General features: G+C 68.0%; 51 protein-coding genes (1 of these 51 cut by a window edge). 31 read left to right on the plus strand and 20 right to left on the minus strand.

What is annotated here, in order from left to right:
- The 3 genes from KAK07_RS02720 to KAK07_RS02730 form a co-directional block, all read left to right on the plus strand.
- Positions 1 to 213, plus strand: the 3' portion of a protein-coding gene (locus KAK07_RS02720) for an AAA family ATPase (RefSeq protein WP_210858908.1). The gene continues 1,170 nt to the left of window position 1, outside the view; only the last 213 of its 1,383 coding nucleotides appear in the window; its start codon lies off the left edge, out of view; its stop codon occupies positions 211 to 213.
- Positions 214 to 245: 32 nt separating this feature from the next.
- On the plus strand, positions 246 to 1,007 hold the full coding sequence (locus KAK07_RS02725; protein WP_210858910.1) for a hypothetical protein: 762 nt from the start codon (positions 246 to 248) through the stop codon (positions 1,005 to 1,007).
- Between the two features lie 131 nt (positions 1,008 to 1,138).
- Positions 1,139 to 2,986, plus strand: coding sequence for a hypothetical protein (locus tag KAK07_RS02730; protein WP_210858912.1), 1,848 nt, complete (start codon positions 1,139 to 1,141; stop codon positions 2,984 to 2,986).
- Positions 2,987 to 3,190: 204 nt separating this feature from the next.
- On the opposite strand, the gene KAK07_RS02735 is transcribed toward KAK07_RS02730, so the two are convergent.
- A complete protein-coding gene (locus KAK07_RS02735) occupies positions 3,191 to 4,003 on the minus strand; it encodes a hypothetical protein (RefSeq protein WP_210858915.1) in 813 nt (270 codons plus the stop codon).
- Positions 4,004 to 4,193: 190 nt separating this feature from the next.
- Complete coding sequence (locus KAK07_RS02740; protein ID WP_210858917.1) at positions 4,194 to 4,637, minus strand: hypothetical protein; 444 nt, start codon at positions 4,635 to 4,637, stop codon at positions 4,194 to 4,196.
- 189 nt (positions 4,638 to 4,826) lie between these two features.
- Here KAK07_RS02740 and KAK07_RS02745 point away from each other — a divergent pair, with 189 nt between their 5' ends.
- On the plus strand, positions 4,827 to 9,449 hold the full coding sequence (locus KAK07_RS02745; RefSeq protein WP_210858920.1) for a formylglycine-generating enzyme family protein: 4,623 nt from the start codon (positions 4,827 to 4,829) through the stop codon (positions 9,447 to 9,449).
- 154 nt (positions 9,450 to 9,603) lie between these two features.
- On the opposite strand, the gene KAK07_RS02750 is transcribed toward KAK07_RS02745, so the two are convergent.
- Entirely contained in the window at positions 9,604 to 10,731 is a 1,128-nt protein-coding gene (locus tag KAK07_RS02750) for a hypothetical protein (protein WP_210858922.1), read from the minus strand.
- Positions 10,732 to 10,814: 83 nt separating this feature from the next.
- A complete protein-coding gene (locus KAK07_RS02755) occupies positions 10,815 to 12,512 on the minus strand; it encodes a hypothetical protein (protein ID WP_210858924.1) in 1,698 nt (565 codons plus the stop codon).
- 261 nt (positions 12,513 to 12,773) lie between these two features.
- Between KAK07_RS02755 and KAK07_RS02760 the strand changes: the two genes are divergently transcribed.
- The 6 genes from KAK07_RS02760 (at position 12,774) to KAK07_RS02785 (ending at position 18,504) form a co-directional block, all read left to right on the plus strand.
- Positions 12,774 to 13,649 (plus strand): N-acetylmuramoyl-L-alanine amidase, encoded by an 876-nt coding sequence (locus KAK07_RS02760; RefSeq protein ID WP_210858927.1) that lies wholly within the window; start codon positions 12,774 to 12,776, stop codon positions 13,647 to 13,649.
- A gap of 103 nt (positions 13,650 to 13,752) precedes the next feature.
- Entirely contained in the window at positions 13,753 to 14,601 is an 849-nt protein-coding gene (locus KAK07_RS02765) for a hypothetical protein (RefSeq protein WP_210858928.1), read from the plus strand.
- Positions 14,602 to 14,671: 70 nt separating this feature from the next.
- Positions 14,672 to 15,418: a vWA domain-containing protein gene (locus KAK07_RS02770; protein ID WP_210858931.1), complete on the plus strand. Its 747-nt coding sequence runs from the start codon at positions 14,672 to 14,674 to the stop codon at positions 15,416 to 15,418.
- A 20-nt stretch (positions 15,419 to 15,438) separates the two neighbouring features.
- Complete coding sequence (locus KAK07_RS02775; protein WP_210858933.1) at positions 15,439 to 16,605, plus strand: PP2C family protein-serine/threonine phosphatase; 1,167 nt, start codon at positions 15,439 to 15,441, stop codon at positions 16,603 to 16,605.
- Positions 16,602 to 17,852, plus strand: coding sequence for a protein kinase domain-containing protein (locus tag KAK07_RS02780; RefSeq protein WP_210858935.1), 1,251 nt, complete (start codon positions 16,602 to 16,604; stop codon positions 17,850 to 17,852). Before KAK07_RS02775 ends, KAK07_RS02780 begins: the two co-directional genes overlap by 4 nt.
- Complete coding sequence (locus KAK07_RS02785; protein ID WP_210858936.1) at positions 17,845 to 18,504, plus strand: protein DA1; 660 nt, start codon at positions 17,845 to 17,847, stop codon at positions 18,502 to 18,504. The genes KAK07_RS02780 and KAK07_RS02785 overlap by 8 nt, the downstream gene beginning before the upstream one ends.
- Positions 18,505 to 18,522: 18 nt before the next feature.
- On the opposite strand, the gene KAK07_RS02790 is transcribed toward KAK07_RS02785, so the two are convergent.
- The 5 genes from KAK07_RS02790 to KAK07_RS02810 form a co-directional block, all read right to left on the minus strand.
- On the minus strand, positions 18,523 to 20,046 hold the full coding sequence (locus KAK07_RS02790) for a ThiF family adenylyltransferase (RefSeq protein WP_210858938.1): 1,524 nt from the start codon (positions 20,044 to 20,046) through the stop codon (positions 18,523 to 18,525).
- 190 nt (positions 20,047 to 20,236) lie between these two features.
- Positions 20,237 to 24,502: an SUMF1/EgtB/PvdO family nonheme iron enzyme gene (locus KAK07_RS02795; protein ID WP_210858945.1), complete on the minus strand. Its 4,266-nt coding sequence runs from the start codon at positions 24,500 to 24,502 to the stop codon at positions 20,237 to 20,239.
- 354 nt (positions 24,503 to 24,856) lie between these two features.
- Positions 24,857 to 25,393 carry a hypothetical protein gene (locus KAK07_RS02800; RefSeq protein ID WP_210858947.1) on the minus strand — a complete coding sequence of 179 codons (537 nt, stop codon included), beginning with the start codon at positions 25,391 to 25,393 and terminating at the stop codon, positions 24,857 to 24,859.
- Positions 25,394 to 25,468: 75 nt separating this feature from the next.
- Positions 25,469 to 26,593: a hypothetical protein gene (locus KAK07_RS02805; RefSeq protein WP_210858949.1), complete on the minus strand. Its 1,125-nt coding sequence runs from the start codon at positions 26,591 to 26,593 to the stop codon at positions 25,469 to 25,471.
- Positions 26,590 to 26,730 (minus strand): hypothetical protein, encoded by a 141-nt coding sequence (locus KAK07_RS02810; protein ID WP_210858952.1) that lies wholly within the window; start codon positions 26,728 to 26,730, stop codon positions 26,590 to 26,592. The genes KAK07_RS02805 and KAK07_RS02810 overlap by 4 nt, the downstream gene beginning before the upstream one ends.
- Positions 26,731 to 26,811: 81 nt before the next feature.
- Here KAK07_RS02810 and KAK07_RS02815 point away from each other — a divergent pair, with 81 nt between their 5' ends.
- Positions 26,812 to 27,372 (plus strand): hypothetical protein, encoded by a 561-nt coding sequence (locus tag KAK07_RS02815; protein ID WP_210858954.1) that lies wholly within the window; start codon positions 26,812 to 26,814, stop codon positions 27,370 to 27,372.
- Positions 27,362 to 27,871, plus strand: a complete 510-nt coding sequence (locus KAK07_RS02820) for a hypothetical protein (protein WP_210858956.1) — start codon at positions 27,362 to 27,364, stop codon at positions 27,869 to 27,871. The genes KAK07_RS02815 and KAK07_RS02820 overlap by 11 nt, the downstream gene beginning before the upstream one ends.
- A 116-nt stretch (positions 27,872 to 27,987) precedes the next feature.
- Here the strand turns inward: KAK07_RS02820 and KAK07_RS02825 are convergent, their stop codons facing one another.
- On the minus strand, positions 27,988 to 30,336 hold the full coding sequence (locus KAK07_RS02825; RefSeq protein WP_210858964.1) for a transglycosylase domain-containing protein: 2,349 nt from the start codon (positions 30,334 to 30,336) through the stop codon (positions 27,988 to 27,990).
- 152 nt (positions 30,337 to 30,488) lie between these two features.
- Between KAK07_RS02825 and KAK07_RS02830 the strand changes: the two genes are divergently transcribed.
- The 8 genes from KAK07_RS02830 to KAK07_RS02865 all read left to right on the plus strand — a co-directional run bounded on the left by KAK07_RS02830 (position 30,489) and on the right by KAK07_RS02865 (position 46,314).
- Positions 30,489 to 34,628 carry an SUMF1/EgtB/PvdO family nonheme iron enzyme gene (locus tag KAK07_RS02830; protein WP_210858973.1) on the plus strand — a complete coding sequence of 1,380 codons (4,140 nt, stop codon included), beginning with the start codon at positions 30,489 to 30,491 and terminating at the stop codon, positions 34,626 to 34,628.
- Between the two features lie 379 nt (positions 34,629 to 35,007).
- Positions 35,008 to 35,169 carry a hypothetical protein gene (locus KAK07_RS02835; protein WP_210858975.1) on the plus strand — a complete coding sequence of 54 codons (162 nt, stop codon included), beginning with the start codon at positions 35,008 to 35,010 and terminating at the stop codon, positions 35,167 to 35,169.
- Positions 35,156 to 36,718 (plus strand): ThiF family adenylyltransferase, encoded by a 1,563-nt coding sequence (locus tag KAK07_RS02840; protein WP_210858977.1) that lies wholly within the window; start codon positions 35,156 to 35,158, stop codon positions 36,716 to 36,718. Before KAK07_RS02835 ends, KAK07_RS02840 begins: the two co-directional genes overlap by 14 nt.
- Positions 36,715 to 38,136 (plus strand): hypothetical protein, encoded by a 1,422-nt coding sequence (locus KAK07_RS02845; protein WP_210858978.1) that lies wholly within the window; start codon positions 36,715 to 36,717, stop codon positions 38,134 to 38,136. The genes KAK07_RS02840 and KAK07_RS02845 overlap by 4 nt, the downstream gene beginning before the upstream one ends.
- Entirely contained in the window at positions 38,133 to 39,209 is a 1,077-nt protein-coding gene (locus KAK07_RS02850) for a hypothetical protein (RefSeq protein WP_210858980.1), read from the plus strand. The genes KAK07_RS02845 and KAK07_RS02850 overlap by 4 nt, the downstream gene beginning before the upstream one ends.
- A 146-nt stretch (positions 39,210 to 39,355) precedes the next feature.
- The gene (locus KAK07_RS02855) at positions 39,356 to 43,810 is read left to right on the plus strand and encodes an SUMF1/EgtB/PvdO family nonheme iron enzyme (RefSeq protein ID WP_210858984.1); all 4,455 of its coding nucleotides are present in this window, start codon (positions 39,356 to 39,358) and stop codon (positions 43,808 to 43,810) included.
- A 359-nt stretch (positions 43,811 to 44,169) separates the two neighbouring features.
- Positions 44,170 to 45,075, plus strand: coding sequence for a hypothetical protein (locus KAK07_RS02860; protein ID WP_210858985.1), 906 nt, complete (start codon positions 44,170 to 44,172; stop codon positions 45,073 to 45,075).
- Between the two features lie 111 nt (positions 45,076 to 45,186).
- Entirely contained in the window at positions 45,187 to 46,314 is a 1,128-nt protein-coding gene (locus KAK07_RS02865; RefSeq protein WP_210858988.1) for an alpha/beta fold hydrolase, read from the plus strand.
- A gap of 14 nt (positions 46,315 to 46,328) precedes the next feature.
- On the opposite strand, the gene KAK07_RS02870 is transcribed toward KAK07_RS02865, so the two are convergent.
- The 4 genes from KAK07_RS02870 to KAK07_RS02885 are packed head-to-tail and all read right to left on the minus strand — an operon-like array spanning position 46,329 to position 49,203.
- The gene (locus KAK07_RS02870) at positions 46,329 to 47,666 is read right to left on the minus strand and encodes a DUF4407 domain-containing protein (RefSeq protein WP_210858989.1); all 1,338 of its coding nucleotides are present in this window, start codon (positions 47,664 to 47,666) and stop codon (positions 46,329 to 46,331) included.
- A gap of 36 nt (positions 47,667 to 47,702) precedes the next feature.
- The gene (locus KAK07_RS02875) at positions 47,703 to 48,098 is read right to left on the minus strand and encodes a hypothetical protein (protein WP_210858992.1); all 396 of its coding nucleotides are present in this window, start codon (positions 48,096 to 48,098) and stop codon (positions 47,703 to 47,705) included.
- Positions 48,099 to 48,136: 38 nt separating this feature from the next.
- On the minus strand, positions 48,137 to 48,754 hold the full coding sequence (locus KAK07_RS02880; RefSeq protein WP_210858994.1) for a hypothetical protein: 618 nt from the start codon (positions 48,752 to 48,754) through the stop codon (positions 48,137 to 48,139).
- Between the two features lie 29 nt (positions 48,755 to 48,783).
- Complete coding sequence (locus KAK07_RS02885; RefSeq protein ID WP_210858996.1) at positions 48,784 to 49,203, minus strand: hypothetical protein; 420 nt, start codon at positions 49,201 to 49,203, stop codon at positions 48,784 to 48,786.
- A gap of 299 nt (positions 49,204 to 49,502) precedes the next feature.
- On the opposite strand from KAK07_RS02885, the gene KAK07_RS02890 reads away from it, so the two are divergent.
- Positions 49,503 to 50,807 carry a hypothetical protein gene (locus KAK07_RS02890; protein WP_210858998.1) on the plus strand — a complete coding sequence of 435 codons (1,305 nt, stop codon included), beginning with the start codon at positions 49,503 to 49,505 and terminating at the stop codon, positions 50,805 to 50,807.
- A gap of 15 nt (positions 50,808 to 50,822) precedes the next feature.
- On the opposite strand, the gene KAK07_RS02895 is transcribed toward KAK07_RS02890, so the two are convergent.
- The 3 genes from KAK07_RS02895 to KAK07_RS02905 are packed head-to-tail and all read right to left on the minus strand — an operon-like array spanning position 50,823 to position 54,111.
- A complete protein-coding gene (locus KAK07_RS02895; protein WP_210859000.1) occupies positions 50,823 to 52,028 on the minus strand; it encodes a metallophosphoesterase family protein in 1,206 nt (401 codons plus the stop codon).
- Between the two features lie 2 nt (positions 52,029 to 52,030).
- Complete coding sequence (locus KAK07_RS02900) at positions 52,031 to 52,555, minus strand: hypothetical protein (protein WP_210859002.1); 525 nt, start codon at positions 52,553 to 52,555, stop codon at positions 52,031 to 52,033.
- Between the two features lie 41 nt (positions 52,556 to 52,596).
- Positions 52,597 to 54,111, minus strand: coding sequence for an SUMF1/EgtB/PvdO family nonheme iron enzyme (locus tag KAK07_RS02905; protein ID WP_210859011.1), 1,515 nt, complete (start codon positions 54,109 to 54,111; stop codon positions 52,597 to 52,599).
- A 189-nt stretch (positions 54,112 to 54,300) separates the two neighbouring features.
- On the opposite strand from KAK07_RS02905, the gene KAK07_RS02910 reads away from it, so the two are divergent.
- The 3 genes from KAK07_RS02910 to KAK07_RS02920 all read left to right on the plus strand — a co-directional run bounded on the left by KAK07_RS02910 (position 54,301) and on the right by KAK07_RS02920 (position 57,345).
- Positions 54,301 to 55,101 carry a class I SAM-dependent methyltransferase gene (locus tag KAK07_RS02910; protein ID WP_210859013.1) on the plus strand — a complete coding sequence of 267 codons (801 nt, stop codon included), beginning with the start codon at positions 54,301 to 54,303 and terminating at the stop codon, positions 55,099 to 55,101.
- A 46-nt stretch (positions 55,102 to 55,147) separates the two neighbouring features.
- Entirely contained in the window at positions 55,148 to 56,287 is a 1,140-nt protein-coding gene (gene trpS / locus KAK07_RS02915; protein WP_210859015.1) for a tryptophan--tRNA ligase, read from the plus strand.
- A gap of 131 nt (positions 56,288 to 56,418) precedes the next feature.
- Complete coding sequence (locus tag KAK07_RS02920) at positions 56,419 to 57,345, plus strand: alkaline phosphatase D family protein (RefSeq protein ID WP_210859017.1); 927 nt, start codon at positions 56,419 to 56,421, stop codon at positions 57,343 to 57,345.
- A 7-nt stretch (positions 57,346 to 57,352) separates the two neighbouring features.
- On the opposite strand, the gene KAK07_RS02925 is transcribed toward KAK07_RS02920, so the two are convergent.
- Entirely contained in the window at positions 57,353 to 58,450 is a 1,098-nt protein-coding gene (locus KAK07_RS02925; protein WP_210859019.1) for a helix-turn-helix transcriptional regulator, read from the minus strand.
- Between the two features lie 197 nt (positions 58,451 to 58,647).
- On the opposite strand from KAK07_RS02925, the gene KAK07_RS02930 reads away from it, so the two are divergent.
- Positions 58,648 to 59,283: a helix-turn-helix transcriptional regulator gene (locus KAK07_RS02930; RefSeq protein ID WP_210859021.1), complete on the plus strand. Its 636-nt coding sequence runs from the start codon at positions 58,648 to 58,650 to the stop codon at positions 59,281 to 59,283.
- Between the two features lie 157 nt (positions 59,284 to 59,440).
- Here KAK07_RS02930 and KAK07_RS02935 read toward each other — a convergent pair whose 3' ends face one another.
- On the minus strand, positions 59,441 to 61,150 hold the full coding sequence (locus KAK07_RS02935) for a recombinase family protein (protein ID WP_210859023.1): 1,710 nt from the start codon (positions 61,148 to 61,150) through the stop codon (positions 59,441 to 59,443).
- Between the two features lie 1,869 nt (positions 61,151 to 63,019).
- Positions 63,020 to 63,250: a hypothetical protein gene (locus tag KAK07_RS02940; RefSeq protein ID WP_210859059.1), complete on the minus strand. Its 231-nt coding sequence runs from the start codon at positions 63,248 to 63,250 to the stop codon at positions 63,020 to 63,022.
- Between the two features lie 232 nt (positions 63,251 to 63,482).
- On the opposite strand from KAK07_RS02940, the gene KAK07_RS02945 reads away from it, so the two are divergent.
- The 6 genes from KAK07_RS02945 to KAK07_RS02970 all read left to right on the plus strand — a co-directional run.
- Positions 63,483 to 64,892, plus strand: a complete 1,410-nt coding sequence (locus KAK07_RS02945) for a restriction endonuclease-related protein (protein ID WP_210859025.1) — start codon at positions 63,483 to 63,485, stop codon at positions 64,890 to 64,892.
- Positions 64,885 to 68,385 (plus strand): ATP-binding protein, encoded by a 3,501-nt coding sequence (locus tag KAK07_RS02950; protein WP_210859027.1) that lies wholly within the window; start codon positions 64,885 to 64,887, stop codon positions 68,383 to 68,385. The genes KAK07_RS02945 and KAK07_RS02950 overlap by 8 nt, the downstream gene beginning before the upstream one ends.
- Before the next feature lie 25 nt (positions 68,386 to 68,410).
- The gene (locus KAK07_RS02955; protein WP_210859030.1) at positions 68,411 to 78,208 is read left to right on the plus strand and encodes an RNaseH domain-containing protein; all 9,798 of its coding nucleotides are present in this window, start codon (positions 68,411 to 68,413) and stop codon (positions 78,206 to 78,208) included.
- 375 nt (positions 78,209 to 78,583) lie between these two features.
- Positions 78,584 to 79,408, plus strand: a complete 825-nt coding sequence (locus tag KAK07_RS02960) for a hypothetical protein (RefSeq protein ID WP_210859032.1) — start codon at positions 78,584 to 78,586, stop codon at positions 79,406 to 79,408.
- Positions 79,409 to 79,534: 126 nt separating this feature from the next.
- The gene (locus KAK07_RS02965) at positions 79,535 to 83,230 is read left to right on the plus strand and encodes an ATP-dependent DNA helicase (protein ID WP_210859034.1); all 3,696 of its coding nucleotides are present in this window, start codon (positions 79,535 to 79,537) and stop codon (positions 83,228 to 83,230) included.
- A gap of 177 nt (positions 83,231 to 83,407) precedes the next feature.
- Positions 83,408 to 83,572 (plus strand): transposase (locus KAK07_RS02970; protein ID WP_210859057.1); only part of this gene is annotated, 165 nt, incomplete at its 3' end.

Genomic DNA, 83,572 nt, shown 5'->3' on the forward strand with positions numbered 1-83,572 from the left:
GGCCAGCGCCGGCCGATCCACCGCCTGCAGGACCAGCCGTTCGCGGCGGTCCATCTGCGCGGCGCAGCGCAGGGCGCCAGTGGCCGACGCCTGCTGTCCGATCTGCGCGGCGGCGCCTTCACCGACACCGAAGGCCGCCAGATCCCGGTGCACCTGGCCGTGATCTCGACCGAGGGCGGCGCTCGCGCGCCCATGGGCTTCACCGCCCGCTGAACCATCCACCACCCCCTGTTCAGGAGCACACCATGCATGCTGATCTTCGCCGTCTGCTGGCCCGTCTGGGTGAACCGCCCGCCGATACCGATGACGACACCCATGACGACACCGACAGCGCCTGCGGCGACGGCGCGGGCACGTCCGACGCCGACGCCCTGGTGCAGGCCTGGCGGGCCCTGGCCCAGCCGCAGGCCCTGCAGCCCGGGGATCTGGTGCGCTGGAAGCGCAGCGCCACGGGCTTGTGCCTGGCCAACCGCACCTGCCCGACCGCAGACGAACTGGCGGTGGTGGTTGAGGTGCTGCCGCAGCCCGTGCTGCTGCAAGGCGCGGGCGTCGATGCCGGCACGCCCAATTGGCTTGAACCGCTGGACCTGCGCCTGGGCGTGATCGATGAGGACGGCGACTTCCTGATCTACCACTACCACTCGGCCCGGTTCGCCAAGGTGCCGCTGCGCCAGGCGCGCAGCCAGGTGGCGCAGCAGTTGCAGTCACTGCAGGCCACGCTGTCCACCACGCACCACTTCGAGCCCGGCATGACCGTGCGCTGGAAGCCCCGCATGCGCAACCGCCTGTGCCCCGGCCAAGGCCAACTGGCGGTCGTGCTGGAGGTGCTGGACCCACCTGTGCACGACCCCAGCGCCAATGCCGGCACGCCGACGTTCCGCGAGCCGCTGGACCTGGTGCTGGGCGTCATGGTCAAGGGCCAGCTGATGCGCATGCATGCGGACAGCCACCGATTCGAGCCGGTGCCGACTACTGATCCGGCCGATCCGCGCCAGGACGCCGCATGAGCGCACGCGCGACAACCGCTGTGTCCCGAACGTGCCGGCCTTTGTCGGTGGACATCGGCCAGCCTCCACTTCAATGACCCACAGGCCGGGCGCAGGGTGCGCCCGGCCGAACCACTCACCAGGAGCCTTCCATGACTGCCCAGTTCACGCCGCTGCGCATCCTGCACCTCGTCTCTTTGCTGATCCTGATGGCCAGCGTGGCCTTCGCGCTGAATGCCTACATGATCGTGTTCGCCGCCGCCGGCATTGCGCTGGTGCTGGTGGGTCTGCTGCATGTGCTGCTCGAGGGCCTGGCCCACGCCATCATGCGCCGTGCCTACCTGGAGGCCGCGATGTTCGGTGCCGGCGCCCTGCTGGTGGTGTCCATCACCGCGGCCCTGACGGCCGCCAACCTGGACAGCACGATGTTCGCGACGCCGGCGTCCAAGCGCCAACTGACCGAGATCCGGGGACCGATGGAGCGCGAGCTGCAGCGCGTGATCGGCCAGGCCGAGACCGCTCACGCCGCGATGCTGGCCTGGGCCGAGGATGCGGGCCGGAAAGCCGAGATCGAGAAGACCAAGGGCGGCAGCTGCCCCAACCGCGTCAACACGCAAGGTATCGAAGGCCCGGTCACGCTCTGGCGCAAGGACGACAGCCAGATCGCCGCCACCCTGGCCAAGGACTTGTCGGCCCTGCTGGACACTGCGCGCGAGCGCACCAACGAGCTGGTGGCCCTGGGCAAGCCCAGCGATTTCTCCGGCGTCAAGGACGTCTACGAGAAAGCCAATGCGGCCGTGGACGCCGCCGCGCTGCTCACAGCCGGTGGCTCCTACGCACCCGGCGCGCTGCGCACGCTGGAGTCCCAACGCATCAGCAACATCACCTACGGAGGCGGTCAGACCGTCAACTGCGGCGACAGTGGCCGCCTGGTCCTGATCGAGCGCGCGCACTTTGCGCTGACCGCGTTGGCCGCTGTTCAGCCCCCGCCGCGCATGCAGCCGGCGGTGGACGTGAGCGACCGCAACGACGTGGTGACGCGTGCGCTGCTGCGCAGCATCAACACCGTCGCATCGGTACTGACCTTCGGCCAGGCCGGCTCGTTCGCCGGTGACCAGGCGATGACGCATGCGCTGAAGACCAATGGCGTCTGGAATATCGAGACCCTGCCGATGACGCTGGCCGCGATCGCAGAAACCACGCTGGCGATCAGCACGCTCTTGCTGGTCCGCCTGGGGCGCCCGCCGTTCTCGGACAACGTCATCGACTGGCTGCGCGCAGCCCGCGAAGGGGGCCGCCCGCATGGCGTGGTGCGCCGGCTGCTGCTGACCATCGCCACACGGCTGGGCAACCTGTTTTACGTGGTCCCTGAGACCTCGGCGCCGGTGGCCCCCTCCATGGCCTCGGGGGGTGGGCGCGGTGCACGCGGCCGCCCGGGCTTCGAGCCGCTGGCACTGCCGCCCGAACCCGACTGTCGCCAGCGCGAGGCCGGCTTCGCGATGGAACTGCTGCCCTACCACCTGGCCGTCACCGATCGCGACTTCCTGATCATCCCGATCGACGCACAGACCCAGCGCGTGCGCAACATGGCCCATGTGCTGCGTGCCCAGGGGGTGCTGCAAGCCCTCAACACCTCAGCGGCGCGCGACCTGGTGCGCATGCACCCGGAGGTGGGCGAGTGGCTGGACATGGTATACCCGCAGGACAGCCTGCAGCGACACCAGGATCAATCCGGAACCTGGTGGTCTCGCCTGTTCAAGGCCCGCCCTGCTCAGGGTGATCAACGTCGATTCCAGGTCTTTCAGATCGAACCGACCTATGCCCAGTTCATGCGCCTGCGTCACCTGGATCAACTGACGGCATTCCCAGCTCCGGCCAGGCTTGGGCACGTGCCCGCCGCTACCAGCAGCGCTGACGACGTTCCGGCGGTCCACCCCACCGCCGGCCGTCACGTCTCGCTGCGCCGGCTGCTGGCGCAGCGCCCAGGTTTCGGCCGCTGAGGTGGGGCCAGCGCTACGTAGCGCTGGCCTGCCGACGCGTAGAGGGTGCAGGCCGGACATCGTGCGCTACGACGGCCCAATGGGCATGCCGCGTCCTCACGCACGGCACCGGGCTCCTCTCGGGGCGCTGGTGGCCTGGCCAGCGGCGGTCCAGGGCCGTCATCGTGCGGGCCTGCACAGCAGGCGGTCCGGGTTCAGGAGAGGTCAGGTCGCTTGGCCCGGCGGCGAGTTGTCGCCTTTGCTACCACCGGCGTTGTCCGCCTGGCCACTGTTGGTTCCGTCCTTGCGCACATCCTCCGGCGTGGCCTGGCGGGTACTCTGGGCGTCTTGGCCACCGTTGGGTGACCCAGGCGTGTTGTTCGCGTTGTCGGTCGACGGCTCGGGCGGCTTGTCATCGCTCTTGCTGCGCGCCGCAAAGTAGAAGCTGGTCACTGAGGTCATCAACGTGCCCACCAGCACCAGCAACTGCTTGGCCAGATCGCCCGATTCCGGCGACGGGCTGGCGCGCAGGTTCACTTGGTAACGGCGATGCTCACGGGGGCAGGCGCGCTCTTGTGCCACGGCGCTGGCAGCGTCGCCTGCACTGCGCGCGCCGCCTGATGTGTTGCGCGTGATGGCCCCGCTGTCCTGGGCTGCGTCAGTGCAGTAGTCGAACAGCACGTCCTGCACCCGCACGCCAGACTGCAGCAGCAGCGCGTTGCGCGCGTCCTCGGTCAGGCTGCTCACGCTGTAGATGCCGCCGCCCTTGGCGGTGCTGCGGTACAGCGTGATCGAGATGATGGCGAACAGCACGATCAGCGACAAGGCGATCACCGCGCGCATCGAGCCCTGTGGCAACGCCAACGGCTGTGTGGGGTCGGTCAGCTCCAGCCGCTTGTAGAGCATGGCCACCAGGGCCAGCGTGCCCAGCAGGATCATGATGCCCAGGATGGCCAGCACGGGCAGGCCCACGGACTTGACGTCGTCCATGCCCGAGAGGCCGAACACCACCGCCAGCAGCGGCAGCAGCACCAGCACCGTGCCTACACCGGCGGCGCCGCCGCCGAGCAGGTCCTTCCACGATGTGGGTTCGGGCGTGGTTTGGGGCATGGGGCCTCCTGGTGGATGTGCCCGCCCCCGGTGTGGAAGCGGTGCGGCCCCATTGTTCGGATCTGCGCGCGCTTGTCGTCCTCAGGCTTGAGGACCGGGCGCGGTGCGCCGGCGGGTGTCAGCGCGCTGCGAAGAGCGGGGCGTGCCCACAGGGCAGGCTGCCCGGCTCGCGCTGCGCGCCGCGCAGCCGAAGCCATTGGCGGCCGGCACGCTGCACAAAGCGCTTGAGCGGCGCCAGGTCGCGCTGGGCGCTCACCACCACCACGCGGCCCACGCGCGGGTGCAGCGACAGGTCCTGCACCAGGCACTCGTGCAGGGCCTGCAGCGGCGGGCGAGGGGTCATCCCGCAGCTGGGCAGGGTCAGCAGCAGTTCCGTGCCGCGGCGCTCCAGGGCCTGGGCCAGGCGGCTGTTGTGCGTGGCCGGGCTGCCCAGCGCACGCTGCACCGTCAGCGGCCCCAGCAGGCCGGCCAGCGCCAGCGCGCTGTGGACCAGCGCGGCGTCGGTGGTGGGCAGGTGGTCCAGGTCCCAGTAGATCGCAATCTCGTCGTCAATGCTGTTCATGGTGTGGTCCTGTCAAGGCCGTCGGGGTGGCAACCCGCTGGCGACGGCCAGTTCGCCAGCAGGTGCTGCCATGCTCGGCATCACGGTGCGCCAGTGGCCGACAAATCCCGGCAAACCCGAACCTGTGCAGGCACCCAGGCCAGTCCGCGCCGCGGGCAGAATCAGTCCACCCACGTGCCCCGCCCACCCATGACGCCCCAGACCCAGAGCCTCTGGATTGCCGCCCTGCCCAACCTCTTGGCCGAGGGTTGGCACAGCGAGTTGCTCACTCGCCAGGGCAGCGTGCCGCCGCCACTGCTGTACCTGGCCGCCGGCCTGGCAGGGGTGGACGAGGCGGTGGCCACCTTGCGGAACAGCCTGCCCGTGCTGGCCCAGCTGGCCGCGCCAGTGGATGGCTTGGGCCAGACCGTGCCCTGGGCCGAACGGCCCGAGCGCCAGGTGCAGCGGGTGGTGCAGGCCCTGCTGGCCGGGCAGCGCCTGGTGGTAGCCGACAACCCGGCCACGCTGGGCCTGGATGCCAGCACCGCCGCGCACAGCCCGCTGGCGCAAGCCCACCTGTCGCAGGCCATGGACCTGGCAGCCCAGTGGCTGCAACAGGCCTCAGCCGTAGGCCCCCTGGGCGAACCCACCCATCGCCTGGCGCCCTACCGGTCATGGCACGCGCCGGATGCCCTGGGCCCGGAATGCCGCCTGCCGGTGGCGCTGGTGGTGGAGCGGCCGTTTCAGGGCCTGGGCCCTGAAGGCGTGCCGGCGGAGCTGTGCCTGCGCCTGGTGCGGGCCCGCGGTGCGCGGCTGTGCCTGGCCCCGGCGCCCAGCAGTGCCTTGCTGTTGCGTGTGGGCACCGAGTGGGACGACACCCTGGCGCGCCTGCAACAGCAACTGCAACGCACCCTGGTGCGCAGCCCGGCCTGGCCGCTGGAGGACCTGGCCATCGCCTGGGACCTGCACCGCTCGGACGGTGGCGCGCTGGGCGTGGTGGCCGGCGGCTCGGCCGGCGCCAGCTTCGCGCTGGGCGCGCTGTGGCTACTGCGCGGCGCTGCGCCACCTGACTGGGCACCGCTGCTGCGCCCGCTGCTGCCGCGCCACCTGCGCCGGCTGGCGCTGACCGCCACGCTGGAGCCGGGCTGGGGCCTGGGACCGGTGGGCGGCGTGCGGGAAAAGGGCCAGGCGCTGCGGCCGCTGGCCCGTGCGCTGGCCCAGGCGGATCCGGCGCACCCGCTGACGCTGGGCGTGTTCCGCGACCAGCCGCTGCCCCAGGCCCGCCCGGGCGATGTGCCCACCGAACCCTTTGGCACCCTGTGGCACGTGGCCGAGCACCTGGTGCGCCAGGCCGACGCCCTCAGCCCTGAGCAGCAGCAGCTGTGGCTGGCGCTGGTGGCGCCCGGGCACGAACCCCCTGCGGTTTCACACGCACTGATCAAGGCCGTCGCCGCGCAGCCAGCCCAGTCGCTGCGCCAATACCTGCTGCGCTGCTGGGCCCAGTGTGGCCTGGCCTTGCGCGGTAGGCTGCACCAGCGCTTTGTGGAGATCGACCTGGAGGTGCCGCTGGAGGTGGCGGAAGACGCGATGGGCGCCGACGCTCCCTTGCTCCAGCAGGGCGCCGGCCCCTACGACCGCCTGCTCAAGGTGTTGCAGGTGCACGATGCCAGCAGCCGCCCGCAGGCCTACCTGCTGACCGGCCCCGCCGGTGCCGGCAAGAGCACCTTGCTGCGCCACCACCTCCAGCAGGCTGCGCGCCGGCTGCTGCAGCACGAGTACGGCAGTTGGGAACCGCGCCCGGACGAGTCCGACGAACCGCCCTGCGAGGTGCCGGTCTACCTGCCGCTCAAGGCCCTGCCGGAAGCCCTGGAAACGGCCGAGCTGCCCGCCTGGCTGCAGGCGCACTGGGCCGACGCCGGCCCGCCTGAGCTGGCCCAGCTGCTGGCCGGCCGCGGCGCCTGGTTTGACGACGGCCTGCGCGCCCGGGTGATGCTGGATGGCCTGAACGAAGTGGCCGTGGCCCGCATGAGCCAGCGCGGCGACCGGGCCGGGGCGGTGGTGGATGCCGTGCGGGCCCAGCTGCGCCACGCCCTGCCGCTGCTGCTGAGCAAGCGACCGCGCCATCGGGCCACCTTGAGCTTCCCGGTGCTCGAGGTCATGCTGACGGATTGGCAGGAGCCCCACATCCGTCGCTACCTCGCAGGTGTCTTCGGGCCCGAGGCGCACGCCGCGCGCTGGGAGGCCCTGGCCGCCGTCAAAGGCGCCGTGGCCCTGTGCGGCCGGCCCATGCACCTGGCCGCCCAGTGCGAGCTGATGCGCAGCGGCTTTGCGGCCCCGCCGGGCGACCGCGCCGCGCTGTACCAGGCCTGGCTGTGGCTGCGCCTGCGCCGCTGCTTGGGCCACGCCGAGTGGGAAGACGACACCCGCCAGGTGGACCACACCGTGTGGCAGGAAACCGGCCCCGACATCGCCGACCAGCGCCTGCTCACCGCCGCCGACCGCGCCGCCATCGAAGACCACGACGCCTGGCGCCTGGGCCGGGCCCGCCCCTTGCCCATGCAGGGCCAGCTGCTGCGCAGCCTGGCGCGGCAGGCGCTGGACCAATGGAAGGCCGATGCTGAAGCCGGCCAGGCCGCGGGCGAGCGCACCGCCAACCCCCAGCCCTGGGCCAGCGTGGCGCCCTGGCTGGCTGCTGCCCAAGTTGCGGTGGATTTCGACACCGATCTGCGCCACCGCTTCGGCCGCGCCGCGCGTGACCTGGGCCTGGTGCAGCTGGACGATGGCTTCACCGAATGGTGCTTCGATCACCAGAGCTGGGGCGAGTACCTCGCCTCGCTGCACCTGCTGGCCGGCGAGCCCGCGCTGCCGCCCTGGCTGCTGCAGCGCCTGCAGGCGCCGGCCTTGCCATATGCCACCGACGAAGAGGAAATCGCCGCCTTTGACCAGGCCGAGGCCAGCGCCTGGCGCGCCGTGCCCCAGGCCGTGTGGGACGAACTGGCCCGCGACGGGCTGAGCGTGCCGGACGAGCACTTCATCAACGGCAACTTTGACAGGCCCGCCGCTGACGCGCAGGAGTTGGCCCTCATGGAGCGCGTCCTGAGAGAGGAGTCACGCGCAGCCGACTTTGCAGACGGGACCCTAGCCTTCATCGACGAAGGCGAGCAACGCGTTTGCCATGCCAACCTGGTGCAGTGGGGCGACACCACCGGCGTGGGCGACAGCCTGGGCCTGGGCCGCCAGGCCTGGCGCGATGCCCAGCAGGCCGGCGGCGCCGGCTGGCAGTTCCTGGTCACCCAGCGCCTCGATACCGTGTTCCAGGCCCGCTTCTGGGCCTGGCTGGGCGAGCGGCTGGACGACGAACTGCTGCGCCGCCTCAAGGCCCAGCATGGCCGCCTGAGCCCGCCCCCGGTGGCCGACGGCGCCGAGGTGCTGGGCCTGGCCCTGCTGGGCCTGCCCGAGGACCGGCTGGCCGCCTGGCTGCAGGCCCTGTGCACGGCCGATGCCACGCCCGGCGTGGCGCCGCTGTGGCCGGCGCTGGAGCACGTGCTGCCCCAGTTGCAGGCCCGGCTGGAGCCCCAGGGCGCCTGGGGCGAGCGGGCCGCGCCGGCCCTGGCGCCCAAGCAGCGCCCCCCGCCGAACGACGTGCTGCAGCACCTGCGCCGCGTGCTGCTGCTCACCGCGCTGGATGCAGGCGCCGCCAGCGCGCCCGGCGTGGCCGCCAGCGGCCAGCTGGCCCTGCTGGACGCGCCACCCCCCGTGCCCCTGCCGGCGCCGCTGCAGGCCCACTGGCAGCGCTTGCGCGCCCAGGCCTTTCAAGGCCCCGGCCAGCGCCTGCGCCGCCGCCTGCAGGCCGGCCTGATGCTGGGCGCCTTGGGCGACAACCTGCGCTACCAGTTCCGCTGCCCGCAGGTGGCGCCGGGCCAGTTCCAGCCCGGGTTGCGCCCGCATCCGGTGTTGTGGGCTGCCGTGGGCCGGCCGGGCCGGCTCAGCCGCTTTGCCATCGGCGGCGGGCCCTTTGCGGACGAGCAGCCCGCCTGGGTGGTCCGGCTGCCGGGCTTCCTGGCCTGCCGGTTGCCGCTCACGGTGGGCGAATGGCAGTGGTTCCTGCCCAGCGCGCAGTCCCAAGGATTCGGCTGGACGATGCAGCACGACCCGCTTTACAACAACCCCGCGCAACCCATCACCGGCATCAGCGCCCGGGCCGTGCAGGCCTACGCCGCGTGGGCGCAAGCCTTGTATGCCGACGACCCCCGGCCCTGCCGTGGCGAGCGGGCCACCCTGCAGGTGCCCACCGAGCTGCAGTGGGAGGCCCTGGCCCGCGGCCCGCTGCGCGGTGTACTGGGCCGCTTTGGCCAGGCCCTGCGCAGCGGCTGGCGCTGGCGGCGCGCACCAGGCGCCACTGCTGCACTCCACGCCGATGCCCCGACCCGCTACAACCACGCCCGCAGCCGCTGCGGGCGGCCCAGCCCGGTGGGCGTGTTCAGCCGCGGCATCACGGCGCTGGGCCTGGCCGATGTTCAAGGTCAGGTGTGGGAGTGGTGCGCCAGCGCCCTCACGCCCGAGCAACTGGGCCAGGGCTGGCAGCCCGGGCCGCCGCGCGACACGCCGGCCGTTCGGGTGGAGCCGGGCGACGACCGCTTCCGTGCCCTGCGGGGCGGGGCGTTCGACCTCACGGCAGCGCAGTGCTGCGCCTCGTTCCGCGACCGCGGCCACCCCGACAGCCACCTCAGCAAGCTCGGCGTGCGCTTGGTGCGTGTGTGGCCGCCCCATTCAGGACCCCGATCTCCGTGGCGGTGGCTGAGCGACTGGCTCCGCCGAAGGCAGGCCCGGTGACAGGACGGCGTTCAGCCTGCGGGCGGCCGGCGCGCTTGGGTTGCCCACATGCCGCCGCCAGCCGCCCAGCGGGCGGCCCGGGGCCTGGCCGAGGCGGCTGAAGTGCTGGTATTGGCCTTCGGTCCACCAGTGCCCGTCCAATTGAACAGCGGTCTCAGGGGCTCAGGACCAGGCTCACCGGGCCGTTGGGCAGTGCACCAGGGCCCTCGCTGTAGCGCGCCGGGTCAAGAATGTCCCAGATCGGGATCACGAAGGACACGCCCCGGTCCACATTGCCGGCGATGTGCATGCCCACCAGCGTGGGGTCGTCGTCGTCATTGCGCAGCAACACTGCGCAACCGCTGTCACCGGCCAGGGTGCGTTCGCCAAAGCGGACCTGCAACTCCATCACCTGGTGGTGGATCACATCCACCACGCCATTCGCAAAGTCGTAGCTCAAAGGCAGTAACAGCGTATGGCTGTGGATGGATCGCTCAGCGCTCAGCGGCAGAAGGCTGCTGTCACCCCGCAAGGGGTTGTCGCGCGGTGCCGCAATGATCAACTGCCCTCCCTGCGCCAGCAACGCGTCCAACTCAGGTTCGTTGCGCACATACGGGCGTGAGGCGGACAGCTGCCGGCCACCAAAGAGGGCCGACAGTGCGTTCGGCCTCAGCACCTCGGCCAGTTGCACGTCAAAGCTCCTTTGGTTTCCGGCGCGCAGGTAGCCACCCAGGTCAGCGGCACGCGCCACTGTCTGTGAGCTGTCCTTCCTGGGGCGCGTCGGTGCGCCCGGCGCTCGGCCCACACCGTCCAGCGCAGGCAGCGGGCTCAGCACGTGAATCGGTGCCAATGCGTAGCGTTGGCTGCCCACCTTCAATACCCAGGCGAGGGCGCCACGCGACCTGACGCCATCGCTGTTTTCGCTGAGCACCGACAGACTGCCCTGCGCCACGCCACCCAGCAGGCGGGACTCGTCCTGCACGTCGGTGGGCACGGCCACGGGTTGCTCCTGGCCGTCGATGGACACCGGCGTGAGCAGCTCCGTTGGCAGGCGTTGCGCGGGCTGACGCGCCAACTGGTCCGCGGTGAGCTTGCGCCGGACCACGAAGATCACACAGGGTTCATTGTGCAGGTGCTCGATGCCCTCTGAGTCGTTTCGCCGCCGCAGCCCCGACACGACGGCCACCACCTGCTTTACCCTTTGCACCCACTCGACGCGTCGGCACTCGGCCAGACAGCGAGCCAGCTGCATTTGCCTGGTCGCGGGCAGTGACAACCAGCGCTTGCGGGCCTCCAACAGCATGGCCTCATCAGGCTGGGCGTTCAATTGCTCCCAACCGCGCGATGCGGCCCGCCGCCTGGCGGCCGCGGCAGGTCGACGGGGATTCACTTCACGCATCCTGCGCCGCCGTCCAGCATACTGAGCCTGGCCCCCATGGCATTCAGAGCACTCGCGACAGACGCACTGAGCCTGTGCTGTGCCTGGAGATGACCAAGCAAAGCCGTACGTGTCTGCTGCTGGGTATAGCTGGCGCTCTTGGCGCCGGGTGTGCACGCCAATTTCACCGCGAACCCTGACGCATCCTGGCGACTGTCCTGGACCTTCATCGTCACAGCCGCCGCTCCAGTACCGACCTTGAACGTCGAATTGGCCTTTTTCGCGGCCTCCAGCGCACTGGTGAGCGGTTTGCTGAGGTCCATGGCCGACTCGTTGGTACCGGCCGGCGCAGCGGCTGCTGCGATCTTCAGGCTGATCTGCTTGCGTTGGCGCGGTGTCGATGAGTCCGCCAATTCGATACGCAGGTCATGCGGACCGACCACTGTCTTGGGTACTTTGACAATGAACCCTCTGTCATCAAGTTGGGGGGCAATGACCTCGATGCCATAACTGGGCTCTGAAGTGATGTGTCCGTACAGAGGCGTGCTGCCGCCACTGACGTAGAACTTCTGACTCTGGTCTGCCGAAGGGTTGGCCGTGAACAACAACTCTGTGGCGCTGGGGACCAGGGCGGTTTCCTGCCCGCTTGGCACACACTTCGTCCAGTCCTCTGGTGACGCATCCGCTGCCAGCCGAGAGGCCCGCTTGGACATCTGCTCTGCACGGACCTCAACGACCAATTGAGTCTCTGCCAGCGCAATGACGGCATCGCGGACTTGCTGCACTTTTTCAGTCGTGACCCCAGTGGTCTGGGTCCCCTTCTTCGTGTCTTCCGTGCCGGAGGGCAGTTCGTTTGTGCTTTGGCTGCTCCCTGAAGCTGCGGAAGCCGCTGTGGGTGCGGTCACCCCAACGGCGCTACCGAATCCCCCGACGACACTGGCCAAGTTCTTGAGTGCTGCCAAAACGGCCGCGGGCTCAGGCGTGCCCATGGCCGCCATCTGGTTGACTGCAGAACGAATGCTGTCGGTCGTGGCCCTCAACGACGACGCCACCTTCTTGTTCCGTTCGGACAGATCCTCAGCCTTCGTCTGGACCACCACTGACTTGTCGTGAACCGCCTGCGCGGCGGTGATTCGCTGGTCAGCGTATTGCCGGGTGACGTCGTTTGACGGGAGGCCCAACGCCAGCATTTTCAGGTCCACCAGGGCCTTGGACAACTTCTTCAGGTCAGCCAGCAGTGCGGTCGCGTCTGAGGCCTGCGCAGAAAGAGTTACGTCGTCTATGCGTTGTGCGCGCGCCATGGCGATAGCGCAGTTGGTCCGTCCGATACCCACCTGGTATGCCGTCAGATGGGCGGCTTGCTTGCTGGTGGTGGAGTAGAGGTAAAGGCTGCCTCCGAGTCCGGCAGTGGTTGTGAATGCATCACGATGGACACCTGCCGTGACCAGACCGAAGGTGGCCACGCCCAGGCCAAACAAGAGGTTGTTCACCGCCACCTGATCTGAGACATGGGCGTAGGCCTTGTCTTCATAGGCGGCCCGAAGACCCATCGCCTCGTCCATGGCACGGCCCAGTTCGGAAGTGTTGGCGGTCGTTTCGGCGGCGACGGTCGGCCGCTGAACCATCGGATTCACCGCGCAACCGCTGATCAGCAGCGACGCGGCAACGGCCAGCAGGGTGGGGTGGGAGCGGAGGTGGGCGGCCACAGGGGGACTCCTTGTCGAGAGGCAGGCTCCCCCAGTCTCGCCCGTGCAGCGATGCGTTGCATCCGCAGTTTCGATGAGGCGATCGCGGGGGCACCGCAGCCGCCGCCCGATCGTTGCCGACGGGCCTGGCTGCGGGCGGCAGCTTGCCGGAGTTTGTCGGCCCAAAGCGCGGCGCGCTTGTTCGAATGGGCACACCCGGGAAGCAGCCTTGAGGTCCCGGCCCCCGCGGCGCCGCCGCCCTTTCGACACCGGAGCTTGATCATGAAGCGACACCTCTCTCCTCTGATGATGGCCGCCACGCTGGCGCTGTTCTGCCATCCGCTACAAGCCGCCCCGGCGGCAGCGGCCCCGGCGGCATCGAGCCCCAAGCTGGCGCGTGCGCCGATGGCCACGCCGGCCGCCAGTGCCGTCACGCCCTCCAACGCGGCCCAGTCCGCCCAGCCGGCCCGCAGCGGCCGTCTGCTGCGCGTGGCCATCGACATCGGCCGTCAGCCGGCGGGCGAGCCGGGTCAGGCCGAGTTCCGGCTGAACCAGGCGCTGGGCTCGGCACTGGCGCGCGAGCTGATGCTGCAGCAGGTCACGGTGCTGGCCATCCCGCCGGGCCTGAGCCCGGCGCAGCGGGCCCGCGCCGCCGAGGGCAGTGACCTGCTGCTGTCGGTCAACCACGAGACGCTGACCGATGCCCAGCGGCAGCAGGCCCAGGGCGCCAGCGGCTTCAAGGTGGCGCTGGCTGGCCGCCAGGCCGCCGACCCGGTGGCCCTGGGCTGCGCCCGCGGCGTGGCTCAGGCGCTGGTCAAGGGCGGTCGTCCGCACGCGGCCGCGGTGGTGCCGATGCGGCCGCTGCTGGACGTGTCGCTGGGCGTGCAGCGCCAGGACGATCTGGCAGTGCTGAACGCCGCCAGCGTGCCGGCGATGCGCCTGCAGGTGGCCGTGCTGGCCAACCCGGCCGAGGCGCGCCAGGCCGGCAATGCCAAGTGGGTGACGCAGCAGGCGCAGCAGATCAGCCAGGCGCTGGACCGCTGCCTGCGTGCCACCAGTACGGTTGCCAAGGCTCCGACCGCCGCACCTGCGGCGCCCAGCGTGGCGCCCGCCCAGGCCGCGCGCCGCGGCAGCGAGCGCGTGATGGACGGCGCCTGAACGCCGCCGACCACACCGGCCGGCGCTTGTCGGCCGGCCGGCACGGTCGGTTTCCAGAATGGATTGCACCTGCCGGCGCTGCCGGCGAAAGAAAGGACCTCTGATGCTCAACACCCTTGAACAGCGCCTGCACACCCGCCTGCAGCAGGTGCAGGCCCGGCTGCAGGCCCGCAGGCAGGCGCTCACGCCTCCCATGCTGCAGGTGGCCTGTCACACCCAGCCCTTGGGCGCGCTGTTCGCCCCCGGCGGCCCGTCGGTGCAACTGCAGCGCGCCAACGGCGGCCGCAAGCCGGTCAAGATCGAGCTGGTGCAGGTGGACGACCTGACCGAGAGCGTGCTCAACCGCGCCCAGGTGATTGCCGACACCTCGCGCGCCGCGCTGGAAGCCCTGGAGAAGACCGCGCTGGAGGTGCGCTTTGGCTACATCGGCGCGCGTGACCGCGACTATGGCGAGGCCGACGAGGTGCGCGTCATCCACGGCAGCAGCGCCCAGCTGCTGCGCGAGCAGCAGACCGTGGTGCGTGCCGGTGGGGGTGACCCCGAAGAGCCCTTCGGCGACACCCTGATCGAGCTGCTGGAGGGCTACCCCTTCACCCAGTCGCCCGATGTGGTGCGTGCGGTGCTGCTGACCTGCAACGGCCACAGCAAGCCCACCCGCCAGGGCCTGAGCCCGCTGCAGGTGGGCGAGCGCCTGCGTGATGCGCGCACCTTCATCTGCGTGGTGGGCGAGGCCGGCAGCAACACCGAAGACTTCGTCACCGGCGCAGGCGCCTACGGCATCGGTTTTCTGGAGCTGCACAGCCAGCCTACGCCGCAGCAGGTGCAGGCCATCGCCCACAAGCTCACCGGCACGCTGATGGGCTCGCTCACGCAGACCGGCACCGGCACCCTGCCCGATGCCGGGCCCATCAGCCAGCTGCAGCCCACCGGCTACACGCTGCCCAACCCCTGAGGGCGCGCGGTAACCCATTGCGCCCAACGCCTATCCGACCCCTGACACCTTCACACCCAAGGACCTTGCCATGAACCCCAGCACTGTCTTCTCCAACGCCACGGCCGCCCAGCCGCCCGCCACGCCGCCCGGCGGGCCGATGCCCGGATGGCAAGGCATCTTCACGCCGGGCAATGGCCCGTCGGTCACGCTGACCCGCACCAAGGTGTGCGGCATCCAGCGCGTGTTCCTCCAGATGGACGACTCCGGCAGCATGGGCGGCAGCAAGGCCAGCGCCGCCAACCTGGCGGGCGCCGACCTGCTGGGCCATCTGGGATCGGCGGGCTTTCGTGACGGCTTCCTGATCAGCCTGATCAGCTTTGACGACCACGCCACCGTGCATGCCGACCACCAGCGCCCGTCGGCCCTGGGCAGCCCCACGCTGGTCAGCGGCCGCGGCGGCACCGACGTCAGCTGCGCGCTGCGCGAGGCCAACCGCCTGCGCCGCGCCTGGACGCCGCAGCCCAGCGAGCACGAAGTGGCGCCGCCGGTCTACCTGCTGATGAGCGACGGCTGCACCGGCTTCGTGGACGAGGCGGTGCAAGAGGCCGAGGCGGCCAAGCGCGACGGCGTGACCATCGTCACCGTGGGTTTCGGTGACGATGCGGACATGGACCTGCTGGGCCGCCTGGCCACCAGCCCGGCGCACTGCAAGCATGCCGCCGACGCGGCCTCGCTGCGCGAGTTCTTTGCCCAGGTGGGTGCCACGCTGCGTGATTCATTGCGCGACGGCACCGCGCCCGGCGCGGCCCTGGGCCTGGACCTGCGCAGCGCCTGACCCCCATTCGGAGAGCCACCATGCACCCGGATGCACACAGCACCCCGTCGGCCCACAGCGGGCTGGTGGGCGCCATCATGCGCGGCCTGCAGGCCAGCCTGCCGCGGCCGCCGGTTTACCAGGAGATCATGCTGAGTTTGGCGCCACCTGTTGCGCCAGAGGAGGACGGGGACGTGCCCGACCCCGGAGCTGATGCGGCGCCCACCGCCCAGCCCGATGCCCCCGCTGCGCCGGCCACACCGCTGATGCCTCGCCCGCAGCGCAGCGCCGCCGCGGGCGACACGGTGGGCCTGCACGACGGCGCGGGCCCGCTGCGCCACGTCTCCACCACCGACCTGCTGGACCTGGCGCGCCGCCTGGCCGAGAGTGGCGCCGGTCCCGAGCAGCTGCTGCGCGAGCTGACCGCGCTTGGGTTGCCGATCGGTCCGCTGGATCCGGCCACGGCGGGCGTGGTGTCGGTGACTGGCAACTCGCCGAAGGGCTGGAACGAAGACACCGCGTTGGGCTTTGTCAGCCATCACCCCCTGCTGGGCCCGTCAGGCCCGGTGCTGATGGTGTTTGACGGGCTGGGCGGCATGAAGGACGGCCGGCTGGCGTCCAAGTTCGCGGCGCTGGCCATGGCCCTGGAGCTGCACCGCACGCCCGACACCCTCACCACTGACCTGAGCGTGCACCTGGCGGCGGCCTTCGAGCGCGTCAACCGCCGTTTCCGCGCCGCGTCCAAGCTGCTGTATGGCCGCGTAGACCCGGGGGCGCTGCGCAGCACCGCCATCGTGCTGCTCACCGAGCCCGGGCACTTCGTGTTGGGCCACCAGGGCGACGGTCAGGCCCTGCTGCGCTGTGCCGACGGCAGCCTGCTGCCGCTGTTGCAACCGCACACGAGCGCGGCCAGCAACCGGGTCAGCCGCTCGCTGGGCCCGCAGCCCGATGGCGAGGCCGAGGTGCGGCGCCATCTCCGCCAGCCCGGCGATCTGGTGGCGCTGACCAGCGACGGCTTCGAGCCGGTGCCCGTCGACCAGATGATGACCGTGCTGCACCACTACGGCTGCAGCATGCCCATGCAGACCGTGGCCGCCGGCCTGACCGACGAATGCTGCCAGCAGCGCGACGGCCAGGGCACGATCACCTTCGACAACATGAGCCTGGCCGTGCTGCTCACGCCGGCAGTCTCGGGAGATGCGCCATGAGCCAACCCGCACCCGGCCACACCGTCACCGACGAGCAGGGCCGCCGCTACCGCCTGGGCCCCGAGCTGGGCTGCGGCGCCCAGGCCAGCGTCTTCGAGGCTGTGGGTCCGCAGGGGGAGCGCGTGGCCATCAAGCTGTTCAAGGCCTCGCCCTCGCGGGCCAGTGACCTGCAACGTGCCGAGGCGCTGATGCGCCATGCGCAGCAGCGCCAGCTGAGCCTGCCCGCCGCCTTGCCGCTGGCCATGGTGCGCGACGCCGCGGCCCAGGGCTATGTCACCACGCTGGTGCCCGATGCGCATCAGCTGGAAGCGCTGATCGAGTCCGGTCAGATCGCCTACTTTGCCGGCTTCCAGGTGGTGGCCGCGCTGTGGGAGGCGCTGGCCCAACTGCACGAGGCCGGCATCGCCCACGGCGACCTGCGCAGCCGCAACATCCTGGTCAATGCCAACGGGTTGACGCTGATCGACCTGGACAACTTCGTGCTGCCCGGCCAACCCGGCCTGCCGCCGCCGCCCTTCGTGGGCGACCTCGAGGTGATGGCTCCCGAGCTGCGTCAGCGCGTGCTGCAGCGCCAGCCCGCGGCGCAGCTGGTGGGCCTGGCCACCGATGTCTATGCGGCCAACGCACTGACCTACCTGATGCTGGTGGGCGACGACGACAACATGGGCGCCGTGGGTCTGGACGCGCTGCACCGCGCCAAGCTCAGCGGTCGCTGGAACGGCGACCCGCTGGCGGGCGGCCAGGCCGGCAACCTGAACCCGCGCATGCTGCCGGTGTCGCTGATGTCGCTGATCCGCCAGGCCTGGCAGGGCGACCCGGCGCTGCGCCCCAGCGCTCGCGAGTTTGCCCGCCTGCTGGGCCAGGTGCTGGCCGAGCGCACGCTGTTCAGCTGCCCGCACTGCGGCCAGGCCGTGTTTGCCGACGCGCTGCTGCGCGACTGCCCGCACTGCCAGCAGCCCATGCCGGTGCCGGTGCTGCAAGGCCCCGGTGTGCGCGTGCCCGTGGCCCAGGGCGCGCTGACCGTGGGCCGCGCCGAGCTGGGCGGCGACCCCAGCATCAGCAGCCGCCATGCGGTGCTGCAGCGCATGGGGCCGATGCTGCGCTTCACCGACCGCTCCAGTTTTGGCACCAGCCACCGCGACCGTGGCCAGGGCTGGGAGCACATCCCGCCCTCGTCGGCGGTGGTGCTGGTGCCGGGCGACCGGCTGCGCCTGGGCCGCACCGAGTTCCAGGTGGCCCATGGTTGAGCACGCCGCCCCGCCGCGCTGCCGCCTGTGTGGCGCCGCCGTGCAGCGCCCGCCCCGTGCACCGGCCAGCCCGCACCTGCAGTGGTGGTGCAGCACCTGCGCCGCCACGCCGGTGGACCACGCCCACCAGTTGCCCTGGCTGTACCGGCAGGTGCAGGGCTTCTTGCGCCTGCACCTGGGCCTGGCGCTGGAGCAGTGGCTGCAACCCGGCGAGCTGCGCCTGATGTCGCCCGCCGAGTGGCCGGCCCACAACGGCCGCCAGCAGCAGGGCGAGGCCCGCACCTGGGCGCATGCCTCGCCACCGGCCCATGGCCCCCGCCTGGTGCGGGCCGAGGTGTGCCTGCTGCAAGGCCTGCCCGCGCTGCAGGCCGCCGACGTGCTGGCGCACGAGGCCTTTCATGTGTACTGCCGCGCCCAGGGCCTGCGGCTGCCGCATGAACTGGAGGAAGGCACAGCCAACCTCTGGGGCTACCTGCTGCTGGCCGTGCACCCGGGCAGCGCGCTGGCCGACGAGCTGCGCCTGCGCGCCCTGCGCGACCCGAACGAGATCTACGGCCAGGGCTTTCGCGCGGCGCGGCTGGCCTATCGGCAGGCCAGTGGCTTTGGCGAGTACCTGCAGCTCGTCCGCGCGCAGCAGCCCTTGGCCGCTTGACATCAGCGGGCGCCCCGGTCAGGCGGCGCCCGCTTCCCGTTGCGCCAGCCATTGCTGGGTCAGCGCCCGCAAGCGCGGCGCGCTGACGCCTTCCGTGCCCGCGCCCAGCAGGCTGTGGCAGAACGGGCAGGGCGGGCGCGGGTGGCGGCCTGGGAAGGCCGCGCCGCCATGCCCCAGGTCCGGGGCGTGCCAGGCGTCGCGCACCTGCAGGCTGCCGTCTTCGGTTTCGGCCAGGTGGCGGAACAGGGCTTGGGGCGAGGGCTGGGCCAGGTGCTGCTCGATCAGGCGCAGGCCGGCGTGCGCTGCAAGTGCCGACCAGGACCTGAGCGAGCCCATGCGCTGCTGGCGCACATCGGCCGGTGTGGCCGGCGGCAGCGGCTGGGCCAGTTGCTGCAGCAGGTCATGGGCCTGGGCGTAGCCGCCCACGCAGGCCAGGCATCCGGTGCCGGCGGGCAGCAGACGCAACTCGGCCTGCGCACCGTCGGGCTGGATGCCGGTGGCGATCACCAGCCGGTCGCGCTGGGTGGCCAGGGCCCAGGCGTCGGCCCACAGGCGGGCGGCGTCGTTGTCGGTGCACACCACCAACAGGTTGGCCAGGGCCACCAGCGGGCCCACCGCCTTGCGGGCCACCGGCCAGGGGTGCAGGGCCAGCGTGGCGCCGGGGCGGGCCACGCCGCGCACGAAGCGGGCCAGGGCCTGCAGCTTGGGGCTGCCAGTGGGCAGCGGGGCCAGGTCGCCGTCTTCGTTGTGGGGCTCCATCACGTCGGGCTCGACCACGCCCAGGTGCTGCACGCCCATGCGCAGCAGGCCATGGGCCAGCACCGAGCCGATACGGCCGGCGCCCACCAGCAGCACGCGGGCCAGGTGCAGGTGCTGCTGGGCGGGACCCAGGGCGGCGCGCTGCGGCGCATAGCGGGGGCTGGGTTCGACCTCCGGCTCGGCGCTCACCGGTGCGGGGGGCCGTGCCGGCGCCGTGGCCGCCGGGCCCAGCAGAAGGCGCTGGGTGCGCGCGCCCGTCAGCTCCAGCGCCGGCAGCGGCCAACAGCCGGCCTCGCCCGCGCGGTGGGCCAGCAGCAGGCCCAGGCCGTCCAGCCGCAGCCACAGCAGCACCAGCAGCGGGTTCGGGCCGGCGCAGGCCTGGCGCCAGCCGGGGGCGTGGGCTTGCAGCCAGGCGGTGCAGGCTGCGGGGTTCGGGGCTTGCGTGGGTGCGGTGGGTGGTGGGGTTTCAGCGGGCGCCACGGCCAGCAGCAGCACGGCGCTGGCAGGTTGGGCGTTGGGGTCCGCATGGCGCTGCGGGGGCAGGGGGCGCGGCGGGCCGAGCTGCAGCGGGCCGGCGTGCAGCCAGGTGGGTGAGGCGTGGGCGGCCTGGGCCTCCGCGGCGGCGGGCAGCGCCAGGCCGGCATGGGCCAGCAACGTGGCGGGCGTGGCGGCTGGCGGTGCGGTGTCGGGCGCTGAGGTTTGCAAGGCGGCTTGCAGGGCAGCCTGCAGGCTGGCCCAGGGCAGGCGCAGGCCGGCGATGGGCGTGTGGGGGAAGGAGGGCATCAACGGTGGCCGCGGACGGGCCGGCTCGGGCGGCACGCTGCATGGAGGGAATGCTGAAGAGGTGGATTTCAGCGTGGGGCGCCGCGAGGCGGGTGACAAAGCGTGGCACGGCGCTCCGGCGCAGGGCGCCCAGAACGTCTTCTTTCGAGCGCGCTTCGCGCACAAAGCCTGCATGCGAGCATGAACTTGCTCAGGCAGCCGCGTCACGCAGTCCCGGTTCAGGGGTTCGGGGTTCTGCTGATTGGCGCGGCCTCCCACGCACCAAGCGCACACCAAGGACGTCGCTCATGTTGCCGGGGGGATGGAAGTGGCTGCGGTACGAAGGACGGCGGCGCGCTGCTGGGTTGTGGAACCCGCCGCCACGCACGGCAAGCCATTCCTCCGCTCGCTCGCCTTTGCCCGTCTGATCAATCGCTGCCTGGGCCTGTTCGGTGCGGTAGCCCTGATGGAGCAGTTCAAACGGCAAAGCATTGGCGCACCAATTCGATAGCTGACCCGCGACATCGGCGACACCATGGGGGGTGTGCGAGGCGCTGCAACAACCCACTGGGCTGGGCCTGTCTAACTTGACGCCGTGGCTAAGTTCCAGCGGCCCGGATTCACCGGCCGTCGGCTCATGCGCCCAGCGCGGCGGCGTCTGGCCCGGGCAGGCTGGGCCTCGCACGCCAGCCTCCCAGAGCACTTCGGTGGGCACCCGCGTCTGCCATCCTTCAGTCTGCTGCAGCCGCTGCGGGGTCCAGCCGCTCGGGTCCTTCGGCCTTGTCGCTGCGCGGCGCTCTAGCGCCCGGTGCAGCGGCTCGGCCCAGTCGGCGTAGGCCATGCACTGGTTCCACCTCCCTCCCACTGCAGGCTGCAAGGCATTGGTGTAGCGATCGTCTTTCAACTTGTAGTGTGGGCGCTTCGAAGCCGGGCCGGGCTGGTCCTGGGCAAAGCTCTCCCACTCGCCCACCGTCACCGGGTGGCGGGCCATCTGAAAAGGGCACAGTTCCTTGGTCCAGCTGGGCTGTTCATTCACATCGCCCTCGCCATCGCTGCCGATGCGGAACGACAGCTTGGGCCCGCCGTACTCGCCCAGCATCGCCCACTGGTGCAGCCGGGGCACCAGGCCGCTTCGCACTTTGCCATCGGGCAGCTCCGCTTCCACCCAGGTGTAGCGCAGCGTGTCCTGCAGGTGGCCGAGCAGAAAGCCCATCTGCAGCCGGATGCGGAGGTCCACACCTTCGCCCTGGCACTTGGCGGCCCACACGGCTTGCCAGTGGGCGTTGAGTTCGGCATCGGCGAAGCCGGGCACGTCCTCCGGATCCCCCGACATGTCCTGGGCTAGCGCGGCCTGGCCCACGTGATCGCCCAGCACCGCGGCGGCGCGCAGCTTGTGCGCCACCGCCTCGCCCGCGTCCACACTGGCCAGCAGCAGCAGGCGGCGAATGTGCTGCAGCACCGGGTGCGGCTGGCGCCAGGGGCCATCGGGCTCCAGCACGTCGCGGACGTCGATCGCGCACTGGGCGGCCAGGGCCAGGTTGGCCTTGGGCATCAGCACCAGGTGCCGCAGCCACTTCTGCTGCTCGGCCTTCGGCACCACGGCCACGGCCATGCGCACGCGCTCGTGGTGCGGCGTCACCTGGGGCAGCTGCAGGCGGTAGTTCTTGTCCTGAGCCAGGCGGTCCCGCAGCGGCTGGCCGGGCTTCGGGTCCAGGTCGGGCGGCGTCAAGTCCGGCAGGGCGTCGCGCCGCAGGCCCAGCGCGGCGAACAGTTCCTGGAACTGCGGGTGCACGAAGCGCAGGGTCCGGCGCTTGTCGGGGCCCAGGTGCAGGGTGGCCAGGCCGGTGGCTTTCAGGGCGGGCAGCCAGGTGCCTTCCAGCCAGGCCTCGGCCGTGCCGGGCGCGCGCTTGAGCATTTCGGCTTTCAGCAGCGACCAGGCCATCTCGGTGGTACGGCCGCTCTCGGCGTCTTGCAGGGCGTCGGCGGCGTGGCCCAGCAGGGCGAGCAGGGCGCCGGGCTCGGGCGGCAGCGTCCAATCGGTCAGCTGGTCCTCGCCGTCCCTCAGGCAGGCGAGCAGATCGTCGGAGAGCAGGCCTGCTTCGGCCAGGGCGCCGCGGCGCCAGGTGCGGCCCAGCACGTGCCACACCAGGGCCAGCAGCAGCTGCGGCCGGCGCTTGGGCAGGTCGGCCCGGGGCCAGGCCTGGGCCAGGGTGCATTGCGCGGCCAGGATGCCGGGCGTGCGGCAGAAGTCGGCCATGGGGTTCAGCGGCTGCTGGTTCAGCGTGGCGTCGTCTGCGGGCGCGCCGCCTTTGGGGGCCAGGCCCAGCGCCTCGAGCAGCCGTGCCTCGGGGCTGTCGGCCGGCGGGGGCGGGGGCGGGCCGTCGTGCCGGTGCAGGGCGGCGTCCTCGGGGCGGAAGCGCTGGAACAGGTAACGCCGCATCTCACTGGCCCGGAAATCCAGCAGGGCCACGGGGCGGGCCGCCCAATCGCCGCGCGCGTTGCTCAGGGCGGTGGCCTTCTCCTGCCGGCGCACGGTGAACACCGGGGGCAACAGGCGCTGCCGCTGCGCGGGCTGGGCCAGCCATGCCACCAGGTGTTTCTCGAAGTCCTGCCGCTGGGCTGGGCTGGCGGCTTGCAGTTCATCCAAAGCATCGAACAGCAGGCGGGGCTGGAGCGTGGGGGTGGCGGGGGCCTGCAGCCACTGGGCGAAGCCCAGGCCGGGGGTCTGGGCCTCGATGTGCTTGATTATGGCGGCGCCAAAGTCCTGATCGGGCGGAAGCAGCTGGCTCAGTTCCACCACCGGCAGCAGCACCGGCACTTCGCCCCAGACGGCAGCGCCTTGCGGCGCGCCGGGTGCGCTGCCTTGGTGGTGGCGGATCAGGGCCTCGCGCGCGGTGCGGGCAGCCCATTCGGTGAGCAGCGTCGTCTTGCCCGCATAGGGCTCGGCCTCGATGCACCACGCGGCGGGGCGGGGCTTGAGGCTGGGGTCGTCCAGCAGTTCGCGCAGGTCGTTGCGGGCGCGCTCGCGCTCGTTCCTGGGCGAGTCGTCGGTTTCATCTGTGCCGCCCTGGCGGGTGGGCTTGGCAGCCAGGTCGGTCAACTGCAGGCGCACATAGTGCTTCAGCAAGGGCTGGCTCTCGCCCAACTGCTGGTAGCGGCACAGCGCGTTGCGGGCGTAGCAGCCCAGCAGGTAGGTGGTGAGGTTGGGTGAGGGGGCGTGGGCCACGCTCTCCAGCAGGTCCGCATCGAGCTGGCCCTCGTTCAGGTGCGGGTCCAGCAGCAGGGCGTGCAGTTCACGCTGGTCGTCATTGAGGGGGCTGGCGGCTTGCGCCACCCGGTCCACCAAGGTGGCCAGGTCGGGCAGGCACATGGCCTGGGTGATGCCGGCGCCTGCTTGCCCCTTGGCAAACCAGCGGGCCTGGGGCTGGCGGTGGGGGTGCAGGTCCAGCGCGGCGGCCAGCTTGTCGGTGGCACCGCCCACCGGGCCCAACTCGGGCAGTTGCACCTCGGGCGCGCCGGAGCTGTTGGCATCGAGCAAGACCGTTTCGCCCAGTTCGGCCGAGATCAGCACCTTCAGCAGTCCACCGTTCAGGTCGCCCGGCCGCCACTGGCACAGCGCGCCCTTCAGTGTCCGCAGGGCGGCCGAGTCGGTGCGAAGGTGGTCGCGCAGCAGCCAAAGCGCGCCCACGGCCAGCGTGGCGCTGGCGGAGGTTCCGGTGACGGCGGGCAGCGGCCAGCCGCTGGCCTGGGTGAGCCCGGTGGAGGGGTGAACGCTCCAGGAGACAGCCGGCGCATCAGGCTGCAGCACGGCATCCAGCAGGGCCCGCACCCGGGCCAGGCCCAGGGCCCAGGTGTCGTCCACCGGCAGCAGCGCGGCGCCTGGGGCGCGCAGCAGGCGACCGCTGTCCTCGGGCCAGTCGAGCGGGGTGGTGGGGTGCACCCACAGCAGCAGCTCGGTCAGCGTGCCGTAGCCAGCCGCACCCAGCCAGTCGCTCACCATGGGCTGCATGAAGCGCAGGTGGGGTGGGTCGACGTGGCCATGGCGCAGGGCCTGGTGCAGCAGGTCTTCTTGCTGGTTGTGCGGGGTCCAGCCGCGACCGCGGGCGTCCATCGCGTCGCCAGGCCACAGTGCCGCAGCAGCCAGTTGCGCTGCACGACGAGCGCTCAGCGGCGCATGGGGTGAGAACTCGTGTTCGCTGCCCCAGGTCGGGTGCCAGCCGTGGTCCACGGTGGCATCGCTGACCAGGTGCCAGCGCAGTTCGTCGCCCTCGCCCCGTTGGGTGTGGGCCCCGGCCATGGTGACGCGGCACAGGTCCAGCCACAGCGGCCAGCGCAGGTCCTCCACAGGCTGGTGCAGCAGCTCGGTCGGCAGCGGGTCCATGGGCTGGCGGGCCAGGTGCTGTGCCCGCTGTTGGCGTACCAGGTCCACCAGCTCGTCGGGGCCGCAGGGCGAGGGCAGGGGGGCGAAGCGGGGCATGCGGCCAGAGGTGAACGCGGTCAGAGGGTGAGCGGATGTTGCCATGGCAGTCGTGCCGCACCGCTCAGACGCCCGGTCGATGCACACCATTCGTGGGACGCGTCGTTCTAGGGCACGCCTACCCAGCGCTGATGTGGGGCTCTGCTGTCCACTTCGGCGCAGGCGGCCGCTGGCCCGACCGAGTGGGTGCGGCAAACGAACATCAGCCAGAACCTGCCAGGGTGTTCAGCCAGGCCATGGCCACGGCTGCGACCAGCAGTGCACTGAACCCGAGTGCGAAGCGCAGCAGCGCACCCGACAAGCTGGGGTGCGGGGCTGCCTGGGGGCTGAGGCCATCAGTCGGTGGGCGGTCCATCAGCGTGCTCCGGTGGTGCCGTCCACGGCCTGTGCGCTGCCCGGTTGGTCAGGGGTCCACCAGCCTGCGGCCTGCAAGGCCATCACAGCCACGACCGGGTCCGAAGCAGCTGTCTGCTGGGCTTTTCTCATGGACTGGTCCATGCACGCGGCGTCTCGCAGGCGCAGGCAATGCAGCACGGCGTTGCGGGTCTCCCACAAACGGCGGCGAGTGGCTTGCAGTGCGGTGGTTTGAGGGTGACGCAACAGGTCTTCATCCAGCGAGGCCGCCGACTCGAAGCGTTCCACGGCGGTGATCGTTCGGCCTTGGCGCAGATCGGTCTGAGCCAAGGCCAGCAGGGCCTGTGCATGCTCTCGTTGCTGAATCACCAAGGACTGGAGTCGCTGTCTGCGCGCTTCGGCGTCAAGGGTGTTGGCAGGCAGTGCTGCCACGCCGGCCGCCGCGGCCGGCAGTCGACCCGCCTGCAGATGGGCCACGACGGCCCTCTCGGTGGGGGTGGCCCCGCCGGTGACACAGCACAAGGTCAGGGCCAGCACCAGTGCTGACTGGGTGGCCCTGACGACTCTGCAGCCAAGCATGGTGGCTGCGACAGTATGTTGACCGGACATGGCTCAGTCCTTTCGATGGGCGAAGGAGGGTGTGTTGGTGCCAGAGGCTGCATGCCGTGGAGGCAGCGGCGAGCGCCCCTGCATGTGACGGAAGTAGCGGGCCAGCGCGTCGAGCATGCGCAGTCCCCTGGGTGAGCGGCAACTGCTCACCGAGTTGAAAAGTTGCTGACCGGCATTGCGGCCATCACTCGACCCGATGGCCACGGCCTGACGCACCTCTTTGCGCGCCGCTTGCACGGCACGCAGGCCTTGTTCGATCCAGCCCGCTGCGCTGCGATCCCCGGCACCCTGACGGGCCTGCGATGCAGCAGCAGCCACTGTGCGGCCCAGGCGGGGCACGGCCTGCATCATGCGTTCCGGCACCTGGCTGCGCACGGGCGCCAGATACGTCTCCAACGCGGCGTCGAAGTTCACCGAGCGCACACCCACTTCCCAACGTTCGCAGATGTCGATCACACCCAGCGTGAATCCGGCCACGTGCCGGCGTGTGTCGATCGAATCAGTGATGCGCTCGTACTGTCGGAAGTAAATGGCCCGCCACAGCGGCTCCAGCCGCGCGCCCTGCAACGGAAATTCCTGCGCCTGGAGCCGCTCCAGCAGGTCATTGGCGCCCGGCACACCGCGCGCCACTGCGCGCTGCGTGGCAGCCTGGGCGGCCGCCAGAAGATCGGCCTCTGCCGTGCTGCGTTCGTGATCAGCGGCACCGGCCTCGGCCTCGAACTGTGACGCCAAGCCTAGCCAGGCCCTGGGGTCACCCTGCAAGGCGGCTGCGGCCCACAGTTGCGCAGAGAAGTCGCCGCGCACCAGTCGCCGATAGCGCGCTGACAGTGCCGAGGCCTCTTGGCCACGCAGACCAGCCAGCGCGGTGCGGCACAGTTGCTCCAGGGCCTCGTCCGGCTCGGCGCGATGTTGGGCCACGGCATCCAACCCTTGCTGGCAGGCCTGCTGCGGCTGGAGCTGACGCTCCAGTTCACGTACAGCAGCCTCCAGCGACGCGGTGGCAAAGCGGCCGGACTCAGCGGCGGGCAGCGACGCCGCACCCAGGGCCAGCAGTCCGCCCATCAGGAACTGTCGTCCAAGCCGGTTGGCAGTGAGCAGCCCCGTTCGAACAGCGGGCGCGGCGCTCATCGCGAGCTCCCGGCACGCCGCAGGGGTTGGAACGGCACATCGTCGGCATACACATGCTGGTCGCCGCAGCTGTGCACCGCGGCCATGGCGGCCCAGACCACCAGGCCGCGGAAGATCCATCTGAACAGGAAGCCCATGGCTGACTCCGAGGGTATGAACCAGGCTCCATTTCGCCACCCACCGCGGCGCCAGGATCGACAAAGTCCGGCAACTGCGCGGTGAACTGGGTGCCGGACTTTGTCGGTCCCGGCAGCGCCAACGCCGGCAGCATTGATCGCTCCTGCCACTTCCTGGAGATGCTGATGAATCGTCCTGCACCCCCACCGGCCCCACAGCGCCTGCGCCCGCTGTTGATGGCGCTGCTTGCGACCCTGACGTTGGCTGCCACTTGGCCCTTGCCGGCAACGGCAGCCCCCAGCCGAGGCGCCCGATCTGCAGGCAGCCAAGCGGCCGCGTCGACGAAGGCGCGTGCACCGGTCACCTCGCAGACCCAGACCTCGCGGCAGGCGCGCCGCGAGGCCATGCGGCAGGCTCGTATTCCCACCAGCCAACAGCCGGTCAAGCAGATCTACACGCCGGCCGGACGCCAGTTGCACTACGAACTGCCCCGGCCGGGTGGTGGCCGCAAGCCGATGGTGGTCACCCACCAGACCACCGACCGCGTGCCTGGCCATGGCCGACACTGGGAGGCCGGCCCCGCCAAGCAGCCCGTGCGGACCGACCCGCTGGGCCGGACCCGCGTCAGCAACGACAAGGCCAAGGTGAATCATGCCCGCTGAGACAACCACCCTTTCCGCCGGTGCGCGCATTGCCTGGACTGCGCAGTCGCGCCGAGCACTGGCGCAACTCACCCGCCTGCTGGCGCCCTACACGCCGCGCCGTTTCGAGCAAGCCGAAGGCCAGTTGCTGCAGCAGCAGATCACGGCCCGTTACCAGCGGGCCCAGTCGGAGGGCCATCTGCTCGCGCAGACCCTGCCGCGTTGGGAAGCGCTGGCGTCGGCCCTGAACAGCGTGTTGGCGTCACTGCCGCAGAGCCAGCTGAGTCATCGGTGGATCCTGCTGCCTCAGGACGCCGAGGTCCGAGGTGTCTTTGATCTGCCGATTGACGCCTTGCCTGAACGCGCTGCAGCCCTGCTGCGCTGGGACGGCAACACCGTGCTGCTGGCGGCGCCGTCGCTGGACCACGGTGTGCTGCTGGACTGCTCGGTGGAAGACGACGACCGCGTGGTGCTGACGTTGGAACACTGGTTCAACCGCGATCCCTCTCACGGCAGCTGACCCCTGCGAGTCGTTGTCGGCGCAGGCAGAGCCACCGCACAACAAAGGCCCCAAGGCACTTCGCCTCGGGGCCTTTGTCTTGGGCAAGGCACGCAGCCGGGCTGCGCGCCGCTGCCTTAGCGCGCGGGGCTGCCCAGCGTCTTGGCGGGTTGCAGCAGCACGCGCACCGCGGGCGCCAGGGTCTCTCCCTTCAGCGTATGCAGACCCAGCGCGTGGCCCGCCGGTGCGCCGATGATGGACAGCACCACACTGCGATCGCCGGGCACATAGGCCAGCGTGTACTTGGCCTGCTGGTAGGGGCGCTGATCAGCGGCCGGAGCGTACCGCGCCGAAGTGGTGCCGGTCTTGCCGGCCGCCAGCGTGTCCGCCAGGTGGTGCAGCGTGCCTGACGGGTGTTGCACCGGCGCCTGCAGCAGGCGGCGCAGCGTGTCACGCTGGCCGATGCTGGGCAGGTGCCGGGAGACCTGGCGGTACACGCTGGGGGCCTGTTGACCCACGCTGGCCAGCAAGCGTGGACCCTGCGCCTGCACCGGCACGCCAAACGCCACGCCGAACAGCGCCTGTCCCAGCGCCAGCAACTGCGCGGGGGTGGCGGCCAGCGTGCCGAAAGCCAGCCCGTAGGCCAGGTTGGCCTGCGCGGCATCGTCCACCACCAGGCCCAGCGCCTGCGCCGCATCGCGCAGGGCCTGAGGCCCCAGGTGGCGGGCCAGCTCATAGGCCGCCAGGTTGTCGCTGCGGGCCATCATCTCGGACAGGGTGATCAGCTGCGCCGGGCGGCACTCGGTGAAGCCCGTCTCGGGGCGGGTGATGCGCCGCAGGAGCCGGTCGCCATCACGCACCTGGCGAGGACACACCAAGGTCTCCGGGCTCAGGCCGGCACGCGCGGCGGCCAGCGCGATCACCATCTTGCCGATGCTGCCGATCGCGTTGCGCGCGCCATAGGCCAGACGGCTGCTCTCGTAGAGCCGGCGTACCGAGCCGTCGCCCACCGCAATGCGGGCCAGCACCACGTCGGCGCGCGCGGCCTCGTCGGGCGTGCCCGGGCACTGGCGCAGCGGCGATCCCGGACCCAGTGGCACGCACAGCGTTTGCAGGCCCGGCATCGACTGGTCGATGGCGGCCAGCGCGCTGCGGGCCTCACGCGCGAACCCGGTCTGCTCAGGCTGGGCCATGGTCAGCGTCAACGGCTCGCCGGGCTGCAACTGCGCCCGCTCGGCATCGGCAGCCACGTGCTGCAGTAGCACCGTGCCCAGCGTGGCCTGGGTGCGGCTGGTCAGGGTCATCAGGCGGTGCAAGGGCACGGGCGCCAGCGGGTTGACGGGCTCGATGCCGCTGTGCTCCCAGCCGTCGAGCGTCTGCAGCGCCTCGTCGCGCTCGGCACCCGGCGCCGTGGTGCGCAGCACCGCCACGCGGGCGCGGGCCAGGTTGTGGCACTGGTTGTGGGCCGCCTGCGCAGCACCCGGGGGCAGTGACGACTTGGCGGTCTCCCGGTAGGGCTGACAGCCCTTGGCGAACAGGGCGGCACGGCTGAGCGCCAGCGGCCGCTGCGGCAGCGTGGCCAGCAGCGCCACCTGGGCCAGCGACAGCTCGTCCGGCGCCCGGTCGAAGATCACGCGGGACGCCGCGTCCAGACCGCGCAGCGTGCCGCCCACCATGGCCATCGGCGCATAGGCGGCGTACAGCCGCACCATGCCTTCAGCGCCCCCCTGCGAGCGGTACAGCGAGCAGGCGGCGCCCCACAGCCTGAACTTCTGCACCACGCGCATCACGCGACTCTCTGGACGTTGCTCTTCGGGTTCGGCCAGGTTGCGGGCATTCTGCTCCGCCAGGCCCGAGCCGCCGCCGCTGCCGGTCAGCACCCGCGCGGCAATGCCCAGCGGGTCGAGGCCGCACACATTGCGCCAGGGGTTGAACAGCGTCTTGTGCTCCAGCGCCAGCACCATGGCCACCCAGGGCGGTGGCGGCGCCTTGGCCATGGCCACGTAGCCGTAGTCGGCAAAGTTCAGGCCGTCCGTGGTGGCCATGGCCGGATACAGCGAGCCCTGGAACTGCCCGTCAGCGCTGTACAGCGCCGAGCCCTTGCGGGCCTCCAGACGGGCAGCCCAGTAGGTGGCCGGGTGCTGGTCGTAGCCCCACCACACCTGGCTGGCCACGGCCAGCAGCAGCGCGGCTGTTGCGCTCACCAGACCCAGACCCACCCGGCGCCACAGCGGGCTGCGAAGCCGCTGGCGCAGCCGGCGGTACTGCAAGGCCACCAGGGCGGCGACATCCACCAGCGTGCCGCGCAGCATGGCCGGCAGGTCTGCGGCCCTTTGCACCAGGGCCGTCCAGCCCGACTGCAGCGTGGCCGCTCCGCTGAGTTGGGGCCAGAATGAGCCACCGCCGCCGCGCAGCAGGCGGTCGATCTCGGCGCGTCGCCGCGCTTCGTCCCGCTGCAGCGTCTTGATCCATGCATCGTCGTCCATGACATCCCCTTGTTCGGCCGGCCGGCAGACCTGTCCACCCTGGCAACGACCATGACGAGGTTGTAGGGCGCCGCGCTCGATCGCCGCCGACAAAGTGCGGCAGGCGCGCCACCGAGGCCGCACAGTCCAGGGCCGTGGCAACATCCAGCGCCATGTTTCCGTCACCCAGCCCGCAGGACCTGAGCACCATCGACGAGTGGATGGCGGCGCAGTTGGCGGACACGTCACCCTCTGGCACCGTGCTGCCAGCGCACTTCCAGCACAGCACCGAGCACCGACCGGGGCCGCTGTGGTTGTCGCTGTGTCAGCAGGTGCTGGTGGGCGGCAGCGCACAGTGGGTGGATGGCCTGGACCAGGTCGCTGCGTGGCTCACCCGTGCCGACCTGCGGTTCGAGTATGGCGCTGCGGATGAGGCGGCTGCCCAGCCGACGCTGAGCCCCGCCCGTGTGGCAGCGCTGGCCCTGGGCGTGGGCCACCCCGGCCACGCGCTGGGCCGCCAGCCGGCCAGCCTGTCCGAGGCGCTGCTGGCCGACAGCCTGGTGGGCGACTGGCCGCCCGCGGGCAGCACCCACCTGAACCTGGTGCAACTGCTGGTGGGCCCTTGGCAGCGGGCTGATGGCCGCGGCTGCCTGTGTCAGCTGGAGCTGTGGTGCCTGCCCACCGACTGGTTGGCCCAGCGGCCCGCCTGGGACCCCGGCCCCGGCACCCTGGTGCGCGCGCCCGGGGCGGTGCTGCTGCCGGTGGACCAGCACTTTGCACAGGGCCTGGACCGGGTGCAGCGCCTGCTCAGGCCCCTGCTGCGCCCCGGCGCGCCGGCCCTGGCCTGGAACCTTCGGCCCATGCCCGAGAAAGGCCAGTCGCAGGCCATGCCGATGTCGGCCGTCGAAGGCCCGTCGGCCATTGCCATGCTGGCCGTGGCCAGCCTCTACCTGCTGCGCGGGTGGTTGGACGCCACGCAGCCTGAACTGGCGCGTCTGGCCGGCTGGCTGGAAGACCTGGAACTGCCGCTGTGCACCTTGACGGCGGCGTTGGACGAACCGGTCGCTGGAGGCGATGCCATCCCCTGGCCCCGGCTGATGCCGGTGGGTTGGGTCAACGACAAGTTCGCCGCACTGCATCGCCTGCCGCTGGGCCGCCATGTGGCCCGGCGCTACACCGCCGAGCCGCCCGCTGACCTGGAGCAGCCGCACTGGCACCTGGCCGAGATGATCGAGCGCATGGTGCGCGACCTGGACCCTGGCCTGGACGACGACGCTCGCGACCTGTACCGCATGCTGCTGGACCCCACCGCCCCCAGCCCGGCCGAGCGGCACATGCCGTTGCTGGAGCGGGTGGCGCGCCGGGGTCACCTGGTGCGCTCCGTCAAAGGTTACCTGCTGTGGCGCTATGCGGTGCGCGCCAGCGGCAGCCATGCTGCCTTTGGCGACCCGGTGCGGCTGGACCAGCATTTCGTGCGCCTGGTGCTGACCGATCCTGACCGGGCGCCGGCCCGCCAGTCCAAAGCCCCAGACGCTGCGGTGAGAGATCTCTCAGGTGCGCCCGGGCCCGACGACGCCGACCCGCTCGGCGAGCTGGAGTTGGACAAGCTGCTCGACGCTCCGCCCCACAATGCCGAGCCGGCCTGGTGCGTGGTCTCCCCCCCGTTTCACGGCAAGACCACCCTGTTGGCCAAACGCGAGGCCGATCAGGCGGTGCAGGCCCTGCGCCGCCGCCAGGCCGGTGGGCCCTGGGGCGAGGTCTGCGTCTTCCTGCCCATGCGCGCCTTCAAGCTGAAGGACGGGGTGCACAGCGGGATGCCCGACGCTTTGGAGCAGCAGTTCCTGCGTTTCATCGAGGACCGCTCGCCCGGCCTGCCCAGTCTGTCGCAGTCGTTAGCCCTGCCTTCCGCGCAGCGAGAGGAGGCTACCCACGGTCTGCAATGGCGCCTGCTGATCGACGGCCTGAACGAACTGAGCGTGACGGTGCCCCGCGAGCGCTTGTTGCCCGGCCAGAGTGAGCTGGACGCCGCCCTGGACGAGCGCCGCCAGGTGGTGCAGGTGCTGTGCGGCTGGCTGGCCCGCCACCGCACGCCGCTGGGCCCGCTGTTGCCGCCGGTGTTCACCGTGCGCGAGCGCGAGAACGGCTTCACCCTGGCCGCACCGGAAGACGACGCGGCCAGCGAAGGCTGGCGCGCCCGTCTGGCTGCGGTGCGGCCCTGGCAGCGCAGCGACTGGCTCGCCTACCTCGACCAGCGGCGCCTGCCGCAGGCCGCCCACGAGCGCCTGCACAAGGCCCTGCGGCTGCACCGGCACGACAGCGAGGGCCAGGCCGACGACAGCGTCTTCGAGGCCTTCTGCCGCTCGCCCGGCATCCTGGCCGCGCAGTGCACCGTGCTGGAACGCTGGCCCGACCTGGCCCCGCTCACCCAGCGCGGCGCCCTGTTCGGGGCCCTGCTGTGGCATTGCCTGGACCGGCGCGGCAAGGACCTGTCCACGCAACTCTGGCCCGAACGCCTGCGCCGCCCCGAGGTGCTCACCCATGCCATGCGCGACGGCTGGCGCCTGCCGGCCGACCCCGGCCCCCTGCTGCAGCACCTGATGCTGCAGGCCGACGCCATGCAGGACCAGGCCGGCCTGCCCAGCGAAGAGGTGCCGGCCCACAGCAGCCCGCCGCAGCCCCTCGGCGACACGCCGGCCGAGCAGCGCGCCTATGCCCGCGCCTGGCGCCAGGCGGTGCAGGACCTGGGGCTGATGGTGGAGACACACGGCGGCGGCCTGGCCTTTGTGCACCAGCAGTGGCAGGAGCTGTTCGCCGCCTGGGGGTGCGGGCAGTCGGGCATCTGGCCCCGCATGCCGCCGCCGGCCCTGCACCCCGCTCCCGGCCAGGCCCTGCTCGATCACCTGGAGCGAGGCGGCAAGCTGGAGCTGCCGCGCGACAGCGTGCACCTGCAGCGCATGCGCTTTGCGGTGCAGCTGGCGCGCCAGCCGGCGGCGCTCTTGCGCCGGCTGGTGCTGATGGACCCGCCCAACCTGGCGCTGGCCGCCCAGTGCGCGATCGATGTGCGCGACGTGCTGGAGCCGGACGGCTGCTGGCGCCAGCCGCACCCCGTGCTGCAGCACATCCGCCGCCTGCTGCTGCTGGCCAGCGTGGACGCGGGCGAGGCCGTGGCGCACAAGCTGCGCGCCGCGGCGGTGCTGGGCGATCACGTGGGCCAGGCCGCGTTGGCCGAGGATATGACCGGGGATCCTGAAGACGTGCCCGGCTTCGACGACGCCGAACTCAACGCTCATTGGCTAAGCGTATGGGCCGCCAAGTGCCAGGGCGAAGGCGTGGACATCCGCCTCCGGCTGCAGATGGGCTTCCTGCTCGGCCACCTGCAGGACACGCTGCGCTACACCTGGGTGGAAGCGCAACTCCCCGATGGCAAAGTGCACAGCGGCCTGGTGCCGCGGCTGCACCAGTGGGCGATGCTGGGCGAGTACGGTGGGCCGAGGCTGGCGTTCCGCATCGGCAGCGATGGGGAGGGGGATGAGGATGAGCGGCCCAGCTGGCTCAAGGACCTGCGGCCCTTCCAGATGGCCCGCCACCCGGTGACGGTGGGCGAGTGGGCCAGCTTTGCGCAGGACGCGCCCGGCCCCGATTCGCAGCGCGAGGGCTATGCGCAGCTCGAACGCTTCAACAACCCCTTGCAGCCTGCCATAGGAGTGGAGTGGCGCCAGTGCATGGCCTATGCCGCCTGGGCAGAGCCGCTGCACCGGGCGCTGGAGCGCCGCGCGGCCGAGCGGGCGAACGGCCGCAGCGGCTGGACGGGGCAGCGGCTGAAGCTGACCGAAGGCTGGCGCAGCCGCGTGCCCACCGAGGTGTGCTGGGAGGCCGGCGTGCGCGGCCCGGCCCGGCCGGGCCAGACGCAGCCGCGCTGGGCGCATGAGCCGGCAACGAGCCTGCCCGGGCGGCTGGACTTCAACCACGACCGCAAGTTCGACCGCACCAGCCCGGTGGGCTGCTACAGCGCCTCGCACACACCCTCCGGCGTGGCGGATTCGGCGGGCCAAGTCTGGGAGTGGTGCGCCAATGCGCTTTGGCCTAGCCTGCGCCAACAGGGCTACCGCACGGCGCAGGCGCAGGCGGCGGCCGATCAGGCGGACGAAGGTGGGCAGGCGCCTGAATGGCATGCCCTGCGGGGCGGGGCGTTGGACGTCACGGCGGCGCAGTGCCGCGCCTCGTACCGCTTCCACCGCGGCCGCCCCGACTACCTCAACCTCAACATCGGGGTGCGCTTGGTGCGTGTGTGGCCGCCCCATTCAGAACCCTGAACACCCTGGCGCTGGGCAGGCTGACGCGTTGGCCGGAGCGCGCGGCGGGTGGCGCGAGGGGGTTCAGGCGCGCGCAGCGCGCCCGAAAATGCCTGGGCTGTCGCCACCCTCGGGCTGTCCTGTGGCGTCAACAAGCCTGCCGAGGTTTGTCGGCTCCACCGCCGCCGCAGGCGCTGCAATGGAGCCTTCTCCATCCCCACGGCACCCGGCCGTTTCCATCGTGTCTCAGCACAAGCTCGTCACAGCGCCGGCTTCACACCCAGCGGCCTTCGCGTCCGCACCCACTGAAGAGGCCCCTGCGTCACCCCGGACTGCCAGCGCAGGGCTGCCGCCCATCCCCCTGGCGGCCACGCCGCTGACCCCCGCACCCGCCGCCGACGTGCTCAGCCCCGCGCCAGCGCCCCTGCCGCCCCCCAGCGTCGCCCTGGCCGCGCTGATTGCCACCGCCACCCAGGCCCACCAGCAGGCGCTGCGCCAGCACGAGGCCCAGCAGGCCCAGGCCGCCGCCCAGGCCCTGCAGGCCCGCCATGCTTACGATTGAGGCCGAGTGCCGGCCGCCCTGGCCCGGTGTCACCCGCGCCGCGTGGGCAACATCCCCGGCCCGCGCTGCTGAAGAAGATCGTGGGCCTGCGCTGCGCCTGGTGCTGCCGCAGGCCGCCTGGGCCGGCCGGCCGGCCATGCCCCGCAGCGCGGCCGAAGGCACCCTGGCCCACGGCCCACTGCACCTTCAGGGCCTGCCCGGCCAGGTGCTGCTGCTTGTGCCCGGCCTGCAGCCCGGGCCGCCCCAGCGCTTGCCATCTGCGCCGCCTATGCTGGCCAGGCACGCGCTGGCCGGCGTGGCCCCTGCCCCGGGTGCCAAGCCGCAGACCGTCCGCCCAAAAGCCCTGGCCCTGGCCTGGCATGCCCTCGAGGGCGAGTCCGCGCCCGCCGACGACCTGGCCTGGGAGCGCTGGCTGGCCCGCCACGCGCCCGCCTTCCGCCTGGCCTGTGACAGCCTGGTGCCCGATGTGGTGGTGCTCTGGTGGCCTGCCGCCGGCACGCCCCGGGCCTGGCTGCGCACCGGCTCGTTATGGGCACGTCTGCAGGGGCTGGCCCAACCGCCCCTGCCCACCTGGCAGGCGGTGCAACGCCTGGATCTGTCCGGTGCCGGCATGGCCCGCTGGGACCTGCATACCGAGGCTCAGGCGCCCGCACCGGCTGCCACTGCGCTGCGCTACAGCCGCCTGGCCGCCGCGCTGGGCGACGCGCCGCTGGCGCGCCTGCAGCAATGCACGGTGGGCCTGATCGGGGCCAACCCGCTGGGCAGTTTCGTGGGCCACAGCCTGGCCCGCATGGGCGTGCCGTTGCGGGTGCTGGATGCCGCCGCCATGACCGCTGAAGACCAGGACGGTGACTTGTCACCTTGGATGGAGGGTCAGCCGCGTTCCTTGGCCCTGCGCCACCCGCTGACCGCGCTGCTGCGCCCCGGCGCCGGCATCGACGCTCGCGCGCTGTCCGCCGCCAGCCCTGCCGCCGGCCAGTTGCTGGCCGACGTGGACCTGCTGGTGTGCTGCAGCCCGGATGCCGCCGACCGGGCCTGGGCCAACGCCCTGGCCCTGGCCCTGCTCAAGCCGCTGCTGGCCTTGGACATGCGGGTGCAAGCGGCGGTACCGTCCCTGCCAGCGCAACCAGAGCGTCAGGAGGTTCGGCCAGCGCCAGAACAGCTGCAGGCCGAAGCCCACCTGCAGCTCATCCCGCCCGGCACGGGCTGCCTGGACTGCCTGCCGCTGCGCTGGACCCTGCCCGCCAGCCCGTCGCCCGCCGCGCTGCGCAGCTGGAGCGGGCTGACTGCCCACGCCGGCCTGCGCCTGCTGGAGCAGATGGTGCAAGGCCGCCACAGCGGCCCACGCCTGCGCCGCCTGCTGGATGGCCACACGCCCCACGGCCCACAGCCCTTCAGCCTGCAGGTGCAGGACCTGTCCGCACCGCGGCTGCGCGGCCAGCCCTGCGCCACCTGCGCGGCGCTGACCGGTGCCGGATTGGGGGCAGCGCGGGGTTGGACCAGCTGCGCGCCAGTGCACAATCAGTTGCAAGGAGGAGGCTCTGCATGAGCATCAAAGACATACAAGACGCTGCGCTCAGCGTCGATGGATTGGTGGGTCTGCTGCAGCACATGATCTGCCAGCCCTTTCCCTCGGGGTCGCTCGTGCCCCGCCGGCACACCGACCCGGGTCTGCGGTTTGACACGGTGACGGCAGGGGCGCGGCACATCTTCGGGGCACAGGTGGCCCGATGGCTCCCGCCGGAAAAAGGCAGGGAGCATTTCCACGCCCTGTTTGTGAGGTCGGCCCGCGGATGGTGGCACCGCCATCTCGGACGGCCTCTGACTCAGGACGAAGAGTTCGAACTGATCCCCCGGCTGTTTGAAGCCCTGCTGCGAGGGGATCGGCGCGTCCGGCATGGTGAGTTGACCTCGGCTGATGTCACAGGTCTGATGACCAATGTCAAGGCGGCCGTGCGCAACGATCAACCAGAGTACAGGGCATCGCAGCGCAAGAGCTACAAGGAGCGGCAGGCCAAGAGAGGCCAGAAGGCCCATGACGGCTACCTTCTGCCCTCGAAGCCCGCCTACCACCCCGATGACTATGGCTGCCACTGCCTGGTGACGCCAGCAACTGGCACGCCCATCACCGGTCGCGCCGGTGTCTTCGTTGAAGCGGTCATGAACCAATCCGGCGGCAAGGGCAAGCTGCTGACCTGGCTGTTCCTGAAGCAGGTGCACAGCCACCTGTCCTGGGTGCCCGCTTACAGCCATGCCAACAGGGCGGCCTGCCTCTACGCCAAGGTCGTGGCGCGTCTGGATGCGCTGGCCTGGGAGGGGCCCTCCGCGTGGCAGACCACGGCCAGCCTGCTGGTGGAGGGCCTGGAAGCGATGGCGCCATTCACCGTCAGGGGCCAGTTCGCCGCGGAAACAGCGGCGGTCGAATCGCACCGCCCCGATTGCTTCGACCCATTCCGTCTGGGCCTGGGGTCGGAGGTCTGGCAGGACGTTCTGGCCGAGTTGTCTGGTTATCCCGACATGATCGACCTGGCCGGGCAGGCCGATGCGCTGGCGCTGGAGGTGGCGGCCTGGTTGACCGATGCCGTGGCCGTGGCCTTCTTCTGCATGGCCAACGGCCTGAGACGTTGGCGCCGGATGTCGGGTCAGATGGACACAGACGAGCCGATGGCCCTGGGGTGGCGGGAGATGCAGGCGCTGAAGTACCAGCAGGACCGGCCGTTTGGCGGCGAGCGCGGCATCATGGCGGCCCTCCAGACACTTGCCAAGGCGCTGGATCAGGCTCAGCAAGCACCAGACGCGACGGCGCTGGATGATGAGGTCGTGCGTCGCCGAATCGAGCAGTCCATCGAACTTGACTACCTGCGCGACGCCTTCCGACACCGGCGCCGTGAGGTGATCGACTACGCCCAGTGGTGCCTGAAACGCCAGGCGTGGTTGCAAGTTCAGGAGCGGGGGGTGGCAGCATGACGACGCCGTCGCAACTTCATGCCGGTCCGGCCGAGCGCTGGATTCTGGCCACCCAGCATGCCGAAAAGCGCCAGCGGATGCTGACACTGCTGCAGGCCCAGCCCGCCGAGGCGATGGGCCGGTGGCGCCTGGACCACCACCTGCTGCAGGTGTTGCCTCTGGAGCGTGTGCGTGATGTATTGGCACAGTGCCTGGACAGTGGGGCCCCGGTGGTTCGGCTGTGGACCGATGCGCCGGCAGACTACCGCCTGGGGTGGCGTGAGCAGGCCCGGCAGATTGGTCATCAACTGGCGGCCGCTCGGCCCCGCCACCGGCTGAAGGTCAAGACCTGGCAGCAGGACGATGAGCTGTTGGCCGCGCTGGCACGGCCTGATGTCTGGGTCGAGCTGACCTGGGCACATGACCCGGCTTTGCGCGTGCCCACGCTCAGTGGCCTCAGTGACCTGGCCCAGACCCAGCACGCCAGCGCCTTCGAGGCCTGGGCCGACACGGCGGCAGGCTGGGAGGCCGTGACCCAGGCCGACCAATCGAACGACAGCCTGGCGGAGTCGGCCTCTGACACAGAGACCGAGCTTCAAGGCGTCGCTGATCAGCCGGAGGCTGAATCCGCGTCCGTCCCGACGGGCTTGGTGTGGGTGTCTGACCAGCCCGTCGGCCCGGCACTGGGCGGGCGCACGTCGGTCTACGCCATGGCCGCCAGCGCACTGAAGGCCAGCCCGCTGACCCCGCCAACCCCTGTCGAGCAGGACTTGGCGCAATGGACGCTGACCACTCCCGCGGCCTGCCAGGCCGTCCTGCGCCACCGGGCCCCAGAGGCCGCGATGGTGCTGTCGGTAACCCCCACGGTGCCGTCGCAATGGCAGGCGGTGAAACGCCTGCGCGCCATCATCGACGACCGGGCTCTGTTGCGGCCGCTGTCCTGCGTGCTGGTGCGGCAACCGGGCAGTGGCGCGGTGTGGGTGGGACAGCTGCCGTTGGCCGGGCACGACCTGACGACGCTCAAGAAGCAGTTGGCCACGGCTGACCTGCGCCTGCGCGGTCAGAGCGCCGCACCGGATGAGGCGCCGCGCTGAGCATGCCAGGCAGCGATGAATGGCCAGGTGACGGTGGCACCCCCTGGCCACCTGAGCTTCTCGCCCGGCAGGGTCAGTCGCTGCCAGGCCTGGTCACCTGGCTGATCGATCGGGTTCGCCCGGCACCGGCAGCACCGCTGGCGCAGGTGAGGTCGCTCCCGACCCAGGTGCATGCCTTCTGGGACCAGGTGGACCAGCAGGCCCGTCAACTGGCGCAGCAAGGCGGCTGGGTCCATCAGCCGCTGATGTGGCCCACCGACGACCCGCCCTGGGACCAGGTGCATCGCCTCACCTGGGACCTGCTGGAAGCCACCGGCCGCGCGGCCGAGGCTTTGATGCTCACCGCGCCGGACCTGCCCACGGGCGAGCGCGGCCAGCTGCTGACCCTGCGCCGGGCGCTGTGGCTGCAGGCCTTGAGCGCCTGGGCCGAGCAGACCGTGCCCCAGCCCCTGCTGGCGCCCCAGGGCTGCCTGGCCTCGGTCAGCCTGCGGGTGCTGCTGTTTGACCCGCGCACGGGCCAGGGCCGGGTGGCGCAGCTCACCCTGCACCGCTATGCCGCGCCGGGTGCCCGCCTGGCGCTGGTGCCAGCGGCGGGCAGTCTGTTCACGCCCTGCACTCAGAGTTTTGTGGACAGCCTGCAGGCTGCCAGTGCCTGCGTGCGTGCCTGGGTGCCCGCGGAGGCGGCCCACGGCACCGCCCTGGCCTGGGACCTTCACGCCCCCGGGCTGGACCTGTGGGCGCTGGACGGCCCCTCGGCCGGCGCCGCGCTGGGCCTGGCCGCCGCCTGGCTGATGCGCGATCAAGTGACCGACCCCGCACTGCGCTCCGACCTGATGCGCCTGCAACCGGCTGACCTGGCCGCCCTGCACCTGAGTGCCGCGCTCCACCCCGGCGGCCGCCTGGGCCGGGTGGGCCATGTGCGCGAGAAAGCCTGGGCGCTGCGCGACGCCACCGCGCACCTGCGCCAGGCGCCCTGGGTCTACCTGGCCGATGAGGACGAGGCAGACGCCCAAGTGCTCAAGCGCGAGGGAGGCGCCGTCAGCGTGGACACCGCCCACGACCTGCGCGACCTGGTGCACAAGGCCGCCCAGCGCGCACTGACGCTGGCGGCACCGCAGCGCGAGCTGCTGCAGCGCCTGTCCGACTGGGACCCACTGCGAGCCGATCCGCCCCCGTTGTCCAGCACGGCCGACCGGCGCCTGCTGGACCAGCTCACCAGCACCGACCCCCAGCTCAACCCGGTGGAGCACCTGGTGCAAGTGGCCCTGACCCGCTGGGCCTGGTGGGCCCATGCGCTGCGTGGTCAGGTGCACAACCGCTTTGTGCCGCTGCGCGTGGTGGCCGATGGCGCACGCCTGCCGGCCGACCTGCAACTGCCTGACACCCCGCGCCACGGCCTGCCCCAGCTGTTGGCCGAGTTTGAACCCGACCGCCTGGCCGCCTTCCTGCTGCGCGGCAGCCCCGGCGCTGGCAAAAGCACGCTGCTGCAGCGCCATGAGCAGACCCTGTGGCACCAGGCCCTGCGGCAATGGCAGCTCAGCGGCCAGATGGACGAGATCCCGCTGTACCTGCCGCTGTCAGGCCTGCAGCCCCAGGACGAGCCCATGGACTGGCTGCGCCGGCAAGTGGACCAGCGCCATCCTCAGGCCGACGAACTCAGGCGCCTGCTGGACCCGGGCCGCCGCCGCCCGGGCGACCCGCGCCTGCGCCTGCTGCTGGACGGCCTGAACGAGCTGCCCTTTGACGACACCTGCGACACCCGCGAACGCCGTGCCGAGGCCGTGTTGCTGGCGCTGCGACAAGGCCTGGGCACCTCGCTGAGCCTGCTGCTGTCGGTGCGCACCCACCACGGCTTCGAGCTGCGCGCCCTGGGCGATGTGCTGGCGGTGGACCTGCAGCCCTGGAGCGAAGAGGAAATTGGCCACTATCTGGCGCGCCGCTTTCCTGTGCCCCAGGAATTGGCTGGCCAACGCCTGCAACAACTGAAGGACCAGCCCCATGTGCTGGACCTGTGCAGCCTGCCCTTCAACCTGGACGCCCAGTGCCAGCTGTGGGAGGCCGGCGTGCAGCGCCTGGCCAGCAGCCGGGCCGACCTGTACCGCCGCCTGCTGTGGCGCATGGTGGTGCGCGAGCTGGAGCGCCAGGGCAGCCTGCTCCGTCGCGACCTGTCCCTGCTGAGCAAGGCCGACCGCCGCGTGCTGCTGCAAAAGCAGGTGCTGGAGCGCGCGACCCTGCCCCCCTGGCCCCGCCAGGGCGCGTTGCTGGACGGCCTGTTCCGTCAGGGCCTGGCCCAGTGGGCCCGGGCCGCTGAGCTGCGCCCGGATGTGCCGCCCCCCACCCGCGGCGAGGTGGAACTGCCCTGGGACGACCCGGCCGACCCCCAGCGCAGCGTCGCCCACTGGCTGCACGGCCAGCAGACCGAGCACGAGGACGGCCCGCTGCGCGAGCGCTGGCACCAGGCGGTGAACGAACTGGGCCTGCTCGACAGCTTCCAGCCCCAGCCGCACACCGGCGCCCCGGACACCTGCCGGCTGGAGCGCAGCTTCAAGTGGCGCCACCAGAGCTGGGGCGAGTTCCTGGCCAGCGTGGACCTGCTGGCCCCCACGCCCGCCCAGATGCCGCCCGATGCGCTTCAGGCCCTGGCCCACCGCCTGGCCGCTGGCCGCCAGTTCGAGCGCCGTGACGAAGACGAAGTGGCCCACCTGCAGGCCCAGGTGAGCCAGCGCTGGAACCTGTCGCCGTTCCGGCCCGGCTCGCGCCTGCACCGGGAAGGCATCTGCGTGCCGCAGGCGGTGCTGGAGGGCTTTCTGCGCCAGCAGTGGGGCTGGCAGGACCAGGACTTCACCGACCGAGCCGGCCGGCCGTTTCACGAGCAAGGCGGATTTGTGCAACTGCGGCGTAATGGCGCCTTCGTGCCCGAGACCGATGCCACGCACGGTCCTCTGTGGCGGGCCATGCCCGAGGAATTTGGCTTCAGTTACGGCGTGGCCCAGGCCATTGGCTTGCCCGGAGAGGCGGACTGGACCGAGCGTCCCGAGGGTTGGCAGCGCCTGGTCATAGACGTTTTGTGGCCGCCCTTGTGCGAGCAGCTCTGGCGCGACCTGGTGGACAAGGACGGCCTGAGTACCGAGCAGTGCCAGGCCCTGCAGGACGAGCCCGGCCACCTGGCCGAGCCCGGCCCGGCCGACCTGGACGAGGTGCTGGCCCTGGCGCTGGACGGCCTGCCGCCCGACCAGACACCCGATCAAGGCGAAGCGCCGCTCAAGGCGTGGCTGGGCTGGCTGCTGCACCAGGGCCTGTGGCGGGCGCTGGGCCCGGCGCTGCCCGGCCTGGCCCGCCGGCTGGAGCCGGACGGTGCCTGGGGGCCCGCGGTGGACGCGCGCCTGCAGCACCTGCGCCGCGTGCTGCTGCTCACCAGCCTGGACGCCGGCCCCGACAGCCGCGCCGGCGTGGCCGCTGGGGGCACGCTGGCGCTGATCGACGCGGACACGGCCCCACCCGCGCCTCCCGGGCAGGCTGGCGGCGGGCGCGGCCTGCTGCCCGAACTGGCCGCCGCCTGGCAACAGGCCTGGCAGGCCGCTTTCAGCGCGCCGGGGCAGGACCTGCGGCTGCGCCTGCAGGCGGCCCATTGGCTGGGCCGCCACCTGGGCGACAACCTGCGCTACCAGCGCGCCGCTGCCACCGGCGGCGCGCCGGGCCTGCGCCTGCATCCGCGTCTGTGGTGCCGGCGTGGCGGACCGGGGCAGCGCTTCGGCATCGGCGCCAGCCCGCAGGACGATCAGGCCCTTCCCGGTGAGCATGAGGCCTGGGTCTGGGCCGCTGATCAGCCCTTTGAACTGGCCACGCTGCCCGTCACGGTGGCCGAGTGGGCCTGTTTCGTGGCGGCCGGCGGCTATGACCTGCCGCCAGGGCCCTGGTGGCACACCGCCGGGCCGGCGGCCGTGCAGTGGCTGCAGGATCATCCGGGCCACCCCCCCGCGTTGCGCGACCCCGCCTACAACGCGCTGCTGCAGCCGATGGTGGCCATCACGGCTTTTGAGGCCCAGGCCTATGTGGCCTGGGCGGCCCCGATGGTCGCGGCAGCCGACGGCCTGGCCCTGGCCGTGCCCAGTGAAGCCCAGTGGGAGGCCGGCGTGCGCGGCCCGCTGCCCCCAGGCCCCTGGCGGGCCGCCGCTCAGCCCCGCTGGACGCACCTGGGCAACGGGGAGCCCGGGCCACTGCACTTCAACCATGCCCGCAGCCGCTGGGGTCGGCCCAGCCCGGTGGGTGTGTTCAGCCTGTCCACCACCGCCGACGGCGTGGCCGACGCCCAAGGCAACGTGGCCGAGTGGTGCAGCAACGTCCATGCCGGCCCCTACGGGCCCGCACCGGCCGGTGGAACAGGGCCGGCCACGGCGGCCCAGCAGGCCGCCTGTGCCGCCTGGAGCGGGGACCTGGAAGCTGCGGAGTCGATGCAACTTCGAGCCCTGCGGGGCGGGGCGTTCAGCAGCGCGGCGGCTCAGTGCCGCGCCTCGTACCGCAGCCGCTACCCCCCCGACGACCGCGTCAACGGCTCGGGTGTGCGCTTGGTGCGTGTGTGGCCGCCCCATTCAGAACCCTGAACACCGACGACCGTGCCGGTGAACCGGAGCGTGCCAGGGTGATCCGGCCGTGGTGGGGCGGGCATGGGCGGCGCGCGCAGCGCGCCGCGCGGCACAAAAAAGCGGCCCGGTGCCCACCCCACACAGGGCCGGCACCGGGCCCAAACCGCCGGTCAGGGCGGATAGGAGGAGACACCCGGTGGCGCCGGCTGAAGTGCCTGGCGCCATGGGCACATGATCGGGCCTGCCGTTCGCCGCCGCCCGACAAAGGCCGGCAAACGCGTGGGCGCCGGCCTGCGCGGCTTCATCAGGACTGGTGATTCGCACGACGGCCTGGCAAGAGAGGATGGCGCGCGTCCCGTTCTTGCCATGGAGCCGCCATGAACCTCACCGACATCGCCCAGGGCCATGCCCCCCCGGTGGCGCTGGCCGCCATCGGCGGGCACCGCGCGCTGGCCATGGAAGTGCAGCAGCGTCTGTCGGCCGCTGGCCTGCTTGAGCCGCCGCCGGACGGGCTGTTCGGCCGCGTCTCTTTCTGGGCCTTGAACGAGGTGATGGCTCGGCTGGGCCTGAGCGACACGCTGAGCCTGGACCGCACGCTCAGCCAGGCCCTGCTCAGCCCGGATCTGGCCGCGCTGTACCCGTTGACGCCTGACGGCGGCGCCGCCAGCCGCATCGTGGCGGCGATGCAGCGCCGTGGCTGGTGGCTGACCCGCCACCCGGGCTGCGTGAACATCGTGTACGTGGAGGGGGCCGATGCGCAATTCCAGCCCAACGGCAACCGGCCCAACTGGTTCAATGACCAGCGGGTGGTCATCCAGGTGAACGCGACCGGTGTGCCGGTCATCACCGGCCAATGGGTGGGCACGACCGAGCCCGGCCGGTACTACACCGAGGTGATGCAGGCCGACCCCCGGGGCGCCGCCCGCATCGCCTTCGGGCAGTACAAGAGCTGGCGGGTGGGCATGCACCCGCAGTCCAAGCCTGACAAGGCCCATGAGGCGCTGGTGCAGGTGGACGACATCACCGTCTGCCGCGACCTGAACCAGGACTACCGCCGCGATGGCGACGCCCGCTACACCGGGCTGTTCGGCATCAACCAGCATGCTGGCTTCGACATGTCGGTGGACAACATCGGCAACGCCAGCGCGGGCTGCCTGCTGGGGCGCTCGCGACAGGGCCACCGGGAGTTCATGGCCCTGATCAAGGCCGACCCACGCTACCAGGCCGACAAGGGCTTCCGCTTCATGACGGCGGTCCTGCCGGTGGCGGATCTGCACACCTGATCCTTGAAGGGAGTGAAGCGCATGACAAGCACACGAACCTGGATGGCCGGATGGGCCGCCTGGCTGGGCGCAGCCACCTTGGCGCTGGCGCAAGCGCCCCAGCCGCTGCGCATGACGCCCGACACCTACGCGGCCTACACGCTGGGCACGGCGGATGAGGGCGCAGCCCTGAACCTGGACGAGTTGCGGGCCCGCGTGCAGGCGCTGGCGCCGCCGGAGCAAGGCGTGTTCGACGGCCAGCCCAACGCACTGCGTCCGGAAGCGCCCGCGGTGAAGATCCACTACCGCGTGTACGAGAACCCGCAGGAGACCCAGGGCGGCATCGTGATCTTCAGCGGGCGCACCGAGGGGGCGGAGCTGTACCTGGAGACGATCGCCGACCTGCTGCGCAATGGCTGGTCGGTCTACATCCATGACCACCGCGGGCAGGGCTTTTCAAGTCGGCTGCTGGCCGACCCGGAGCAGGCCAGTGCCGGCTTTGTGGACGAGTTCGGCCGCTATGTGGACGACGCGCAGACCGTCGTGAACCGCGTGGCTGCGCGGCGCCAGGGCAATCCGCGGCCGCTGTTCCTGCTGGCGCATTCGATGGGCGGGGCGATCGCCTCGCTGCTGCTGGAGCGCGGGGCCGGGCCGTTCAAGGCGGCGGTGCTGGTGACGCCGATGCATCAGCCTTGGGTGGCGGGTACCGATGCAATCTCCTGGCTCTGGCCGTTTGAAAGTCTTTGCGCTGGGTCCAGGCTCACCGTCGAAAGTGAGGTTCCATTGGTGTCGACCGCCTACATCAGTGGCGTGGACTTCGACAGGGAGGACAAGTCGTTCCGTCCAGACAGTATCACCAGCAGCCCATCGCGGCTCGCGCTGAACTGGCTCGCACGCGCCGCCCATTGCCAGGGAGAGGCCTGCGGGCACCCGGATGCCAAGGTAGGCGGGCTGACGATGCGCTGGTTGGTACAGGCCTGCGCGGGGGCACTGGAAGCCCGCGGCCCGGCGGCCCAGCGCATCTCGGTGCCGATGCTGGTGCTGCAAGGTACCCAGGACAAGGTGGTCGAGCCCGGCGCCCAGCGTGAGTTCTGCCAGAACGTGAACCAGGGCAAGGCCCGGCCCCTGTGCACGCTCAGGACCGTGGCCGACGGCCGGCACGCGCTGCTGATCGAGCGCGACGAGATACGCCGCCCGGTGCTGGGCCAGACCATGGGCTTCTTCCAGTGCGTGGCGCGCGGCGGCACAGGCTGCCCGTGACCAGCATCTGGCGCTCAGGCGGTTGATCCTGCTGCAGTCGGCCGCGCCGGCAGACCGCGCTGCCACACACTGCGCGCCAGGCGGCCCAGTCGCTGCAGCATGGACGGCGGCGGCGCGCCATGTCCATGGCAGGCTTGTCGGTAGGCAGCAGCGGCCCGTCCGAAGGCGCGGGCATCCACGCCCTGCAGCACACTGGGTCGCACCACCTGGGCCAGGGCATCGCGCAGTTCATCCAGGCTGCGCTGGCGGCCATCGGCCACGGCTTGGCGCACCAGGCGGCGCAGCTGTTGCGCCTCGGCGGCGTGCAGGTTGTCGTACACCCGGTCGGTATCGGCTTGCTGCACGCGCTCCTGGGTGGCGCGGTCGTCGCGGGCCAGCAGCTTGATCAGGAAGCTGAAGGCGTCGATCACCAGCACCGCGAGCATCAGGCCGTAGGCCGCCCAGGCCGGCACGCGGCCGGCGGCCACGGAGGCCCACAAGGCGTCGTGGCGGGCAAAGCCGGTGGTGGCGCTGGCCTGCAAGGTGTCGCGGTCGCGGCCCAGGGTCTGCTGGTGTTGCTGGCGCGCCTGCGACAGCTCCTGGCGCAGGGCCTGGTCGGCGGCCTGGGCTTGGGTCCAGACCTGGTCGGCCCGCTGGCGGTGGGCGGACAGTTCGCGCTGGGCGTCCTGGTGCAGGCGGGCGCACTGCTGGCGCTGCTCGCGCCACTGGCGCAGCGCGGTGGTGTGCTGTGGGTGCTCGGGGTCGGTGGGCAGGGCCTGCTGCAGGCGCTGGGCCTGGGCGTCGCAGGCCTGCACCTGCTGCTGCAGTTGCTGCACAGCGGCGGGCACGCGCTCGCGTTCGGTGCGGGCATCGGCCAGGGCCTGGCCCAGTTCGGCGCCGCGCTGCTGCAGGCCGGGCAGGCCCAGGCTGGCGTCCACCGCTGCGGCGTAGGCGGTCACGTCGTGTGCAGCGCTGAGCCGGGCCTGTGCCTCCACCTGGGGCTGGAAGGCCAGCAGCACCAGCTCATGGCCGGCCAGCATGGCGTTCACGCCCATCAGCAGGGCCAGCAGCGCCAGCACCAGGGCCCGCGCCAGGCCGGACATGGTCTCCAGCATGCGCAGCGCGGTGCGGTAGATCAGCGCGAACACCAGCACCACCCCGCCAGCCACCCAGACGCTGACGGCTGCCACCGGTGGAAAGTTCTGCCAGAACAGCCAGTGGCCCACCCCGATGATCGCCAGCGAGAGCAGGCACATCAGGCCCACGGCCACCGATTTGTCGCAATCGGCGGCGGTGTGCTGGCGCAGTTCGGCATGGCTGCGTCCGCCCAGGGCGGCGAGTGGCTTGCCCAGCAGGGTCCAGAAGGGGGTCATGGGGTGGGGCTCCTGTGCGTGGGGGTGGCGCGGTGCTCAGCCCTTGGTGGGCGGTGGCAGGGCAGCCAACGGCGCGGCGCCGGCACCGTCGGCCGGGACCACAGGCGGCAGTTCCGGGCTCAGGCCACCGTGCAGGCGGGTGTGCAAGCGCGCCAGCACTGGGTCCTGGGCGGCCAGCTGTCGGGCCAGTTGGGCAGCCTGCTGCAGCTCGGCATGGGCCTGCAGCACGGCCTGGGCGGCCTGGCCCTCTAGGTGGGCCTGGGGGTGGTCGGGGCGCGGCGTCGCGGGGGCTTGGCCGGTGGTCGGGCTCAGGCGCTGGGCGTCATAGGCCAGGCCGTGCAGTTGCTGCATGCGGTCGGCACGGGCCAGCAGGTCACGGGCGCGGGGTTGCAGGCGGCGCACGGCGTCGGGGTCGTCGTCTTGAGGATGCATGAGGATCTCCGGGGGATGGGGGTGGAAGGGTGGCCGCGTCAGCGCGGGTGGCCCTGGTAGGTGTGTTGCACGGTGTTCTGATAGGCGTCCATCAGGTCCGAGAAGCGCTGCTTGAGCGCTTCGTAGCCCTGCAGACGGAAGCTGGCTTCGCGGTGGAACGTGGGTTCGTCGATGACCCCGTTGACCAGCATGTCCTGCAGCTCGTCGGTCTCGGCCTTCAGGTCGTACATGACGAAGTTGCGGGCCTCGGCCTCGATGGCCTTGAGCTTGCGCATCACCATCACCTGGCTGGCCGCGGCCGATTCGGCCAGTGCCGCAATGCGGTCGGAGAAGTCCTGGCTGAAGCGCATGCGGATGATTTCCACCTCGCCCTGCAGCTTCTCGCGCATCAGCGCGGCGGCCTGCTCGGCGCGGGCGGTGGTCAGGGTGCGGTGCATGCGCTCTTCCTCGGCACGCTGGTGCCGGCGGGCGCGCCAGTTGCCCAGGCGGCCCAGGTCCATTTCACCGACCTGCTCGATCAGCGTCTGGTGCACCTGGCTGGTCGACAGTGCGTGGGGGCCTGCGGGTGGGGCCGCCGTTGGGGTGGCGGAGCGGCTGGCTGCGCCGGACTGCAGGTGGCGGCGCAGTTCTTCCATGGTCTTGAAGGGGCGTGACATCAGGATCTCCTTGGGGTCAGGGTGAGGGGTCAGTGGGCGTTGCTGGCGGTCTTCTGGTACAGCCGGCCCGCCACGAACTCGGCGCGGTAGCAGCGGCCGGGCAGATCGGCCCACTCCAGCGTCAGGCGCTGCAGGCCCAGGGTTTGGGCTTCGGTGCGGGTGATGGGGTCACCCATCAGCTGCAGCACCACGGCTTCGGTGGCACCCAGCTCCACCGCCGCCCATTTGGGCCGCAGGTCTTCCAGGCGCGGCAGGCCCAGGTCCCAGCCATGCGCCGGACTGGCGCAGGTGGCCACGGCCAGCAGCACCGAGACCAGCCCCAACAAGCCCAGTCGTCGGCCCAGCGCTGGCACCATCAGCCGCGGTGGCGTGGCGCGGCGTGCCGCGATCGGCGGCCTCTGGACAGGCGGGGGCGCGGAGGGGACGGGCGGTGGGGCGGGCGGCGACATGGCGTTTCTCCTGGCTGCGGATCGGGGTGATCCCAGGAGCGAACGCTATCGGGCGGGGTGGCTGCGGGTCGGACAAACTCCGGCAAGGAGGGAGCGGCTGTGAGCCTCGGCCCTGACGAAACAGCGATGCTGGCGATATTCCAGGCAGGCTTTGGTGCCCGCGTGTCCGCTCGAACGCAGCGGCGCTGGATCAGGTCGCAGCTGTTACAAATTAATGAACCCAGGCCGCGTGACGAACGGTGAGTTCATCCGATAGTGCTCATGTGGCGACCTTGTCGCCCGACAAAATGAGGCAGACCATGCACAAACCTGACTCCCTTCAGCAAGAGCTTCAGCGGCTGCGACAGGTGCTGCAACCGGACAGCGAGGCTTTCGAGCTGCGACAACGCTTGCACGAGCAGCATGTCACGGCATTTGCAGAACAGCTTCATCCAGCCGTTTGCCATGCACTGGTTCAGGAAGGCTCGGCCGAGGTGGCAGCCGCCTGGCTGGACGATGCCCGACGAGCGCTCACCCAGTGGGCCGGTCTGCTGGCCGAGCCCGGGCAGCCTGCACCGGCGAGGCTTCCGGCGGTTGATCGGCAGTTGCAGGAAGAACTGTCGGCGGTCTTGCTATCGGACCAGGAGGGGCCTTCTGACGACGAGGTCGATGAGCATGCGCGTGAGTTGGCGCAGTTGCTGCTGTCCAATTGGTTTTCGCTGCTGGAGCACGCGCTGCAGGATGCGAACGCGGACGCATTGGCACTCGATTTCGATGCGCTGCCCATGCGGACCCTGCCGGGTGCGGTGCTGAATGGTTGCGAGGCCTTTGCCTTGCCGCCGCGGGAGTCGGCCAAGGCGCTGCGAGAGTTCCAGCAGGGGCTGGCCAGAGCGGGTGAGGTCGTCAGCCTGTCACCCACGCTGCACCTGTTGCCTGCCAAGCACGGCTGGCACGTGGCGCGGACACGTCAGCGGGCGCAGGTGCTTCAGTTGCAGCACGCGCAAGGTCCAGCCACGGCTCGCCCCGGCCGCATCCAACTGATCCAGCAGGTATTGCGGCCATGGGCCTTGGCTCGTCCAATGGAACTCCTGGGCGCGCAGGCGGTTGCACGGTCAACGCTCACGCTGGCCGAGGAAGAACGCATCGCTGCGAATGCCGCGAGGCATGCGGTGGCGGTATTCCACGGCCACTCAGGTGTTCTGTCTGTGACCCCCATGCCGGAGTCACTGATGGAAGGGATCGCCGGACAGGTGATTGCGGACCTTGATGCCTTGGCGCTTGACCAGGAGGATGGCACGGGCGCAGCGGCTTTGGTGATCACGCCAGAGTTTCATGTGGCACTGTCTGCCGCCGACGAGGTTCAGGTTCAATGGACGGATCTGGGCAGTATGTATCGCGTGGCGTTGTATTCGGCGGGACAGGCCCTGTGCACACGAGAGCAGAAGGCGACGGTTGCCACCTGGACGCCGGTGCCCGACGACGAGCAGGCAAGGGCGCTTTTTGCCTGTGGGTACGCAGCGGCCCGTCAGGCCTTGGCTGACCCCGACAGCGACTGGATCGGACAGCAACTGTGCCAGTTGGACGGTGTTGAGCCCAGCGAGTTTGGCGATCTGCGCGCGCATTGACGCGGACGGCAGGCCTTACGGTGACGACATGACCAGTTTCGTTCCGTCGGGTTCACCTGCTTCATAACGACTGCCATCCACAGAAAGGACGGGTGTGCGCAGCATCAACAGGTGTTCCGGCTCTGCAGCGCACGCCATGAACTGCAGAATCTGAGCCTGGCAACGCACGGCATTGACTGTGGCGGGCACAAAGTCCGCAAGACTGCGGTCCTCGACGGTGTCACTGTCCTGGCTACCTCTGGCCGCACGGCGACTCTTGTTGAGCATCAATGAGCCGCCCACCAGTTGCAGTTGCGTCGGGGCCAATCCGCCTTGATGGATGGACGTCACATCTCCACTCAGACCGCTCGCCGGATGAGACAGGTGGGTGTGACCCGACAGGACAAGGTGCATCAAGGGCCCGAAGTCGGGCGGATCATTGCTGTCGTTGCGCAGTACAGCGGTCATTCGCTCGTCATTCTTCAGGCGCATTGTGGCAAGGACGCCGGCCTGCCGGACCTCATGCCGTTCCCACGGAAAGGCCAAAGGATGGTGCATCGCCAGAATTCTCAAGCCGCCAACGCCGCTTCTTGACGAGATGCGCATGCGTGCCACCAGCGCCTCGACCGCGCCTGGATCCAGCTCACCTATCGCACGCGTGTTGCCAAGGCTGTGCCGGCACACCGAGTCCAGGGCGAACAATTCAATGGCATTCTGACCGCCTGGCAAGGGCACGGACAATGGGGTTCTCAGCCAGTCCACCGGACTCCAACCATCGGTTGCAGATATCCATCGACGTTGTGCATCGATCTGGTCGGGCAGCAGAAGGGGCAGGGTGCCGGGCCAGGCATCGTGATTGCCGTAGAGCGACCGTAGCGGGCAGTTGCCAAGTGCCTGCTGCCAGAGTGACAGATACCGGGCGCCCTCCTGGAGGGACGCAGCATCACCGAACGCCGTGCGGTCCCCGGTATCGACCAGCCAGATGGGCGCGTCGCGCCAGAGTGGGTCGCGTCGTCGCCATTCCACCAGGAAGCGCCGAAACGATTCAGGTGCGGACGGGAAATGGCCTTGCGTCCCTTCATTCCAGTTGGCGACATCCCACTTCTCGACAAGGCGCTGAGCCTTGCGCGCCAGCCAGCGGCCACGCCCGGTCAGCGCGTGAGCCGGGTTGGCCGTGATGTGCTTGACATGCAGGTCCGTGACATGGACCAGTTGAAGCACGGGTTTCCAGTCCGCTTCCATCGTCACTCCTCCCGCCAATCCTGCACGTTGAACCCGTGCTTCTTGATCAGTTCTTCCTTCACCCGCTTGCGCAGGCGTCGCAATCGTTCGCGCTCGGCGCCTGAGCGCGCCCCTTCTGGCGCTGTCGACCCGCCCAGTTCATCCCCGACCAGCAGGCCTCGCTCCTCGGCTGTCAGCCCGGACAGCACGCTGACGAGCGCGCGCAGCATGCGGGCATATTGCAAGGCCTGCTGAGGGTTGGCGCCGGGTCGAAGATCGGGAATCTGGCTCAACACGTCAGGTTCATCTGCGCCATCCTGACGCGCCCAATCATGAACCTGCGCGCGGAACGCATCGGCGACGCGACGCTGAAGGATGCGAAAGCCCAGTCGCTGAAGCTCGCTGTCGCTGAAATCAGTGCGATCCTGCCGCCCGAGCCACTGCATCAGGTCAGCCGCTGCGTCGTGCGCCAGGTCTGCATGCTGTTGCGCCAGCCCGCGATGCCGAATGCGCAGCCACGCCAGCCACTGGGGCAGCAGCGCGGACACCCGGGCGTGGAGGCTGGAAGGCGTTGGGTGGGCCACGGTGCTCAGTCTCTCATGCGCACCGTCGGCGACCAAGCCATCGGCGCCACTGGCGCACCGAAGGCTGGCCCGCCCACGCCAATGCCTGGCTCCACCATTGGTGCACTGCCTTCAATACCCGGGTCCAGGGTCCTGAATGGGGTAGCACACTGCGCACCATCCGAACTCCGATGTCGCTGTGTCCTACTGGCAGTCGGACGTGACATGCGACGCGGCAACGGAGTGAACTGCGGTTGAAGCCGCCGCCGGGCAAGGCTCGGAACAGCAGAGACTCTCCATCTGGTTGTGCGGCGACAGGTCTCCCGGCTGCCTGGCGTGCCGACGCCGTGCGCCAGCAATTCCGAAATCAATTCACTGCTGCACCCCTCCCAGACGATGCCTGAGGCGTCCAGCAGACCGGTAGGCGAACCCGATTGAGGGAAAAGCCCTACCGGCGTGGGCCGGTTGCAGCGAGTTGCGTCGTGATTGAAGTCGTTAGGCGCCGGCCGCCACTGGGGCCACAGGCGGCGCCAGCCGCTCGCGTGGGGCCAGTGTCTCTGCGGGCCGAACCAAACCAGCTGTGGCCCGCGAACGGCGGCCTCCCATTCCAGCTCGGTGGGCAGGCGCACGTCAGTTGCCTCGCTGCCATCACCAGGCAGTAGTTTCTTCAGCCATGCAGCGTGGGCCAGCGCCTCGTATTGGTTGAGGCCCACCATGGGCTGCAGGGGCTGGCTGAATCGGGGGTCGTCCAGTCCGGGCGGTCGATCGTTCGGCCGGGAAGCCAGCCAGCGCTGGGCGTCGGGGCCGGCGGCCTGCCACCAGAGGGCCTGGGGGTCGGCGTAGCCCTTGGCTTGTTCGGTGAACCAGCGCCACTCGGCCACGGTGACCAGGCATGCGGCGGCGGCCAGCGGCGCCAAATCGTGGCGCCATGCCGGCCGTTCATCGGCAAAGCCGCGCCAGCAACTGCCGATGCGCACGGCCAGCCTGGCCACCCCCGGCCGACCGATGGGCCGCCACAAGGCGGGCTGCAGGCCCGGGCCCTGCTGCGCGCCCTGCAGGGGCAGGGCGCGGAAGCGCAGGGTGTCGCTCAGTTGGCCCAGCATGTCGGCGGCTAGCCAGCGCTCGGCTTCGCTCAGCTCGTCATGGGCAGCGGCGGCCTGGTGCAGCCAGGTCATGCGGCACTGGGCCACCAGCCGGTCTGGCGCGGTCGGGCTGGTGGGCAGTGAAAGCGTGTCGGCGTGGGCGGGGCGGGTGCGGCCGGCGAGGATGGCCACGGCGGCCTCACGCGCCAGGTGCTCGGGGGGCTCGTGCAGCGGGTCCAGCGGTGCGAGCGACTGGTAGAGCAGGGACAGCCGCGGCACCTCGCTGGGGAGCCGCTTCAGACGACCAGGGTCCGCCGGCTCAGGCGTGCGGCAGCACAGGCTCAGCCAGTACGGGCGCGCGGCGCCGTAGCGACCAACCAGATGGGCGACCCAGGCTTCCCGGGACCAGTCGCCGAGCGGCTCGTCCAGTGTCTGTTGCAGTTCTTCGCGTGCAGGCATGTCAGATCTGCTGCGGCCCGCCACTGGCCGGCGCCCGTCAGCGGCCACCCCTCCAGGCCGATGTTGCCTCAAACCTGCGGATTGCCGGCATTTGTCGTGGTTCAGGTGCGCATCAGGAAGACAGTCAAGCCACGCCGAAGCACGGTGCATCGGCGGCCCACTCGTCCAAGCCTTGAACTGGAGATTGCGATGAACCTCAGCACGGTGGCCACCGCCGACACGGCGGTCAAGGATTCTTACGGTACGGCGACATGTATCAGCAGCGAAGAGCGCCAGCGCATGAACGTGCAGTTCGCGCTGCACACGCTGCCGCTGCTGGGCCGGGCGCTGCAGACGCTGGGCGGCCCGTCGGGGCTGCGGGTGACCGATGTGGGTTCGGGCTACGGCGCATCGGTCGCGGCCTTTGAAGCACCCCACGGCCTGCCGCGACAACTGAGCCTGATGGACTGCAACGCCAGCTTGCTGGCACATGCGCAGGCGCGAGCCAAGCAGATCGGAGTGGTCGCGCGCACCTACCTGGGCGCGGTTGATGCGACGCCGATGCCGCCCGAGCTGCAGCCGCAGGATCTGGTGCTGTGCTCGTTCACGGCGACTCACCTGCACGATCTGGGAGCGGGTCTGCGGCACATGGTCCGTGCGCTGCGGCCGGGCGGTTTGCTGGTGCTGACCGACGTGGACTACTGCGCTAGCCTGGCCGGCGACAGCGAGGCCGCGCAGGACTGCCTTTGGTGGGTGCAGCAGAAGCTGGTGGTGCGTGACCTGAGCAGCGCCCTTCCAAGACTGGCCCTGCAACACGGCCTGCGGCCGGTTCCGGGCATCGAATGCAGCGACACCTTGCACACCTACACCGGCGAGGCGGCCAGGCAGTTGGCATTGGGCTTTGTGCGCCACTTCCATGCCGATGACCCTGCCAAGGCGGCATGGCGCCGCATCGGCCCGGAGGCGACTGTGGTGCTGCGCCGCATGGCCCACCTCTACCGCCGTGCCTGAACTGTGAACAGCGGTTTCCCTTTCTGACCTGACACCGGAGATTGACATGACGACCTCTTCGACCCCCCAGAAAGCGACTGCGGCCGGTGCGCCGTCTGGCGACCTCCCGCCCTACGTGCTGACGGAGCTGACGCATGGCATGCGCGTGCTATCAGGTGTGCAGCCCAGCGGCCGCCCCCACCTGGGCAATTACCTGGGTGCGATCCGCCTGTTCCTGGACCTGCAGGCCCGGAACCAGAGCCTGATCTTCGTGGCGGACCTGCACGCCATGACCACCGTGCGCGATGGCGCCGCGCTGCGGCGCGACAGCCTGGAGCTGGCGCTGGACTACCTGGCCCTGGGCATGGACCCGGCGCGCACCACGCTCTACCGCCAGAGCGACCTGCCGGTGGTGACTCTGCTGGCCTGGGTGCTGCAGTGCGTGACGCCTGCCGGTGACCTGCTGCGTTGCGTGAGCTACAAGGACAAGGTGGACAAGGGCCTGGCGGCCAGCGCGGGCCTGTTGTGCTACCCGGTGCTGCAGGCCGCTGACATCCTGCTGCAGAACGCCGAGGTGGTGCCGGTGGGGGCGGACCAGTTCCAGCACATCGAGTTGGCCCGGCGCACGGCGTCCCGGTTCAATGAGGCCTACGGCGAGGCCGTGTTTCGCGAGCCACTGGCCCTGGTGAGCGCCACGCCCACAGTGCCCGGCCTGGACGGGCAGGGCAAGATGAGCAAGTCCTATGGCAACACCCTGCCGATCTTTGCCGAGCGCGCGCAGTTCAAGGCCCTGGTGGCCGGCATCCCCACCGACAGCCTGCCGATCAGCGCGCCGCGCGACCCTGGCGCCTGCAACGTTTTCCGGATGCTGAGCCTTCTGGCGCAGCCCGAGGAACTGGCCGAGATCGAGGCAACCTACCGCCGCGGTGGTGTGCGGCATGGCCTGCTCAAGGGGCGACTGGTGGATCTGCTGGTAGAGCGCTTCGGCCCGGCCCTGGAGCGCCGTCAGATGCTTGCCCGTCGGCCCGACGACGTGGAGGATGTGCTGATCGCCGGCGCCCACCGGGCAAGCCAGCTGGCCCGCCCCACGCTGGAGCGGGTGTTCGACCTGGTGGGCTTGCACGAGGGGCACCTGGGGCCGCGACCGCTGCCCGCAGTGCCCGTGGTGCCGTCGGCCTTTTCGGTGCGCCAGGGCTGGGGCAGCTGAGGGCAGCTCGGTCGCTGGCGAGCTAGGGTGGCGATCTCCGCAATCCAGATGAAGCGCAACGCAGGATGGGCGGATAGCATCGGGCGGGTTGTCCGCCCGATGTTTTTCTTTGCACACCTCCGGAGTCTGTGATGGGAGCCACCAAGATCGCTTTCGTTTCTTGCGCCTATGCCACTTACCGGCGAGACCAGCCGGCTTGGGCACAAATTCTGGAGGCCCAGCCCGACCTGTTGCTGATGCTGGGCGACAACGCCTACATGAGCTGGGATGGCACAGACTGGCTGTTTGACAAGTTGGAAGACTGCTATGTGGATCAGTTCAAGGTGCCCACGTTTCGCCGTCTGATCGATTCGGTGCCCACGCTGGCAGTTTGGGACGACCATGACTGCGGCCCCAACGACACCTACGGTGCCGAGGCGCCGCCAGACTACCTGGCCACCACTCGGGAGAAGTTCGATCGCTGGATGGGCTTTGCCCGCAACAACAACCGACCGCACATGTACTGCAGCTACAGGGATATTCCGAATGTCCAGGTGCTGATGCTGGATGGGCGGACCTACCGCACGCGCCCTGACAAATGGAAGCCGGTGTTGTTCGGGCAGGCCCAGGAGCAATGGTTGGCTGAGCAGCTTGACCCGACCCTTTACCGTCAGCCAGCCATCACCATCGTTGCGACGGGTTCCGCGTTCAGTGAGGGCGATTCGGTGAGCAAGTACCCGGCTGAGGCGAAGCGCTTGCGAGAGTTGCTGGCTTTTCGCGAAGGCGACGCAGCCGACTCTGGTCGCCGCGCGCTATTTCTGGGCGGCGATATTCACCGCAATCACTTCTTCACGCACCCAGAGGGCTTCCACGAGCTCATTTCCTCTGGAGTGGCCTGCTTCAAGCCACGCACCTACGTCGAGTCGGAATTCGTCGAGTCACGTTACTCGGACAATTGGGGCCTCATCACTCTGGACGAGTCACAGGTTCGGGTCGAGTTCTTCGCAAACGCTCATACGCAGGGCAATCCTAAGGCGCAGGTCATCGACATTGCGACGTGGAAGGCGACACCAGCGTAGTCAGTAGTCAGGTCTTCACATGCTGCCGAGTGTTGATCAGATTGACCAACTCAATCACCGAATGCACATCCAGCTTGGCGTAGATCTTCCGCACGTGGTCCACCACCGTGGCGGTTGACACGCCCAGCTGATCGGCCGCCTCGGTCTGTGAGTGACCGGCATGCAGCAGCAGGCAGACCTCCTGCTGCGCGGGCGTCAGCTCGAACGAGGCCACGGCGCGTCGGGCGGCGACGATATTGGGCTCGCGGTGGCTGATGGTGACGTGCAGCTGCGCTCCGGCATCGGCTTGCGCGCCTCGCAGGCCGCAGCCATCGAAGACGAACTGGCCCCAGGCGTTCTGCACCTGGAGTGAGCAGCTCTGGAAGGCGTCGCGCTGCGATAACCATTGGCGGCACAGTGTGGCCAGGACCGGAAAGCTCTCGGCTGTGGGGGCCGCTGCGGCGCGCTCGGGCGTGACATCGCCATGGGCCAGCAGCAGCAGCCGGTGGGCATTGGCCGACAACTGGGTGACCTGGCCGTGGGTGCCCAGGCAGACGAAGGCCAGGCCGGACGGGCTGGGGGTGAACGGTGCGGGCGCGGACTTTGAGGTCGTTGCGGTCAGCCCGCGCGCCACGTAGGGGGCGATGCGTTCCAGCAGCCGCTCATCCGCTTGGGTGAAGCGGCGGTCACCTGGTCCGCGGTACAGCACCAGCGATCCCAGTGGTGTGCCATTGCCTGCGCGCACGATGGTCTCGATGCGGGTCTTCAGGCGCTGCGGCCGCCAGATCTCGTTGTACAGCGCCGACTCGTAGAAGGCCGGTTGGTCCAGCTGTTCGGCCGACTGCACCGAGGCCTTGCCGGTGATGGTGTCGCGAAAGGCAGGCATCACCTCCAGCTCGCGGCGGTTGTGGAACTCCTCGAAGTAGTGCTTGGCCACCTCGTGGTCGATGGGCCCCTCGAAGAAGTAGCGCACCAGGCGGCCGTCCGGGTCGGTCCAGTCGAACAAGTTGCGGTAGGACGGGATGACGCCGTGCAGCGCCTCCAGCACGGCCGAAATGAAGCCCTCCGGCGGCAGGCCGGCAGCGGCCAGCGATCGGATCTGGCTGACTTTGGACGTGTTCTTCACGGCTCTAGCTTCGCATGCCATCCCGGGCGCATTCGCCCCCTGGCTGGGGGGTGATTGTGCGGGCCAGGACGTTCACAGTGCACCCCCAGGACGATGCTGTGCGGGCGCCTGCCCGACGCAGTGGTTGGGCGTCCGCCAGGCTGTGAATCCGTCGCCTCACGAACGGAAAGCGGCCGAACGCACCGCAGGAGAGGACCATGAACACTGAAAGCTTGACCCTGACGCAGGCCGTGCCTGCCATGCTGGACGGCAGCGCGCCCGGCGGCGTGCTGATGAACGCGATGATCAACCAGATCGGTTGTGGCCTGCTGGCCTGCGACCGCGACGGGCGCTTGCTGTTCGCCAACCGGACCGCGCAGCGCGAGCTGGAGGCGGGGAGGGTGCTGGCGTTGCGCGACCAATGGGTGCGAGGCACCGATGCGGGCCACGCCGAGTTCCAGATGGCGTTGCGTGAAGCCGCCGATCGCCAACGGGCGCGTCTGCTGCAACTGGGCGACGAGGGGGAGCGGACGATGCTGGCGGTCACACCGATCTGGGAGCCCTCTTTGAACCACCGAGTGGCTCTGGTGATGATTGGCCAGCGGCTGCCCGGCTCGGCCCTGGCGCTGCAGATGCTGGCGCTGCGCCAGGGCCTGACCCAGACCGAAACCCGGGTGTTGGCGGCACTGCTGGCCAACCAGAAGGCCAGCGAAATCGCGCAGTCCCACGGTGTGGGGCTGGCCACGGTGCGCACCCAGATCCAGTCGGTGCGCAACAAGTTCGGGGTGCGCAGCATCGACGCCTTGCTGCTGCAAGTCGCGGCGCTGCCGCCGATCACCACGGCGGTGCACTGAGCGGACCGCTCAACGGCTGCTCAGGGATGAATACTGTGACCTGTATGGGGAGTTTCGGGGGACTGACCCCGCCAAAACAGACCCAACCAGCGCAAAATGGGGAGTGAGTGGCTCAGAAAAGTCCAATGAAATCAACGGCTTAAGTTCGAAATCTCACCTACGAACCAAGGGGTCGTGGGTTCGAATCCTGCCAGCCGCGCCAATTTGATCCGTGCCTGGGCACCACCAAACCGGGGGTGCCCGGGCGCCACCCGGAGACCGCCACCGCCATGTCAGCATGGCTTCCTTTGGCTGTGGCTCCCGCCGGGCTGATGCGGATTTCCGAGACGAGTGCGCTGAGGTATGGCTTTGCGTACTTGCTCCCCGGAACCATGATCTCCGAGCGAATGGTGCCCGCGAAGCCGTCAATCTGGCTCTTGCCGAACTTCTTCAGCGGAACCTGACGCCGCTTCCCGATCTCGGCCAGCTCCGCTGACATGTGCGCCATCTGCTTCTGCGCGGAGGTCAGGCGGTCTCGCAGCGAGTCAAGCATCTCGAGCTTGCCGGACTCGACCAGCTCGTACCACGTGTTGATCTGCTCTGTCGCCCGCGCCAGCTGGCGCTGGAGGAGCTTCTCTCGCTCCCTATCGGGGGCCTGCATCGCCGCGATGTCGGTGCGAAGTTGCTCCAGCATGCCTTCGATGCGCTCCGGCTGAAGGACCTGGTCCGCGACGACTTGCAGCACAACAGCATCGAGCTCTTCCCGCGGCACGTTGGGCATGTCGCAGAGGTCTGACCCCTTGTACACCCGCGTCCCGCAGCGGTAGTAGTCGTAGGCCCCGCCTTTACCGGAGACCAAGACGAGGCCTGCGCCGCAATGCGCACACTTCGCCAACCCGGTCAGCAAGGTCTTCGAGGCCGCCTTACGGAACTCGGTCGACCCCTTGTTCGGTGCGCGATCCGCACGGAGAGCGGCGGCCTTCTCGACGTCTTCCTTGGTGACGATGGCGGGAACCTTGGTGATGACCCATTCATCATCCTCACGAAACTCTCCCGTTCTGGAGTCGCGGCGGTTGAAGACATAGTCTCCGCAATACGTCGTTGAGTTGACGATCTGGGCGATCATGTTTTTGCGCCACGACTTTCCGCGGTGGGTCACACCTGTGTCGTTGAGATGCGACGCGATCTTCTTGATGCCCCAAGGGACGCCGGTGTCTCCTGCAATGGACCACTTGAAGATGTTGCGAACGACCTCGGCCTCCTCCTTGTGGGGCTCAAGCTTTCGCTTGAGACCATTCCGCCCTTTCACATCGGTTTCAACCGCCATGTATCCGAACGGCGGCTTCGACCCGTTGAAGAACCCCTGGCGCGCGTTCTCGACCATGGAGCGGCGGACGTTCTTCCCGTTTTCTCTAGACGTGTACTCGTCGAACGAGGACAGGATCTGTCGGACCATCTGACCGGCTTCGTCGTCGGCAGTGGGCTGCGTGATGCTGATCAGCTTGACGTTGTGGCGACGGAGCTGCCGCTCGTACATCCCGAATGCGATGGCGTCCCGGTAGAACCTGGACTGCGAGAAGACCACGATCGCCTCGAACGGGTGTGCGGCGGATGTCGCGTCTGCGATCATCCGCCGGAACTCGGGGCGTCGATCATCGGTCGCCGTTAGGCCGGCGTCGATGTATGTCTCCACGACCTGGTGTCCGCCAGACGCTGCCCATGCTTGCATCTGATCGACCTGCCCGTCTAGAGATACCCCTTCTTCGGCCTGCCGACCTGTGGACACACGCACGTAAAACGCTACCAACATAAAGAAATCTCCTTTCGAGATGAAATGGTTCGATCGATGTTGACGAACCTCTTGGTGCCCGGCGTCGCTGTCAGTCACGCCGCCTGGGTGTCTTCTTCGTGCTCCTGATGACGGGAGCACGCTTTCGCCGGTTGCCACGAGCCACGCGGCTCTCTGTCGAGCCCGTCAGCGAAGGCGCGACGAGGTCCCCTACGGACTGGTCTTGGCGACCTCGATCGGGGATGAGCAACGTATGGCGGCTTGGGCCCCAGAATGGTGAAGGTTCGTACAGGTCGTTGAGTCTTCCGCTGGCGGCATGGGCGTCAGTGGTGATTCGACAGACGTGGAGGCAGTAACCGTACGGGCCCAAAGCGAGCCGACGCAGGGGCGTAGCGACCGCAGTTCCTGCTCTCCAGGCTGGCTGGAGGTAGCTTCGGCGCGTAGCCGAATCTCTGCGGAGTAGCGGCTGCCGCTGATGTGCAAGGTGGTCACGATCAAGAATTGACAAGAACGGTTGGGGGCGGAAGACTCGCACCCGAACGCCCCGATTACCCTGTCAAGCACTGCGTGCGCAGTGCGTGCCGGACCCATGACGCTAGACGCCAGAGCGACTTCTGAGGTTCTGCCGTGCAGCGGCCCAAAGGCCGAGCCGGCTATCAAACTGGCGCTTGCGCATCTCGCGCATTGGGCAAAGCAGGAAGGCTTGTCCTTGGAGGCCCAGGGCGGTGCCTCGCTACCTCCTGACGCCTTGCTCTGGAAGGAACTGCTGCAGCAGAGCCTAGCCGGGATCCACCTCCACACGGTGCCGACGGTGCCCCGCGGCGACCTTGCCGCGCCGACCGGACTGAAGCTGGGTGAGCGCCGTTATCTTCAGTTTCAGCGCTGGTTTGAACGGGAAATCCTGACGGACCTATCGAGGTATGCGCGGGAGCGAGGCGGGGTCCCGATTCGGGCTCACAGGGTGAGCGACCGAAAAGGAGGTGACGCCTCAATCAGCGACGCGATGTACTTCTTGACATTCGCCCCGTTTGTCAGTGCAAGCAAGCGGGCAAAGACGGCGCCGTTGATTTCGGGCGGGAACGTTCAGGCAGGTGCGCGCCAGGCAGGCACGAGCTATCCGCAGCTCGAGCAGCTGAGTCAGCAAGACCGTACGCAGACCCCTACATCCTCAGGTGGTACAGCCGAAGACCCAACAGCGGGGTCAAAGTCCCGCAGGGAGTCGGCCGCAAGACCAGCATCTGCGGCCAAAGATGCTGCTACGAGTTCCTGCCCACCGAACTTGCCGGCAAGCACGGAACATGCGACGGGCGTGGCGCCTCACCCAACCGACCAGCCCACCACTGAGCAGTCTTCACGCTCGGAAGGTAAGGAGGTCTCAGCGGCCGTCAATCCAAGCACGGTGTGTCCAGATCCGGCGACAAAGCGGCACAGCCGCCCACCTTCGCCGGGGACTACTGAGCCGAAGTCAGTTTGCCCGCCTGGTGCTCTCACTCCACCAAGTTTGATAGATGTCGCCCTTGCCTACGCGCTGACCCGCTGTCGATCGCGTGGCGGTCACGGCAACTGGACCGTGGCTGCAGTCCTGTTCGCGATCGCTGTTTCTCTCGTTGGCGTCGAGCCGCGACAGGATGTGATCGGCTCCAGCCTGGTGACCCTTATCACGTCAGTCTCGGATGTTTTGGCCGGTCGTTGGCACGTCGTCTTCTGATTGAGCTAGCTGTCAACTGTTGACAAGTTTCTCGAGGAACCGAGAGGCGCGAGACCTGCGGTTTGAGGTTGATGCCGTGGTTCAATCGAACTGAAACGCCCCGCCGATAGTGCTTCGGAGCGGCACGTAGGTGTCGCCCGAGGCCGATCCACCCTGCGACCGTCACCACTCGCGGAGGTGCTCAATCGGCCAGACGTAGCACTCCTCGGAGCCCTGCGCCTTCAACTGCTTGTGCAGCGCCCGAACCGTCTGCCTCTCTTCTACGGCTGCAGCGCATCCGCCAACAGTGCCTGCTGCACCGTCTCGACGGACGGCGTCAGCCAGAGTTGGATGAGGTTGGCTGACAGGCTGTACTTCTTCTGCGCGTCGCGCCGGCCAAGTCCGCCGGAGCGGATCTCCTGGCACAGCTGCAGCTTGAACTGCGCAGAGTGCCGACGGTAGGGACTCGTGATGGCATGGACCTTCTCCTTCTGAAGGCCCTGCCAGCGCATCGGTCCGGCGAGCCCCGCCTGTCTATTCTCAGGGGTTCACTCCACACAGGCCTCGGAAGTGGGTCAGGTTTCAGTGGGCGCACCAGAGCGCATGGTCGGGATCGGACTCTTGAGAATGCCGGTTGACATGGAGTTCGACATGTTTTATGGTACGCAGCGCGTACCATATTTGGCGTACTTCTTCGACATGGCACGCATTGCGTATTCTCTTGTGGCTTAGATTTCATCAACCATGTCCGGATCCGCCCCTCTTCCAGCTGCCGACCTAGACCAGAAGGCGTTCTTGGTAGCAGCCAAGCGAGCGCTGTCCATTGGTGTGCCAAAGCTGACCTGGGATCAGTTCGCGCTGCGTGTCGGCGTCGAGCCGCGCGCGATGAAGACGTATCGCATGCCGGCCGAGTCCAGCGACTTCCGGACGATGCCCAAGCTCGTCATCGAAAAGGTTGAGGCACTGGTAAGAAGCGCCTCTGCGGCCGGCGTGAGCGAGACACTCGTGACGTTGCCATCCGAGGCAGATGCGAGCACATGGCGCCGCGGCCCCGATGCGATGAAGCTACTGCCAGCAAGCTTGGCCGCGCTGACTACTCGGCAGGCACGCCAAGTGTTCATGGGCGGTGGTGCCTCCATGATCTCCGGTGTTGACCGGCTTTGGACCGGGGTATCCGGCCTGAGTGACGAGGACCGTCGCGCGATGGCCCTGGTATCGAGAGCCCGACTCTCGCTTGGACTCAGCGACATCGGCGCCGAGATTCATGAACTGCTCGCGTATTGCACAAAGCCGCTCGGCGTCTGGCTGCCGATCCCCGCAGTCAAAGAAGCAGGCTTGTCTTCCGTCTACCTGATCGATCCGGAAGACCGCATGCCGACGCTTGAGGCGGAGGAGCTCGCTGCCGGCTTCAGCGGAGCGACGGGCTTGCTTGAAGAGCAGGTCTTCGCTGCGTTCCAAGACAGCTTGTCAAAGCATTCGAGCAAGGATGCTGACGAGTACTACAGCCAAGTTCGGACGTTCGTTGTGCGCAACCCGGTCGTCAACCGCAAGCAGCTGCTGCGGTTTGTGACCACGCTGCCTGCTGCCGTATGGGTGTGCGTCGAGCAACAGTTCTACGAGCCGCTGCCCAGCAGCTTGCTCACCGGGGAGACGGCCACTCTCTGCGCCCACTGCAGCAACGTCATGGCCAAACACGCTGGCGCACTTCGCTGTACGACGGCTGCGTGCTGTGCCGAGCACGGTCCTAGTCCAGGCCGAACGCAACCAGCGTCCGAACTTATGCGGCTCAACAGGTCGCTGCGCAAGTACTGGTTCGAGCCCGGTATCGATGAGCTGCGACTGGCCGACCGTCTTGCAGCCAACGGCCACAAAGTACGCATGTACCCAAACCGCGACGCGGTGGACCTGGACCTGGGCGATGGCAGGCCCGTTGGCATCGACCTCAAAGCCTACAGCAGTCCCGAGCTTCTCGGAGAACGTCTGCGTCGCCGGCCCGGTGGGCTGCGCACCTACAAGAAGCCTCTCCTCGTCATCCCCGACTGGCTGGCCCGACGCGTGCCCAGCTACATAGACCGAGTCAGTGCCTGTCTCGAAGGCTCTCCCATCCGGGCCTTGACCCTTTCGGACGCAGTCGCGGAGCTTGGCCATGCGTGAACGCCTGCAGCCCTATCGCGGCGCCAACGCGCTCAACTACCTGTGTTTGCTTGCTACCGAGCTTCTGGGCAGCAACCATTTGCGTGACCTTCCGGCACTCATGACCGGCTTTGACTCCGTCATGAGAACACTGCCGGCCAACGTTGTAACGGCGATTCAGAACTTGCGAATCGCGGGGCACGCACCTTGGAGCCAACGCGAGCTGCGGCTGATGGTGGACCAGTACAACGAGACGCACCGACGGTTGGAGCAGCGTCGTCGGTCGATGACGCGCCCCAAAGCCTGGGACGACGACCCGGAGCCCACAGACTCGTCAGGAGCGTACGTCAGCTCCTCACCGCCCTCTGGCGGCGACGAAGAGGAGGTCAGCAGCAAGCGCTTTGAGGTTGACGCTCAGCTGAACGTGCGCCCGGTGTGGACGTCGATCATGCCTGACGACGTGCGGGATGCGCTGGCATCACTGACGTCACCGCTCTCGCTGCGTCGTAGGCCGCCCCGCAGGCGGCATGACCCCACGCTGCCGGCAAGGGTTGTCGACGAGCGACACAACTTCGAAACCGCCATTGAGCCCCTTGGATTCACGCCACCTGAACCTCCGATTCTTGACATCGCGCGTCACGGACGAGCGCCAGGCTTGGTGCGTTGGTCGGACTTGGTTGCAGTCGCAGACCGCTTCGACAGGATCGATGAGCTCGCCGGAAGACAGCAACGCGGAGAGCGCAGCTGGTATCGCAGGCTGCACACTGCATCCGGGGAGCGAACCGCTGTTCTCAGCGAAGCGACCGTCGACGGGCTCGCTGAGTGCGATGTCATGGAACTCAGCGGCGTCAAGCATCTCATCGGCTTGCCCGGAGCAGGCAAGACAACGCTCCTGTACCTCCTCGCCGCTTGGGCAAGCGAGCGGGACTACCAGGTGTGCTTTTTGTTCCCCTCCATCGAGGTAGCCACAGGCTTTGTCGAGCGCCTTGCCCTGTACGAGGTTCGCTCCGCACTCCTCTTCGGCCAAAGTGATCGGGCGCGCTCCAAGCACGTGGCCAGCTTCGCGGCAGCGCTCTCACAAGACAACCGCGGCTACGCGGCAACCCGTTCAGCCGCGCCGTTCTTCGCAACCAACTGCAGCCTCGCTGCCTTCGCAGGAGACGAAGAGACGGCGTTTCCGCACGCCCATCCCCCCTGTCAGCTTATTCACCAGAGTCCCGCCGGCGCAAAGGCTGGCAAGGGGCCGGTAGCTCATCAGTGTGCGCTGGCGTCTGTCTGCGGGCGTCAAGAGGCTGAACGCTCCCTGGTCAACGCCAACGTTTGGGCCGGGCACATTCTGTCTACAGACCGTGAGGTGTCGCCCCTCTTCAGCGACGTACAGCTGCGGCACTTTGAATATCTTGCTCGGACCTTCGATTTGGTAGTGGTCGATGAGTGCGACGGCGCTCAGGCCAACATGGACGGCCGCGGCACACCACTAATGAAGCTTTCGGGCGACGCCGACTCCGTCTGGAATCGGCTACTGCTTGACCTCCATGCCCCGGCTGCGCAGGGGCGAAACGCGTTCATTGGCGGAGCGTCCATCGCCACCATCATGGCGATGTCGGGACGATTTGGGCAAGCCGCGGAGCGACTGACTGCGGCCATTGTGAAGTCGCCTAAGGAGTTTCGCGACGAGTACGCTCGCAAGCTCCTGACCGGCCTATCCCTCATCGCAGACATGTTCCCACTGAGCCGCGGCGGGTCGGGCTTTGAGGATGACGAAGAGGCACAAGCGCATCTCGACGCGCGCCAGGCGCTCGAGCGAGTTTGGGACTTCGCAGCCAAGCGCGTCGCCTTCCGTGAAGGCGGAGAAGCTCTTCGCCACCTCAACCAGCTTCAGCGTGAAGACGAGGGTGGCGCAGAAGCTGACCAAGAAGCGTCCACGGCTTACGGACTTGGCGACAGCGAGGTCTTGAAGCTCGCGGAGCTTGCGCGTGTCACGCCTGATGTCGTTCGCGAGTACGCGAAAGAGGTCCTCGACGCTCTAGATACCTGGGATCGGGAAGGCACCGACGAGTACCTGAATGCGTTGGCGCGCGTCCTCCTGCGTGCGCCGGGCTTGGCGCCGGCCAAGGAGCCCAAGTTCTTTGTCGAGCACGTCAGGCTGCTGGCCAACGTCACCCTGCTGGTACTGCAGCACTTCGGCCTCAGCCCGCACCTGCGCTTGCTCAACGGCCAAGGCATTCTTGGTGACGAAGTCTTCGAGTCCCGTCCGTCCAAGGAGCTTCTGGGACTTGTGCCCGAGTCCTTGGCTGGGCGGCTTAGCGGTGTTCGGTACACGGTAGGCGACGAAGGCGACGTGGACATTGCCCATGTCGGCTTTGTCGGAACGCCTCGCATGCTGATGCACCGATTGGCGCAACTAGGCTTGGACACTGGGGGCACAGGCCCCGCTGTGCTGTTGACAAGTGCGACATCCCTGCTGCACGACAGCCCCAGTTACCACATCAACGTCGGTCCTCACTACGTCCTTCGGCGCCCAAACGCGGGGGCAGGCTGGGCGGAGTCCCGCTACCACTTCCTGCCTTTGAAGGATCCTCACGACGATAGACAGCGACTGTTCTTCAGTGGCTCCCGCTTGGCGAGGCGCGAGTTTGTCCTCAAGGCCATGGCGACAGAGCTACTCGACGGCGGGCGGGCTAGTAAGGTAGAGGCGGCCATCGCGCAAAACGACATCGTCGGTGGCTTTGGCCGCAAGGCCGCTTTTGTGGTCAACAGCTACGAGCAGTGCGAGCTGCTCTACGAGCACATCCGGCAGCAGTTTCCGGCCTGGCGCGAACGCGTGCGTTACCTCGTTCGAGGCGGCGCACTCGCCGCTGCCTCCAAGCATGGCATCACAGCTTCCGAAGTCGAGAGGCTTGGCGACAACGCCGATTGGGAGTTATTCATCTTCCCAATGAGCGCAATCGGTCGGGGTGTCAACATCGTCTACAAGTTTGGTCCCCGCGCGGACAAGGCGATGATCGGGTCCTTGTACTTCCTCACAAGGCCTCACCCCAGGAGCGACAGCCTGGGCTTCCTGCAAGGAGTGGTGGGAGCTGCATCCGAAGATTTCGACCAGGCAAGTTACGGATCGCCAGAAGCCGCCCTTGCCGCAATGCGGGCAAAGCGCGCAGACGTCTCTCACAAGGTCGGTGCCCTCTTGCGGTTGCCCCAAGCGTCTCGGGCGCTCGGTGAGTTCGCACGCCCCTTCGTAGCCGACCAGATGATCATGATTCTGCAGACTATCGGGAGGGCGATGCGAGGCGACTGTCCGGCCTTCGTCTACTTTGTGGACGCAGCCTGGGCTCCAAAATCAGCGGTCGGTCTGCCCGATACGCCCCGCACGTCGATGCTCCTCATGATGCGGCGAATCCTCGACGACTGCTTGAACCACCCAGATGCCGCGTTGCGTGACTGTTACGATAATTTGTACCGTTCCTTCTGCGAGCCGCTTTCGAACATCAGCGGGTTGCATATAGAAGGTACTTGAAGACAACAACGATTCAGGGAAGAAGATGAGCGATGGCACCAAGAGTGTGAGCCAGGCCGAAACTGCAACAACGGTTTGGAAGCGGTCCGCTGAGACTAAGGGCAGTGACCGACCGGTCTTGCTGGGCGCGCGTATACGGCCGCAGTGGTTGGACCAGCAAGTGTCGTTGCTGGCGGTCGGTCTTTCGGGCTCGTTGCTGAACTCGATGCAGTCGCTGCTCGAGGCCTCGAAGGGCAAAGAGGACAAGAACCTGCCCATCGTGCGGCTGCGGGCCGCGCTGATGGCGAAGCTCGAGGGCGTTGTTCGCCTTGACCGAGACCTGGGTTTGAGAGACCCGTCCAAGCCCGCCTTGGAGATGAGGTGGGCCAGCGGTCAAGATCGCGACGGCGTCTCACACGAGGACATCAAGCAAGATATAGCTGACATTCTCATGCGTTGGCACCGGGATGTCGTCGCGCCATGGGCGGAGAGAAACGGCATCGGAACCGCCGCTAGCGAGGTTCGCTCGCACATCTCCGCGGGCAACATCGATCTGCAGGCACATAGCCAGCCACTGATTGCTCGTCAGCCCTCTGGTCGAGTCGCAAAGCCCCAATGGGACTTGATCGCAAAGCACCTTGCAGAGCGCCTCGTTGGCGAAGAGCTTTTCCCTGGGTTGGGGCCGTGTGAGCTCATCGCCGACGCCACCTCTCTCGAAGGCGCAGTTGAGCTAACAACTTGGCCAGCAAAGGCTCCCGGTAGCGACACCGTGTTCTCGATGGTCGCGAGGCTCTCCGTCGCGTCATGGCCCACAGGCCGCGACTTGCACGTGAAGGTGACGCCGGTCAAACGCGTGTGGGCCAAGAAGCCGCCTGGCCGGAAGCCCAATGCGCCGCTGAACATCCGCTGCTACATCTTCAGCGCAGAGAACCCAGTCTTGCCTGCAACGATGCGGCGCGGGAAGAGCGGTTGGGAGTTCGGCGACGACTACATCCAGTACCTCGCTGAGAGCGGAGGTGCGCTTCCGAGAACCCCGGAGTTGGCCACTGAAAGCCCTAGGCCCAGCGAGCCGGGGTGGTGGGTTGGGCTTCCCGAGCTCACCACGTTGTACGACTACATCCAGCAGCGCACCGTCTTCGAAGCCGACGAAGTCGACCTTCGAGATCGTTTGGTTGAGCTGATGCCGGACGTCCTCGACCCCGACTTGCCGTTCCGCTTGCTCAAGACGTCAAGGGCGATGACCCAGGCCAAGAGCGAAGTGGCTCGCCTTCAAATCGATGACGTGCTGCCTAGCATTGCGTCTGAGCAAGGCTGGGCCGGCGCGGCGCTCGAAGTCGAGGTTATTGCCGACGAAGTCGACAACGATAGCGACGAAGAGCAGAAAGCCCACGAACTGGACAGCGCGAACAAGCGCAGGGAGAGGCTCGAGCGCCATCGCCTCGCCAACGAGCAGGCTCTAGCTCGCATTCACGGGCAGCAGACGCCCTCACTCTGGGTGTTTGTCGACGGAACGCAAGAGCAGCAGCTCATCGAGCAGAGCGCACGCACCATCTTCGGTGACCGCGTACGCCTTGAGTTCTCGACGCTGCCGCTGCAGGTTCACGGATTGCGGACGAACCTTGAACTCGACGGAGAAAAAGGGATTCGTCGATTCGAGGCACGTGTCGAGCGTTGGAAGTCTGTTGCGGAGCAAGTCAGGCAAGGCGCCTCTGGCGCACGACACGTTCTCATCTGCGCCCCCAAGGACGTGGGAAACCGGCCCGAGGACCCGGTGAACTACTTCGCTGGCCTGCATGCGATGTGCCACTACGCGAAGGCCAATGTTCACCATCTGCTTCCGCTGGAGACCGACCGGCGGACCGCCCGTCCTGACTTCCAGCACTTCATTCATCGAGTTCAGAGTGCGCTGCTCGACGTCTTCCTCGCTCACTCTGGCGTAGTTTTCGGCACGGATTCGTTTGTTGGCGGCTGTCTCGGAGACGCAGCGCCTCGGGCCATCTACGGGGTGCAGGCCATTCGGTCCCAAGCTCGAGCATTCACGCAAGAGCAACCAGTCAGCCTCATTGTGTTTACCCGTCTCGATGTGGCTAGCGGCGTGACCAGTGTCTCCTTTGCATGCCGCAGTCGCACTCGTGTGCTGACCACTGAATTGCAACCCCTCAACGAGGGGCTGCAGTGGCTTGGAAGCCAGCGCCAGTTGACCAGCGACGAAACTTGGCTGCGCGAGAACTTCTCCGACATCACCCGCAAGGAACTGAACAAGATCAGCGAGGCCGATCCCCGGGCGGTGGTGCTCATCGACTGGTCGACGGTCGCTGGGCTTTGGAAGGAAATCTCAGACGAGTCGCTCATCTCGCGCACGGGTCGTGGGGCATGGCTCGACGACCTAGACCTCGAGAAGGCCTTCCCGCAAATGACATTGCTGCGGTTGCGCTCGGATCGAAATGCGACGCTCGTGATGCGTTGGGTGAACACGACCACCTTCGAGGAATGGCGGACCGACCCGCAGCCGGAGCCAACCCGGCAGACCACGGAGGAGCAGTACGCCACGACGTACAAGACCATCGTCGAGCTCGAGCCCGACGCCGAGGGGCGGCACGCACCGCACTACCTGGTGGTTATGGGCTACCGCAGCACAGTGCAGACCAAGCGCGGCATGTCGTGCTACCGGCCCAGGCCTCGCATGGGTCGCAACAAGAGCGGCTGGTTCGAGCGCCGGTTGCTTCCAGTCGCCAAGGACAACGCCGCCCTGCCCAGCGGCCTCGAAATCACTGTTCTGCACGCACCGCAGGCCCTTAATCCCGACAGTCTGGTCAAGCTCGTGATGGGGCTTCGGCTTGGCTATGCCCACTACGACGATTGGACCGCACTGCCGGCACCATTGTTCTTTGTGCGCAAGGTGCGCGACTACATCATCCGCTATCCGGAGGCCCCGGACTCGCCGCTTGGCGAAGAGCCCACCGGTCTGAAAGATGGCCCTGCAGATGATGGTGGTGTGGGGGGGGTCGAGGCCAGCACCGCCTCAGACCTTCAGCTCGAGCTCGCTGCACAGGTCCTTCAACAGCTACCCGAGTTGGGTGTAGGTGCTGCCTCGCAGCCTTCGGAGTCCGTCGCACAAAACGTTGTGATGGAGCCAGCCGCATCAAGCGAAGGTCGCGAGGCAGATGCGGCGGGGCTCGAGGGCTCATCCGCTACACCGTCGATGGACGGAGAGACGCCCCCCAGCGAGCCACTCAAGAACCCACACCTGCAACGGGCGCTCGAAGCTGGCCTTGCGACACCTGAGCTCTTTAAGCGCTCAAGCGGGCGCCCGGCCAAGCAGCTTTACGAAGCCATGCTGCTCGGTACAGTGCGCGTGCGCGTGGAGTTGCCTTGGTTTGTGAACAAGGACACCGTGTTGCCCCCGGACGGTTGGCCCAAGGATCGCAGAGCCATCGGACGCTACTGGCGTGAACTCGGTCAGTTTCCAATCCGACTTCGACATCAGCGGGGCGAGGCTCCTACGGTCTCGCAGTTTCCAGATTGGGTGATGCGCAGGCTTTCGATCCCCCAGTCGCACTACTGGGTCGACATTCCCGATCTGTTCCCCTCGGAGAAGCGGCTCTTCCACCGCATCGATGATGCCTACACGCGGTTCCTCGAGGACGCCGGACGGTCCGACGAAAAGGCTGCACCTGGCCAGTTCTGGCGCGATATGGCCGACTTCGCCACGTACTTGTGCAGTAAGTCCGAAGACGAGACGCTTGGCTGGGTGTTCTGCCTGTTGGGACACCAACCGTACAAGGATGTGCTTCCCAAAGTCTTCAGGGCCGTCGACTCGTCGTCTCTGGGCCCCTATGCGCAAGCCGGGCTTGAGTACATGACCCACTGCTTCGAGGTGTGCCGCGACGCCTATAACGATAGGGTCAACGGCAGTCACGAGGGCAAGGCGTATGTCGTGTCCGCAGCTGCCAAGCCGGCTAATCTGACTTCAAGCGTGCTGGAGCGCAGGGATAGCGGCCCAGTGAGCCGGCAGCCAGCCGCGTCAATGGAAGCACCTGTGTTGGCGCACAGCCAAGCGGACGCGCCGCCTGCGGAGGTGGCTGCGGAGTCGAGCGCAGCAGAGGCGCCACTAACAGAGCTCGCACAAAGCAGCAGTGCAGGCGCGGAGACACCGGCGGTTGTGGATGCTTCATTGCCGCCTGGGGGTGTTCTGTCTTGGCCGGTTCCAGGAAGCGACACCTTTGACACCGACCATGGAGCCTGCCTTGAGCACCTGTCCAAGCTCGTCCAGGCTCACGAGCAGCTCAAGGCGGCTCGCGAAGCGCAGCGCCTTGCTGAACGGCTGCGGCTCGAAGCTTTGGCTGCCGAGGCGGTGGCGCAGGCGGCGGCCAAGGAGCGTTGGGATCGCGAGCTGAGCGCGCTTGCTGCAGACGCACAAGCCGCGATCTCGGGCTTGAGCGATGACGCAGACATCGGATCCTGGCGGGTAGTTGACCTGCGGACCATCTTCGGTGAGACCCCTGACGCCACGCTGCTGGCGGAAGTTGTCAATCAGGTGCGGGCTGTTCGCGCTGCTGCTGAAGAGTCGGCAGAAGCAGCGAGCGCCGTAGAGCGAATCGAGGCTGGCGACTTTGAGGGCGCTGCCGAGACCAATGCCAAGAAGCGGAACCTGAAGCGGATGCTTGCGCTTCAAGAGGCAATGCCCCGCGTTGCCGAGGCGGATGACCGCCTCAAGCAGGCGCTGCAACGCTGCCAAGTCCTTGCACCGCTCTCGGACACGAACGCGGATGCCACGGGAACTAGCGACGAGTCCACGTCTGCTGAAGCCCAAGCACAAACCGTCTCCGACGTGGTGGTAGTCGCGTCCGCCCAACCAGTGAAGGCGGATGGGGAGTCAGCGGAGGCACCTCAAGCAGGTGAGGCTGTTGCTATGCCCGAGCCTTCTGCTCGTCCAGCAGCAACCCCGGAGGCCTCAGCCCAAGCGGAGGGACTCCAAGACGGGGTGGCAGTCAAGGATGAGACCCAAACCGCTCTCGCGACGCTGCACTCTCAGCCCGAGCCTTTGCCAGCCAGCCACTCGGATGACGCGCCTGCAAACGTCGCCGTAAACGTCGACTTGGAGGAGTCGGAGCAGTCCGACACAGGCGATGAAGAGTCGGAAAGTCTAGGAGTAATTGGCCCCCTGACCTTGATTGAGCCGGCTCAGCGCACTTTGCAGGCCTGCCTAGAGTCCAAGCACTTGGCGCTGGCGTGCGTCGCTGCAATGGCCCTTGGAGAGGTCGACTCTCGTGTGACGGCACGACTCTGGTCCCTGGGGACTGGAATTCTGAGGTCAGGGGAGATGCGTGCTTCGTTCGATCCCACTGCCCTCAAGGCACTTCAGACGTGGCTTGAGCATGCACCGGAACGGCACTCGACTGGGGGCTCGTTTGCAGAACATCTGGGCGTTCTCGGCACAAGCCTGCTGCCAATGCTGCTGCAAGGGGACGCCTCGGGGATTCGCTGGTCGGCAATCGAGTACTTGCGTCCAAGGCTCCAGCCCCACAGCGAACTTCTGAAGGTGGTCGAGCGCATTGCCTCCCTGGACACGATCCAGCTGAATCTGACGCCTGAGATCCTTTCCGCAGCGCAGGTCAGCATGAGACAGGCGCTCGAAGAGCGTGTGGCGCGAATGCGAAAGCGCGCGGCCAACTGGTCCAGCGACTCCGAGCTCGTCACCAACTGGACGGCAACGGACTACGTGGAGTTGCATGCAGCCATCTGCACAGACAAGCATGGGTTTGCCACAGGGTCTTGCATTGCAGCCATCGCTAGAGGCGACGACGGGCGCGCCAGAAAGCTCCTGCCCGAAGTTCACAAGCTGGCGGACAAGGGGCTTGCTACCATCAGCGACATGCGCAAGCGAGTCGGCCGGCGCCGGCCCGTTGAAGGCGTTGGACGTGACTACCTCGTCGACAACCTGAAGACCACGTCCAGATTCGCGCACGAGTTCTTTGAGCTGCTCGACCGGCTGAAGGCCGGTAAGCATGAGGCGCTTCCAGCAAAGCACGTCGAGTTCTTGAGTGGGCTGTATCGCGAGTTGCTGGCTGCTCGGGACTATGTCAACGCGCTAGGCCTGCCGGAAGGCGAAGCGTCAATACACCGCCGACTCCTGCTGTGCGCGCTGGATAGCGCTTTGGGCCTCATGGAGCAGCGCTCCTCCATGTCGTCGTTGTCTGAGGAAGACCAGCTCTTGGTCTTGCAGTACCCCCTCGCGCACGACATGAGGCCCGCCCTCACGTGGTCACCGCCAAACGATCCAGAAACGAGCGTACCGTTGGCGGACGTTTCGCAGCTGCTCGCAGCGGTGGAGCGGGTTGAACACGACTCCCGCGCGGACGGTGCGGCGCCACTTCAGGGCGCCGAACTGCAAGCTCTACTGGTTGACGCGGCGACCGGACACCGCAGAGCAGAGCGGCTGTTGCCCGCAAGACTCATCGAGGAGAGACTGGGTCGTATCAGCCAAACGGCGGCGACTTCAGTGGCTGCCGCGAATGACGCCGCTCGCAGAGAAGCTCGGACCAAGCTCACTGCCGATCTGCAGGAGGCACGGCAACGAGTGACCAATGCCTTGGCCTTGAGCGCACTTCCGCAGGCCGAAGCCAGTCGCATGCTTAAGGTCGTCGAGTCTCTCCTTCGAGCCAATGGTGGCCAAGAGATCGCCGCGCCGCAGAAGCCCACGGCCCTGTACGCTGACTTCCCGCATGCACGGGCAGTGCTGCAGGCCGTGGTGCTCACTCCGCTGGACACCAAGATCCAAGAGAGTCGGGCGAGACTGCGTCTGGAGATCGAAGAGTTTGTGACGTCGCAGCGGGATAGAAATCTCGATCCGGCTGTTCTTCGACAGCTCGAACAGAAGGCGCAGCGCATCCTGGCGAGATTGGATATCGGTACAGCGCTGAGTGTGCGAGTTGCACGGAATGAGTTCCTGCTCTTGCGCGAGGATAAGCTGCCGTTGCTGAAGTTCGACGAGCAGCGTGCAGGCCCTGCATTCGAGGCGTTTCTCATTGAGGCCCGACGGGCAACACAAGGTCACCGACTGCTCGACGGCTTGCACGGCCTGTTGTCCGGGTCACTGCCGCTGGCGTCCTCCGCGCCGGAGTGGCTGACCGCTCTCACGGAGCTGGAGCGTCGTGAAGCTGCAGACCTCGTCTCCCGTTGGATGGCGGTGTTCTCGTCGGGCACCAAGGCTGGCTTTGCGGAGGCGCTCACTGACTTCCTTCGCACCGCAGGCCTCTCGCAGGACCCGACCGTCCTTTCTCCCAATGAGGGCAAGTTCTTCTTGGACGGCAAGCCCTTTGCCGGACTGGCAGCTTCTGGTTTTGGAGTATTCATTCCGCCGGCGCTGGGCTCAGATGCGACCCATATTCAAGGGGTGGTTGTCGCGTCCCCAGTGACGTTCGAGCGACTCGGCCAGCGCGTTGCACAGCTGCCACCCACGACACCGACGTTCCTTCTTACGCGCTTCTCCCTTAAGTCCGAGCAGCGCGCCCAACTGGGACGAGACCACCCAGTGCTGTTGGTCGATGACGACTTGGTGGCCTATGTCGCGCTCCATCCAGGCGCTCGCCTCTCAACGCTGCTGGAGGTCTGCCTGTTGTCCTTCAAGACGAACCCATATGCCGACTATGGCGCACGCCCGGTGCCTCCGGAGATGTTCTTCGGCCGCATCGATGAGCTGGGAAAGCTGCGCAACGTCCCATCAGCTGCCGTTCTCTACGGAGGCCGGCGCCTGGGCAAGTCCTCGCTGCTCAACCAGATCCTGGAGGAGTCCAAGGTTCACCTGAACCTCTCTCCGGGAGAGAAGGGCCGTGGGGAGATGGCGATCTACGTCCCGCTCGACAGCGGCAAGGACCCGGCGGGCTTCGGCCAGGACTACCGGTTGTTCGCCTGGAAGGCGATACACAAAGCGCTGGTAAGCGCAGGCTTCCTCGACGCAGGTGATGCGGAGCTGCAGAGCGACCAAGCCATCAGGGACCGCATCCAGGATGAGATCGTGGCAGGTCGCGCTCGCACCAATGCCTGCTACCTGCTCATCGATGAAGCTGACGACGTGATGCGCGAGGACTTGCAGGCAAACGCCCCCTTCCTCGCGAGCTTGCAGAACCTGAGTGATTCGGTGCTTGGGCACTGCAGGCTGCGTTATGTCATCGCCGGGCTTCACAACCTGACGCGAATGACGACAGGAGGCAACACTGCGCTGGGCAAAGCGACTTCCATTGCGCTGCAGCCTTTCTCCTCTGAAGCGGACATCCTCAAGGGTGTTGATCTCATCACCAAGCCGCTGGCAGCCCTGGGCTTTCACTTTGGCAAAGGGGATGAGGGGTTGCCCATGCGTATCCTCGCGGTGTGCAACTTCTACCCTGCCTTCATCCAGCTCTACTGCCGCAATCTGGTCAACCGCCTGTACAACAAGAGGGCTGGAAAGGAGATCTCTACCCTTGTCACTAGTGAAGACTTGGATGCGGTCGAGCGAGATCAGGAGTTCTTGCGGGAAATTCAAGAGAAGTTCGGCCTCAACCTCAACCTCGACAAGCGGTACAAGGCCATCGCGCTGATTCTGGCGGAGTACTCATATGCTGAGCCGGCAGGGAGCGTCTTCGCCGGCCTGACAGCCACGGAGATTCGCGACCACTGTGCCGTCTACGCGCCTGAGCACTTCAAGACTACGGCGCCGGGCGCCTACGAGGCCCTGCTCGACGAGATGGAGAAGCTCACCATCCTTGAGCGAAACGGCTCTCGCTATCAGCTGCGCACGCCAGACATCGCCACGATGCTTGGCGACAAGGAACAGGTGTCTCATCACCTGAACGAACTTGCGCGGGAGACGCCCACGGAAGCGCGCTCCAAGGGCGAGGCTCGTCTGTCGGTGACCCAGAGGTCTGACAGCAAGACCTTTCCGATGCCCAGCGCTTGGCTTCGCAACTACATGCGAGGCAATCCGACTGACTTGGTCATCTTCGTTGGTAACCAGGTCAGCGGGATCTCGGTGTTCGAGAAGCTGCGGGACCCTTGGGAGATCTCGAATGACGACGCAACGATTGAGGCCAAGACGTTCGGCGTGCCCGAGGAGGCTCGCACGTTCTTGAACTCTGCTCGCAAGAAGGCAGGTCCGGCCAGGAACCGGCTGGTTGCTGTGCTAGCCCGCGGTTGGCAGATTGACCAAATCGAAACCTACTCCGCCCTTGCGCAGTCCTTCGGACGCGCTGCGGGACAGTCCGACGGCGCGGGCCGGCCTAAGCTGCCGACAGTTCGTCCGGTTCTGATCGCGAGCCCTGAGCAGGCGCTGGTCCTTGCGATGCGACAGAGCACACAGGACAGGCCACTGCCCAAAAACACCCTGATCGCGGCAATCCCGCCTTGGAGCGACGATGCGGTGCACTTTAGGTTCAACGACACGAAGCATGAGAATCTCGCTATCCGAGACAGTGCGCCTGCACGTCAAGCACTGCTGCAGGCTAGCTGTGGCTTCGGAGACGAAATCGAGCGCCTTTCGCCCTCGTCGCTGACCGTGGAGGAGGCCGTTCGCCTGCCGCAGGAGGCGCGACAACGCCTGACGCCCGACCTCGCCAGCTTTTACGCTAGGGTTGGCCTGCCTGGGAGCATCGACGCTCCGACCCGCAAGGCCCTGGAGGACCTTCTGATCCTGATGCACGGGGAGAGCAGGGCTGAGTCCAAGGAGCAGGAGCATTTGTCCAGCTTGAACCTGCAGCTGGGGCACTTCGTCTTCGCGCAGTGGATGGGTCTCATTCAGCCTTCAAACGATGGAACTTGGGAAGTTCCTTCGCTCTACCTTGAACTGCTTGAGCGTCGCCCCGCATAAGTCGACATGACTGCTCCGAACACTCCTCACGTCCATGTTCCCTTGTACTGGTCTCTGCCTGGACCCGCACGGTTCTTGGTAGAACTTGGTGACGCGCTCGAGCGCTCCAGTACGCTAGTAGTGCGGTTGCATGCACCTCGTGTGACTGGACTCAAGCATGCCGTTCACGATGCTCTACAGAAGGGCTGTCACGAACCGGAGCGAATTGAGTTCATCGACGTAGAGGACGGGTCGCATGTTGAGTCGGATATTGGCCACCACTTCTTGCAGCCGACTATGTCAGCGGCGGAGTTCGCCACGCGGACGACGACGCCACGGGTGACGATTGTTCTGACGCCAACTTCCGCGCGAGCCCGTGAAAGGTGCCGCCAATACTTGGCTGAAGTGAACGCCGAACGGCCGCCCGCACAGCGAACCTGCCCGAGGCTGGTGGTGGTGTGGAACAGCTCAGATGATCCCGTCGTGCCGGAGGCAGGAGGCGTGGTGACCTTCGACGGTCGGCTGTCAGTTGATGAGATGCACGCTTATGTGACCCTTCGAATGGTGGGGCACCGCGGTCCCGGGTCTACGTCCTTGGCCAGGCACCTCGTTACAGAGTTTGCGGGCTCCGATGCGATGCTTGCAGAGGAGCTTATGAGCCTGTCGCACGATGACTTGCTGAATCTTCCGCAGTCGTTGTCGCGAATCGCGCCTCCTACCGGCGGCGGAGTGCTATCGGTTGCCGCAGGTGCGGTCGATGGCCTCGGTGACAGCGTCCAGGACTGGCTCACCTCTCGGTCGGCAGGTAGCGAGTCGGTCAAGGCGCGTGAAAGGCTCGACAGCCGATACTGGAGAGCGTGCGTGCGGGCGCTGCTTCCTTGGCTCGAGGAACGGCGTAGGCCTGTCATTGAGATTCTCAGGTCGAGCCTTGAGGACTATCTGTATCCGAGCGGGGGCAAGTGGAGAAAGGTGCTCCCTTGGCGCCCAAATGAGACGCTGACGGTGGAGATTGACGATCTGGAGTTCAATGATGTTGTCGCGATGAGCAGGCACGCGAACGACCCTTTTGTTCCATTGGATGCTATTGCTCAGCAGGCATTGGAAGCCTGCAGAAGTTCGAAGCGTGTTCGTGATGCGCTAGCGCACATGCGGCCGCCTGCCTCGGTCGATGTTCAGAATGTCATTCGCTTGCTCGACATCCTCCTTCCTTGTGGCGGATGAGCGAGTTGACGGCAAGCTGCGGCGCAACGCTCGGCGGAATGTTCGTCCAGTGTTCCCCCCTGGGCGATCAGCGGACGACTGCGATGGTTCCGGCTCCCGCAAGATCGACGCAATGAAAGGCTGCTGATGACGTTTCATCTGAATGTTCGTGTTGCATGGCATGACAACCGCTGGAATGGAACCGTCTGCAACGACCCACTGCTGAATTCTTACTGCCTCGACCTCGAACGCATCCGCTCCAGCCGGCTTGACCTAAAGGAGGTCCAGTTCAAAGGCAGGCTATTCGCAGACATCCCACCGGATGACCTGCCGCCATGCAAGGCTGAGTCAAGCGCGTTCATGAGTCAGCACCAGTGGGTCAGAACCGTCGAGCACCCATATGCAAGCAACAAGAAGACGCAGGCGACTCACGGCCATCTGCTGAAGACAAACATTCCTGTACCGCCGTATTCGACCTTTGCGGTGCCCTTCTACTGGATGCTGCGCGGTAATCAGGACGAGCTGCAATCACAACTCCCCCAGGAACTCCCCCCTGACGAAGATCCGCCCTTTCCCTCACCCTGGGTCTTTTCCAAAGCCCGCCAGCGCGCCATCTGCAATCTGTTCTTCGGCAGACTGACCGCTGGTCGTTCGCTCGTATTCTTTTACACAAAGAGCGGCCACCCTCTGGAAGAAGCCTATTCCCGCCTTGTGGTGGGCGTAGGCCTTGTCGAGTCTCGCTCTCCGGTACTTGAGTACGACACGTCGATCCCTGGCGACACATATCCGCTGTGGGATGGCAAGTTTCAGCACTCGATCAGGCCAGACGGGAAGGCGGGATTTATCCTGCCTTACCACGACTATCTGCAGCCAACCGGCGATGCCGCCGAAGATGCTCGCCGCAGGTCTCTCCTCGATGAGATCGCAGTCGTTCCCGAAGCCGTCGACGTGATGTCGTTTTCCTACGCGGGCGAGCTTTGCAGTGCAGATGTGGCGCTGTCGGTTCTGACCAAATGCCTGACTGCGGTTCGGAGAATCAAGGAGCACGGGATCGCGCCGGGACCATGGGACAGGCGGGAAGAGTGGCTAAACGAGCAGATCGAGAACACCTGGCGGGATCGAGGGGCCTTTCCGGGCACAGGTCCTGTCCTCGAGGCTCTCGGCATGCGCCTCGGAACGTCGCTGGTGCTGGAGCTAATAGCCAAAGGCATCGTCAAGCCGACAGATGATCCGTGGCCGGTTATCGACCTAATCCTGCGCGGCAGAGCGACGCCACCCCAGAACGCTTACAGGCCGGATATCAAGGCAGTGGCCAACACGTGGGCAGGTTTGTCGGACGAACGGCGCGCTTTGGTGCGCTTGCTGTCTCGGATGAGCTTAAGCGCGGGGCAGGCGAAGCGCTGGCTCGATCCGAACAGGCGCAAGAATGCGACGCGGCAGCCCGTCACCGACGCGGCAATTCTCGCGAACCCATACCGTATTGCCGAGTGCGACATAGGGGATGACAAGGACAACGCCATCTCATTGGCCACCGTGGATCGTGGCGTCATGCCGGACAGTTCGATTCGCGCAGTTCATCCCGTGGAAGCGCCTTCGTGCGTGGAATCTCCGCTCGACGTAAGGCGCGTACGAGCCGGACTGGTCGCTGTTCTGCGCGCTTCGGCGGCGCAGGGTGACGCACTGTTGTCCGATCTCGAAGCGCTCCTTGCCCTGGGCAAGCTCGCTCTCGCACAGGCTTGTGAAGTGCCCGTGGACTGGCTCAATGGCAACGAGGCGATGCTGGCCGATGAGGTTTCCCGGCTGCGCCTGGTGCTCAATCACGAGACCGACGAAGCCGTGCAGTGCCTGCAACTCAAGGAGTTACAGGACAGGGAGACTCGCCTCGGCAAGCTGCTAAGCGGTCGGGCAGCGGCTACGCTGCCGAGCACAGGCGAGGCCTGGCAAGAGCTGATCGTCGCGGCGCTGAAGGAAAACGGCACCAATCCCGATCTTCACAACCCCCGCCATGTATCCGCGCTGGAGGAACAGGCCAAGGCCCTGGAGCAGATCACGACTTCGAAGCTGGCCGTTCTGGTAGGTCGCGCCGGAACCGGCAAGACGACGGTGCTGGCGGGTCTGCTGAAGTCGACAAAGCTCGCCGCTGGCGGCATCCTGTTTCTTGCGCCAACCGGCAAGGCACGCGTCCGGCTGTCACAGAAGGCGAACGCGAACGCAATGACGGTCGCGCAGTTCCTTCATCAGCTCAAACGCTATGACGGTTTGAGGCAGCGGGTGCGCTTTGATGGCGAGGAGAAGTACAGACGGGAGAAGACGGTAGTCATCGACGAGTGCTCGATGCTGACCATGGACGATTTGCTCGCAACGCTGCTGGCACTCGACCTGGTTCACGTCCAGCGCGTCATCCTGGTTGGGGATCCGAACCAGCTGCCGCCGATCGGCGTCGGCCGTCCCTTCGCCGACCTAGTCGCTTACTTGGACGCTGCAGACAAGGGTACGCCACAGGCCCGCGCGCTGGCACGGCTTGGTATCGAACTGCGAACTGCCGATCAGGGCAACGCCTCGGACACATTGAAGCTTGCCTCCTGGTTCACGCGGGAGCAGCAGCCGGCCGATGCCGAATGGGTGCTCAGCGAAGAAGGCGAAGGCCAAGACTTGAACGATCTGCGGGTCTGCACGTGGCAGACGCCGGCGGACCTGTACCGTCTGATTGGCGAGCAGTTCGTCTCAGAACTCGGCTTGAAGACCCCGGACGATGTGACCGGCTTCAACGCTGCGCTGGGACTAACGACCGAAGGCTTCGTCCCTTTCGAGGATCACGATGGAGCTGAACGCTTTCAGATGCTCTCTCCCGTGCGCCTTCAGCCTCACGGCATCCACCAGATCAACCGCTGGGTCCAAAGCACCTTCCGGCGGCAGCAGCTCAATAGCTCGCGGCAGCCATGGGGGTTGAGCCTCGGTGACGAAGAGATCGTCTGGGGCGACAAGGTCATCCTGACGCGCAATGGCAAGCGCGACGGCTGGAATGGGAAGCTGAAGACCAAAGTGGAGGATGAGTATCTGGCCAATGGTGAAATCGGCGTCACGGCGCCTGCACCCAACAAGGGCAGGTATCTCAACGTTGCCTTTGCCCAGCGACCTGATGTGCGCTTCGGATTCAGCCCGGGACAGTTTTCGAGCAACGCTGCGCCGCTCGAACTAGCCTACGCGCTTACTGTTCACAAGGCGCAGGGTAGCGAGTTTGAGAAGGTGTTTGTGGTCTTGCCTGAAAAGGCGCGCTTTCTTTCGCGGGAACTGGTGTACACGGCGCTGACTAGATCAAAGAAGAGGCTCGTGCTGCTGATCCAAGGCAAGAACGCCACGTCGCTGTTCGATCTCTCGCAGCCGACGAACTCTGAGACCGCACGCCGCAACACCAATCTTTTCTCTGTCGGAGTGCGCTGTAGCGACGACTTTCCGTATGCGCAGCACCTCGTGCATCGCACTAGCAAAAACGTCATGGTGCAGAGCAAGTCCGAGCTCACGCTGGCGACCTATTTCGCCTGCCCGGATGTCAATCTCGGTGACTACACCTACAACCGCCGCCTAGAGGGCGAAGGCTATCCATACAGGCTACGCCCAGACTTCAGCTGGGAGACCGATGCCGGGGAGCTGATCCTCTGGGAGCACCTTGGGATGCTAGACCGCGAGGACTACCGGCAGGGCTGGGAAAAAAAGAAGGCCTGGTATGCGTCGAATGGCTACACCGAGGGCCATAACCTCTTCACGTCGACGGAGGGCCCCGGGCTCGACATGGCGGAAATCGCCATGGTTGCCCAACGCGTCAGAAAGGCCCTCGACCGCTGACGGGCGGAGTTCTCTCAACGACGTGGTCTTCATCATGATGGACACGCGGTGGGCTGCCCCCGAGGCAGTTCATTCCCAGGCTCACAACCGTGAGGTCGGGCCGGAATTTCGCTACAGCTGAAAACTAGAGTACGGTCGCCCGTGACCAGGCTGCTGAGCAGCCCAGGAGCGTGAGCGATGAAGAAGAGCAAGTTCAGCGAAGAGCAAGTCGCCTTCGCATTGCGGCTGGCCGAATCGGGTACCCCTGTCGGCGATGTCTGTCGGCAAATGGGTATCAGCGAGGCAACGTTCTACGTCTGGAAGAAGAAGTACTCCCAGTTCGGGGTAACGGAGCCCCGACAG

The sequence above is a fragment of the Ideonella alba genome (assembly GCF_018069875.1).
Classification (GTDB): Bacteria; Pseudomonadota; Gammaproteobacteria; order Burkholderiales; family Burkholderiaceae_C; genus Ideonella; species Ideonella alba.

What these genes read in the sequence shown, in the direction of transcription:
- KAK07_RS02760 (WP_210858927.1), top strand. Translation starts at nt 12,774, where the DNA reads ATGAAGCGACACCTCTCTCCTCTGATGATGGCCGCCACGCTGGCGCTG.
- KAK07_RS02820 (WP_210858956.1), top strand. Translation starts at nt 27,362, where the DNA reads ATGCCCGCTGAGACAACCACCCTTTCCGCCGGTGCGCGCATTGCCTGG.
- KAK07_RS02955 (WP_210859030.1), top strand. Translation starts at nt 68,411, where the DNA reads ATGAGCGATGGCACCAAGAGTGTGAGCCAGGCCGAAACTGCAACAACG.
- KAK07_RS02910 (WP_210859013.1), top strand. Translation starts at nt 54,301, where the DNA reads ATGAACCTCAGCACGGTGGCCACCGCCGACACGGCGGTCAAGGATTCT.
- KAK07_RS02840 (WP_210858977.1), top strand. Translation starts at nt 35,156, where the DNA reads ATGCTTACGATTGAGGCCGAGTGCCGGCCGCCCTGGCCCGGTGTCACC.
- KAK07_RS02880 (WP_210858994.1), bottom strand. Translation starts at nt 48,754, where the DNA reads ATGTCACGCCCCTTCAAGACCATGGAAGAACTGCGCCGCCACCTGCAG.
- KAK07_RS02895 (WP_210859000.1), bottom strand. Translation starts at nt 52,028, where the DNA reads ATGGAAGCGGACTGGAAACCCGTGCTTCAACTGGTCCATGTCACGGAC.
- KAK07_RS02930 (WP_210859021.1), top strand. Translation starts at nt 58,648, where the DNA reads ATGAACACTGAAAGCTTGACCCTGACGCAGGCCGTGCCTGCCATGCTG.
- KAK07_RS02790 (WP_210858938.1), bottom strand. Translation starts at nt 20,046, where the DNA reads ATGCCCTCCTTCCCCCACACGCCCATCGCCGGCCTGCGCCTGCCCTGG.
- KAK07_RS02775 (WP_210858933.1), top strand. Translation starts at nt 15,439, where the DNA reads ATGCACCCGGATGCACACAGCACCCCGTCGGCCCACAGCGGGCTGGTG.
- KAK07_RS02795 (WP_210858945.1), bottom strand. Translation starts at nt 24,502, where the DNA reads ATGCCCCGCTTCGCCCCCCTGCCCTCGCCCTGCGGCCCCGACGAGCTG.
- KAK07_RS02965 (WP_210859034.1), top strand. Translation starts at nt 79,535, where the DNA reads ATGACGTTTCATCTGAATGTTCGTGTTGCATGGCATGACAACCGCTGG.
- KAK07_RS02785 (WP_210858936.1), top strand. Translation starts at nt 17,845, where the DNA reads ATGGTTGAGCACGCCGCCCCGCCGCGCTGCCGCCTGTGTGGCGCCGCC.
- KAK07_RS02750 (WP_210858922.1), bottom strand. Translation starts at nt 10,731, where the DNA reads ATGCTGTTGGAGGCCCGCAAGCGCTGGTTGTCACTGCCCGCGACCAGG.
- KAK07_RS02810 (WP_210858952.1), bottom strand. Translation starts at nt 26,730, where the DNA reads ATGGGCTTCCTGTTCAGATGGATCTTCCGCGGCCTGGTGGTCTGGGCC.
- KAK07_RS02885 (WP_210858996.1), bottom strand. Translation starts at nt 49,203, where the DNA reads ATGTCGCCGCCCGCCCCACCGCCCGTCCCCTCCGCGCCCCCGCCTGTC.
- KAK07_RS02740 (WP_210858917.1), bottom strand. Translation starts at nt 4,637, where the DNA reads ATGAACAGCATTGACGACGAGATTGCGATCTACTGGGACCTGGACCAC.
- KAK07_RS02825 (WP_210858964.1), bottom strand. Translation starts at nt 30,336, where the DNA reads ATGGACGACGATGCATGGATCAAGACGCTGCAGCGGGACGAAGCGCGG.
- KAK07_RS02920 (WP_210859017.1), top strand. Translation starts at nt 56,419, where the DNA reads ATGGGAGCCACCAAGATCGCTTTCGTTTCTTGCGCCTATGCCACTTAC.
- KAK07_RS02945 (WP_210859025.1), top strand. Translation starts at nt 63,483, where the DNA reads ATGTCCGGATCCGCCCCTCTTCCAGCTGCCGACCTAGACCAGAAGGCG.
- KAK07_RS02805 (WP_210858949.1), bottom strand. Translation starts at nt 26,593, where the DNA reads ATGAGCGCCGCGCCCGCTGTTCGAACGGGGCTGCTCACTGCCAACCGG.
- KAK07_RS02770 (WP_210858931.1), top strand. Translation starts at nt 14,672, where the DNA reads ATGAACCCCAGCACTGTCTTCTCCAACGCCACGGCCGCCCAGCCGCCC.
- KAK07_RS02875 (WP_210858992.1), bottom strand. Translation starts at nt 48,098, where the DNA reads ATGCATCCTCAAGACGACGACCCCGACGCCGTGCGCCGCCTGCAACCC.
- KAK07_RS02845 (WP_210858978.1), top strand. Translation starts at nt 36,715, where the DNA reads ATGAGCATCAAAGACATACAAGACGCTGCGCTCAGCGTCGATGGATTG.
- KAK07_RS02730 (WP_210858912.1), top strand. Translation starts at nt 1,139, where the DNA reads ATGACTGCCCAGTTCACGCCGCTGCGCATCCTGCACCTCGTCTCTTTG.
- KAK07_RS02860 (WP_210858985.1), top strand. Translation starts at nt 44,170, where the DNA reads ATGAACCTCACCGACATCGCCCAGGGCCATGCCCCCCCGGTGGCGCTG.
- KAK07_RS02780 (WP_210858935.1), top strand. Translation starts at nt 16,602, where the DNA reads ATGAGCCAACCCGCACCCGGCCACACCGTCACCGACGAGCAGGGCCGC.
- KAK07_RS02870 (WP_210858989.1), bottom strand. Translation starts at nt 47,666, where the DNA reads ATGACCCCCTTCTGGACCCTGCTGGGCAAGCCACTCGCCGCCCTGGGC.
- trpS (WP_210859015.1), top strand. Translation starts at nt 55,148, where the DNA reads ATGACGACCTCTTCGACCCCCCAGAAAGCGACTGCGGCCGGTGCGCCG.
- KAK07_RS02745 (WP_210858920.1), top strand. Translation starts at nt 4,827, where the DNA reads ATGACGCCCCAGACCCAGAGCCTCTGGATTGCCGCCCTGCCCAACCTC.
- KAK07_RS02905 (WP_210859011.1), bottom strand. Translation starts at nt 54,111, where the DNA reads ATGCCTGCACGCGAAGAACTGCAACAGACACTGGACGAGCCGCTCGGC.
- KAK07_RS02765 (WP_210858928.1), top strand. Translation starts at nt 13,753, where the DNA reads ATGCTCAACACCCTTGAACAGCGCCTGCACACCCGCCTGCAGCAGGTG.
- KAK07_RS02950 (WP_210859027.1), top strand. Translation starts at nt 64,885, where the DNA reads ATGCGTGAACGCCTGCAGCCCTATCGCGGCGCCAACGCGCTCAACTAC.
- KAK07_RS02940 (WP_210859059.1), bottom strand. Translation starts at nt 63,250, where the DNA reads ATGCGCTGGCAGGGCCTTCAGAAGGAGAAGGTCCATGCCATCACGAGT.
- KAK07_RS02830 (WP_210858973.1), top strand. Translation starts at nt 30,489, where the DNA reads ATGTTTCCGTCACCCAGCCCGCAGGACCTGAGCACCATCGACGAGTGG.
- KAK07_RS02725 (WP_210858910.1), top strand. Translation starts at nt 246, where the DNA reads ATGCATGCTGATCTTCGCCGTCTGCTGGCCCGTCTGGGTGAACCGCCC.
- KAK07_RS02865 (WP_210858988.1), top strand. Translation starts at nt 45,187, where the DNA reads ATGACGCCCGACACCTACGCGGCCTACACGCTGGGCACGGCGGATGAG.
- KAK07_RS02890 (WP_210858998.1), top strand. Translation starts at nt 49,503, where the DNA reads ATGCACAAACCTGACTCCCTTCAGCAAGAGCTTCAGCGGCTGCGACAG.
- KAK07_RS02850 (WP_210858980.1), top strand. Translation starts at nt 38,133, where the DNA reads ATGACGACGCCGTCGCAACTTCATGCCGGTCCGGCCGAGCGCTGGATT.